113 protein-coding genes, 2 pseudogenes and 2 riboswitches (1 of these 117 running past the window's edge) are annotated in these 115,343 nt (G+C 47.8%); of the genes and pseudogenes, 74 read left to right on the forward strand and 41 right to left on the reverse strand.

Annotated elements, in window-relative coordinates; translation table 11 throughout:
* Positions 1 to 272 precede the first annotated feature (272 nt).
* Positions 273 to 1,127 (reverse strand): MurR/RpiR family transcriptional regulator, encoded by an 855-nt coding sequence (locus A4U59_RS04695; protein ID WP_066175883.1) that lies wholly within the window; start codon positions 1,125 to 1,127, stop codon positions 273 to 275.
* A gap of 98 nt (positions 1,128 to 1,225) precedes the next feature.
* Complete coding sequence (locus A4U59_RS04700; protein WP_066175886.1) at positions 1,226 to 2,620, reverse strand: aspartate aminotransferase family protein; 1,395 nt, start codon at positions 2,618 to 2,620, stop codon at positions 1,226 to 1,228.
* Positions 2,621 to 2,826: 206 nt separating this feature from the next.
* On the opposite strand from A4U59_RS04700, the gene A4U59_RS04705 reads away from it, so the two are divergent.
* From A4U59_RS04705 to gndA, 6 genes are all read left to right on the forward strand, one after another.
* Entirely contained in the window at positions 2,827 to 4,290 is a 1,464-nt protein-coding gene (locus A4U59_RS04705) for a glycoside hydrolase family 32 protein (protein ID WP_245680495.1), read from the forward strand.
* 690 nt (positions 4,291 to 4,980) lie between these two features.
* Positions 4,981 to 6,543: a BCCT family transporter gene (locus A4U59_RS04710; RefSeq protein ID WP_245680496.1), complete on the forward strand. Its 1,563-nt coding sequence runs from the start codon at positions 4,981 to 4,983 to the stop codon at positions 6,541 to 6,543.
* 112 nt (positions 6,544 to 6,655) lie between these two features.
* Positions 6,656 to 6,898, forward strand: a complete 243-nt coding sequence (locus tag A4U59_RS04715; protein WP_066175891.1) for a hypothetical protein — start codon at positions 6,656 to 6,658, stop codon at positions 6,896 to 6,898.
* Positions 6,899 to 7,257: 359 nt separating this feature from the next.
* Positions 7,258 to 7,935: a uracil-DNA glycosylase gene (locus A4U59_RS04720; protein WP_066175896.1), complete on the forward strand. Its 678-nt coding sequence runs from the start codon at positions 7,258 to 7,260 to the stop codon at positions 7,933 to 7,935.
* 252 nt (positions 7,936 to 8,187) lie between these two features.
* Complete coding sequence (locus A4U59_RS04725) at positions 8,188 to 9,030, forward strand: aldo/keto reductase (RefSeq protein WP_066175899.1); 843 nt, start codon at positions 8,188 to 8,190, stop codon at positions 9,028 to 9,030.
* A gap of 332 nt (positions 9,031 to 9,362) precedes the next feature.
* Positions 9,363 to 10,775, forward strand: coding sequence for an NADP-dependent phosphogluconate dehydrogenase (gndA, locus tag A4U59_RS04730; protein WP_066176265.1), 1,413 nt, complete (start codon positions 9,363 to 9,365; stop codon positions 10,773 to 10,775).
* Between the two features lie 589 nt (positions 10,776 to 11,364).
* Here the strand turns inward: gndA and A4U59_RS04740 are convergent.
* The 4 genes from A4U59_RS04740 to A4U59_RS04755 form a co-directional block, all read right to left on the reverse strand.
* Positions 11,365 to 11,550: a hypothetical protein gene (locus A4U59_RS04740; protein WP_066175901.1), complete on the reverse strand. Its 186-nt coding sequence runs from the start codon at positions 11,548 to 11,550 to the stop codon at positions 11,365 to 11,367.
* Positions 11,551 to 11,648: 98 nt separating this feature from the next.
* Positions 11,649 to 12,272: a cyclase family protein gene (locus tag A4U59_RS04745; protein ID WP_066175903.1), complete on the reverse strand. Its 624-nt coding sequence runs from the start codon at positions 12,270 to 12,272 to the stop codon at positions 11,649 to 11,651.
* 13 nt (positions 12,273 to 12,285) lie between these two features.
* Entirely contained in the window at positions 12,286 to 13,806 is a 1,521-nt protein-coding gene (gene zwf / locus A4U59_RS04750) for a glucose-6-phosphate dehydrogenase (protein WP_066175905.1), read from the reverse strand.
* Between the two features lie 321 nt (positions 13,807 to 14,127).
* The gene (locus A4U59_RS04755; protein ID WP_066175909.1) at positions 14,128 to 15,060 is read right to left on the reverse strand and encodes an AEC family transporter; all 933 of its coding nucleotides are present in this window, start codon (positions 15,058 to 15,060) and stop codon (positions 14,128 to 14,130) included.
* Between the two features lie 210 nt (positions 15,061 to 15,270).
* Here A4U59_RS04755 and A4U59_RS04760 point away from each other — a divergent pair, with 210 nt between their 5' ends.
* Entirely contained in the window at positions 15,271 to 16,245 is a 975-nt protein-coding gene (locus A4U59_RS04760) for a YbgA family protein (RefSeq protein ID WP_066175911.1), read from the forward strand.
* On the opposite strand, the gene A4U59_RS04765 is transcribed toward A4U59_RS04760, so the two are convergent.
* Positions 16,211 to 16,675, reverse strand: coding sequence for a hypothetical protein (locus A4U59_RS04765; protein WP_066175914.1), 465 nt, complete (start codon positions 16,673 to 16,675; stop codon positions 16,211 to 16,213). The genes A4U59_RS04760 and A4U59_RS04765 overlap by 35 nt on opposite strands.
* Positions 16,676 to 16,784: 109 nt before the next feature.
* On the opposite strand from A4U59_RS04765, the gene A4U59_RS04770 reads away from it, so the two are divergent.
* From A4U59_RS04770 to A4U59_RS04795, 6 genes are all read left to right on the forward strand, one after another.
* Positions 16,785 to 17,231 carry a MarR family winged helix-turn-helix transcriptional regulator gene (locus tag A4U59_RS04770; RefSeq protein WP_066176268.1) on the forward strand — a complete coding sequence of 149 codons (447 nt, stop codon included), beginning with the start codon at positions 16,785 to 16,787 and terminating at the stop codon, positions 17,229 to 17,231.
* Positions 17,232 to 17,512: 281 nt separating this feature from the next.
* Positions 17,513 to 18,481, forward strand: a complete 969-nt coding sequence (locus A4U59_RS04775) for an SGNH/GDSL hydrolase family protein (RefSeq protein WP_066175917.1) — start codon at positions 17,513 to 17,515, stop codon at positions 18,479 to 18,481.
* 17 nt (positions 18,482 to 18,498) lie between these two features.
* Positions 18,499 to 19,134 (forward strand): YpmS family protein, encoded by a 636-nt coding sequence (locus A4U59_RS04780; protein WP_066175920.1) that lies wholly within the window; start codon positions 18,499 to 18,501, stop codon positions 19,132 to 19,134.
* A gap of 244 nt (positions 19,135 to 19,378) precedes the next feature.
* Complete coding sequence (locus A4U59_RS21665; RefSeq protein ID WP_169823913.1) at positions 19,379 to 19,516, forward strand: hypothetical protein; 138 nt, start codon at positions 19,379 to 19,381, stop codon at positions 19,514 to 19,516.
* Between the two features lie 423 nt (positions 19,517 to 19,939).
* Entirely contained in the window at positions 19,940 to 21,412 is a 1,473-nt protein-coding gene (locus A4U59_RS04790) for an MBOAT family O-acyltransferase (RefSeq protein ID WP_066175926.1), read from the forward strand.
* 18 nt (positions 21,413 to 21,430) lie between these two features.
* Entirely contained in the window at positions 21,431 to 22,486 is a 1,056-nt protein-coding gene (locus A4U59_RS04795) for a DUF1574 family protein (protein ID WP_066175930.1), read from the forward strand.
* A gap of 183 nt (positions 22,487 to 22,669) precedes the next feature.
* Here the strand turns inward: A4U59_RS04795 and A4U59_RS04800 are convergent, their stop codons facing one another.
* The 3 genes from A4U59_RS04800 to A4U59_RS04810 all read right to left on the reverse strand — a co-directional run bounded on the left by A4U59_RS04800 (position 22,670) and on the right by A4U59_RS04810 (position 24,745).
* A complete protein-coding gene (locus A4U59_RS04800; RefSeq protein WP_066175932.1) occupies positions 22,670 to 23,320 on the reverse strand; it encodes a queuosine precursor transporter in 651 nt (216 codons plus the stop codon).
* The gene (gene queF, locus A4U59_RS04805; RefSeq protein ID WP_066175934.1) at positions 23,317 to 23,733 is read right to left on the reverse strand and encodes a preQ(1) synthase; all 417 of its coding nucleotides are present in this window, start codon (positions 23,731 to 23,733) and stop codon (positions 23,317 to 23,319) included. The genes A4U59_RS04800 and queF overlap by 4 nt, the downstream gene beginning before the upstream one ends.
* 499 nt (positions 23,734 to 24,232) lie before the next feature.
* The gene (locus A4U59_RS04810) at positions 24,233 to 24,745 is read right to left on the reverse strand and encodes a DUF4405 domain-containing protein (protein WP_066175938.1); all 513 of its coding nucleotides are present in this window, start codon (positions 24,743 to 24,745) and stop codon (positions 24,233 to 24,235) included.
* A 223-nt stretch (positions 24,746 to 24,968) separates the two neighbouring features.
* Here A4U59_RS04810 and A4U59_RS04815 point away from each other — a divergent pair, with 223 nt between their 5' ends.
* Positions 24,969 to 26,234 (forward strand): FtsW/RodA/SpoVE family cell cycle protein, encoded by a 1,266-nt coding sequence (locus A4U59_RS04815; RefSeq protein ID WP_066175941.1) that lies wholly within the window; start codon positions 24,969 to 24,971, stop codon positions 26,232 to 26,234.
* 504 nt (positions 26,235 to 26,738) lie between these two features.
* Here the strand turns inward: A4U59_RS04815 and A4U59_RS04820 are convergent.
* The 4 genes from A4U59_RS04820 to A4U59_RS04835 all read right to left on the reverse strand — a co-directional run bounded on the left by A4U59_RS04820 (position 26,739) and on the right by A4U59_RS04835 (position 29,532).
* Positions 26,739 to 27,185, reverse strand: coding sequence for a hypothetical protein (locus A4U59_RS04820; protein ID WP_066175943.1), 447 nt, complete (start codon positions 27,183 to 27,185; stop codon positions 26,739 to 26,741).
* A 30-nt stretch (positions 27,186 to 27,215) separates the two neighbouring features.
* Positions 27,216 to 27,476, reverse strand: coding sequence for a hypothetical protein (locus tag A4U59_RS21670; protein ID WP_169823914.1), 261 nt, complete (start codon positions 27,474 to 27,476; stop codon positions 27,216 to 27,218).
* Between the two features lie 702 nt (positions 27,477 to 28,178).
* Complete coding sequence (locus A4U59_RS04830; RefSeq protein ID WP_066175949.1) at positions 28,179 to 28,478, reverse strand: hypothetical protein; 300 nt, start codon at positions 28,476 to 28,478, stop codon at positions 28,179 to 28,181.
* Between the two features lies 1 nt (position 28,479).
* Positions 28,480 to 29,532 carry an LLM class flavin-dependent oxidoreductase gene (locus A4U59_RS04835; protein ID WP_083270665.1) on the reverse strand — a complete coding sequence of 351 codons (1,053 nt, stop codon included), beginning with the start codon at positions 29,530 to 29,532 and terminating at the stop codon, positions 28,480 to 28,482.
* 197 nt (positions 29,533 to 29,729) lie between these two features.
* Between A4U59_RS04835 and A4U59_RS04840 the strand changes: the two genes are divergently transcribed.
* On the forward strand, positions 29,730 to 30,152 hold the full coding sequence (locus A4U59_RS04840) for a hypothetical protein (RefSeq protein WP_066175951.1): 423 nt from the start codon (positions 29,730 to 29,732) through the stop codon (positions 30,150 to 30,152).
* 83 nt (positions 30,153 to 30,235) lie between these two features.
* On the opposite strand, the gene A4U59_RS04845 is transcribed toward A4U59_RS04840, so the two are convergent.
* From A4U59_RS04845 to A4U59_RS04850, 3 genes are all read right to left on the reverse strand, one after another.
* Positions 30,236 to 30,577: a helix-turn-helix domain-containing protein gene (locus tag A4U59_RS04845; RefSeq protein ID WP_066175953.1), complete on the reverse strand. Its 342-nt coding sequence runs from the start codon at positions 30,575 to 30,577 to the stop codon at positions 30,236 to 30,238.
* Positions 30,578 to 30,654: 77 nt separating this feature from the next.
* Positions 30,655 to 30,813, reverse strand: coding sequence for an anti-repressor SinI family protein (locus A4U59_RS20790; RefSeq protein ID WP_106406301.1), 159 nt, complete (start codon positions 30,811 to 30,813; stop codon positions 30,655 to 30,657).
* Positions 30,814 to 30,836: 23 nt separating this feature from the next.
* A riboswitch (cyclic di-GMP riboswitch) is annotated at positions 30,837 to 30,925 on the reverse strand.
* Positions 30,926 to 31,302: 377 nt separating this feature from the next.
* Entirely contained in the window at positions 31,303 to 31,518 is a 216-nt protein-coding gene (locus A4U59_RS04850) for an anti-repressor SinI family protein (RefSeq protein WP_066175957.1), read from the reverse strand.
* Positions 31,519 to 31,539: 21 nt separating this feature from the next.
* Positions 31,540 to 31,630: riboswitch (cyclic di-GMP riboswitch) on the reverse strand.
* A gap of 228 nt (positions 31,631 to 31,858) precedes the next feature.
* Here A4U59_RS04850 and A4U59_RS04855 point away from each other — a divergent pair.
* Entirely contained in the window at positions 31,859 to 32,854 is a 996-nt protein-coding gene (locus A4U59_RS04855; protein WP_066175959.1) for a potassium channel family protein, read from the forward strand.
* Between the two features lie 67 nt (positions 32,855 to 32,921).
* Here A4U59_RS04855 and A4U59_RS04860 read toward each other — a convergent pair whose 3' ends face one another.
* Positions 32,922 to 33,752 (reverse strand): HAD family hydrolase, encoded by an 831-nt coding sequence (locus A4U59_RS04860; protein WP_066175962.1) that lies wholly within the window; start codon positions 33,750 to 33,752, stop codon positions 32,922 to 32,924.
* Between the two features lie 528 nt (positions 33,753 to 34,280).
* On the opposite strand from A4U59_RS04860, the gene A4U59_RS04870 reads away from it, so the two are divergent.
* A complete protein-coding gene (locus tag A4U59_RS04870) occupies positions 34,281 to 34,622 on the forward strand; it encodes a YwdI family protein (protein ID WP_066175967.1) in 342 nt (113 codons plus the stop codon).
* A 37-nt stretch (positions 34,623 to 34,659) separates the two neighbouring features.
* Here A4U59_RS04870 and A4U59_RS04875 read toward each other — a convergent pair whose 3' ends face one another.
* Both A4U59_RS04875 and A4U59_RS04880 read right to left on the reverse strand, forming a co-directional pair.
* Positions 34,660 to 35,310, reverse strand: coding sequence for an SdpI family protein (locus A4U59_RS04875; RefSeq protein WP_083270666.1), 651 nt, complete (start codon positions 35,308 to 35,310; stop codon positions 34,660 to 34,662).
* Entirely contained in the window at positions 35,300 to 35,587 is a 288-nt protein-coding gene (locus A4U59_RS04880) for an autorepressor SdpR family transcription factor (protein ID WP_066175970.1), read from the reverse strand. The genes A4U59_RS04875 and A4U59_RS04880 overlap by 11 nt, the downstream gene beginning before the upstream one ends.
* 416 nt (positions 35,588 to 36,003) lie before the next feature.
* On the opposite strand from A4U59_RS04880, the gene A4U59_RS04885 reads away from it, so the two are divergent.
* Complete coding sequence (locus tag A4U59_RS04885; protein WP_066176276.1) at positions 36,004 to 36,375, forward strand: DUF423 domain-containing protein; 372 nt, start codon at positions 36,004 to 36,006, stop codon at positions 36,373 to 36,375.
* Positions 36,376 to 36,473: 98 nt separating this feature from the next.
* Here the strand turns inward: A4U59_RS04885 and gerQ are convergent, their stop codons facing one another.
* Positions 36,474 to 37,064 carry a spore coat protein GerQ gene (gene gerQ / locus A4U59_RS04890; protein ID WP_425388877.1) on the reverse strand — a complete coding sequence of 197 codons (591 nt, stop codon included), beginning with the start codon at positions 37,062 to 37,064 and terminating at the stop codon, positions 36,474 to 36,476.
* Between the two features lie 120 nt (positions 37,065 to 37,184).
* Positions 37,185 to 37,607, reverse strand: coding sequence for a cell wall hydrolase (locus A4U59_RS04895; protein WP_066175974.1), 423 nt, complete (start codon positions 37,605 to 37,607; stop codon positions 37,185 to 37,187).
* A 395-nt stretch (positions 37,608 to 38,002) separates the two neighbouring features.
* Between A4U59_RS04895 and tapA the strand changes: the two genes are divergently transcribed.
* The 11 genes from tapA to A4U59_RS04950 all read left to right on the forward strand — a co-directional run bounded on the left by tapA (position 38,003) and on the right by A4U59_RS04950 (position 47,207).
* On the forward strand, positions 38,003 to 38,899 hold the full coding sequence (gene tapA / locus A4U59_RS04900; RefSeq protein WP_066175977.1) for an amyloid fiber anchoring/assembly protein TapA: 897 nt from the start codon (positions 38,003 to 38,005) through the stop codon (positions 38,897 to 38,899).
* 13 nt (positions 38,900 to 38,912) lie between these two features.
* Positions 38,913 to 39,458, forward strand: coding sequence for a signal peptidase I SipW (gene sipW, locus A4U59_RS04905; RefSeq protein ID WP_245680498.1), 546 nt, complete (start codon positions 38,913 to 38,915; stop codon positions 39,456 to 39,458).
* Positions 39,459 to 39,545: 87 nt separating this feature from the next.
* Positions 39,546 to 40,172, forward strand: a complete 627-nt coding sequence (locus A4U59_RS04910; protein WP_066175982.1) for a TasA family protein — start codon at positions 39,546 to 39,548, stop codon at positions 40,170 to 40,172.
* Between the two features lie 49 nt (positions 40,173 to 40,221).
* Positions 40,222 to 41,034: a TasA family protein gene (locus A4U59_RS04915; protein ID WP_066175984.1), complete on the forward strand. Its 813-nt coding sequence runs from the start codon at positions 40,222 to 40,224 to the stop codon at positions 41,032 to 41,034.
* Positions 41,035 to 41,110: 76 nt separating this feature from the next.
* The gene (locus A4U59_RS04920; RefSeq protein ID WP_066175987.1) at positions 41,111 to 41,923 is read left to right on the forward strand and encodes a TasA family protein; all 813 of its coding nucleotides are present in this window, start codon (positions 41,111 to 41,113) and stop codon (positions 41,921 to 41,923) included.
* An 82-nt stretch (positions 41,924 to 42,005) separates the two neighbouring features.
* The gene (locus A4U59_RS04925; protein WP_066175991.1) at positions 42,006 to 42,644 is read left to right on the forward strand and encodes an LPXTG cell wall anchor domain-containing protein; all 639 of its coding nucleotides are present in this window, start codon (positions 42,006 to 42,008) and stop codon (positions 42,642 to 42,644) included.
* Positions 42,645 to 43,200: 556 nt separating this feature from the next.
* Positions 43,201 to 44,829 carry a hypothetical protein gene (locus A4U59_RS04930; RefSeq protein WP_066175995.1) on the forward strand — a complete coding sequence of 543 codons (1,629 nt, stop codon included), beginning with the start codon at positions 43,201 to 43,203 and terminating at the stop codon, positions 44,827 to 44,829.
* A complete protein-coding gene (locus A4U59_RS04935; RefSeq protein ID WP_066175998.1) occupies positions 44,826 to 45,383 on the forward strand; it encodes a signal peptidase I in 558 nt (185 codons plus the stop codon). The genes A4U59_RS04930 and A4U59_RS04935 overlap by 4 nt, the downstream gene beginning before the upstream one ends.
* Positions 45,380 to 45,937, forward strand: coding sequence for a TasA family protein (locus tag A4U59_RS04940; RefSeq protein ID WP_066176001.1), 558 nt, complete (start codon positions 45,380 to 45,382; stop codon positions 45,935 to 45,937). Before A4U59_RS04935 ends, A4U59_RS04940 begins: the two co-directional genes overlap by 4 nt.
* A gap of 53 nt (positions 45,938 to 45,990) precedes the next feature.
* Positions 45,991 to 46,788 (forward strand): LPXTG cell wall anchor domain-containing protein, encoded by a 798-nt coding sequence (locus A4U59_RS04945; protein WP_066176004.1) that lies wholly within the window; start codon positions 45,991 to 45,993, stop codon positions 46,786 to 46,788.
* A gap of 128 nt (positions 46,789 to 46,916) precedes the next feature.
* On the forward strand, positions 46,917 to 47,207 hold the full coding sequence (locus A4U59_RS04950; protein ID WP_066176009.1) for a DUF5658 family protein: 291 nt from the start codon (positions 46,917 to 46,919) through the stop codon (positions 47,205 to 47,207).
* A gap of 52 nt (positions 47,208 to 47,259) precedes the next feature.
* Here the strand turns inward: A4U59_RS04950 and hemQ are convergent, their stop codons facing one another.
* Positions 47,260 to 48,003 (reverse strand): hydrogen peroxide-dependent heme synthase, encoded by a 744-nt coding sequence (gene hemQ, locus A4U59_RS04955; protein WP_066176011.1) that lies wholly within the window; start codon positions 48,001 to 48,003, stop codon positions 47,260 to 47,262.
* 419 nt (positions 48,004 to 48,422) lie between these two features.
* On the opposite strand from hemQ, the gene pta reads away from it, so the two are divergent.
* Positions 48,423 to 49,394 (forward strand): phosphate acetyltransferase, encoded by a 972-nt coding sequence (pta, locus tag A4U59_RS04960; RefSeq protein ID WP_066176014.1) that lies wholly within the window; start codon positions 48,423 to 48,425, stop codon positions 49,392 to 49,394.
* Between the two features lie 75 nt (positions 49,395 to 49,469).
* Here pta and lipL read toward each other — a convergent pair whose 3' ends face one another.
* Together lipL and A4U59_RS04970 are read right to left on the reverse strand one after the other, a co-directional pair.
* On the reverse strand, positions 49,470 to 50,324 hold the full coding sequence (gene lipL, locus A4U59_RS04965) for an octanoyl-[GcvH]:protein N-octanoyltransferase (protein ID WP_425388878.1): 855 nt from the start codon (positions 50,322 to 50,324) through the stop codon (positions 49,470 to 49,472).
* Between the two features lie 181 nt (positions 50,325 to 50,505).
* Entirely contained in the window at positions 50,506 to 51,288 is a 783-nt protein-coding gene (locus tag A4U59_RS04970; RefSeq protein WP_066176020.1) for an RsfA family transcriptional regulator, read from the reverse strand.
* A gap of 343 nt (positions 51,289 to 51,631) precedes the next feature.
* Here A4U59_RS04970 and A4U59_RS04975 point away from each other — a divergent pair, with 343 nt between their 5' ends.
* From A4U59_RS04975 to A4U59_RS04985, 3 genes are all read left to right on the forward strand, one after another.
* Entirely contained in the window at positions 51,632 to 51,856 is a 225-nt protein-coding gene (locus tag A4U59_RS04975; RefSeq protein WP_066176023.1) for a YuzB family protein, read from the forward strand.
* Positions 51,857 to 52,275: 419 nt separating this feature from the next.
* Entirely contained in the window at positions 52,276 to 53,574 is a 1,299-nt protein-coding gene (locus tag A4U59_RS04980; RefSeq protein WP_066176025.1) for an HD domain-containing protein, read from the forward strand.
* A gap of 83 nt (positions 53,575 to 53,657) precedes the next feature.
* Complete coding sequence (locus tag A4U59_RS04985; protein ID WP_106406295.1) at positions 53,658 to 54,164, forward strand: YwgA family protein; 507 nt, start codon at positions 53,658 to 53,660, stop codon at positions 54,162 to 54,164.
* Between the two features lie 84 nt (positions 54,165 to 54,248).
* Here A4U59_RS04985 and A4U59_RS04990 read toward each other — a convergent pair whose 3' ends face one another.
* The 3 genes from A4U59_RS04990 to A4U59_RS05000 all read right to left on the reverse strand — a co-directional run bounded on the left by A4U59_RS04990 (position 54,249) and on the right by A4U59_RS05000 (position 56,273).
* A complete protein-coding gene (locus tag A4U59_RS04990; protein ID WP_066176031.1) occupies positions 54,249 to 55,550 on the reverse strand; it encodes an NCS2 family permease in 1,302 nt (433 codons plus the stop codon).
* Positions 55,543 to 55,968: a hypothetical protein gene (locus A4U59_RS04995; protein WP_157888136.1), complete on the reverse strand. Its 426-nt coding sequence runs from the start codon at positions 55,966 to 55,968 to the stop codon at positions 55,543 to 55,545. The genes A4U59_RS04990 and A4U59_RS04995 overlap by 8 nt, the downstream gene beginning before the upstream one ends.
* Positions 55,969 to 56,087: 119 nt before the next feature.
* Positions 56,088 to 56,273: a 2-hydroxymuconate tautomerase gene (locus tag A4U59_RS05000; RefSeq protein WP_066176034.1), complete on the reverse strand. Its 186-nt coding sequence runs from the start codon at positions 56,271 to 56,273 to the stop codon at positions 56,088 to 56,090.
* A gap of 153 nt (positions 56,274 to 56,426) precedes the next feature.
* On the opposite strand from A4U59_RS05000, the gene A4U59_RS05005 reads away from it, so the two are divergent.
* On the forward strand, positions 56,427 to 56,942 hold the full coding sequence (locus tag A4U59_RS05005) for a YwhD family protein (RefSeq protein ID WP_066176036.1): 516 nt from the start codon (positions 56,427 to 56,429) through the stop codon (positions 56,940 to 56,942).
* A 246-nt stretch (positions 56,943 to 57,188) separates the two neighbouring features.
* Here A4U59_RS05005 and A4U59_RS05010 read toward each other — a convergent pair whose 3' ends face one another.
* Positions 57,189 to 59,255: a transglycosylase domain-containing protein gene (locus A4U59_RS05010; protein ID WP_066176038.1), complete on the reverse strand. Its 2,067-nt coding sequence runs from the start codon at positions 59,253 to 59,255 to the stop codon at positions 57,189 to 57,191.
* Between the two features lie 350 nt (positions 59,256 to 59,605).
* On the opposite strand from A4U59_RS05010, the gene speE reads away from it, so the two are divergent.
* Positions 59,606 to 60,433 (forward strand): polyamine aminopropyltransferase, encoded by an 828-nt coding sequence (speE, locus tag A4U59_RS05015; protein ID WP_066176040.1) that lies wholly within the window; start codon positions 59,606 to 59,608, stop codon positions 60,431 to 60,433.
* 96 nt (positions 60,434 to 60,529) lie between these two features.
* Positions 60,530 to 61,408: an agmatinase gene (gene speB / locus A4U59_RS05020; protein ID WP_066176043.1), complete on the forward strand. Its 879-nt coding sequence runs from the start codon at positions 60,530 to 60,532 to the stop codon at positions 61,406 to 61,408.
* 443 nt (positions 61,409 to 61,851) lie between these two features.
* Here the strand turns inward: speB and A4U59_RS05025 are convergent, their stop codons facing one another.
* A complete protein-coding gene (locus A4U59_RS05025; RefSeq protein WP_066176046.1) occupies positions 61,852 to 63,051 on the reverse strand; it encodes a dicarboxylate/amino acid:cation symporter in 1,200 nt (399 codons plus the stop codon).
* 220 nt (positions 63,052 to 63,271) lie between these two features.
* On the opposite strand from A4U59_RS05025, the gene A4U59_RS05030 reads away from it, so the two are divergent.
* Positions 63,272 to 63,730 (forward strand): YwiB family protein, encoded by a 459-nt coding sequence (locus A4U59_RS05030; RefSeq protein ID WP_066176049.1) that lies wholly within the window; start codon positions 63,272 to 63,274, stop codon positions 63,728 to 63,730.
* Positions 63,727 to 65,397 carry an arginine--tRNA ligase gene (gene argS, locus A4U59_RS05035; RefSeq protein ID WP_066176053.1) on the forward strand — a complete coding sequence of 557 codons (1,671 nt, stop codon included), beginning with the start codon at positions 63,727 to 63,729 and terminating at the stop codon, positions 65,395 to 65,397. Before A4U59_RS05030 ends, argS begins: the two co-directional genes overlap by 4 nt.
* Positions 65,398 to 65,763: 366 nt before the next feature.
* Here argS and A4U59_RS05045 read toward each other — a convergent pair whose 3' ends face one another.
* On the reverse strand, positions 65,764 to 66,021 hold the full coding sequence (locus A4U59_RS05045) for a hypothetical protein (RefSeq protein WP_066176059.1): 258 nt from the start codon (positions 66,019 to 66,021) through the stop codon (positions 65,764 to 65,766).
* A gap of 289 nt (positions 66,022 to 66,310) precedes the next feature.
* Between A4U59_RS05045 and A4U59_RS05050 the strand changes: the two genes are divergently transcribed.
* Positions 66,311 to 66,490: a XapX domain-containing protein gene (locus tag A4U59_RS05050; RefSeq protein ID WP_066176063.1), complete on the forward strand. Its 180-nt coding sequence runs from the start codon at positions 66,311 to 66,313 to the stop codon at positions 66,488 to 66,490.
* Entirely contained in the window at positions 66,491 to 67,264 is a 774-nt protein-coding gene (locus A4U59_RS05055; protein ID WP_066176065.1) for an alpha/beta fold hydrolase, read from the forward strand.
* Between the two features lie 190 nt (positions 67,265 to 67,454).
* On the opposite strand, the pseudogene uvsE reads toward A4U59_RS05055, so the two are convergent.
* Positions 67,455 to 68,409 (reverse strand): annotated as a pseudogene (gene uvsE / locus A4U59_RS05060) (UV DNA damage repair endonuclease UvsE).
* Between the two features lie 81 nt (positions 68,410 to 68,490).
* On the reverse strand, positions 68,491 to 69,693 hold the full coding sequence (gene cls, locus A4U59_RS05065; protein WP_066176068.1) for a cardiolipin synthase: 1,203 nt from the start codon (positions 69,691 to 69,693) through the stop codon (positions 68,491 to 68,493).
* A gap of 344 nt (positions 69,694 to 70,037) precedes the next feature.
* Here cls and A4U59_RS05070 point away from each other — a divergent pair, with 344 nt between their 5' ends.
* From A4U59_RS05070 to A4U59_RS05120, 10 genes are all read left to right on the forward strand, one after another.
* Complete coding sequence (locus A4U59_RS05070; RefSeq protein ID WP_066176070.1) at positions 70,038 to 72,191, forward strand: heterodisulfide reductase-related iron-sulfur binding cluster; 2,154 nt, start codon at positions 70,038 to 70,040, stop codon at positions 72,189 to 72,191.
* 213 nt (positions 72,192 to 72,404) lie between these two features.
* Complete coding sequence (locus A4U59_RS05075; RefSeq protein ID WP_211274901.1) at positions 72,405 to 73,616, forward strand: acetyl-CoA C-acetyltransferase; 1,212 nt, start codon at positions 72,405 to 72,407, stop codon at positions 73,614 to 73,616.
* Between the two features lie 46 nt (positions 73,617 to 73,662).
* Positions 73,663 to 74,514: a 3-hydroxybutyryl-CoA dehydrogenase gene (locus A4U59_RS05080; RefSeq protein ID WP_066176076.1), complete on the forward strand. Its 852-nt coding sequence runs from the start codon at positions 73,663 to 73,665 to the stop codon at positions 74,512 to 74,514.
* 71 nt (positions 74,515 to 74,585) lie between these two features.
* The gene (locus A4U59_RS05085; protein ID WP_066176079.1) at positions 74,586 to 75,728 is read left to right on the forward strand and encodes an acyl-CoA dehydrogenase; all 1,143 of its coding nucleotides are present in this window, start codon (positions 74,586 to 74,588) and stop codon (positions 75,726 to 75,728) included.
* Between the two features lie 517 nt (positions 75,729 to 76,245).
* Positions 76,246 to 77,388: an acyl-CoA dehydrogenase gene (locus tag A4U59_RS05095; RefSeq protein WP_066176085.1), complete on the forward strand. Its 1,143-nt coding sequence runs from the start codon at positions 76,246 to 76,248 to the stop codon at positions 77,386 to 77,388.
* A 107-nt stretch (positions 77,389 to 77,495) separates the two neighbouring features.
* Positions 77,496 to 78,479: a methylmalonyl Co-A mutase-associated GTPase MeaB gene (gene meaB / locus A4U59_RS05100; protein ID WP_066176282.1), complete on the forward strand. Its 984-nt coding sequence runs from the start codon at positions 77,496 to 77,498 to the stop codon at positions 78,477 to 78,479.
* The gene (locus A4U59_RS05105; protein WP_066176090.1) at positions 78,454 to 79,134 is read left to right on the forward strand and encodes a TetR/AcrR family transcriptional regulator; all 681 of its coding nucleotides are present in this window, start codon (positions 78,454 to 78,456) and stop codon (positions 79,132 to 79,134) included. The genes meaB and A4U59_RS05105 overlap by 26 nt, the downstream gene beginning before the upstream one ends.
* Before the next feature lie 21 nt (positions 79,135 to 79,155).
* Positions 79,156 to 82,425: a fused isobutyryl-CoA mutase/GTPase IcmF gene (icmF, locus tag A4U59_RS05110; RefSeq protein ID WP_066176094.1), complete on the forward strand. Its 3,270-nt coding sequence runs from the start codon at positions 79,156 to 79,158 to the stop codon at positions 82,423 to 82,425.
* Positions 82,426 to 82,893: 468 nt separating this feature from the next.
* The gene (rpoE, locus tag A4U59_RS05115) at positions 82,894 to 83,403 is read left to right on the forward strand and encodes a DNA-directed RNA polymerase subunit delta (protein WP_066176097.1); all 510 of its coding nucleotides are present in this window, start codon (positions 82,894 to 82,896) and stop codon (positions 83,401 to 83,403) included.
* Between the two features lie 570 nt (positions 83,404 to 83,973).
* A complete protein-coding gene (locus A4U59_RS05120) occupies positions 83,974 to 85,584 on the forward strand; it encodes a CTP synthase (RefSeq protein ID WP_066176102.1) in 1,611 nt (536 codons plus the stop codon).
* A gap of 239 nt (positions 85,585 to 85,823) precedes the next feature.
* On the opposite strand, the gene A4U59_RS05125 is transcribed toward A4U59_RS05120, so the two are convergent.
* Both A4U59_RS05125 and A4U59_RS05135 read right to left on the reverse strand, forming a co-directional pair.
* Positions 85,824 to 86,228 carry a GyrI-like domain-containing protein gene (locus tag A4U59_RS05125; protein ID WP_245680499.1) on the reverse strand — a complete coding sequence of 135 codons (405 nt, stop codon included), beginning with the start codon at positions 86,226 to 86,228 and terminating at the stop codon, positions 85,824 to 85,826.
* A gap of 377 nt (positions 86,229 to 86,605) precedes the next feature.
* Positions 86,606 to 87,139, reverse strand: coding sequence for a DUF2529 family protein (locus A4U59_RS05135; RefSeq protein ID WP_066176107.1), 534 nt, complete (start codon positions 87,137 to 87,139; stop codon positions 86,606 to 86,608).
* Positions 87,140 to 87,872: 733 nt separating this feature from the next.
* Between A4U59_RS05135 and A4U59_RS05140 the strand changes: the two genes are divergently transcribed.
* The 10 genes from A4U59_RS05140 to A4U59_RS05185 all read left to right on the forward strand — a co-directional run bounded on the left by A4U59_RS05140 (position 87,873) and on the right by A4U59_RS05185 (position 97,164).
* Positions 87,873 to 88,238, forward strand: coding sequence for a response regulator (locus A4U59_RS05140; RefSeq protein ID WP_066176110.1), 366 nt, complete (start codon positions 87,873 to 87,875; stop codon positions 88,236 to 88,238).
* Positions 88,239 to 88,617: 379 nt separating this feature from the next.
* Entirely contained in the window at positions 88,618 to 89,481 is an 864-nt protein-coding gene (locus tag A4U59_RS05145; protein ID WP_066176114.1) for a class II fructose-bisphosphate aldolase, read from the forward strand.
* Positions 89,482 to 89,581: 100 nt separating this feature from the next.
* Complete coding sequence (gene fsa / locus A4U59_RS05150) at positions 89,582 to 90,223, forward strand: fructose-6-phosphate aldolase (protein WP_066176116.1); 642 nt, start codon at positions 89,582 to 89,584, stop codon at positions 90,221 to 90,223.
* A gap of 63 nt (positions 90,224 to 90,286) precedes the next feature.
* Complete coding sequence (locus tag A4U59_RS21970) at positions 90,287 to 90,727, forward strand: hypothetical protein (protein ID WP_066176118.1); 441 nt, start codon at positions 90,287 to 90,289, stop codon at positions 90,725 to 90,727.
* 257 nt (positions 90,728 to 90,984) lie between these two features.
* A complete protein-coding gene (locus A4U59_RS05160) occupies positions 90,985 to 92,271 on the forward strand; it encodes a UDP-N-acetylglucosamine 1-carboxyvinyltransferase (protein ID WP_066176122.1) in 1,287 nt (428 codons plus the stop codon).
* A 184-nt stretch (positions 92,272 to 92,455) separates the two neighbouring features.
* The gene (gene glpX / locus A4U59_RS05165) at positions 92,456 to 93,424 is read left to right on the forward strand and encodes a class II fructose-bisphosphatase (RefSeq protein ID WP_066176125.1); all 969 of its coding nucleotides are present in this window, start codon (positions 92,456 to 92,458) and stop codon (positions 93,422 to 93,424) included.
* Between the two features lie 347 nt (positions 93,425 to 93,771).
* Positions 93,772 to 95,049 carry a transcription termination factor Rho gene (gene rho, locus A4U59_RS05170; RefSeq protein ID WP_066176128.1) on the forward strand — a complete coding sequence of 426 codons (1,278 nt, stop codon included), beginning with the start codon at positions 93,772 to 93,774 and terminating at the stop codon, positions 95,047 to 95,049.
* A gap of 221 nt (positions 95,050 to 95,270) precedes the next feature.
* Complete coding sequence (gene rpmE / locus A4U59_RS05175) at positions 95,271 to 95,471, forward strand: 50S ribosomal protein L31 (protein ID WP_066176131.1); 201 nt, start codon at positions 95,271 to 95,273, stop codon at positions 95,469 to 95,471.
* A 216-nt stretch (positions 95,472 to 95,687) separates the two neighbouring features.
* Complete coding sequence (locus A4U59_RS05180) at positions 95,688 to 96,311, forward strand: thymidine kinase (protein ID WP_066176133.1); 624 nt, start codon at positions 95,688 to 95,690, stop codon at positions 96,309 to 96,311.
* A 376-nt stretch (positions 96,312 to 96,687) separates the two neighbouring features.
* Positions 96,688 to 97,164, forward strand: a complete 477-nt coding sequence (locus A4U59_RS05185) for a hypothetical protein (protein ID WP_066176135.1) — start codon at positions 96,688 to 96,690, stop codon at positions 97,162 to 97,164.
* 282 nt (positions 97,165 to 97,446) lie between these two features.
* Here A4U59_RS05185 and A4U59_RS05190 read toward each other — a convergent pair whose 3' ends face one another.
* The 3 genes from A4U59_RS05190 to A4U59_RS21675 all read right to left on the reverse strand — a co-directional run bounded on the left by A4U59_RS05190 (position 97,447) and on the right by A4U59_RS21675 (position 99,770).
* Positions 97,447 to 97,650: a hypothetical protein gene (locus A4U59_RS05190; RefSeq protein WP_066176138.1), complete on the reverse strand. Its 204-nt coding sequence runs from the start codon at positions 97,648 to 97,650 to the stop codon at positions 97,447 to 97,449.
* An 83-nt stretch (positions 97,651 to 97,733) separates the two neighbouring features.
* Positions 97,734 to 99,062: a CoA-disulfide reductase gene (locus A4U59_RS05195; RefSeq protein WP_066176141.1), complete on the reverse strand. Its 1,329-nt coding sequence runs from the start codon at positions 99,060 to 99,062 to the stop codon at positions 97,734 to 97,736.
* Positions 99,063 to 99,581: 519 nt separating this feature from the next.
* Entirely contained in the window at positions 99,582 to 99,770 is a 189-nt protein-coding gene (locus tag A4U59_RS21675) for a hypothetical protein (RefSeq protein WP_066176143.1), read from the reverse strand.
* A 113-nt stretch (positions 99,771 to 99,883) separates the two neighbouring features.
* Between A4U59_RS21675 and prfA the strand changes: the two genes are divergently transcribed.
* The 3 genes from prfA to spoIIR all read left to right on the forward strand — a co-directional run bounded on the left by prfA (position 99,884) and on the right by spoIIR (position 102,715).
* Entirely contained in the window at positions 99,884 to 100,948 is a 1,065-nt protein-coding gene (gene prfA, locus A4U59_RS05205; RefSeq protein WP_066176284.1) for a peptide chain release factor 1, read from the forward strand.
* A complete protein-coding gene (gene prmC, locus A4U59_RS05210) occupies positions 100,948 to 101,820 on the forward strand; it encodes a peptide chain release factor N(5)-glutamine methyltransferase (protein WP_066176145.1) in 873 nt (290 codons plus the stop codon). The genes prfA and prmC overlap by 1 nt, the downstream gene beginning before the upstream one ends.
* A gap of 268 nt (positions 101,821 to 102,088) precedes the next feature.
* The gene (spoIIR, locus tag A4U59_RS05215) at positions 102,089 to 102,715 is read left to right on the forward strand and encodes a stage II sporulation protein R (protein WP_070120161.1); all 627 of its coding nucleotides are present in this window, start codon (positions 102,089 to 102,091) and stop codon (positions 102,713 to 102,715) included.
* Positions 102,716 to 102,741: 26 nt separating this feature from the next.
* Here spoIIR and A4U59_RS05220 read toward each other — a convergent pair whose 3' ends face one another.
* The 3 genes and pseudogenes from A4U59_RS05220 to A4U59_RS22185 form a co-directional block, all read right to left on the reverse strand.
* Complete coding sequence (locus A4U59_RS05220) at positions 102,742 to 102,975, reverse strand: hypothetical protein (protein WP_066176151.1); 234 nt, start codon at positions 102,973 to 102,975, stop codon at positions 102,742 to 102,744.
* Between the two features lie 382 nt (positions 102,976 to 103,357).
* On the reverse strand, positions 103,358 to 103,516 hold the full coding sequence (locus tag A4U59_RS21975) for a hypothetical protein (RefSeq protein WP_211274902.1): 159 nt from the start codon (positions 103,514 to 103,516) through the stop codon (positions 103,358 to 103,360).
* Between the two features lie 115 nt (positions 103,517 to 103,631).
* Positions 103,632 to 103,739 (reverse strand): annotated as a pseudogene (locus tag A4U59_RS22185) (IS1595 family transposase); the annotation flags it as partial.
* A 218-nt stretch (positions 103,740 to 103,957) separates the two neighbouring features.
* Between A4U59_RS22185 and A4U59_RS05225 the strand changes: the two are divergent.
* The 11 genes from A4U59_RS05225 to A4U59_RS05275 all read left to right on the forward strand — a co-directional run.
* Positions 103,958 to 104,416 (forward strand): GNAT family N-acetyltransferase, encoded by a 459-nt coding sequence (locus A4U59_RS05225; protein WP_066176156.1) that lies wholly within the window; start codon positions 103,958 to 103,960, stop codon positions 104,414 to 104,416.
* Between the two features lie 128 nt (positions 104,417 to 104,544).
* Entirely contained in the window at positions 104,545 to 105,594 is a 1,050-nt protein-coding gene (locus A4U59_RS05230; protein WP_066176287.1) for an L-threonylcarbamoyladenylate synthase, read from the forward strand.
* Positions 105,595 to 106,193: 599 nt separating this feature from the next.
* Positions 106,194 to 106,751, forward strand: coding sequence for a manganese efflux pump MntP (locus tag A4U59_RS05235; protein ID WP_066176159.1), 558 nt, complete (start codon positions 106,194 to 106,196; stop codon positions 106,749 to 106,751).
* Between the two features lie 395 nt (positions 106,752 to 107,146).
* The gene (locus A4U59_RS05240; protein WP_066176289.1) at positions 107,147 to 107,608 is read left to right on the forward strand and encodes a low molecular weight protein arginine phosphatase; all 462 of its coding nucleotides are present in this window, start codon (positions 107,147 to 107,149) and stop codon (positions 107,606 to 107,608) included.
* Positions 107,608 to 108,903, forward strand: a complete 1,296-nt coding sequence (locus A4U59_RS05245; protein ID WP_066176162.1) for a methyl-accepting chemotaxis protein — start codon at positions 107,608 to 107,610, stop codon at positions 108,901 to 108,903. The genes A4U59_RS05240 and A4U59_RS05245 overlap by 1 nt, the downstream gene beginning before the upstream one ends.
* A gap of 268 nt (positions 108,904 to 109,171) precedes the next feature.
* A complete protein-coding gene (locus A4U59_RS05250) occupies positions 109,172 to 109,741 on the forward strand; it encodes a TIGR01440 family protein (protein ID WP_066176165.1) in 570 nt (189 codons plus the stop codon).
* Between the two features lie 150 nt (positions 109,742 to 109,891).
* Complete coding sequence (locus A4U59_RS05255; protein WP_066176291.1) at positions 109,892 to 111,133, forward strand: serine hydroxymethyltransferase; 1,242 nt, start codon at positions 109,892 to 109,894, stop codon at positions 111,131 to 111,133.
* Positions 111,134 to 111,541: 408 nt separating this feature from the next.
* Complete coding sequence (gene upp / locus A4U59_RS05260) at positions 111,542 to 112,171, forward strand: uracil phosphoribosyltransferase (RefSeq protein ID WP_066176169.1); 630 nt, start codon at positions 111,542 to 111,544, stop codon at positions 112,169 to 112,171.
* A gap of 476 nt (positions 112,172 to 112,647) precedes the next feature.
* Positions 112,648 to 114,855 carry a S8 family serine peptidase gene (locus tag A4U59_RS05265; RefSeq protein WP_066176171.1) on the forward strand — a complete coding sequence of 736 codons (2,208 nt, stop codon included), beginning with the start codon at positions 112,648 to 112,650 and terminating at the stop codon, positions 114,853 to 114,855.
* Between the two features lie 246 nt (positions 114,856 to 115,101).
* Complete coding sequence (locus A4U59_RS05270) at positions 115,102 to 115,299, forward strand: AtpZ/AtpI family protein (RefSeq protein ID WP_066176294.1); 198 nt, start codon at positions 115,102 to 115,104, stop codon at positions 115,297 to 115,299.
* A protein-coding gene (locus A4U59_RS05275; protein ID WP_066176174.1) for an ATP synthase subunit I crosses the window boundary here: on the forward strand, positions 115,292 to 115,343 show its 5' end (the start). 332 nt of this gene lie beyond the right edge of the window; the window shows 52 of its 384 coding nt (coding positions 1–52); it begins with the start codon at positions 115,292 to 115,294; the stop codon falls past the right edge of the window. Before A4U59_RS05270 ends, A4U59_RS05275 begins: the two co-directional genes overlap by 8 nt.

The raw sequence follows: 115,343 nt of genomic DNA on the forward strand, positions 1-115,343 counted from the left end.
CGCGAAAGGGCGTCGAATTGGCGTGAAACCAGCCTGGTTTGAAGCGAAAAGGTGCCGCAAGCGTGATATTATTCCTGTACAGTTCTAAATAAATTTAAAATCACGTCACTTTTCAATCCCTCAAGCGGGGAAATGGCCCTTTATATCGAAAACTATTGCCAAAACAAACGGCCTGGTTTCCGGCAATTAAAAAACCGGCCCTTCCTCTGGCATAAATCCAGTTCAGGGCCGCTCTTGGCGTTCTTTATTTCAATTCCGAGGTGCAGTTGGATTTATTCATAAAACACATCAAATGTTTCCCACATGTCTTCAAGCTGTTCAAGGCGTTTTTTCACTTTCTCCTGCTCAGAACGGGTGACACCTGTGATGAGTGCATTAATGATACTGAGCGGAGCGGAAAACGAATCAATGAACGAGTTGATTTCGACTGCGCTGTACAGCTTAGTGTCGCCAAGCGGTGCAAGCGGCGACAGCAGATGATCGGTGATCACGAGTGTCCTGGCGCCCCGGGACCGGGAGTACTTCAGCACATCGACAGTGCGTTTCGTGTAACGCGAAAACCCGAGTCCGATGACAAGATCTTGATCTGTTATATCCAGCAGGTGTTCGGATACGCCGTCTGCCTGGGTGATCAATTCGGTATTCTGAAGCACGAGGTCCAGGTAAAACTCAAGGAAGTGGCCGATGCTTTGGGCGCTCCGGTATGCCACGATGAAAATACGCTCAGCACCGATGATGTCGCGTACCGCCTCCTGAAATGCTTCGGCGTCAATGTTATCGAGCGTATCCTTGATGTTCTGGATGTCATCGGAAAGGACTTCTTCCCATACATGCGGTTCAGTATGGTCCATCCGCGAAGTTTTTTCAAACCGTTCTGCCGATGTCCATTTCCGCTTCATCGTTTCCTGGAGGTGGCGTTGGAAATCGGGATAGCCCTGGAATCCGAGAAAAACCGCAAACCGGATGATTGTCGCTTCGCCGACGCCGACCTGGCGGGCAAGCTTGGAAGCGGTCAAAAATGGTGCGCTTTCCGGATTTGCAATCAGATAGTTTGCTATTTTCTTTTGCGATTTGCTCATCGTTTCCTGCATATGCATCATGCGGTCGAATACGTCCATTTTTTCCATGATTTCCCCCTCGCCCTTACATCATCACTTAGTCATTTCCGTTGCAATCTTCAGCTTCATCTTTTACAAAATCAGTTTCATCTTCCCGGAATCTGCCTTCATTGCTGCTCAGCTTTCAGTTTTTTGATCGCTCTTTTGAAAGCTTCAACCGTTTTTTCGATCTCTTCTTCGCCGTGTTCGGTTGAAAGGCTGTATCGATTCAGAGGCTTTGTATAAATTCCTTCGTTGAGTAAATGATAGTCCAGGCGCTTGCGAAGTTCAAGGTCTGCCTTCTGGAATTGGCGATAGTCTTTGATTTCATCCTGGTCGGTCGGAATCAGGTTGAAAATCGTCCCTTTCCCGACGGCCTTCATCGGAAGTCCGTTTTCCTCGAAAAGCTGTTCAAGCCTGGTTTTTAATGTTTCGGTATGGTGAAGAACGTCTCCCATTTTCATTTCCAGGACATCAAGCACCGCCATGCCCGCTGCCAGGATGCCCGGGTGTCCGTTATACGTTCCGCTGTGGAACAGCACATTTTTAGAGTTGGATGTTTTGCTCTGACTGTAATCAAAGACGTCCGAGGAAAGCCCTGCGGCACTTTCAAGCATAATTTCCTTCTTGCCGCCGACGACACCGACCGGGAAGCCGCCGCCGATCACTTTTCCCAGTGCGGTCAAATCGGGCTTGATGCCATAAACTTCCTGGGCTCCTCCGAGGCCGAGGCGGAATCCGGTTTTCACTTCATCAAAAATCAGCACGATGCCGAGCTCTTCAGTAATGGTCCGCAGCTGCTTCATGAACTCGGGATCCGCTGGAATGAAACCGCTTTGGACAGGTTCCAGGATAAGTGCGGCGAGGTTATCTTTATGTTTTCTCAGCAAGCATTCCGTTTTTTCGATGTCATTAAAGGGTAAAATGAGAATATTATCTTCATAGTATGACGGTATTCCTTTCGATTCCTGGACGGCGGCCGGTTCATCTTCCGCTCCATACTCCTGCTGGGACGGATTGATGCTGAACAGCACTTTATCATAGCCGCCGTGGTAGTGCCCTTCAAACTTGGCAACCTTGTGCCTGCCTGTGTAGGCGCTGGCAAGGCGCAGGGCCAGCAGGGTCGCTTCTGTGCCGGAATTCGTATATCTCAGCAGTTCCATGCTTGGATAATAGCTTTTCAGGCGTTTGCCCATTTCGTATTCAAGACTGTGGGGTGTGCCGAATAGGCTGGTGCCGTCCGATTCAAGCTGGTTGAACATCGCTTCTTTCACTTTCGGATGGCCATGGCCGAGCATCAGGGAGCCGTATGCGAGCAGATAGTCGACGTATGCATTATCGTCCATGTCATACAAGTAGGCTCCTTTCGCCTTTTTCATAACGACAGGATAAGGTGCGAATGCCTTTATATTTGCCGTTACGCCATTCGGCATGACATCCTTGGCCTTTTCCATAAAAGCAAGGGAGGACGGGGTCTTTGACATGTAGTCATGCACAGCAGAAGAAATCTTGTTGACTGCCAATTCATTACACCTCTTTGAAATATTTTTTTCTTGTTATTTATATTATGAAATATATCCTTCACAAGCAATGATTAAAACCTATTTTTTGAAATTTTTTTGAAGGGAAATTACGGAAAACGCTTTCAAGTCGGTTTCGGATTGAAACAACTGGGAGAGGAAGGTAAGATTGTGAAAGAGGAATCGATTACATATTTACTTTTTACAGTATGAAAGGAGTCACAAGAATGGCAGACCGGGATGAGCAATTGAAGCAGCAGGCTTATGACGAAGTGGATAAAAACAGGGCGGAAGTGGAGCGGGATCCTTACCGGCTTACTTATCATATAATGCCGCCGGCAGGACTGCTGAATGATCCAAACGGTTTCATCCAGTGGAATGGGACATATCATTTGTTTTATCAATGGATGCCGTTCAAGACTGGGCACGGCGCCAAGTTCTGGGGCCATTACACATCGGACAACCTGGTCCGGTGGTCACACGAGGAAATCGCCCTTGCCCCGAGTGAGTGGTATGAAAAGAACGGATGTTACTCCGGCAGCGCTATCGATCATGATGGAGTGATGACGCTTTTTTATACAGGGAATGTGAAAGATGAAGACGGCAATCGTGAAACGTATCAATGCAAGGCGGTGTCGGTGGACGGGCTTCATTTTAAAAAAGAAGGGCCCGTCATCACGCTGCCGGAAGGATACACGCCGCATTTCCGCGATCCGAAAGTCTGGAAGCATGGTGACCGCTGGTACATGATAGTCGGTGCCCAGAACATTGATCTTGAAGGACGGGCGGTCCTTTTCCGTTCGGATGACCTTTATAAATGGGAGCATCTCGGCCCGATTGCCGGATCCCACCTCGGCCAGCTTGGAGATTTCGGCTATATGTGGGAATGCCCGGACCTGTTCCCCCTCGGCGGCAAAGATGTGCTTATTGCATCACCTCAGGGACTTGAAGCTTCCGGCATGCTCTATAATAACGTATACCAGGCCGGCTACTTTGTCGGAGAGCTAGATTATAAGAATGCCCGCATGGCGCACGGCGATTTCACCGAACTGGACAGAGGATTCGAGTTCTATGCACCACAAACGACGGAGGATGATAAAGGGCGCCGGATCCTCATCGCCTGGATGGGTGTACCGGACCAGAACGAGCAGGACCAGCCGACCGTCAAGCATAAATGGCTTCACACGATGACGCTGCCGAGAGTGCTGGCTTTAAAAGAGGGAAAGCTGATTCAGCAGCCGGTTGAAGAACTTGAATCGCTTCGTAAAAATGAAGTCACTCACCAGGGGATGCTGCTCGAAAATGAGGAAGCGGAATATGAGGGAATCTCCGGGAAAGCGGCGGAATTGCTGCTTGAAGAGTTCAGCGGCAATGCTGAACAATTCGAAATTGGTATCCGCGGGAATGCCCGCCTCCTTTATAACAACAGAGAAAAGCGGTTTACACTTGAACGCAAGAGCTTTGTGGACGGACTGACTGAATCGCGGCACTGTTATTTGGCAAAGCTCGATTCCATCCGTGTTTTCCTTGATGCGTCTTCGGTCGAAGTCTTTTTGAATGGCGGCGAGGAAGTTTTCACGGCACGGATTTTCCCTGATCCGGGAAACGGGCGGATCGTTTTTGGTGCAAAGGGGAATGTGGAGTTTAATTTGAAGAAGTGGGATCTTGGATAAAAAGAGCGGCAGCTGCTGCTCTTTTTTTGTGGAAGGGATATCAGGCGGCAGTGGAAATTTCGAAGTTCTGTTGCGTAGTTCTTTGGATTAAGATTGAGTGTCAGGTATAGGGAATGAACTGGATAGGCACCTTTGCTGTTTGAGTCAGAAGTGTTTCTAATCAGCAGAGCGACCAGGATTAGAGGCATTGAACCCCGATTCAGTGCGCCAAATCAGCAAGATGACTAAGGTTAGGGGCACTGAACCCCAATTCAGAGCCCCTAATCAGCAGAGCAACCAAACTAGAGGTACTGAACCCCAATTCAGTGCCTTTTAAAGGTAGCACCAAAAAACTGAACCCGTTAGAAAAATTGATTTCAAGGTGCTATTTCCTGCTAAATAGAGAAAATGAAATATAAAATATAAATAACTTCTCACCAGTGTACATGATATGGGTTATTCTGTGTTTATCACTAAAAATGGATAGTGCGGGCGGATGACTGAGATGAAATATTTGCTAAACTGTAATGGTGTGCGAAAAAAGTTCATGTTTCTGAAAAGAAAGCCGTGAAAACAGCTTTTTTTTTAATTGATTTGTAAAGTTTAAACTGAACAAATTGTGCAGAAAAACACATATACTACATCAGGAGGTGAAGCAAGGTTCTAAAATGCCCGAACGCAGAAATGCCGCATTTTTGAACTGAAGCTCAAATGAAAAAAATGAAAGCCAAAATTGACCCGACTACGTTTATTTCTACCTTTGCGTTATTGTTAGCCGTTTGTATTCCTCTCATCATGTTCCCCGAAAAAGGCGCAGAAATGTTAAGTACCGCCAACTCTTTTGTTACCGATAAATTTGGCCCCCTTTATTTATGGGGAGGATTCGGCGCCCTCTTATTCCTGACCTGGGTGACCTTCAGCAAATATGGGAATATCACGCTCGGAAAGCCTGAAGAAAAGCCGCAATTCTCCACGTTCAGCTGGGCAGGGATGATGTTTTGTGCCGGGATCGGTTCGAGCATCATGTACTGGGGTGCTGTCGAGTGGGCGTACTATTATCAGTCCCCGCCATACGCCCTTGAAGCGAAATCCGCTCAAGCTATCGAGTGGGCGGCAACTTATGGTATCTTCCACTGGGGCCCGACCGCATGGGCGATTTATACATTACCCGCATTGCCGATCGCCTATTTGTACCACGTAAAGAAAAAACCGATTTTGAAAATCAGTGAAGCATGCCGGCCAATCCTGGGCAAACTTGTCGATGGCCCGCTTGGAAAAACGATAGATATCCTGTTCATGTTCAGTTTGCTCGGCGGAGCTGGAACAACGTTAGGTCTCGGTACGCCGATGATTTCAGCAGGGATTACGGAAGTGACGGGCATCCAGCGTTCTCTTGTTTTGGATATCTCGGTATTGCTTATCGTCACTGTCATTTTTTCTGTCAGTGCCTATTCCGGCCTTGAAAAAGGCATTAAAAAGTTAAGTGACATCAATTTGCTTCTATCGTTTGGATTCCTTGTATTCGTGCTGGTTGCCGGCCCGACACTGTTCATCATGAAAATGAGCACAAATGCGACCGGTTTATTGATGGATAATTTTTTCCGCATGAATCTTTGGACAGATCCTGTTCTCAAGTCAGGGTTCCCAGAAGCATGGACCGTGTTTTACTGGGCATGGTGGATTGTATATGCACCATTTATCGGCTTGTTTGTCGCTAAAATTTCCAAAGGCCGCACCATCCGCCAGACAATTCTTGGAGCGGTCGGCTGGGGATCGCTTGGTTCAGCGCTTTATTTCATGATTCTCGGAAATTACGGCATGTACCTGGAATTAAACAATATTGTTCCGGTCACGCAAATTATGGCTGAGCAGGGTACTCCGGAAGCGATCATTGCCATTATTGCCGCATTGCCGCTCGGAAAACTGATGGTGACCCTGTTCACGGTAACAGCGATTGTTTTTCTTGCCACTACATTTGATTCTTCATCCTATACCTTGGCTGCAGTTACCCAAAACATGGTGGTCGGAGATCCTTTCCGGTGGAACCGCCTGTTCTGGGCCTTCTCGCTTGCCGTCCTTCCGATGACATTGATGTTTGTCGGCGGCCTTGAAGCATTGCAGACTGTTTCTATTCTTGTCGCCCTGCCGATTGTCATCATCATGTTCGGGCTTGCCGCATCATTTGTTAAACTTGTGCGGCGTGACAGGGAAATTGTTATGGAGCATAACATAGCCTATCAGAAAGAGGCTATGGGTGAAAAAGAGTCAGCGTAATAAATTTGTATGGCGGTTTTCACAAAAACCAAAATCACGACTTACCATACATGATTAGTGCCGGGATGAATCGGGAAAATTAGCCGTAACGCTGATCCAAAGGAGGATTGTTATGGCTGATTCGAAAAGGCAGCAGCAGGATAAGGAGACGGTTTCTGCCAATGAGGCGATCAATGAAACGCTGAATGATTCTGTAAGGGATGTTGACCGCGACAAGCCGGAGACAGAGGCGCAGGCGGCCAATCAGAAGATAGATGAGTACTTTGAAGACGATAAAAGCGGTAAAGAAAAAACAGCGCCGACTTATCTTTATAACAACACACCGGCAATTGATGTAGACGGTGAAGATGAATAGAAAAATGCGGGAGATGTTCAGTCTTCCGCATTTTTTTTTGTTATACTGAAAGGGGACACAGTGGAAGCGCACACGGCAAACGGTGCGCTTTTTTCTTTTGGCTTTTCTTCTGAATCATTGTTTTCAGCTTAGTAGGACAACCTTTTTTCGTATACATGAAGGTTGATCTGGAGGCTGGGGCTGTACTTCCCGTCACGGAAAGACAGTACCTGCAGCACAAATCTCCCCCTTTTTTGATCAGCATCGATATTATCAAAACAGAAATTCTTATTACATAGTTCCGGTTTTCGTAAGGGCAGGAAAGGAAAATGGGTAACAGCAAGTTTTAAGCGATTCTTAATGAAACGGATGTGAGCATCGTGGATAATGTATTGCGGAATGATTGGGCCAACATTTTACAAAGCGAATTTGAGAAACCATATTTTCAGGAATTGAGCCGTTTTTTAGAAAAAGAATATGAAACAAAGACGATTTACCCAGCAAAAGAAAATATTTTCAATGCACTCCACCTCACTTCTTTTAAGGACACGAAAGTGGTGATCCTCGGCCAGGATCCTTACCACGGGCCGAATCAGGCGCACGGATTGAGTTTTTCCGTGCAGCCGGAGGTGACGCCGCCTCCTTCAGTCAGAAATATTTACAAGGAACTGCAAAGCGACCTTGGGTGCAAAATTCCGAACAATGGCTATCTTGTCAAATGGGCTGAACAGGGTGTGCTCTTGCTGAACACGGTTCTTACAGTTCTCGCTGGCAAACCCGATTCTCATAAAGGAAAAGGATGGGAGAGGTTTACCGATGAGGTGATCCGGTCACTGAACGGCCGCGAGAAACCGGTTGTCTTCATGCTCTGGGGCAAGAAAGCGCAGGCAAAAGAAGAACTCATTACAGCCGACCACCATTACGTCATCAAATCGGCCCACCCTAGCCCTTTTTCAGCGAATCGGGGCTTTTTTGGAAGCAAGCCTTTTTCAAAAGCGAATCAGTTTCTTGAGAAAATTGTGAGTGAACCGGTCGATTGGCAAATCCCCGATAATTAAGATACTTTGGATGCCTGTTTTAACACCTGGCAAGAGGGGGAAAAGCATCTGGGGCAGCACCTTTCCGCTGCGGGGTTAAATAGATAAGGATTTATCGTAAGAACGTGAGAATGGAATATGATACGATTGGCTTAGAGGTGTTTTAGGGATTACCTTTGGAGCGTGCCGGTGCCCGGCCAGCCTGGAGGAAATGGGGATGGCTCTCCCGAAGGCGAAAGGTCATCAAGGCAAATTTATAAAATGACAGGAGGAATGGAAACGATGTCTTATGAAGGAGTTGCAGACACTGTCGAGTTACATAACGGTGCAAAGATGCCATGGCTCGGCCTTGGCGTGTACAAAGCGGAAGAAGGCGAAGAAGTATACAATGCGGTAACTGCTGCCCTGAAGGCCGGTTACAGAAGCATTGATACAGCGTCATTCTATGGGAATGAGGAAGGTGTCGGCAGAGCAATCCGTGATTCCGGTATTCCGCGGAAAGAGATTTTTGTCACGACCAAAATTTGGAATGATGATCAGGGATATGAAAGCACCTTCAGGGCGGCAGAGGCGAGCCTTGAACGGCTGGGCCTTGATTATGTGGACCTGCTGTTGATCCACTGGCCGGTAAAAGGAAAGTACAAAGACACATGGCGTGCGCTGGAGGCGCTCTACCGTGAAGGGAGAGCTACATCAATCGGTGTAAGCAATTTCACCAGCGACCATCTTGAGGATTTGATGAAGGATGCCGAAGTGAAGCCGGTTGTGAACCAGGTTGAACTCCATCCGCGCCTGACTCAAAAAGAGTTGCTCGGATATTGTGAAAAGAACGGCATCCGTGTCGAAGCATGGAGTCCGATCATGCGTGCCAAGCTTTTTGACAACGATGTGATCCAGGACCTCGCGCAGAAGCACAGCAAAAGCCCGGCACAAATCATCTTGCGCTGGCATCTTCAGAATGGAGTCGTCATCATTCCAAAATCAGTGCGTGAAAACCGCATCCGTGAAAATGCCGACATCTTCGACTTTGCCCTCGATGATGAAGACATGAAACGAATCGACGGCCTGAACAAAGACGAGCGTACCGGCCCAGACCCTGACAACTTCGATTTCTAATCGGTGCGTGTTCGTCAATTTGCTGAAAAAACACCGGAAAATCCCTGCTTTTGCAGGGATTTTTTGGCGTATTTGACCAATAATAGAGAGGAAATGAAGTTTCGCTTTTTTTCAGTGCCTGGCAATTGCGAGGCAATTGCCAGGCACTGAAAAAGTCGCTGCAGAGTGCATTGAACAAGCCAATGAAAAGTCTGAATTGCCCGGAAAAGACCGGTTACTTGATTAGGGAAAAGCGGTTGTGTTATTTTCATACAGAGATTACAGAGATAATGGGACTACAGACAGCGGGTTGGCGAATGAACCCAGCTGCTGCAGAAAGGACGTTATATATTATGGCAAAACAGCAAATCGGTGTTATCGGCCTGGCAGTGATGGGCAAGAATCTCGCACTGAATATTGAAAGCCGCGGATACAGTGTATCGGTTTATAACCGATCCCGTGAAAAGACGGATGACTTCCTTGAGAATGAGGCAAAAGGGAAAAACCTTTCGGGTACATACGGCATCGAGGAGTTTGTCGAATCGCTTGAAAAACCGCGAAAGATCATGCTCATGGTAAAAGCCGGCGGTCCGACAGATGCGACGATCGACCAGCTGCTGCCGCATCTTGAAAAAGGAGACATCCTGATCGACGGCGGGAACGCCTTTTTCAAAGATACGAAGAAGCGAAGTGAAGAGCTTGAAGCAAAAGGCATCCATTTCATCGGCACCGGTGTATCCGGCGGTGAAGAAGGCGCCCTTAAAGGCCCTTCCATCATGCCCGGCGGTCCGAAAGAAGCCTACAAGCATGTGAAGGATATCTTTGAAGCCATTTCGGCAAAGGTCAGCGGTGAAGCCTGCACCACTTACATCGGTCCGGATGGTGCCGGCCATTATGTCAAAATGGTTCATAACGGCATCGAATATGGCGATATGCAGCTGATCAGTGAAGCGTATTTCTTGATGAAGCATGTTCTCGATCTTGATTCCGAAGAAATGCACCGCGTATTTTCCGAGTGGAATGAAGGGGAGCTCGACAGCTTCTTAATCGAAATCACGGCTGATATTTTCACTAAAACAGACGATGAAACCGGCAAGCCGATGATCGATGTCATTCTTGATACTGCCGGACAGAAAGGAACCGGCAAATGGACGAGCCAGAGCGCGCTCGACCTCGGTGTTCCGCTTCCGGTCATCACCGAATCCGTCTTTGCCCGCTTTATTTCCGCCCTGAAAGAAGAGCGCGTAAAAGCAAGCAAAGTGCTGAACGGTCCTAAGTCTAAGCCGTTTGCAGGCGATAAGGAGGCCTTCATCGAATCGATCCGCAAAGCACTGTATATGAGTAAAATCGTTTCGTACGCACAGGGATTTGCCCAAATGCGCGCGGCCTCAGACGAATATGACTGGAATTTGAAATACGGCGATATTGCGATGATTTTCCGCGGCGGCTGCATTATCAGGGCCCGCTTCCTGCAGAACATCAAAGAAGCATATGATCGCGACCCGCAGCTGACGAACCTGCTGCTCGATCCGTATTTCAAAGATATCGTCGAAAACTATCAGAATGCGCTCCGTGATGTCATTGTGACAGCGGTGCAAAACGGCATTCCGGTTCCTGGTTTCGCAGCAGCGCTATCCTATTATGACAGCTACCGGACTGAAACGCTTCCTGCCAACCTGCTGCAGGCCCAACGCGATTATTTTGGCGCCCACACATATCAGCGAATCGACAGAGAAGGCACTTTCCATACAAACTGGATGGAATAAATGAAGCAGCAAGAGGCACTACCCCCGGCGGGAGTGCCTTTTTTTTTATTGTTAAGGAAGTTATAAAATTTAAGCGATGTGGATAAAAAGCCAGAAGGGAATCGTCCAGCTCCAGGCGCCAGCGGCTATCGTCATAAGCAGGCGCCTTGCGCATTTGTTCTTGGCTCTGTTAATCGCTGCTGTTGATTCCCGTGCTGGTACTCGCCTTCATAAGATGTATATGTGCAAAACATCCATTACTGCTTCTGGTCGGTCGCATACTCGGTGTCTTCTTTGCTGCGGGACGTCGGTGAGCCCCATCATGCGCGGTGCTGCTAATTTTCCACCGCATGAAGGGAATAAGGAGCCTTTCCGAGGAGTCTCGCAAACCCATATCAATCGGAATAGTGGTCACGATTCACAAGTAATCGTCCCTGAAATGCGCTCTGGCCCGACTAGAGAAGCGAAACCGAACGAACTTCTCCTTGAAAAACGATCTCATCAATGTGCAAAATCAATAACATCCTTCAATATGCACCAATAAAAAGTGCCAGCCCCCCTGACGGATAGCCGGAGGAGTGCTGGCACTTTATGTTTTCAAAAAATGTTATTAACGCTCGTCTTCATCAAATGCCCTGTTAAGCGCATCAGCCGTCTTATCGACAGCGTTCATCGCCGCACTTTCGGTCGCTTCAGCTCCGGCCTGGACCGTATCAAACATAGCATCTGCACCATCTTTGATCGTCTTCGCAGTCCGTGTTACATTTTTTTGAGCCTGATTTCGTTCCTTTGCCAATTGCATGCACCTCCGTAAATGGTTTGTTACGGGTAGAATGCATAAAATCGATGGAAATTATTCATAAAAAAACCGCCCCGGATTGGGCGGCTCTTCATTTACAGGGTTTGTCCCCTTTCAAACAGCAATACCCGTGCTGGTGCCGCATCGATGCCCTGCATTTTCAGCGGAGCGGCCACAAGGAAATATTCACCCGGTTCAATATCTTTCAGGCGCAGCCCTTCAATGACGATGACGCCATTTTCGAACAGGGTGCGGTGGGTCGGATGTTCAGGCTGGCTCCGTTCGATGCCGAGTGCATCCGTTCCGATCACATTGACGCCTTTTTCAGCCATATAACGGGCGCCGTCTTCAGCCAGGAAAATGAATTCAAAATTGAATTCCTCATCAAAGGAATTTTTTGTTTTAAAAAGGATATTATCGCCTTCCCGGATATCAAGGCCTTCAAGGTCCTGCTTGCCGATGCCGCCGTCAACACCTGTCAAATCGAACACTTTGCACGGGCCGGCCAATTTGTTAATGTCCACCGTTTCAATCGTTTCCCCGCTGTTGATCATATGAAGCGGTGCGTCAACATGCGTTCCGGTATGGGCGTCAAGGCTGATACGGGTCTCGGTCACATGGCCGTTTGTCTGTGTTTCAAATGCAGGCTGCTTTTCGTCTTTGTTTTTATAAACGGGCATCCCTTTGAAAATGGGTGAGGAAATGTCATACATTTTCACCGTGCATCACTCCTTATTCGTAAGTTTCACCGCCAGCCGTGATCGGCCACCAGTGATGTCCTTCCTGTTCAAGCAATTTGTTGGCCGCATCCGGCCCCATTGTACCTGCTTTATAATTCGGGAAATCAGCTGCTTTTTTCTGTGCCCATGAAACTGAAATCGGGTCGACGAGCTTCCATGATGTAGCGACTTCTTCCCAGTGGCTGAAGTTTGTGGCATCACCTTTCATGCAATCAAGAAGCAGCCGTTCATAAGCTTCAGGGGTATTAAGTCCGTCAACGCAGTTATTGCAGTATTCCAGCTTGACCGGGTTCGTTTCATCGGTCGGACCAGACCTTTTCATGTTCAAGTGAAGAGACACGCCTTCATCCGGCTGGATATTGATGACAAGCAGGTTCGGGCGGCGCTTTTCCCCGCTGTTGCGGCTGTAATATAAATCCATCGGAACATCCTTGAACTGGACAATGATTTTGGAAGATTTGACGGCCATCCGCTTCCCTGTGCGTACATAGAAAGGGGTACCCGCCCAGCGGAAGTTATCAATGTAAAACTTGCCGGCAACATACGTTTCCGTATTGGATTCAGGGCCGACATTCGGATCTTCGCGGTAGCCTTTCACTTCTTCGCCTTCCACTTCACCGGCTCCGTACTGGCCGCGGACAAAATAGCGGTCGACTTCATCCGGTGTGAAGTGCCTCATAGCACGCAGCACTTTGACCTTTTCGGTGCGGATGTCTTTCGGATCGAGCCTGCTTGGCGGTTCCATCGCAAGCAGCGTCACCATCTGCATCATATGGTTTTGCATCATATCCCGAAGCGCACCGGATTTATCGTAATAACGGGCCCGTTCACCGACGCCGACAGTTTCGCTCAATGTCACCTGGATGTTATCGATATAACGGCTGTTCCATAACGGTTCGAACAGGGCATTGGCGAAACGGATCACCTCAATATTCTGTACCATTTCTTTACCGAGATAGTGATCTATCCGGTAAATCTCATTTTCCTCGAAGGTCTGCCTGATCTGGTCATTGAGTGCCCGTGCCGATTCAAAATCGTGCCCGAACGGCTTTTCAATGACAAGGCGTGTCCATCCGCCCGTATCCGTAAGGCCTTCTGTTTTCAGATTATTGGCGATAGTACCGAAAAAGTCGGGAGCCATCGCCATGTAAAAGACCCGATTACCCGGCACATTGAACTCGTTGTCAAGGTTTTCGAGTAATGTATTCAGTTCCTTATATGAAGATGAATCCTGGACGTCAAATGGATGATAATAAAAATGGCGGCTGAATTCCTCCATGTCCACTTGATCGCCTTTTGTTTCCACTTCGTTTCCGACCGATTCAGAAACATGGCTGCGGAAAAAGTCATTCGTCCACTGGCGTCTCGCTACGCCGACAACGGCAAAGTCTTCAGAGAGCTCGCCTTTTCGGTACAAACGGTAAATAGAGGGGAACAATTTCCGGCGTGCCAGGTCCCCTGTAGCTCCGAATATAACGATCAAGGCTTTTGGTTGTTCTTGTGCAGGTTTCACAGATAGACCTCACCTTTCATTCTGGGTTTGCAGATCGTGGCTGCTTTATGTATCCAAATACATTATTTTAGAGATTGAAAAGTAGAAAAGCAAACAAAAGGGCGCCGATGCCGCTGGAATTCACATAAGTGGATACATGTACGGCAGTATAGCAAAAACCGGATTGTTTGCTTGATCAGTTGAATATTAGTCTGTCCAATTCTTCCTCACCTTACCATAAGAGAAGCTTCATTTCATGCTGCACGTTTTAAAAGCATATTGATGCTTGCCGAAGAATTAGACGGCAAGCGGCGGCATATATGGCTGTTTGCAAACGGTATGTCAAACGCCGTAAAGGAGGCCGATCGTGTAAAAGAGCAGGGGAATGGTTAAAAGCGAAAGGGCGGTGGAGATAAAAACACCAATGGAGGCAAAGTCAACATCTCCGCCGTATTGCTGCGCATACATCGAAACCGTCGGCGCAGATGGGGTGGCAGTCGTAAGGACGGCAACTGCTATCAGTGTATAAGAGACTGTTAATGAAAAAGGCAGAAGTAATAATGGCAGGACAAGAAGCTTGAATAATACAGCAGACCAGATGGACGGGTGGAGACCAAGCTTTTGAATGGCTGAACGGTCAAGGTTGGCGATCAAGCTTCCGATCAGCAGCATCGAGAAAGGAATTGTCGGCATTCCGACCATTTCCAGCATTCCTGCTAATCGGGGGGGAATCGAGAATGGCAGCAGGTGAAGCGCCAGCCCTAGCACCGTTGCCATTACCCCTGTGTTCAAGAAAACGGTCCGCCAGGCCGGACGGGTGCCTTTACGGCGGGCTATGATAAAAATGCCGTATGTCCATATCAAGAGTAAATAGGGCAGGTTAAAAACGGCACAATACATGATTCCCTTTTCGCCAAATAACAAAAAACAAACCGTATAGCCGATGAACCCCTGATTGCCGAAAATGGTGATCCCCTGGAAAACGCCTGTTTGTGAATCCGACAGCGGCAGCACTTTTGCCAGGAATAAAGCAACGGCACAGGCTGCACCGAGAATGAAAACAGACAGCAGGATAAGCAGACTGAACTCCGTTATATATTCCGGGCGAAACGGCCGGTTCATTGAATAAATGATCAAAGCCGGTAACGTAATATGGAGAACAACGGCTGCAAGAACGCCATCCGATTCCTTACCCAACACCCCCCGCTTCTTTGCCCCGTAACCAATCACCCCAATCCCGTAAACCATCAACAAATCCAACAGCAACCCGTTCATACCTACACCCCCTCCGCTTCACCTTATGAAAAAACCGGGAAGAAAGTGAATGGTGAAATGCCTGGCAATTGCCTGGGAAGTCCCAGGCAATTGCCAGGCATTATTTGCAACTAGCACATACATGACTTTTTACGAAGATCGGCAAACTAAAATACAGATTGAGAAGGATGAAAGTAAGGGATATAGGATCCGGAAGACAGGAGGAGATGGATGATGGAGTTCGTCAGGCCGAGGGTGGTTGTGAGCAAGTGCCTAGAGTTTGAAGCTTGCCGGTATAATGGCGATGTGATTCGGGATGAGACGGTGCGGCGCCTTGAGCCGTTTGTCGAGTTTGTGCCGGTTTGCCCTGAGGTTGAAATCGGGCTCGGAACGCCGCGGGAAACGATCCGCATCGTGTCAGGAAGTGACGGAAACAAGGCGCTTGTCCAGCCGCCGGAAACGGAGGATCTATCCGGAAAAATGCTCGCATTTGCAGAACGGTTCCTGAGCACAGTCGGAGAAGTGGACGGGTTTATTCTGAAATCGCGCTCGCCAAGCTGCGGCGTAAAAGATGTGAAAATATACAGCGGGATTGAAAAAGCGCCGGTGAAAGAAAAAGGGAGCGGCTTTTTCGGCGCAAAGGTGCTGGAGCATTTTCAGGGGGCAGCAATTGAGGAGGAAGGGCGGCTCCGTAATTTCACCATACGCAGCAACTTTTTAACCCGGCTGTTCATTTCGGCTGAATTCCGCTCCATCCGAACAGCAGGCAGTCTGGAGGATCTTACGGACTTCCATTCCAAACACAACTATTTACTAAAGGCCTATAGCCAGCCAAAACATAAACAGCTCAGCCGGATAGCAGCCGCCGGCAAACTCGAAGAACTGCAGTCTTTATACAGCCGGTATGAGGAAATCCTCCTTAACATGTTCCAGCGTTCAGCCCGTTATGATTCCAATATAAATGTTTGCAGGCAAATGATGGCTGCTTTTAACAATCAATTGTCCCCTGGTGAAAAACAGCACTTTCTTGAGCTTCTTGATAAATACAAACAGAAAAAAGTGCCGCTTGCAAGTATGTTGAGTGTCCTGAAATCATGGTCAATCCGCTTTGAAGATGAGTACTTATTGAAACAAAGCTACTTCCAGCCTTATCCTGAAGAACTGATGGAAATCACCGACTCCGGAAAGGGAAGGGATTACAGTTAAACAGAAGGACTGTTTGTGAATACCGGGGCAAAAATGCAGCCAGCACCGCACCATACAGCAAATGGCCCCCAATCCACCAGAAAAATGCCCAGCCGTCAGAAAGAGCAGGCGTGCGTACTGATAAAACAGTAGTGGGATAGAGGATGATTCCAATGAAAATGGAGGATAGCAGGAGGCCCAGAGCTTGCATAGGTTTTTGCCGGAAGAACTTTGGAATCACCGTCAGGAGAAAAATGGTCAGCGGTATCGACACACCAAGGTGCAGTAAAAATTCGCCGGCTTCAGAAATGGGAAGATCTTTAGCAACCGGGATATAATCGATATTCAGCAATAAGATATATACATTTTTGCCTGTTTCGGCCTGGACCCATTTCAAGAAGAAACCAAGAATGCCCCCTCCAGCAAGCGCGGCTCCGATCAATCTTTTCATCGTAATCGTCTCCTTTCGAACCGTTTGGTTGTCTCTGCAACTAATTGTCCCTTATAATGGTTTTACCCGCAACTTTTGTGAGTGGAGATTGAGGTGAACGGACTTGAGTGTGACTGATGAATCTTTGGGAAAATGGATTTCCCTGCTGCACAGATATGGACAGCGGTACATTCATAACCAATTGAATGAATATAATATTGGTACAGGTCAGCTGCCATTTTTAACGGAGCTATATAAAAAAGATGGTGTGCTGCAGGATCAGCTTGCCAGAAACGTCGGTACAGACAAAGGAACAGCTGCGAGGGCGATTAAAAAATTGGAAGACGCAGGTTATGTAAAGCGTGAAACGTGTCTCGACGACCGCCGCTCAAATAAAGTTTTTTTAACGAAAAAGGCGAAAGACATTGAAGAGGAACTGGCTTCAGTCCTGGCCAATTGGACAGGTGTACTTGGCGATGGAATGACACCGGAAGAACAGCTGTACGCACGATACGCCTTCGAAAAAATGGCGGAAAATGCGGTTAAATTCGTTGAAACTTCACGGAGTGTCAAATAAATTCCAGCCCACCTGCAGGAAGGCTGTTCCAATTCACGAAAAAATGGACGAAAGGGCTATTAACCAACAATAGTCCTGGGAAATTTTCATACACTGTTAATAGAAGGTTTGCCGTTTTGCAGCATGATTTTCAGGGTAACGAAGTAAATCAATGCCGCAATTCTCAATGAAAATGAGGCCAGAGAAAGAAAACGGCCTGACAGCAGGCAGCGTCATTCTTGCCATAATTTATGAAATGATTTAATCTGAACAGAAAATTGATACTACAGGTGTGAGACCATATGAAAAATAAACGTGCGATTGCTGCTTTTTTATTCGTGTTCATCATTGGACTTATTATGATTTTATTTTGGTATGAAGAAAAGCAGCAAACCCATAATGCCGAACCTGCTTCCACAATTCAAAACGAAGATAAAATGAAGGAAGAAGAGGACCCGGCCGAGGATGTTGTGGAAGAAGTCCAGGAACCAGTCGAGGATAGCGATGAGGTTGCGGATTTCGAAAAAGACACAATAAAAGAAGCGGTAACGAACGTTGTGGAAGATACGATTGATGTTTTTGTCGAAGAAGACATCCACATCACCGCTGTCGGCGATTCACTGACCCAGGGCGTCGGTGACGAGGGAAAAGATGGCGGCTATCTGGGCGACCTTGAAACGGAAATTAGAAAAATGGAAGAAGTCAACCGGGTTGAAATTTCAAACTATGGCGTCCGCGGCAACAGGACAGAGCACTTAATTAAGCGTCTTGACAAGAAACAAGTCGTCAAATCGCTGAAGGACTCAGACATTATCATTGTCACAATCGGTGCGAATGATATTATGAAAGTGGTCAAGTCGAACTTCACGAACCTTGAAATGGAACCTTTCACTGAGGCACAGGCTCAGTATGAGGGGAATTTGGATACTATTTTTGCAAAAATCCGTAAACATAATCCGGATGCACCAATTTATCTGCTTGGAATGTACAATCCGTTTTTCAAATGGTTTGCCCATATTGAAGAATTGGATAAAATCCTTGAGAACTGGAATGTCAGCAGCCAGATTGTCGTAAAAAGATATGAGAATGTAAGGTATATTCCTACAGACGACTTGTTCCGCAACAAAAAAGAGGAGCTGCTGGCAGAAGATAACTTCCACCCCAATGCAAAAGGCTACAGTTTAATTGCCGGCCGGGTGTATGAAGAGATATCTCCCGCCATTGTGAAACAACAGCGTAATATGCTTGCTGGAGAGACTGAAAGAAATTAATAAATAGGGGATCGATTATGAAAAAGAATCGCAATACCTGGAAGTATTTATTTATCGGATTGTTGGCTCTTAACATCGCAATCATTCTCTGGATGTTCATCATGGTCGGCAGCCCGGCCAACAATGAATATCCAGATGACCGGAAAGCCCGGGATAATGAAACCGAGTTTACGATCATATCGACGAAAGAAGACTTGAACCAGCTCATGAATGACTATATTGCCGATATGTCCAAAAATGAAAAAATCGATTATGCCGTTTCACTCGAAGATGACGTTGAACTAAAAGGTTCCATCATGGCTTTTGGCAACCCGGTGAGCCTTACGATGAATTTTGAACCGGTCGTCCAGGAAAACGGGGACCTGCTGCTTGAGCAAAAATCAATCAAGCTTGGCCGACTGTCACTTCCGAGCCGGAAAGTCCTTGATTACCTGCGTGATAACTACAAACTGCCGGAGTGGGTAGTCGTCAATCCGAAAGAGGAAAACGTTTATGTCGCCCTGACGGAAATGAAAACGAAAAGCAATTTTCGGGTAAAAGTGCAAAACTTCAATCTCGAAGATAATCGTCTCGCATTTAAAATTACCGTTCCGACAAAAACATTCGACCGTTTTGCGGACAATTCATATTCAAATGTAAAGACTCTCCAGTAAATGCTGGGGGGTTATTTTTTTGTTGAACAAACGCTTCGCAGTCATCCGGGAGCTCCGCTGCACGCCGGCTCTCGGGAAGCCGCTCCTTCGGCTCCTATCAACAATATTGTTGAAGCGGGAATGCTTAAATTGGGCATTCTGATAGAATCGTGGGGCAATATCCTGAGTGAATTAAGGGCAGTGCAGCTGCTGTATGTTCGCCTTGAAAGCAGGAGCTTCCAGCGTGAAACAGTTGTGATATGGCGTGAAAGGCATGCTTTGGCGTGAAATATGCGTTCGCCCGCTTGAAACTGAGCTGTTGCGGCTTGAAACTGTGATCGTCCGGCGTGAAAAAGCCGAATTATGGCGGAAAAACAAAACGTCTTCCAGTCCAACCGCATAATATCTGGCTGTTATCGCATGAAAATTAGGAGATACGTCGTGAAACACTGCTCTTTTGGCGTTAAACGCAATTTCATTTCCGAAAACAGGAGCCTTTCCATCAAAAAACTGGTCCGAGTCACCAATTTCTTCCCCAGAACCAACAAAGGTAACGTACAATCGCTTCTCAGAGCACCTGCTCCTCAAATTTAAGCCTCTGCCAATCAAATCTGGAGGCAGGCAACTTCCACGCTCACCGTGTCCGCCGCCCATGCCGCAGAAAACAGCACCAGCATGCTAATTTTCCGATAAATTACAATTTTTACAGATGAGATACAAACAGCTTAAAGATGTTTAAATGCCCCCTGAAGGCGGTACATATTAGAGAACTAATGTTTAAGGTATAAGTAAGGATAAATCTCCGATGATGGAGGGGGTATGCTGTATGCTGTTTAACTCGTTTGGTTTTATCTTTCTTTTTCTTCCGCTAACATTAATCGTTTACTATACACTGACACGTTTCAGGGCATTTCATCTTGCGAAACTGACGTTGATTGTTGCATCGCTGTTCTTCTACGGATACTGGAATCCGAAGTATCTGCTGCTGATCGGGTTCAGTATCGTTTTCAACTATGCGTTCAGCAAGTGGCTGGGCAAGAAGCCGTCTAAATGGAGCCTTGGCTTCGGGGTGGCTGTCAACCTTGCATTGCTCGGTTACTACAAATATGCTGATTTCTTCCTGGAAAATGTGAATGCGGTGTTCGGTATGAATATGCCTTTGCTGCAAATTGTACTGCCGCTGGCGATTTCGTTTTTCACCTTCCAGCAGATCGGCTTTTTGGTCGACTCCTATCACGGTGATACGAAAGACTATAACTTTTTCAACTATACGCTGTTTGTCGTTTTCTTCCCGCAGCTGATTGCCGGACCGATCGTCCATCATACGGACGTCATCCCGCAGTTCCAGAAGGAAAAAACCTTTCAGCTGAATCACCGCAATGTCTCGCTTGGAGTGCTGATTTTCTCACTCGGCCTGTTCAAAAAAGTTGTGATTGCTGATTCGCTTGCTTTGTGGGCAACGCCCGCTTTCGACCAGGCGTCTTCCCTGACGATGCTGGAAGCATGGGGTGCGGCACTTGCGTATACGTTCCAGCTTTACTTTGACTTCTCCGGCTACTCGGAAATGGCACTCGGGCTGGGGCTGTTTTTCAATATCAAGTTGCCGGTCAACTTCATGTCTCCATATAAAGCCAACAGCATCAGTGAATTCTGGCGGTCCTGGCACATGACGCTTTCCCGCTTTCTGCGTGATTATCTGTATATCGCGCTAGGCGGGAACAGAAAAGGAAAAACCCGCAAATACATCAACCTGTTTTTGACGATGTTCCTTGGCGGAATCTGGCACGGTGCCGGCTGGACGTTTGTCATCTGGGGTGCGATGCACGGCATGTATAACGTCATTAACCATGTTTACCGCGAATTGAAAAAGAAACTGTTCCGGCTTCCAGCGAAGAAGGCGGAGACAGCTGCTGCCCGTGAAGAAGCGCCTGAAACATTGTGGACGACTATACGGCAAGGGATGGCAGTTTTGCCTTACCGATTGATTACCTTCCTTTCAGTTGTCGTTGCATGGGTCTTTTTCCGGGCTCTGACAGTCGAAGATGCCTTTAAAGTTCTTAAGGGCATGGCCGGCATGAACGGCATCGAATATGGAAAACTCGATTATTTGCCGGGCGGCACCACTGAATTGCTTATCTTAGGGGCGCTGTTCATCTTTGTAAGTGTGGCGCCGAATACGATCGAAGTTGCTGAGAAAATGAAACCGACCGCGAAATGGGCAGTGTTCATCGCCGTTGTTTTAGTAACCGCACTGCTGTTTATCAATCGTGAAGCTGAATTTTTATACTTCCAGTTTTAAAGTGGAGAGGGATGCCTTATGAGTTGGAAAAAAATGAGTATTGCCATTATGCTGAGTGCGGCTTTTCTCCTTGGCGGGCTAATGGTTGTCAATTATTTCGTCAATCCCCTTGGGAAATATTCGTCCCGTGAATTTCCGTCGCTCGTCTGGACGGCACGTGCCGATAAAGCCCAGCTGCTGTCAGAGTTTGAACAAGAACCTGAGGTGCTTGTGCTCGGGTCAAGCCGCTCGATGAAAATCGATCCGGGATTCATTGAGCAGCAGACGGATAAACCGTCGTTCAATGCCAGTGTCAACTCGGCTATGGCTGAGGATTACTATGTCATGCTCAAGTACGCTCTTGAAGAAGTAGACGTGAAACCGGAAGCGATCCTGCTTGGAATCGATGTGGAATCCTTCCACAACGGGCGTACTGCCGATGACCGGCTGGTTTATAATAATCGCTTCCTGAAATACTTGCATGATAAAGATCGGCCGAACATCGGTGAACGGGTTAAAACGATGCTGACTTACGACGAAGTGGCAGGATCATTCAGAAGCCTGTACTTTTCAGCAACTGAATATCCGGAACCGATGGCAACATATACAGAAAATGGTTTTCTTCACTACCCGGAACGGGAAAGAAAATTAGAGAAGGGAACATTTGAACCGAAAATCAAAGAATACGTCGAAAAATATCAAGGCCGTTATAAAGGCTATACGGCCGTTGACGCAGATCGGCAAGATTACTTTGAAAAATTCCTTCAGCTTGCCGCAGAAAATGATATTAAAGTGGCAGGATTCATCACAACCCTCCACGATGATGTCATCAAGGCACTGGATGAAGATAATGTATACAGCGACCGCAAAAAAGAAGTGACAGCGTTCTTATCCGAAATGGAGGAAAAGTACAGCCACTTCAGCTACAAAGATTTTGACAGGGTGGAAAAATACGACGGATCACTTGAAGCTTTTTACGATGGTGCACATATCCAGGAGGAAAATGCCAACATCATTACAGCGGAGCTGCTGAGCGAAGTGAACCTGACAGAGCCGGCCCGCGCCTCTGCTTCAGGAAGTGACCGGCCATCTTAAAAAAAGGAACAATCCGCATGACGATGCGGTTAAGATAAAGGAACCCTTGCTGATGAAGCAAGGGTTCTTTGGCTTTTGAAATAGCCAAAACGACCTTTACAGAGTGTCATTCGACAATATCCGACGGGTGCCTGTCACCTGAAAAAAGCCGGCCCGCAATCTGATAGCGGGCCGGTTCTGATCCTATACAGCATAAGGTTCTTGTCCAGTTTCACCAGTTCCCTTTGTTTTCGTGAACAAATAAAATAGCGGCGTATCGATAAGCGCCAGAACAAGCTTAACACCGAACTGGGAAACAATCATTATCCAGATGTTCGGCACGGTGCCGTAAAAGGCGATCGTGATGAAAATGGTCGTATCGATAAATTGGGATGCAAAGGTGCTTGCATTGTTGCGGAGCCATTTATGCTTCGCATTTGTTTTCCCTTTAAGATAGGAGAACAAGTATATATCAATATTTTGTGAGATGAAGTAAGCGGCAAAGCTGGCGATGACAAACCGGTAGTTTTGGCCGAGCAGAACTTCATAGGCACCCTGTGTTTCCGCTGCAAACGGGGCAACGGGCAGTTTCAGTCCGATAAAAATCATCACACTTGCAAACACCTGGGCAATGAAGCCGAAAAGCACCGTTCGCTGTGCCTGTTGGCGGCCATATTGCTCATGGATGATATCGGTGAGCAAAAACGTGAATGCATAGGTGATCACGGCGGCCGGAAGCACAATCGAACCGCCGACCATGATGACTTTTCCGGCGAGTGTATTGGCTGTGACCAGCGAGACGGCAAACAGGATATTCAGCAGGACGAGCTTATTTTCCATATAGCCCTTGCTCATTGTCCGTCCCCGTCTTTCATGCGGGCTGCTGTTGTTTTCAACTCAATGCCGCCGCGGGCTGATTGGTAAACGGTCACTTCCACTTTCAGCGGGTCGATGGCGAACACGATATCATCGGCAATTTGAGCGGCAAGCGATTCGCAGTAACTGCCTTCTTCGCGGAACGCCCATAAATAAAACTTCAGCGATTTTGACTCGATGCATTTCGCATCAGGGACATATGAAATTTCCACCTGCCCGAAATCAGGCTGCCCGGTTTTCGGGCAAATCGATGTGAATTCCAGGGCGCGGAACGTGATCTCCTGTACATTCGGAGCCGGGAACGCCTCGTTTTTTAATACCTGGCGTGCCTCCTCCGTACTGGCTGGACGCGGCATCGGTCCGGATGCCGGGATTCTTGGGCTGTTTTCCATAGATAAATTCCTCCTTAGTTTTGATAGAGCAGGATTTTTCGAACTGCTTACTGCCGCTATGGATATCGGCAACTTTACTATTATAGCAGAGACAGCGGAAATTTGGAGGGAGTAAAGCTTTGATTGCCCGTAATAAGCACAAATGATGTCTTTTGGGTGAGGGTTATTCCAATAGAGTATCTTTAATGGGATAAATCCTTTTCAAAAAAATTGCATTTTAGGAGGGAAGTTGATTTTCGCTGCAGGGGCTCGCTTTCACCACAGGCACAAGTGCGACATCCGTTCCTGCTTCCCTTCGGTCGCACTCACGTTGTCTTCTTTGCCGCAGGGCGGGCGGTGAGCCTCATTATCGCTATTGCTCTTGCGGGGTCTCACCTGTCCCGCTGCTTCCGTCGGAGTCGAGCCTATCCGCACCAATCAACTTGGTGCGTGAAAAGGGATGCCGCTCTTATTTTATTTAGCCAACTGGTTTGGATAGAAGTATAATACTTCATTTCCGCTAGAGAAAAAAGTGAATCAGCATCAAACCGACAAACACGAAGGCACTGTACCGGTGGAACCGGCGGCGTTTCCCTGAAGACTTCCGTTTCCGCATATAGCCTGTGATAAGCAGTGGTATAAGGGCCAGAAGTGCAAGTGCTCCTGTCCAGCTGTAGCGGTTATCAAACGGCACATTGCTCCCCATCCACCATGCATGCGGAAGAATCCAGAGAACCGCATAAATTGCCGTTGCCACATGGAAGCGGATAAACACCCTTGTAAACCCGACCAGTTTCCCGAGCCACTTAGGTTTCGGGCGCGGTGAATGGCTGATGGTGAATAACAGCAGATACAAAGTGAAGGCGATCAAAAAATAAATGAGTCCGATCCGGCCCAGCCACTTGACGCTATTGTAATCAAGCGGTTCGGTGAAAAAGGCGAGTGCGACCGGAATCGTGACAACGCCGATAATCGCCAGGCCTTTTGGGACCGTGAGCCTGTATAGCCATTGTAAAAGTTCATGTTTCTTCATTTGGGATGCCCCCTGACAGAGAGGTTTACCATTAGAGGAATGGTGATAAATATAGATGTTATGAGAAAAGTACCCTGAAAGCGCACATCATAATCTTTACTGAGTCAATCCGTTTAAATAAGTTGGCAAAAAACGTATCTTAAGCGTATCATTTCAACTGACAGCCATCATTTTACCTGACATTTTAACTCATCAAATGCATTGACATGAAGGGAGTATCGTCATGCTAAATCGATACAGCAAAGACCGGGTGTTGCTTTTCATAATTGGTATGTTTTTTGTGATCAGCCTGCTGGGCATATACTCTGCCCAGAGCACCCAGCAATATAGTGGGAACTTTTTGATAAAACAGCTGATGTGGTATGGAGTCGGGACTGCTGCGATGCTCCTTGTCGCCCTGGTCAATGTACCGGCAGCAACACGATATCTTGCCTGGCCCGGCTATATCGTCGGGCTTGCGCTCCTGATCGGGCTCAATTTTTTGCCGGCATCGGGTTCATTGATCACGGCACCGGTTATCAACGGCACACAGGGGTGGTATGAAATTGCCGGCCTCGGGGCTTTTCAGCCTTCTGAGCTGATGAAAATCTTTTTGATAGTAGCGCTTGCCTCTGTCATCCATTCACATAAACAGAAAGGTAAAGATGAAGAAGATAAGACAGGCGGCAGGCTTTTCCTGAAAATGATTCTTGTCTGGGCAATTCCGTCCGTACTCGTACTGGAACAGCCGGATATCGGTACAGTGCTTGTCTATCTTTCCATCTTGTTTGTCATGCTGATCATTTCAGGAATCAATCTGAAAGTTATCGGCTCGATCCTCCTTGTCATTTTGGGAGGGCTGGGGCTGTTCTTCCTTTTATTCTTTCAGTTTCCTTCCGTACTTGAACTGGTGTTGAAAAAGTACCAGCTGGCCCGTTTGTCCGGCTGGCTTGAACCTTTTCAACATGCCGAGACGAGCGGATTCCAGCTTGTCCAGTCATTGTCGGTCATCGGAGACGGCAAGCTGTCGGGAGCTGGATACCTGGCGACGGAGACGCACTTGCCCGAGGCGCATTCCGACTTCATTTTTACGATCATCAGCGGTGAATTCGGCTTTATAGGAGCAGCAGTGCTCTTGCTGCTTTACTTTGTCCTGATTGCCCGCATGATCAATATCGCATTCACGTCCGTCCATCCAGTGAACCGTTATATCATCACAGGCATTATCGGCATGATTACGTTTCATGTCTTTGAAAATATCGGCATGACGATTGGACTGCTGCCGATCACCGGTATACCGCTGCCTTTCATCAGCTATGGCGGGAGCTCCCTGCTGGCCAATATGGCGGCAGTCGGAATTGTGTTAAGCGTCTATAGTCACTCTGACGGCAAAGACTTGCCAAGGCGCAAAACGATCCGTGAAATAAAAAACAGGCTGAACCTTGTCACCTGGCTTATGTACAGCCTCCTGCTTATCCTGCTTATCCGGCTGGCGATTGTGATGCTTTAATAAAAAAGCAGACCGTTAATGGCTTCGGTTTTCGAGCAATGAAACAACATACTGATTATCAGACCAAATTTCATATCATTTGATCTTTTCTTGTTTTTTATAACAATGATTACCGTTTTTTGACGTGCAAAAAATCGTACGAAACCACACTACAAATAACATTTGCTACACTAATTGCAATATTAAGATTGTTCTGATGTTAATGAAAAAGGATTGTGGAAGAAGGAATGACTTAAGTTCTCCATAAAGTGAGCTTTAGAACGGGAAGTTGATTTCCGCTGCAGGGGCTCGCTTTCACCCAAGGGCACAAGGGCGACATCTGTTCCTGCTTCCCTTCGGTCGCACTCACAGTGTCTTCTTTGCCGCGGGGCGGGCGGTGAGTGCAAAACACTAAAAAATGGTTAAATAACAGGTATTTCTTTAAGGAAATTACTTTATATTTAACACACCAATTAGCACAAAGAAGAGCTTGGGTAATTACCCAAGCTCTTTAGCATTTGAATTTTAATGTAATCTCTTAGCAGATGGGATTGCTTCGTTTAATAATCTGCTTAATTTTTCATAATCAATCTTCCAATAGTAACCACTACTATCCTGCACATACTTTGTTCCTATAATCCACAGACTACCACCATAAGTAGTATTATCCTGTGTTTGTAGCAGAATTTTAGTGTATTTTTCAGGTCTTTCATCAGGTGGAAAGTTATTTTGTTTAATTTCTGAATATTTTTCCGACTTAGAAAACAACTTTGCTATCTCCAAAACTTCCTTTTGATTAGTGATTAGATATTGAGAAAATTCCTCTTCATTTTCGCTACTAACAATGACCTGATTTATATCATTTTTAGAAAGAGAAAATCCCCAAATTGATATATGTGTTTGATAATAAAATCCAACATACGCCACTACTAGAATAAGCGGAATTAAAATAATCCATATTTTTTTATTCATTGCTAGCCTCCTTTTCTATATGAACAATTATTATTTATACATTAACATAAATTTCCTAATAACCTTCAAAAAATCATCCCATTCCGTTGTGCAATCCACTTGACGAAATCCTCTTTCTGGTGTCCCAAGCGGATGTTCTATCGGGTTATCTGTGTGAACATTATATACGCTTGTTCCTGCTGTTTTAGTTTCGTGAAATTGGTGGGTTCGGAACAACTTTTCAAGTTTATGAAATGCTAATTTCCTTAAAGACTTAGTTGCATACTCATTCATTGAACCCCATTCTTGCAATTCATATTTCGCAGTTTTAAATTCCTCATATGCTTGTTTTCGAGTTTTCGTCTTATCTGTTTGACATAAAAAAATTATATCCCGTATACTCTGGTCCTACGGAAGGCAAGGAGGGTCGGTATACGATATCCGCTATGAAACGGTTGCTTTCCAACCATTCGTTGCATTTGATGGTGTAACAGGCAATTTCAGTAAAGCGAAACAAACGATATGCAGGAATGTTGATACTGCCAACCATGTCGCGTTATCTTCATTCCAGCGCTGATTCTTTTTTTAAGTATTTCAATTTATTACGATGTGGGCTTGGAAACGTTGCTCATTCACCAGTTGATTGGAGCGGAAGGGGGTGAGACTCCAGCGGGAGTAGCGGGACAGATGAGACCCCGCAGCGCAGCGAGGAGGCTCAGCGCCCGCCCCGCGGAAAGCGAACTCCCTGCAGCGGAAATCAACAGTACCATCACATTGCAAAAATGTATGTGAAAGCAAACTGAAGTTGGGCCTTATTCAACAAACGGGAGCAATAGTTGAATAAAAGAATATAAAAAGGACGCTTGGAAAATAAAAATCCAAGCGTCTTTTGTTTGCTATATTTACTGTTAATTATGGTGCTAAACTAGTGTGTTTTTGCATGTCATTTCACATGTTATTTAGATTTTCTCCACAGTATCGGAACTACTTACATCAGCTGCTGTCTGCATTTTTTTACTTTTTCAGCTTTTCCATTTCCTCTGCGACAATCATCGCAAGGTCGTCATTTCCGTAGGAAGACAGCATATTCAACACGGTCTGCCCGCCGATTTCCCCGGCTTCCTCTTTCGGCACGATGAGCTCCAGCGTTTTTAAAAGGGCAGGATTATCCGCTTGCTGCGGGTAGGCCTGCCTGTATAATGCCAGGGGATCAAGATCGTTGTTGACACACCACTGGGCAAAAACGAGAATCATCATCTGTTCATCCTGCTTGTATCGGTCAATGATTTCCTTTTCGAGATTTTCTCTATCCATTTCAACTTCCTCCTTCCCTTAAAAACACGTCTGCCAGCAGCTCATACGACCGCACTCTCGATTCATAATCAGGGGTGATGGTTACAATCATCAGTTCCTCAGCCTGATACTGTGCTGCTAACCCCGTCAGCTTCTGTTTGATTACGGAGGGGCTGCCAATCACATCTTTTTCCATTTTCATATCAGCGGTTTCCTGCTGTTCAGGTGTGAGGTGTTTATACAAGTCTTCAACAGGATTCGTTATAAAAGGCACTTTACGACCGAGATCCTGTTCTTCTTTTATGACACTTCTCGCAGCAGCATTACGTGCAAGCCTGGCCGCTTCTTCATCGGATTCGGCACATATGGCGGAAATGGCGATGATCACTTCCGGCTCACTGGAAAAATGGGAAGGCTGGAAGTCTGTGCGATACTGGTGCACTGCTGCAGGTCCGTCTGAATTGCTCATAAAATGGCCGAATGCAAGCGGAACGCCGATTTCGGCAGCAAGCTTCGCGCTTTTCTCACTCGTTCCAAGCAGCCATAACTCAGGAGGAATGCCTGGCAGCGGATGAGCCTCCGCTTCTTTGAGCTCATGATCGCCGGGAAGAGAATTTGAGAGCCATCCGGCAAGATCACACATATCTTCAGGAAAACGGCGGACATTTTCAAGGTAGTTGCCGCTGAGCGCCATTGTTGCATGCGGGGGACCGCCTGGTGCACGCCCGACTCCGAGGTCAATCCGGCCAGGATGGAGGACGGAGAGCATGTGGAATGTTTCGGCAACCTTATACGGGCTGTAATGCGGCAGCAGCACAGCGCCTGAGCCGACACGGATGCTGCTTGTCCTGTCAGCGATTTTTGATATCATAATTTCCGGTGAGGGGGAAGCGAGATTATAGAGCTGGTGGTGCTCCGCCACCCAGTAACGGGTGTAGCCTAACCGGTCGGCGGCTTCAGCAAGTTTGAGTGTTGCCATCAGTGCATCTGCGGCAGTTTTTCCTTCTGTTACCGGTGATTGGTCGAGAATACTTAACTTCATGATCGGAATCCCTTCCTTTACATCCTTCACCATCTACATTAGCCTCCAGTGGCGGGATGGACAAATGAAAAAGTTCGAAACAGGGAGAAAAACTCAGAAAAAAGGAGAATAACAAGCTTTTTGTTCTTAATAGAGAATAATAATGTTCATTATAATGTTTTAACATCTTCTTCTTGTACCTTATAATGAAAGTGATAGTTCTTTAAAAAGAACGAAGGGGAGCGGACGGAATGGAGAATGGAATGGAAAACGGAACGGAAAAAAAGATGTACATCACTCATCTTCTGGAGCAGCCGATCAAAGGTAAAATTGCCGTTTCGGCGGTAGATGAAAAGCATATGAAAACAAACAAAGGAACAGTGCTGATCACACTGTTAATGACAGACGGGCTGGAATTCATCAGCCACCTGAACTTCCCTGTTTCCGACCGGATCAGGCTGATACTGGAGTTTCCAGCCGGGGAGGAGCAATGGTCGCTTTTGGGATCAGTCCGCCATAAAAAACAATATCGCGGATACCTCAACAAATACATATTCCACTTCCAGATGGAAGGAAAACCGTTATATGAAATGGAATTCCGCAATATGCTGAAGGAACTGGCGGTAAAAACAGCCTGGGAAACCAATGTACCGGCAGATGACCACCTTCACTGAAAAGAAAAAGGGGTTAAGGGCATGCTGCCGGCTAACATATGAAAAAGCTGCCGCCGGAATCGGCAGCAGCTCAAATTGTGCATTTAATCTTTTTTCGTGTTCTGGACCCGCCATTTATTGAATTCCAGGAACTCGCGGAATTGTTCCTTGCTTACTCCGGATTCCATGGCTTCCTGGACAAGCTGTGCCCACTCAGGATCGAGATTTTCCTCAGCGTCTTCCTTGTTCGCTTCATCCAACAGCAGGGTCTCAACATTTATGCCAAGTACAGATGAGATTTTTTCAAGAAATTGTATGGAAGGGTTAGATTGAATGTTGCGCTCGATTGAACTCAGGTAGGATTTTGCTACGCCTGCCCGGTCTGCTAACTCAGTCAGTGAAAGTCCTCTTTCTTTCCGATACCGTTTAACACGTTCTCCGATCATGGCCATCCCTCATTTAGCTCTCTTTTCGTTATGTTAACAGTATAGCAATAACGGGGATGTTCTGTAAATAGAACGGATTATGTATTTTTTATATAGGACTTTTCGTGCTTCATTTGCAGGAGATAATGCTGCGGATCATTCAGAAAGCTGCTTATGTCCTCTTTCGTTAAACCTCCTTCCTTTGCCTCAATCAACAGTTCCACCCATTCCTGATCAAGCCGTGTGTTCGTTCCCATTGTTTTACCCTCCATGTTCCCTTCCAGGCAATCCAGCTGTCATAGAATGATCATTCCCTTAGACCTGTGATTTTGCGCCCCTGCCTTTCGGCCAGGTTAGCCCTTGTTCTGGAGGTTGAATTTTCCACCCGGGGAAGCTATACAAGTAATGATAAATCGAAACAAGTAAGAAGTCTGTCTAATTTTGCTAAAGTTATCGAACTTTTACGACAATTGTAACTTAAGTTATTCGCTGGGTGTAACGGCGATATAGGGGTAGTTTTGGAAAAACGAGGAGGTATGCAAAAGATTTTATTACAATAAAGCTATAATCAGATGAAGAATGTGTATTTTCTTTTCAGGATATAAAATTCGACAATTTCGTTAATCCACAAGAAAGGAAAGATAAAATCAGGAATATATACCCAAACAAGCGATAAAGTGAGTAAAAGCCTGGGTGAAAGAAAAAACAGCCTTTGGCCCCAATAAGGGTAAGGCTGAAGGAAAGTACTACTGGAGAGCTTCTTCTGGTTGCCCGCCTGGAACAGCTCCTTTGCTTACATAATGGAGCGGCTCCTGGGGGCTGTCGGAATGCGGACCGTTGTGTAAAAGGAAGTTTCTAATCTCATCTGCTGTAAAACCCATTTCTTTAGCCTTGCGCATCAAATCTGCCCATTCATGGTCAAAAGACTGTTTTTCATCATTTAGCACAAATATGTGTGCCATGACCCATTCTCCGTTCCGCTTTCAGGCAGGCCAGCTGCCATGGGGCAATTGCGCCCTTTAGACCTGAACCTTTGCGCCCCTGTTTTTTCAAACAGGTTTACCTTTTTCTGAAGGTCATTTTTTGGTCCGAAAATTTGACACGTCAGCTTCTGCAAAGGTTTACACCAGTCCCTCCTTTTCCTTTTATAAGCTGTTTCTATTATATAATAAAAGAAAAAATTATTGCTGATTTTCGATTAATAATCTTTGATATTTCTTACCTTGTTCACGATTGTAAACATTTTGTCATAGTAGAATGGATGAAGGGGAAAGACTAGACAAAAAATCGGGGGAGTTTGCAATGGATGCGTTAAAGTCATTGTTATATGGTATTGCAGGTGTGGCGTTTTTAGTCTTATTCGGAACGGCCGGCTACTCCCTTCTGGAGGATGTGTCCCTTTTTGATGCGCTCTGGATGACGATGATCACTGTACTGACCGTCGGGTATGGCGACATCATACCGATGACCGCCGCCGGGAAGATATTTACAATGCTAATCATACCGGTGAGTATCGGGCTTGTGACCTATACACTCGGTTCGCTTGTGGTCATTATGATTGAAGGTATATTTTCGGATACAGTAAGGAGGAAGCGGATGGAGAGGGTAATCGGGAAACAGAAAAACCATATTATTATTTGCGGTTACGGCAGGGTCGGTGAACAGGTTGCCGCCCAGCTTGGGAATGAAGCGGTAAGTTCCGTCATTATTGATAAAGACGGCCGCAGTCTCGAAGAAATGCCAAATGATGTCCTTTTTATAGAGGGGGATGCAACTGAAGATGAAACGCTGATTGCAGCAGGAATTGAACGGGCTGCCGGACTTGTTGCCGCACTTCCGGATGATGCAGATAATGTGTTCATCTCACTGACCGCAAAAGGAATCAATCCGAACATTCAGGTGGTCGCAAGGGCAGAGAAGCTGGAATCAGAAGCAAAGCTGAAACGGGCAGGGGCAGATAAAGTCATTAATCCTTCCAACATTGGCGGACGCCGTATGGCGATGTCCATCATCAAGCCGATCAGTGTTGAATATGTCGATACGGTCCTGGAGGAACCGAATGAATCGTTCAGTATCGAGGAAGTTGTAATCGGAAGGCACTCCATGCTGCAGGGCAAAACGATCCAGTCGGCAAAAATCAGGGAGGCATTCGGTGTAACAATCGCGGCAATCAAAAGGGGAGACCGGCTGATCAGCAATCCGCTGGCTTCCGAGCAGCTTTCTGAGGGAGACTTGCTGATCATCTTCGGAAACAAGGATGAAATGCAGCTGTTTGAAGATGCGGCGAAGGAGAAATAAGCCTGCTTCTCCTCAGATAAAGAATTCCTGGAGAAAGAGGCTTCACATTTGATCCCTCTCCTTCATGTCAAACTTCAAACGCATTGGAAAGTGTATGGACCACAGCCAGGTTCTCATGGCCTGCTTCATGACGATGCGGATGAATATAGACCGCATTCATTCCCATTTTCAGGGCAGGGGCCACCTCGTTAATGAAATTGTCTCCGATTGAACATGTTTCATGGGCGTGAACCCCGAAACGGCCAAGAATGTTGCGGAAGAGGGACATTGTTGCCAGCGGCTTCCGTGAGGAGCAATATTTATAGTCGAAGATTCCCTGCAATCCAAGTTCTTTTAACAGGCGTTCGACATCATCAGCGTCACTGTTGGTCATGAGGACAAGCTCCTTTGATTGCTTCAGCTTTATAAGGCCTTCTTTTAATCCGGGGGTTCTGGACAGATGGAATTGGTCTGTCACCATGTACTCTTTCGTCCGGTTATAGCACTCAAGTGTTTTGTCGGCAATCCCGAAGTGGGCTGCAGTTACAAACGGCAGCCACCAGCCGTCCCCAATGGCGATAATGTTTTTGAAATCGAATGTAACGGGTCCATTATACGTTTCCCTTACCTTGTTGCCCGGCCAAACCGCCCCTTTCCAGCTATGGGCTTCAATGACATCCAACGTCATCGGATCGACCGTCAGCACTGCATCGCGTTTCATGTCGTACCCTTTTCCGATCGATACGATATGATTATCGTTTTTCATGCTGGAATATTCATTCATAAATGCTTCCTGTTGATGTTCAGGCAATTCCTTCATCAGCTGGCGTGCATAATAATCGAAATGGTCGGTATCTTCATATAACGTCCCATCAAGGTCAAAAATGAGAACTTTGCTTTTATTGATCAATGTCTTCATGTGTCGGACTCCTTTTTAATAGGCTTTGTTAAAGCTCAATGTTGATTTTCTCACTAGTTGATTGGAGTGGAAGGTGCGAGACTTCTGCGGGACTAGCGGGACAGGTGCGACCCCGCGGAAAGCGAGTACCTGCAACGGAAATCAACACTAACATTTAACAGAGCCTTTTAATAAAGACTGAGTTTGCATTTCATTGTGTTGAATTTCAGACAAAGGGACGCAAACCCGCTGGGAAGGCAAGAAGGCCGGGCCCGCTGCATGCGGGGGACGGGCGAAATGCACGCTGTATAGCAGGACCATCTGGTAAGAGCTGCTGCGCCCTGTGTCAGTGAAAAAAGCCGCTTTTGGCTGTGCTTTTATTAACATTAAGATATTTAAGAACCTTTATGCAGGTCAAGGTAATAACAATATTGTAAAACATTTCCGGCGTATTTCGCCATTTCAGGGGATCAAGCAGCCCGCGGCCGGTTGTTTGGATAACAGGAAAAAACATAGTAAGATGAAGGGAGAAGAAGGAGGTCCGAACCAATGAATATCCCGATTGACCGGTTACTGGATAAAATACAGCAGGAAACAGAAGCGGCCCGCCGTGAAGCAAAAGCGGGCGGAAGTTCTGCGAAAGTGAAAGAGCGGATGCGGACGGTCAAAACGCTGAGCGAACTTGTCCTTGACGGCACCGAAGAGGGGACGGGGGAGCAGCGAATGCCGGCGCAGATCCAGCAGGCTTACCCTCCGGCAGAGCATTCGGATCAGGGCGGACAGCCTGCCGTCATTCAAAACAACGGCCAGCAGCCCGGTCAAATTACAAAACTGAATGAAACGAAGCTTGATGAAGATGATGCAAACGGTGATTCGCTGTTTGACTTTTGATCAATAGAAAAGGAGAGCCCTGTCGAAGGCTCTCCTTTTACATTTGCGGTTTCCCTATTTTACGGTAAAACACATACGAAGCGACCATGCTGCCGAGCGATACGGCAATTGCGACTGTTATAAAGGTGATGAACTGCCATGGTTCCGGCAGGAAAGCCGACAGCATCATCAATATCCCGCCGGCAAAAAACAGCTTTGCCGAAAGGCGGTGCGTCTTTTGCCACACATCACTGTTTGCAAGCGTCCATGGCGTGCGGACACCGATGAAGTAGTTATGTTTAAACCTTGGCATATAGTTTCCGATCAGTGTGAACAGCAGGCCTACGGCGATCGGGACGACCAAGCCGATGTTGATCGGATAGCCGAGACTGTACGCGATCGTTGCGATATGGAGCAGCAGCATGAATGTAATGGTTGCCCGAATGATAAGATCATAGCTGCCCTTGAATTTTTTATAATTATCCCGCTGCGGATCGATGTGCGGCAAGGCGAAAAACAGTGCATAGAGCAAAATCGAAACACCAGGCATGATCAGTACGCCCGTCAGCTTCGATGAATAATCATCAGGCTGATTGTCGACCCCCCAGTGGGTCGGAATCTCATCAGGCAAATACGGATAACTGAAAACACTGATCAACACCCCAACTGCTATAATGGTAAGTAAATACCAGTCAAGTTTAATCTTCATCTTTTTCACCTCTCTCGGCGGATGTGAAGCCCCACATCCATTTCATCACTTCCTGAAAAACGGTCGTGTTAAGCGAGTAATATATATGCTGTCCCTGTCGTTCGTCCTGTACCAGATCGGCGCGCCGCAGAATGTTCAAATGATGGGAAATGCTCGGTTTCGTCATGTTGAACTGTTCGGCGATCTCTCCTGCTGTCAGATCCTGTTCATTCAACAGATCGAGAATCTTACGCCGGGTCGGATCGGACAGCGCCTTGAATGTATCATTGAGCGACATCGCATCCACCTTCAATCTCATTTTATTAGGGCTATGCTGACTATAGGCGTTAATTTCTATAAAAACTGGAGCCGAAACCGCGGGACTTATATAAACCACAAGGGAACCAGCTGCACTTCAGCGGGAAGGCGGATAAAACAGGATTCCGCGGGAATGACCTTGGTAACCGGATAAAATTCCGCCATTCATCAGCAATAAGGATTAGCATCATTTTCTCGCTGAAGGAAAGATATGTTTAACCCGGACAAGATTAGTTTTCAGTAAGCTTTTAAAATATATTATTAGATAATTAGATAACTATCTAATTAAAGTATATCACACGCCGGACCGAAAAGCGAGCGGTAAAACGGTCGCTTTTTTCAATGGAATTGGGTAAGATGGAGGCAGAATGTCTAAAGGATAGGTGAAAAAACATGATGCAAACCTTTATTATACTCGGCGCCATCAACGGATTCCTGGCAGTAGCGCTCGGTGCGTTCGGAGCCCACGGCCTAGAAGGAAAAATTTCAGCTAAAATGATCGAAACGTGGCAAACCGGTGTAACCTACCAGATGTTCCATGCAGGCGGCCTGTTCGTCGTCGCATTTCTGGCTGACAAAATCGGTGCAAGTGCGATGCTGAACTGGTCAGGATGGCTCATGCTGATCGGGATTATATTATTTTCGGGAAGCCTTTACGTATTAAGCACATCCGGCATCAAAGTGCTCGGGGCCATCACGCCGTTCGGCGGTGTGGCGTTTTTGGCGGGCTGGGTGCTGCTTGCGGTTGCAGCGTACAAAGGATTATAAAATAGGAAAGGAGTACCCCGGTTGGAGGTACTCCTTTTGTATGTCCTTAAAAAGCAACATATTGCCACAGCACGATAGAAACCATAAAATGTCCTTAATTATCTTGGTGTGTACGATGCCATGCCCGGCGCCGGGCCATTGAATGGATATTCATATTCCAATTCCTCATCAAATGTCACATAATCCAGGTAAATCATCAGCAGCAAATATCGTTTCCCAGTTTCCGGATCGCTCAAAATAAGGTGGTCACGCCCCGCAGCTTCTATAACTCCCTTGAAAATTTTCGCATTCCATTCTGTATTATTTTCAAAAGTCATATAAACAGTTGCCTGCTTGCCCCGATTGAGCCGCAAAATGTTTTCGATATACGACTGCTCAAGCGGCAGCATACCAGGCACATCCGGCCCGGCCTGCCCCGGCTGCGGCATCATGCCGGTACTTCCATACGGGAACATTCCGCCGGACTGCGTTCCTGGATACCCTGCTGTCTGAGCCCCCTGGACGGCTGGCTGCATGCCGTATCCGCCGGCCGGATACCCATAAGCGGGCTGGGCCTGGGCTCCGCTGTAGTCCATCCCGGCATAAGGCGACTTCGCCCCCATATCGTGATCTCTCCACTCATATTGCTGCTGGCCTGGTTCATATCCGGGATATCCGGCGTAACCGGCATAAGGCGACTGACCATACATACCATACTGCTGTTGCTCCTGATTCTCTTTTGCCAACGTAAACCCCTCCCTTTGTCATTCATGAAGAACCTGATAAAAAGTTGGACAATAAAATGGCCGGTGAATGATGGCTGTGTGCAGCTAAAAAACCCGCGGGCATTCAGATTGCGCCGGTGAAAAGAAACAATGCGATTTAAAGCGCCCCGTATTCCATTGTCCGTACCATTGCGCAGGGCAGGCCCCTTCCGGCATAAAAAACCAGAGCGAGTTACTGGCCGGGTGATACTTCAGGCCCTTTAACGTTTTCCGGGCCAGATTCTGGTCTTTTTGCCGGGAACGCTGATAAAAGTAACCTTTCTGGGTTGCTTCAAATCCTCCCGGCGACTGGAACACCATCCGGCGCACCGTATTAATATCCTTAAAATCCAGGCATCTGGCCCGCACCCGGTTCACTCCCGTATTCCCGACCATCAGCATGCCGAGCTGCCCATCTCCTTCGGCTTCCGAGCGCATCAGCCTGCCCAGCAGCTTAACATCCTCCTCGTTATATGCAACCACCATCACCTGTTCACCTCACTTTGAAGTCGGTCATGCTGAATTGAATGATGAGGACAGAAAGACATGACGTACTAGTTGCATTGTATGAGGGGCGGGGGCGGGATATGACTATGGGGTGGAGTTTGTGTTGGGCGGAATTTTTAAAAAAGAAAAGATACTCACATTGTTCTTTAAAATGAACATAATATTCTTAATAAAATACAAAAACGTAAGATAATAAGAGAAAAGTCAAGATAAATTGTTGTTTTCGTTCTTTAAAAAGAATAACCGGCTGATTTTGGCGTTTTTAAAAACGAACAGACGGATTTATACTAGACACATCAGGTTCGTTAAAAAGAACAAAGCTGTCTGATCCACCTATACATAGTGAAGTCATCATTCATTGAAGGGAGGCAAAGCTCTTGCGAAAGTCCAGGGCGAAAAGAGTTAAAAAGAGTTACAGGTTCCTTATGGTCAGCATTCAAGCATTGTTAATCTGGTATTTATTTATTTTTTCAACAGTCCAGTTCACTTCATACACAAACGCTGCCTTCAATGATATTGAAACTGTTACTGCTTCATTATCAGTTTGGACTGAAGATGATCCACCGGAAACAGACTGGGATAGAAGTTCACTTTCCTTTGATGAGGATGGAATTGCGCTTAATAAAGGAGCAACTTGCGAACCGCCAAAGGTTTTTGCAGAGATTTATAACTCAGGTGAAACAATCACCTTCTCTGAGTGGGCATGGGAGCTCTATAAAGTGGATGGAATGAGCCAGGGTGTTCCGGTAACAGTAGGAGCGGCATTGGATTCAGGTGTTGTCCCGGCCATTGCTAAAGAACAAATAGGAACAATTCAGTCGACAGTTTCTTTACCGGGCAACGGTGATTATCGATTTAAGGTCCGCCGGCCACTCGATCATCCGGGTGAAAACCATAAGGATGAAGAGGGCTATTCCTATATCTGGAGTGAAGTCATAAAGGTTACAGATTGTGCAGCCGAAGAAGAAGCTGCAGAGAAAAGCAGTGAAGAACAGCAGCAAGCTGTGCCTGCTGAAAAAGAACAGACGGAACAGCAAGTCCAGGAAGAAACTGAACCTGTACAAGACACCGATTCAAGTGAACAGGGATCTGAATCGCAAAAGGCAGATGAAGAAAAAACTGTGGAGACTTCCAATGACCAGACAAAGCCTTCTACTGAGAAAGAACCAGAAAACGTTGATGACTCTAATTCTGACAAGGCATCCGTAAATACATCCAAGGAACCTGCTGCAAGCAAAACAGAAGAGACAGAAGAGCAGAAGGGAGATCAATGAATTGAAAAAAACAATGAAAATTCTCGGTAACCTGCTTTATGCAGTGGTGTTTATCACCCTTTTAATTTCAACTACCATCGTTATTTCGGCAAGAGCTTCAGGCGGAGAACCGGAGCTGAATGGCTATCAGCTGAAAACCGTTTTGTCAGGTTCCATGGATCCCACTTTTAAAACAGGATCATTAATCCTGACCAAGATAATCGATGACCCCAAGACAATCAAAAAGAATGACATCATCACATTTAAACAGGATGAGAATACAGTTGTCACTCACCGGGTCATCGAAGTGCTCGAAGATGGCAATTCCATGATGTTCCGCACGCAGGGAGACAACAACGAAAACGCTGATATGAACCCTGTTTTAGCTGCAAATGTGGTTGCGGAATATACAGGCTACACGGTTCCTTACGTCGGTTACTTCCTGAATTATGCTGCTTCCCCAATCGGAACTGCACTGCTGTTGATCATTCCGGGATTGGTATTGCTTGGTTATGCTGTCATTCTGATTCGCCAGGCAATTAAAGAGATTGAGAAACAAACAAAACAGGCCAGTGCATAATCGATTTTCTCAGGTATTAACCCTTTATTTGAAGGGTTAACAATACATACCCCAAGCGGGTGAAAAATTAAGAGGAGGAATTATATCATGGGTTTCAAAAAGAAAATGGGCATGGGGATTATGGCTGGAGCAATGGGTCTTTCACTGATTGGCGGCGGCACATGGGCGGCGTTTAACGATGTGGAAACGGTTGATAATACATTTGCTGCTGGGACGCTGGATCTTGCAGTGGATAAGGAAGTTGTGTTTGATATTACGAACCTTAAGCCGGGGGATCATTTTACAAAAACATTGAAGCTGACAAATGAAGGTTCGTTGGACATCAATAGTATTTTGACCACGTTAAAAGTGGAAAATTGGGATGATGTAAAACACAGCAACCTTCCGGATGGTGGAGGGAACAGTGAAAATCAGTTTTTAAGCCAGTTTAATGTAACCATCTCTGATGGCAGCAGAACGCTTTATAACCATCGGTTGCATCATCTGAAAGGTCTTAACGGATATGATATCACTCAAAGCGGCACAGCAGCGGGCTTAGAAAGCGGTAAGTCTAACGAATACACAATCACAGTGACATTTGTTGAAGACTCGACACGTTATGAGGGCAGCAGATTGTTCGAACAAAACAAATACCAGGGTGAGGGTGCAGATATCTCTGTCATGTTTGAGGCCACTCAAATGGCTGGCGAAGACCGAAGCAACGATGAACAGTAAGGGACTTAAACTATAACTCGGCTTAAAAATAAGGAGGAATTAAATAAATATGAGCATAAAGAAGAAATTGACTATGGGCGCAATGGCCGCTGCTATGGGTGTTTCCCTGATCGGTGCGGGAACATGGGCGGCTTTCAATGATATCGAAAATGTGAATGCCAGCATGGCTGCAGGTGAGTTGGAGCTAGAACTTGCCCAAGCAAATGGGCCGATGCATTTTAATATCTCTAACTTGAAGCCTGGCGATCATATGACGAGAGAAATCAAGCTTGTCAATGACGGGAGTTTGGCAATCAAGGATGTACTATTATCTATCGATAACTTTGAATTCCGTAATTATGGAGAGGATATTGAAGCAACCACCGAAGTTTTTGGCAGCAATACCGGGCTGGAGTTTTTAGACCAGTTTGAAATTTCACTAGTTAAAACTGGGAATGAAGGCGGGCCTAGCGATTTTCCTAAAACTATTCTTGGACCGGATTCTGATGTGACACTTGCGGATGTGTATCGTGCCAGCGGTGGTGACAGTGATGCGAAAAATACTTTAGCAGCTGCTGTCCATCCCGACTACTGGACTGATGGCCGCATCAATGTTGCCACCATCAACCCTAATGAATGGACTGGTCTTCCACTCATTCCTGAGGATGATGATATTGTAGAAATTACAATAACATTTAAAGACGACAAGGAAAAAGTTGACGGTCTTTATGTCCAAAACAAATTCCAGGGTGATGAAATCGATGTTGAGTTCACCCTTGAAGCCCGCCAATGGGGTGGCCAGGAAATCACAGATACCGACATGAATGGTAATGATGTAGAAACCAATAGAAAAGCCAATAATGGGGATCCTATTGCGAACTAGCAAAAAGAATAGGTAATTCGTTAGAGGGAGAGGGAGCATATTCCTCTCCCTTTCTAAGAATATAGGAGTGATAATAATGTCAGCAAACAAAAAACTAGTAACCGGAGCACTCAGTGCATGCCTGGGGCTGTCGCTTGTAGGCGGCGGTACATGGGCGGCATTCAATGATGTTGAGGCAGTTGAAAACCACCTTGCAGCTGGCACTCTGGATTTAGAAGTGATCAATATTGAAGGAGCAGAGGCAACCTTCAATGTATCGGATTTAAAACCGGGAGATTCAATGTATCGGGCTTTTTTGCTGGATAACGTTGGTTCTTTAGCGATAAAAGAAGTTTTACTTGATGTGGTGCCTTCAGGCTTCACAAATGGGGAAGAAAATGAATATGTGGCCCAAACAGGGCAGGAAAATAACATTGAGGAATTTCTAGAACAATTTAATGTAGAAATGGTATGGGTGTCAAGCAGAAGTTTCACTGACAAAGACCCGCATTTTCTGCAAATGCTTTTGAATGATCCTAACTTTATGATTATCAACAGTGGGGATAGCATTAGTTTAAAAGATTTAGTTGCTAATGACTTTCCTGCTGGTGTAAAAACGGGCGGTGATGGAAGGTTAAATCTTGCACCTGATAACATGCTGTTCGGTCAGTTTGACGGCCTTCCAGTTAAGCCGAATGATAAAGAAGCTATTTTAATGAAAATTTCCATGAAAGATGAAGAAAGCAGGGAAATAGAAGGTGAAGCCAGGGGTGAATTTACTCAAAACCGTTACCAGGGAGACGCTGTTGATATCACCTTCTCTCTTGAGGCGACCCAATGGGAAGGCATGAATGTCCAGCATAACGGTTATAACAAGCAAAATGAAAAGGCACATAACGGAAATTATTAAGGGCATTATTTGATACTTAAGTGGGACGGGGGAGATGGATATTAAATCCCTCGTCCAACATATAAAATGGGAGGTGTCCACTGTGAAACCCCAAACATACCTTATGTTGATATTGGTTTGTCTTTTAGTTTCTATATTTGCGAGGCCTGCTACTGCAGCACCTGATCCAATAAATATCGAAACCAGTCCTGTTAAACTGTTGTATAATCTTGAAAATCTTAAGCCCGGTGATTGGGCAGAACGCACCTTAACGGTAAACAATAATGGGGATGTTGAATTTGAGTATTATACAAAATCGGATTTTAAACAGGGCTCAAAGGAACTTTATGAACAATTGCTGTTGACGTTAAAAGATAATAAAGATGAAGTGCTATATAACGGAAAACTGGCTGAATTTGATAAGCTTTTTCCACGAAAACTTGCAACAGCCTCTTCCGAAGATTTAATACTAATTGTTAAAATTCCTGAAGAGTTAGGAAACGAATATCAAGCGCTTTCTACACAGTTTACAATCACTTTGTATGCGGAAGGAGAAGAAGGAGCCGTAGTGGGAGGTTCATCAGATCAACCGCGGATAACGGGTGGAGGTTACCTTCTACCGGATACAGCTTCTACAATGTTTGCTTATATTTTCTTTGGATTCTTGCTGATTATAACCGGGGCAGTGTTTATCTTTTTTGAGAAAAAGAAAAAACCAATTGTGTATACAGAAAAAATTTAGAAAACCTTGCTTGCACTGGTATAAAAAGCAAGGTCTTTTTCTGGGCCAGCATAATTAATAGGCATTTATAAATATAGTAAATAGCAGCCTGCAAAATCTGAGGATCGGCTTCAAGAGGACAAAGAGACAGATAACTTGTCCCTCTATAAATTAATACCGGGACATTTGGTTTCCACGAGCCTCTCCCCCCTCAAATGGTTTGGCTGTCCCTCCTTGGATAATATTGTTCCACACCCATGTATCACAGACATATTCACTTAATTTTTATCTACAATCTCCCCCCCCTATAATATAGTAGGAAAACTTATGTCCCCATCTTCACCCTTCAGTATCTCCACTGCAACTCTGTATCCTGGCTATAAAAACACTCCACTTTTCTACCGATTCCCCACAGATCAATCACAATTCTCCCATAATAAATCGTTCGTTACTACGAACGATTTCTGCTTGTTTTTCCATCACTAAACAACGAATGGGTGTATAATTAAGATGCAAAATTGTTCTCATTAAAGAACAAAAATGTTCGCTGTAAGCTTATTGGGAGGTGAGTGACAGAATGAGCACCATTGTGGCAACATCACATCGGAAACGAAAGGGCAGAAACGGTTGGTGGTTTTTGAAGGTGTTGTTTGTGTTGGCGGTTTCCCTGGCGACGCTTGGTTATTTCAGTATGCCGACGAATTCATTGTTCACGGATGAGGTTGAATTGTCGATGGGGTTTGGGACGGAATGGAATGTGTATGTGCCGCCTCCTGGTGGGGGAGGGGATGATGAAGATCCGCCTCCGGTGGAAGAGGAGTATAGTGATTTGACGGGAAGTACAGCGGAGTTTATCCATGCCAAAGACGAAGAGTTGAAAATGAAGAAGCTTGTGACGCTTCACGCGAAAAATAGCGGGGCAACGATGAAAGAAGCGGTGACGTTTGAGCTGATTCGTACACACGGCCATGAAAGTGACCCGGAAAATGGAGAAATCATTGAGGTGGACGATAATGAAATCCGCGCTTTGGCGTCCGGGGAAAGTGTGTCAATTACTGCCGTTGTCAAAAAGGGTGGAGATTACTTTTTCAAAATTTTCCCTGAGCCTGGCAGTCCTGGAGAGCCGTACTTTTATGTGAAAGCAGCGAAAGAAAACTGCGGACACGGCGAAGATGACGGCGGCGACCATGAGGACGGCGATGACCATGAATCGAACATTCTTGAAATCAAGCATGCCGACCTGGAAAAGAAAAAAGATTCCTACCGAATTTTTGTGCAAATCAAGAATCCGCTGAAAGAAACGATTCCGGGGGTTGCATACCGGGTGTTGAAAGGTGAAGAGGAAATACTCTTCGGAACGTCCGATGATTTGAAACACGGCGGCAACAACCGAATTTATGAAACTGTCACCGAGGCCGGCACATATGTATTTGAGATTGAAAATATTGATGGCACGATGCTGAGAAGCCCGGATATTGTTGTGTCAATTGATGATGATCACGGGTACCATGACGAAGACGACGGGGAACCTGCCCCTGAAGCACTGCTGACTCTTGAACCTGTTGAAGTAAGTACCGAAAGTGCTGATGAAAAAGTACTCGCTACTCTCTCAACTGTTGTAAAAAATAGTTCCGGAACTGAACAGGCAATCAGTTATGCCGTGTACCGGTCTGACAATGCACATTCCCATGAGGCAAAAGAAACGGTATATCAGACATCCGAGCCTGTTGTTCTTGGAGTGGATGAAGAACTTCCTATCTCATTTGCAGCCAGTACTCCCGGTTTTTATGTATTTGAAATGGTTGTTGAAAATGAAGAGGAGGATAAGCCATCTTATAAAACAGAGGCGGTGGAAGTCATTGCAGCGGCACCTGGTGAAGATGGTCTCATCAATGATATTCAAGTACCGGTAGGTGAAGCGGCCCCATCTCAAGGAGGCCAAACAGACACCGGAAATCAGGAAACGGTGCATGATAACAATGACGATAGCGATTCAGAAGCAGATGTACAACCTGATCCAGTTGAACCTGTAACTCAAGAAGAAGCCAATCCGTTGCCATCAACCAATGAAACAACTGATGAGAATACAGAAAATCAAGAAGAAGCCTCTTCCATTGAAGAACCTGATCAGCAAGACAGTGCGGATGAACCTGACAGCCTTGCTGATCCGTCTGCTGTTACAGTGCCGGAGGATGAGGAACAATGATCGCAGAACCTAAATCCCGCTTGAAGGTGTGGCTGAATCGGTTTTTAAGCGGGCTGATTGCTATCGTTCTTTTCGTGGCAGGAACGGCGGCGTATCAAGTACGGACGGTTCAGTCAGGGTCGATGGATCCCGCGTTTCAAACCGGGTCCATCATTTTTACAAAAAATGCAGTGGATTCCGGGAAATTGGAACGGGGAGAAGTAATCACTTACAGAAGCGGAAGCGGCAGTACGGTGACACACCGGATTGTTGATGTGCATCGATCAGACGGGTTGACCATGTATAAAACAAAAGGCGACAGCAACAATGCCGCCGACTTGTACCTCGTCCCCGAAGATTATATCGAAGGTGTTTATACCGGCGTTACGATTCCTTATGCCGGTTACGCAGTTCATTTTTTAAACAGGGGCAATCAATTGAACGGTATCTTCCTTCTAATAGGTGCGGTCCTGCTTGTATATGCATTGTTTTTATTGGCAGTGGGCTGGCGGCAAACAAAGGAGGAAAGCGGGATATTGAATCGGGAAGTCCCCGCGAAGGAGGGAAGGAAATGAACGGCAAATGGAAAAAGGCTGCCGGTGGTGCGGTTTTGGCGCTCAGCCTCGGGCTGGTCGCGGGCGGAACCTGGTCTACACTGACGGACAGCCACACGGTTGCAAGTGATTTCGCGGATGGTTCATTTGAGCTTGCCGTTTTAGATGAGTCTGAGTCTATCAATCTCGGTGAATTTGAACCGGGAGATACGAAAACAAAAGCATTCACCCTGCGTAATGATGGTACGGTTGCCATGGCGGATATATGGATGACAGCAGCGGCAGCGAACTTTCAGGATGGCGGAACGGTGAGTGAGCTTGATTCATATCTGGATGAATTTTATGTCACTGTCACAGGGGATGGCGCAGAGGTTTTCGGCGGGACACTCGGTGAGCTGCTTGCCGAGGAGATCGATTTGGCAGGAGAAGGGATAGTGCCAGCCGGGAACAGGGCGGTTGAGCTAACCATTACATTTGCAGATGACGCTCCTGCCGAGTTTGATGGCGACTCAGCAGTACTCAATCTACATTTTAAAGCAGTACAGGGAGACGGCGCCAACTTGACTACCCAATGAATCGTTTCTGGAAAGGTTGTGAAAAAACTTAAATAGATTGTGAGGTTTTTTCAATGGCAAAACGGACAAAATATTTAATCGGTGCATTGCTCCTTGGCTTAGGCTTATTTTTCCCGGCGACAGTCAGCTATGCGGAAGATGGCGTTGAACCCGTCATCGATCTTTCTACTTCACCTGAATCGGTGTTGTTTGAGGTTGAAAATGCAAAACCCGGTGACTGGGCGGTAAAAACGCTGACTGTTGAAAATAGCGGAACGGTAGATTTTACGTATACGGCTTATGCTGGATTGCAAGCGGGGTCGGAGGAGTTATTTGACGCACTCCTTCTGGATATTCGGGCCGGTGATGAGGAGTTATACAGCGGACCGCTTGTCGGTCTTGGCTTATTATCGGAAAGGGCACTGGCTGTGGGTGAAAGTGAAGAGCTTACAGTTACGGTCACAATGCCCTTATCTCTTGGAAATGAGTACCAAGATCTTGCCGCGTCGTTTGGTTTGACCCTGCAGGCGACAGGGGAAGTGGACAGCGGAGGGGGTGCGGTGCCGGGGGATGACGATGAGCCTGGGGACGAGCCTGGAGATGAGCCGGGTGAGGAACCTGATGAAGAACCTGGAGCGGAAACAGATGACAACAGGGATGCGGATGGTGTGACACCGGTTGCCGAGCCGATTTCTTCGGATGGGGATGGCAATGCAACCGATGGAGTTTCGGTGTTATCAGCTGGACAATCAGGTGAAGCGTTGCCGGACACCTCCACCAATTTGTATAGGTATTTACTGGCGGGCGCCATTTTGATCGCAGGCGGTGGCGTACTCTTCTTTCTTCAAAGAAAGAGACAGGGCGTATATTAATTGAAAAAGCCTCCCTCGATGATTTGTGTAGGAGGGAGGCTTCTTTCATACCTTCATGTGGCTGTTTCGCGGCTTTCAGATTCGGAAAAATGTGAGTATAGATTGGATACATCCTGGGAGGAAAGCGAATGAAAGCATTGATTCTTTACCTGGCGATTTTGAATACAGTTGATGGGATTTTATCCTATATCGGACTGCGGTTCGAGTTTATCAAGGAAATGAATCGGCTGATGTCGGCTGTCTACATGGTGAGTCCTGCTTTCTTCTTGTTTTTCAAAGTGGCTTTGTCTGTTATTTTGCTTTTCTTTTTTGGGAAAATTCACGGAAAATCCTTAGCCGGCAAATTTGCATTGGCTGCTGCCATGTTTTACACAGGCGTGATGGTTATGCATGGCTATTGGCTTCTTCGTGTTATATAAAAATAAAGGCCTCTCCCTAATCCTCAGGAGAGGCCCATTCATATCCATTCGTTTATACCGCCAAAAATTTCGACACTTTCCCCGGTTCAAGAATATTCCCCACATAGAAAGATCCGAACTCGCCGTAACGCGCGCTCACTTCATCAAAACGCATTTCATAAACAAGTTTCTTAAACTGCAGCGGATCATGCGCAAATAGCGTTACGCCCCACTCCCAGTCGTCGAAACCGACAGAACCAGTGATGATCTGCTTGATTTTGCCTGCATAGTTGCGGCCGATCATGCCGTGGCTGCGCATCAGCTTGCGGCGTTCGTCCATTTCGAGCATGTACCAGTTGTCATTGCCCTGGCGGCGCTTGTCCATCGGATAGAAGCAGACATGCTCCCATTTCGGAAGGATCGGCTTGAGGCGCGCCTGAATTTCAGGGTCGGCTTCAGGATTGGCGCCAGGTCCGAGGTAGTTGCTGAGTTCAACAACAGATACATAAGAATACGTAGGAATTGTGAATTCAGCAAGCTTCGTTTTATTGAACTCATTTTCCAGTTCGTTCAATTCTTCCATTGTCGGGCGAAGAAGCATAATCATGAAGTCCGCTTTTTGGCCGACGATGGTGTACAGGGCATGGCTGCCTTCTTTTTGTTCTTCCGTCTTGTTCCATTTTTCGATCAGTCCCTGGAATTCATGGATTGCAGTCTCACGCTCGTCGCTTGAGGCCAGCTTCCAGGCGTTCCAGTCGATGGAGCGGAAATCATGCAAAGAATACCAGCCGTCCAATGTTTGTGCTGCTTCTGACATATTGAATCACTCCTTGTATGATAATTTGTTCGATTTCATTCGCAAAACGAATTACCGCCACCGGAATTGCATTCGATTTTCCACAGTTTGTACTATGTAGACATCGATAATATCTTACCACAAAACCGGCAGGAAAACCGAATGTTGTGATTTTTGGGAGTGCAATGCCTGGCAATTGCCTCGCAATTGCCAGGCAATTTTTCCTGCAGAAAATTTCCCAGTGATTATGATTTTGTGCAGCGGGTAAAATTTTATGAAGCAAAAAGAAACAGAGTTTGAATAATTTTGTGCATTTTTAGAAAGGTTAAACTTTTATAAAAGACTGCTTCATCGTTTTTCTTTTCTCATTAAAAAGAGTATCCTAAAGGATAGATTATAAAAGCACAGACATTTTAACTTCTGAGAAGGAGGCTTTTTTCATGAGCGATTTATTTTCAACGATTAAAAACAAAGTGGAAGGCAAGGGGAAAACGATTGTATTTCCTGAGGGTACAGATGAGCGCATCCTTGGTGCGGCTGCCCGTCTGAAGCAAGACGGCATGCTTACTCCGATCCTTGTTGGAAAGATGGATGAAGTAGAGAGCAAGGCTAGCAGCATTGGTGCCGATATTTCCGGCATTGAAATTTGCGATCCGAACAATTATAACGGCATGGATGAACTCGTTTCATCCTTCGTGGAACGCCGTAAAGGCAAAGCGACGGAAGAGGATGCGCGCAAGATTCTTCTGGATGAAAACTATTTCGGGACGATGCTCGTTCATACAGGAAAAGCCGACGGCCTTGTCAGCGGCGCGGCCCACTCAACAGCTGATACAGTACGTCCGGCATTGCAGATCATCAAGACAAAAGAGCGTGTTAAAAAGACATCCGGCATTTTCGTAATGGTCCGTGATGACGAAAAGTACCTGTTTGCCGATTGTGCAATCAACATTTCCCCTGACAGCAAGGATCTTGCTGAAATTGCCGAGGAGGCAGCGGTAACAGCAAAACTGTTTGATATCGACCCTCGTATTGCAATGCTCAGCTTCTCTACTAAAGGTTCCGCAAAGTCTCCAGAAACGGATAAAGTGGAAGAAGCAGTTAAAATTGCGAAGGAGAACAATCCTGACCTCGTGATTGACGGCGAATTCCAGTTTGACGCGGCGTTCGTGCCGTCGGTAGCGGAGAAAAAAGCTCCCGATTCCGTTCTTAAGGGCGATGCTAACACATTTATCTTCCCAAGCCTTGAAGCCGGAAACATCGGCTACAAAATTGCCCAGCGTCTTGGCAACTTTGAAGCGGTAGGCCCGGTACTGCAGGGCTTAAACAAGCCGGTCAACGACCTGTCACGCGGCTGTGATGAGCAGGATGTTTACAACCTTGCGATCATTACAGCAGCCCAATCGGTCTAAAATAAAAGAAGAATGCGCCATGCCTCTTAGACGGCAGGGCGCATTTTTTATGGATTCCCGCAGTGACAGTGACAGTCAGGAGGAAACGATACCGCCAAGTGCTTTCTCATTCCGTTCGAGAACGCGGGCGAAATTCTGCTGATACAGATTGATTTCCTCGCCTTCGAGCTGGGAAGAGAACAAAGCTCCGGAATGGTTTTGAAGCGATTGGAGCAGCATCAGCATCAGCTTCTGGATTCCGATAGGTTCGCCAAGCAAATCAGAAAGGGATGCCATCGTTTCAGGAACGATATCCGGATAGGTGAACTTTGTTTGCTGGCTTTTTCGTGCGATTGCATAAAACTCTTTTAAAATGGAAGCGCGGTTTTGGCCGCGTGTTTCGAATGCATTCAGATAGGTTTGCACCGCAACCCCTTTACGCAGACGGCGCTGCGAAATGCCGGCGAATTTTTGGCCGTTGATGCTGAGGTCATAGCTGCCGGGACAGTAGGAGCCGGTGATTTCCCTTGCTTCGATGTCAGTTCCGTATGAAGCGAGCATTTCTTTTATGAGTCCCCACATCGCATCATAACCGCGGTCGATATCGATGCCTTTTGCGGTCTCCGGCAAGATGAGGGAAATGTTAAGGACGCCTTCATCTAGAATCACAGCGAGTCCGCCTGAGTTGCGGACAATGACCCGGTATCCAAGCGACTCCAGGAACTTCACCCCTTCACCCAGATAAGGAAGGCGTGTATCCTGGATGCCGAGGACGACGGTGTCATGGTGGACCCACGACCGGGCAGCAGGTGCTGATGCCCCGCTTCCGACTTGCGCGCACAGCGTATCATCAATCGCAAATGACTGGCGGGCGTCAAAACCCGGACCGAGCGTTGACTGGTCAATAATCCGCCATGATTTTTGATCTAATAATTCAATGGCCTTCATGATGCTTTCTCCTAACCGTTACAATCTATTTTGCTGTGCTTATTATAGCATGCCGTTCCGGCTGTATGCGGAGACGAAAAGAAAAACGGCCGTTTTCAGCGGCCGTTTATCCGGGGGTGTTGCCTGGCAATTGCCTCGCAATTGCCAGGCATTTCAAACCAAACGATATGCTCGAGAAGCACAATTATTGTGAATCTGCTATTTTTTCCAGGTTGCCGTTGCGGTCCATGCGGAAGGCGGTGGATGGTTTGTCGTCGTCTTCCATGAGTACCATGCGGCGGGCGCGATCCATGATTTGCAGCAGGGCCTGGTAGTCTTCCTGCATTTGCTGGTGCTGCTTTTCGAGCTGTTTGACGCGCTGCTCCAATTTATGATTTGACTCCGTAATCTCCTCGTTTTCTTTCCGCAGTCTTTCATTCTCTATCGCCATGCGCTCGTCTTGCAAGCTGAAATCTCTGAAGCTTTGTAAATAGGCTATGACACCATCAAGTGTCATGTCGGCGGTTCCCTGCATACGAGATGTTTCAGGCATAACCGCTGTATCACTGTAATGATTTTCTTGTTCTATACCGGCAGGAAGCAACAGCTCATCAGCTGACTCAGATGCGAATGTTTCAATTGGCGGCTGCTGGTTTGAATTTTCATGTGCCGGCACTTGATAAACGGCCGACTGCGGGACAGAAGCAACAGCTGCAGGCCTGGAAGGGGTCCGCTCCGTTTGTTTTCTTCCCTGCTCGGCCCGTTTCTTTTCTTTGCGCTGTTTTTTGGCCAGGCTGATCGCCTGTTCATACTTATTGCGGACGACAGCATTCCAGCGGAAGCCGCAGGCAGCGGATGTGCGATTCAGTTTGTCCCCGACTTCATCAAAAGCATTAAGCTGGGTGCTGCCTTCACGGATGTGCCGCAAAACCGTTTCTGCAAGCAGCAAATCATCTTCTTCTGACCATGCATCTTGTCTGACTTTCATTGTATTCTTCCTTTCTTTAACTTGATTTATAGTTTCTCAAAAGGCAAATAGAAGTGCATTGCCTGGCAATTGCCTCGCAATTGCCAGGCATTTTCCCAAAGGAAAAACGCTCTGTTGCTCTCAGTTTCACCAGATTGCACAAAATTCATACACAGGGAGAGGGTTATTGCTAGATTTTGTGTAAATTTAAACATCTTTACAGGCGGCAATGATTCCTTGCAACGGCGGGGTAAACGGTGTACAATATCGTTTAGCTGTTAAAAATAAACATGGATGTTACGAAGATAGCCGTGCGTTTGTTTTTATATAGAAGAAATGATTAATAGGTAAAGAAGGTGAAATCATGGCGAATGAATTTCGGGTTTGCGATGATTGCCAGGCAACGAACATCAAAACGCTGGTTCCACTGCTGAAGAAAGTGGATCCGGATGCGGAGATTGAAATCGGCTGCCAGTCTTACTGCGGGCCTGGCCGCAAAAAGTCATTTGCTTTTGTCAATAACCGTCCGGTATCCGCGCCAAGCGAGGACGAATTGATTCAAAAAGTCGAGAAAAAAGTGAAGAAATAAGATAGATGGAAGCTCCCAGCAGAAAAGGCCGCCTGCCAACATGGTTTCTTGCCGGCGCATCAGCCGGCTTCAGGGCATCCTGCCTAGCAGGGTGTTTTTTTATGGGCGCAAATTGTTTATTAACGATGCAAAAAATAATTTTTTTACGCTCGATATGCCCTGAAATCCGCACTACGCGCAAGGTTTTAAATGAGACGGAACGGGCAAATCTATAAAAAAGCGATATAAGCTTGTATTCTATCCCTGTTACCAGATATCGCCGATTTTTCCCATTTATCTTCAAGATTCCTGCTGTTTCGGCAGGTTTAATTGGAGAAAAGAAGAATATATAATGAAATAAATGAACGACAAAGAACGTCTGCAGCCGCACTTCCGGCAACATCTGCGGCTGTTTTTATGAAGTGAGGAAGGGGCCCGCTATGCCATATGCCGATGAGCAACTGAATGAAGAAAAAGTGTTTAAAGACCCGGTTCACCGTTACATACATGTGCGGGATAAATTGATATGGGATTTGATCGGCACGTCTGAGTTCCAGCGGCTGCGCCGGATCCGCCAGCTCGGCACGACGTTTCTGACGTTCCATGGCGCGGAACACAGCCGCTTCAACCATTCGCTCGGCGTTTATGAGATCGTCCGCCGTATGCTCGATGTTTTCCATCATCGGCCGAACTGGAATGATAATGACCGGCTGTTGTGCCTTGCGGCGGCTCTTCTTCATGATGTGGGCCACGGCCCGTTTTCCCATTCGTTTGAAAAAGTGTTCCACCTTGATCATGAAGAATGGACACGCGCCATTATTTTAGGAGACACGGAAATAAATGCTGTCCTCAAACGGGTGGACGCCGGCTTCCCGAAAGAAGTCGCCGAAGTGATCGCCAAAACCCATTCGAACAAGCTGATTGTGAGCATGATTTCAAGTCAGATCGACGCTGACCGTATGGACTACCTGCAGCGCGATGCCTATTACACAGGTGTCAGCTACGGCCATTTCGACATGGAACGCATTTTGCGCGTAATGAGGCCGCAGGAAGACCAGGTTGTCATTAAAGATTCCGGAATGCATGCTGTAGAAGATTACATTATGAGCCGATACCAAATGTACTGGCAAGTTTATTTCCATCCGGTCACCCGCAGTGCAGAAGTGATTTTGAGCAAAATCCTGCACCGGGCCAAGAAGCTGCATGAAGACGGCTATACATTCAAGCTGAAGCCGCTGCATTTTCTCTCCATTTTCAGTGGGGAACCGGCTCTGAAAGATTACTTGCGTCTTGATGAATCAGTGATCTTATATTATTTCCAGATGTGGACCGAAGAAGACGATTCGATTTTGCGCGATCTTTCCGACCGGTTCATTAACCGGAAGTTATACAAATATATTGAATTCAATCCGCATTTACATATGAAACAATGGATGGAGCTGACCGATCTCTTTAAACAGGCGGAGATTGACCCGGAGTATTATCTCGAGGTCGATTCATCATCCGATCTGCCCTATGATTTTTACCGTCCGGGCGAAGAAGGGGAAAGGCTGCCGATTTACTTGCTTATGCCAGGCGGTGAAATCAAGGAACTTTCCCGCGAGTCAGACATAGTCGAAGCCATTTCCGGAAAAAAACGGACCGACCACAAGCTTTATTTTCCAGATGATCTGGTTGATGATTTATCAGAGCATAAAGAGGCGAAATTGAAGATTAAAGAGATTTTGGACAATGTATAATGGCTGCAAGGTTGACTGGGAATAACCGGCTGAGCCAGGTTTTCGATACAGGAAAATTATAGAGAGATAGGAGATGAGGGGGCTTGTTAGTAGAACACGCCAAGCTGATGAAGGTTTTTGCTGATGTAGGGGAAGTCGTGGGCAGGAAAAAGCTTCAGAAAATGATATTCATTGCAAAAAAAATGGGGTATCCGTTCCATGAAAAATACAATTTTCACTTTTTCGGGCCTTATTCCGAGGAACTGACGTTAAAAATAGAAGAACTTTGCAATTTAGGTTTTCTCGATGAAGTGAAGGAGAAAAAAGGCGGATATATGCAATACCGCTATACGCTGACCGGCGACGGGGAGCAGTTCTTGGCCCACTATGAAGTGGACAACCCTTCGCTGCATACGTGCATGGCAGACATGAACGGACAGAGTTCACGTTTCCTCGAGCTCGTGTCGACAGTCCTTTATTTTGGTGATCTGGAAAAAGACCAGGTAAAAGAAAAAATCTTCATGTTAAAAAGCAAGCAGAACTATTCTGAAGAAGAAATAGATGAAGCTTATCGGTATATTGAGGGATTGAAAACAAGTAAAGTGCATTGAAAAAGAGGCTGCCCAATCCGGCAGCCTCTTTTATGGATTTCGACAGGTGACAGGCACCTGTCGATAGATGTCGAACGATATGATTTAGTGCGGCAAAAATGCCAGCTGGAAGAAGAATAGGACGGCGAAGACGTACACGAGCGGGTGTACTTCGCGCCAATTCCCTTTGACGATCTTCATCAGCGGGTAGGTGATGAAGCCGAGGGCGATGCCGGTCGCAATGCTTGAGGTGAGCGGCATGCTCAAAATGATCAGGAAAGCAGGGAATGCTTCGTCAAATTCGTTCCACTGGATCTGGCCGATCGAACCCATCATCAGGCTGCCGACAATGATCAGTGCTGGAGCAGTAATGGCGGAGATGCCTGATACAGCCCCGACAAGCGGGGCGAAAAAGGCCGCAATGACGAACATGCCGGCAACAACGAGTGACGTCAGGCCTGTTCGCCCGCCTGCAGCAACCCCTGCCGACGACTCGATATAGGCGGTTGTCGGGCTTGTCCCGAATACCGCGCCGACAGACGTTGCAACAGAGTCGGCCAGTAATGCCTGGCGCGCCCGCGGCATCGTTTTCCCCTTCATCAGGCCGGCCTGCTCTGCGACTCCGACCATTGTGCCGGTTGTATCAAAAATCGTGACGAGCAGGAAGGAAAACACAACGGCATAAAGGCCGTAACTGACCACATCGCCAAACGCGGCAATCGGGTTTGTTATGATCAGGCCTTCCGGCAGGGAAGGGGCTGACACAACACCTGCTTCAAATGAAAGCTGGCCGGTGAAAAAAGCAAGGATGCCGGTCGCAATCATGCCGAAAAACAGGGCGCCGCTTATGTTCATTGCCATCAAAACAATCGTGATGCCAAGTCCGGCAAGCGCGAGCAGGACGGAAGGGTCATGCAAATCCCCGAGCTGTACAAGGTTTTCGGGGTGGTCTGCGACAATGCCGGTCATGCGCAGGCCGATGAAAGCGATAAACAGTCCGATTCCGGCTGTGATGCCGTGCTTGAGATTGACAGGAATTGCTTCAATCAGCTTTTCACGGAATGTCGTCAACGATAACAGCACGAACAGGATCCCGGCAACGAACACAGCCGCAAACGCAACTTCATAAGTAATCGCATCAGAGCTGCCGACAACCGAATAAGCAAAGTAGGCGTTCAAACCCATGCCTGGTGCAATTGCAATCGGATAGTTTGCCATGAACGCCATCCACAGTGTCCCGATGACAGAGGCAATGATCGTAGCCATAAACACCTGGTCAAACGATGCGCCGGCATTTGACAGAATGACCGGGTTTACAATCACGATGTACACCATTGTTAAAAAAGTGGTGAGTCCGGCAAGTATTTCCGTTCTTACGGTCGTATTGTGCTCTTTTAATTTAAACATAAGGGAAACCTCCAAATTTACGAACGTTTAAATAACCATTAACAATAATATTCGTTTTTCGGGAGGTTTGCAAGGGCTGATTACAGGAAAACGTATCAGAAAATAGCCTAAAGGGCGGTATGGCCGATTTTAGAGGATGTTTAATGAATAGCTCGTAGAACAACCATGTTGATTTCTGCTCCAGACATTCGCTTTTTGCAGGGACACAAGTGCGGCATCCATTTTGCTTTCCTTCGTGCGGATTCACGGTTTCTTCTTTGCCGGGGGGACGTCCGTCTGCCTCCCGGGCATTCACGCTGCGGGCGCTCCCCTGGTCTGCGAGGCCCGCTGGTTGTTTAATGGTTATCCTCGAATCCATACCGCAAAAAGGAATTGCGGATACATTTTCGGGAAGCATCGCGCCTGCTGCTCCAATCAATAAGTTTTACACATGAATACTAATACGGCCTCACGGATAAACGGCTTTTCATTCGAAAACAGGCCGAAAAAAGAAGCTGCATCCATAAAAAACAGGCATACAGCTTCTTTATTTGTGTGCTATTCGTCGCTCAGCAGCTTGCCGCCGACAGCGTATTCGCTTTTTTCCATTTCTTCAATGAAAACGGCGATTTTTTCTTTTGGGGCATTCGCTGTTTCGGAAACGGCTTCCGTCACTTTTTCGACCATCGCCCGCTTTTGCTCATCCGTGCGTCCGGAAAGCAGTTTGATTGTTACGTATGGCATATCATTCACTCCTTTTATGTAAAATAGATTGCCTGTTTATTTTATCATGGTTTTACACCCGCCTGGAAACGCCGCAGGATGAATTTGACAAGAACATTATGATAAAATGATAGCAATGTAGAGATACTGATTATGTGAAAAAGGGGAGATACGATGAGTGAGTCAAATGGCGGCAGTAAGAAAAAGCCGGCTTTCAATATCATTAAGAAAGATTCAACGGACGGTCATGGCGGATTTGGCGCCGGCGCCTTTAGCCTTGATAACATATCGCCGGTGATCGTGGATGTCGAGGAAGGAAGCGCGGTCATTGATGTAGGCGCAATGCATGCCCGCAGCCAGGTGGAAAAAGGGATAAAATTCCTGCCTGATAAGGCAGATGTGCCGAACGGCAAACCGTACTGGCTCGTCTGGGTCACGGTCGAACGCGGCGCGGAAGGGCCATATTACTATGGTGTGACAGCCTGTGAAATGACAGTCGACCGTGATATCCGCCGGGGATATAAGTCTTTGCCTGAACATGTAAATCGGATGGACAAATCGATGAAGGGGCGGATAATCGTCGACCACATCGATGATAAATCAAAACAGATCCTTCGTGATTTTCTTCAAGGCTACAACGAAGAATATTGGGAGCATTCCTCTGATGAATTGAAAAAAGCACTGGCCTAACAAATCGATAATTTTGGACAAATTGTGAACAATTTTTGAACAAAAATCGAAAAACTTGTCCTTTTATTGGCAAGAAAGTAAACTAATTTTATATCGCAGCACACATGCGATAACTGGGACCAGAAAAAAGCCGGCACTCCTGCCGGCTTTTTTCTATGGCTTGTCCGGGAAATGATTCGGGAAATGATTGCCTGGGAATTGCCTGGCACCTGCCAGGCAATTCCCAGGCAATGCACCAACACACCCCTAACCGAGCCAGTCTATGATCCTTTTGAAGAGTCCTTTCTTTTCTTCCTTTTCCCCTTCAGCCGGTGCCGGTTGGCGGTCTTCGAAGTGGTCGTCGCAGTAGTCGACCGGTTCAGTTCCTTCGATGAAGTAGGCGAGGTGGACGGCCGGGCATGCTTTTGTCGCCAACTTTCCGGTATGCGGATCGATTGTGGCAGCCACAACGCCGTCCGGCGGGGTGAAGCCGCCTGTTTTTTCGTCCTTCAATGCTTCCTCCATGAGATCAGCCCAGATTTCCTTCGCATATGTGCGTTCCTCAACCAGGTTGATCGTCTGCCCTTTGTCATAGCCGACCCAGACGGACGTGATAAGCTGCGGCGAGAAACCGATCATCCAGCTGTCTGCCCGGGTGGTGCCCGACTTGCCGGCATACGGCCTCGTCAATTTGTGTTTAATCGGCTTTCCGGTGACTCTCGTATAATCATTAAGCGATTCATCGAACATGCCGGTCATCATGTGTGCCGTCACAAAAGCGGCCGCTTCATCAAGTTTCTGCCGGGGCTCTTGATCTCGCTCGTATAAAACATTTCCTTCATAATCGACTACTTTTTTAATGAAAACCGGAACGGTATTTTTGCCGCCGCTCGCAAGCCGGCTGAAGGCGCCTGTCATTTCGAGCGGGGTGACCGGCGAAGTGCCGAGGGCAAGAGAGGGCACTGCCTTCAATTTCGACTTGATCCCCAAGCGCTTCGCTGTTTCCACCAGGTTTTCCGGCTGCAGGTACATGTTTGTTTTCACTGCAAAAATATTGTCCGACAGGGCGATCGCCTGCGCCAGTGTAATCGGCCCATCTGCGTAATAATCGTTAAAATTGCTCGGTTTATAAACGGAGTTTCCGTCATCATACCGGAAAGCGGTCGGTTCGCTCGACAGCTGTGTTGCCGGTGTGAAGCCGCTCTCGATTGCTGCATAGTAAAGAATAGGTTTGAAGGTTGAGCCCGGCTGCCGTTTTGCCTGAACGGCCCGGTTGAACGGACTGTCGGCGTAGTCACGGCCGCCTACAAGCGCCTTTACCTCGCCTGTCTGCGGATCCATTACGACAACTGCGGCCTGGATGCCGGAGTCAGGTGCAATCGTTTCTTTCACTTTTTCTTCGGCTATTTTTTGAATCGACGGATCAAGAGTGGTGTACACCTTCAGGCCGCCCATTTCAATCGTCTGCTCATCAAGCTTCACGTCCGATTTCAGCTGTTTTTTAACGACGTCCAAGAAATACGGGGCCAACAGCGGCTTTTCTTCTTTCTGTTTTGTCCTGAATGTCAGTTCTTCTCCCCGTGCTTTCTCTGCTTCACCTTCCGTCAGGGTTCCGGTCGATACCATCGCTGCCAGCACATTTTCCTGGCGGGATATCGCATTATCTTTATTAATGAGCGGCGAGTAACGGGCCGGGCCTTTCGGAATGCCGGACAGCAGGCTTGCTTCTCCAATGGTCAGCTCGCTTGCCGGTTTATCAAAATAAAAATTGGCGGCCGCTTCGATTCCGTAGATGCCATGGCCGTAATAAATCGTATTCAAATATCCTTCAAGAATCTGTTCCTTCGTATAGTTGACCTCGAGCCGGAGCGTATAAAGCGCTTCCTTCAGCTTCCGCTTCCACGTTTTATCATGGCCGAGGTAGAGGTTGCGCGCATATTGCTGGGTAATCGTGCTCGCCCCCTGCACCTTTGCCATCGCTTTCAGGTCTGCAAGCGCTGCTCCGGCGATCCGTTTATAGTCGAAGCCGCGGTGGCTGAAAAATTTTTTATCTTCAATCGAGATTGTCGCCTCAATTGCGGCCTCAGACACATCATTCAGTTTCACCCAGTGCCGGTTCTGGCCGTTATGGCTTTCGCCGAGCTTTTCCCCGCCCGATCCGTAATAAACAGAAGTCTGCTGCACAGCAAGCGGCGGCGGGCCTTCCATTTTTGTATACACATACAGGCCGAGTATGCCGATTAACAGAAAGATAGATAAAAAGACAGTAATAAATGCGGTAAACCGGATGTATGGGACGAGCCTGCGCCAGTCAGCCTTCGTGAACCGTTTCATGCCTCCACCCCCTTCGCTTTAGTAACAGTATGGGAAGGGTGCGCCCGCTTTAAACGCGGCATCCTATTAAAATCGCAAATTGTTATTGCATTTTGGCAGAATTACACTATACTTTTCTTGTTGTTAAGGAATTTAGATAAGCTGCTGTTTGTTGAATAAAAAGCTGAACTTCCAGCTCAAGCGCCGGGTGGTGACCTGCCGCTTCCCTGCCCCCGATCATGCTTGCCGCGCTGCGCGGAGACTTGCGCTTACGTGTTCAAAACACTGCGTTTGCAGGAAGGGGTTTGGGGAAAAGGTAATAACAAGCAGACTAGTGTTGATTTCTTTAATCAAAGAAAGGGTGCTGAATAATGGAGCTCTGGTATACGGAAAAGCAAACCGAGAAATTCGGGATTACAGCGAAGATCAGGCAAACTTTACATACGGAACAGACCGATTTTCAAAAGCTTGATATGATTGAGACGGAAGAGTGGGGCAACATGCTTGTCCTTGACGGCATGGTCATGACGACCCAGCGTGATGAATTCGTTTATCATGAGATGGTAGCGCACGTGCCGCTTTTCACCCACCCAGATCCGAAGCACGTTCTTGTTGTGGGCGGCGGGGACGGCGGCGTCATCCGCGAAGTGCTCAAGCATAAGAGTGTTGAAAAAGCGACCCTGGTGGAAATCGACGGCAAGGTGATCGAGTATTCGAAAAAATACTTGCCCGAAATTGCAGGAGAGCTTGAGAATGAGCGCGTTGAGGTGAAAGTCGATGACGGCTTCATGCATATTGCGACAAGTGAAAATGCGTACGATGTCATCATGGTCGATTCGACGGAACCGGTCGGGCCTGCCGCAAAGCTCTTTGAAAAAGGATTTTACGAGGGAATCTCAAAAGCGCTGAAGGAAGACGGCATATTTGTCGCGCAGACTGATAACCCGTGGTTCAAAGCGGACTTGATCCGCCAGGTGTACAGCGATGTCAAAGAAATATTCCCGGTAACACGACTCTATACGGCCAACATCCCGACATATCCGAGCGGCCTGTGGACATTCACGATCGGCTCGAAAAAGCACGATCCGCTTAAAGTCCCGGAAAGCCGTTTCGATGACTTTGAAACGAAATACTATACGAAAGAACTTCATAACGCGGCTTTTGCGCTGCCGAAGTTTGTAAAAGATTTGACGGAATAACGATTCGCGCAGGCGGATCGAATGAGAGCAGCTTGCTGAATCCGGCGGGCTGCTTTTTAAAGGAGTTTACATCCGGATGAAAAGGAGGAAAAAATAATGCGCTTTGACGAAGCATACAGCGGCAATGTGTTTATTGCCAGCAACCCGAATTACGATGAAAGTGAAGCGGTTCTGTACGGCATGCCGATGGACTGGACGGTCAGTTTCCGGCCCGGGTCCCGTTTCGGCCCGGCCCGTATCCGCGAGGTCTCGCTCGGGCTTGAGGAGTACAGCCCGTATATTGACCGCCATCTTGAGGAAGTGAACTATTTTGACGCCGGGGATATTCCGCTGCCATTCGGCAACCCGGCCCGCAGCATCGAGATGATTGAGGAATATGTGGATGGTCTTCTGGATGCCGGGAAGTTCCCGCTCGGCATGGGCGGCGAACACCTCGTATCGTGGCCGATATTCAAATCGTTCCATAAAAAATATGAAAATTTCGCCATCATTCATATCGATGCCCACGCCGACTTGCGCGAGGAGTACGAAGGCGAGCCGCTTTCCCATTCCACGCCGATCCGTAAAGCCTGTGAACTGATCGGACCGGAAAACGTCTATTCGTTCGGCATCCGCTCCGGCATGCAGGAAGAATTCCAGTATGCGAAAGATTCCGGTATGTTCATGGCAAAGTTTGATGTTGCGGAGCCGCTGAAAGAAGTGCTGCCAAAGCTCGCCGGCCGCAATGTCTATGTTACGATCGACATTGACGTGCTGGATCCGGCTCACGCACCCGGCACGGGAACGGCGGAAGCGGGCGGCATCACATCGAAGGAGCTGCTCGAAGCCATCACGATGATTTCCAATTCGGATGTCAACGTAGTCGGAGCTGACCTGGTCGAGGTCGCACCCGCTTATGACCCGAGTGAACAGACGCAAATCGCCGCGAGTAAATTCATCCGCGAAATGCTGCTAGGCTGGGTGAAGAAAAAATAAGATGGTGCAAGCTGCCGGTGATGTTTCCGGCAGCTTTTTTGGTTGTTGAGGAAATTATAAAATTTTTGCGTTGTGGATAAAAAGCGAGAAGGGAGTCATCCAGCTCCAGGCGCCAGCGGCTACCGTCATAAGCGGTGATCCCCTCCGGGAGGAAAGAGCACCTCCCTGCGGGTACCTCCGCTTATGCGTACGCCGCTAAGCGGGCGCCTTCCGCTTTAGTTCTGTGCGGCGTTTGAAGAATCGGCAGTTGGAAACCGGAGTCAGGCGCCCTCGAGCGATATGACTTTATCAGCATCATTATGGGTAAACATGCGATCAAGTTCCCTGGTTTGAGTTCCTCTTACTAATTCGGGACATCCAATCGCCCGCTCTCCCATACCGCGCTGCCAAAGCACAAAAAAGCACAGGGCATGCTTCCCTGTGCTTTTTCAATATAGAATGATTTAACCAGCCTTAACAGCATTCTCTTCAATCTGTTCGCCGCTGCGGGCCGACTGGATTTTGTCAACAAGGCCGGCAATGGCGCCGTCACCTGTCACGTTGCAGGCGGTTCCGAAGCTGTCCTGTGCGAGATAAAGGGCGATCATCAGTGCGAGCAGGGTGGAGTCGAAGGCGAGCATCGATTCCATGATACCGAGAGCGGCCATGACGGCGCCTCCCGGTACACCCGGTGCGGCAATCATGGTGACGCCGAGCATCAGAATGAACGGCAACATCGTCGTAAATGACGCTTCCATGCCATTCAGCATCATGACAGCCATCGCAGTGCTGACAAGTGTGATGGTGCTGCCGGATAAATGGATCGTCGCAGACAGCGGAACGACAAAGTCCACCACTTTTTCACTGAAGTTATTTTTCTTCGCCTGGCGCAGCGTAACCGGAATGGTGGCTGCTGACGACTGGGTGCCGAGTGCTGTAAAATATGCCGGCAGCATATTACGGAGCATCTTAAACGGGTTTTTGCCGGAAGCAGTGCCGGTGACGGTGTACTGCAATATGATCATCAGAACGTGAAGGGCGATGACAACAGCGAATACCTTTATAAAAACACTCAAGATTTCTGCTGCAGCGCCGCCGTAAGTCATGTTGGCGAAAATACCAAGAATATGAATAGGAAGCAATGGAATAATGACAGATGCAATTAATTTTTCAATGATATCACGGAATTCATTCATCGTGTTTTGAAGGGTATCCCCTTTAATGGCCGCCATGCCGAGGCCGATTGTGAATGCAAGCAGAAGTGCAGTCATGACGCCCATGACCGGCGGCATGTCAACTGTAAAATATGCCTGGGCCAGTACTTCTTCCGGGTTTTCCATCGTCCGGGCAAATGACCCTTCTTCAAGCATGTGCGGGAACAGGATTGTTGCGGCTGTAAAGGCAAGCAAACCTGCTGTGACTGTTGAACCATACGCGATGCCGGCGGTCATGCCGAGCATTTTTTCCGCACCTTTGCCAAGCTGGCCGATGCCTGGAGCAATGAACCCAATAATGATAAGCGGGATCACAAAACCAAGGAAATTTCCGAACAGGCCGTTGAACGTTGCCAGTCCGCGGATCATCCATTCAGGTGAGATGGAGCCGATTGCAATACCTACTGCGATAGCTACTAGAACTCTGGGTAACAGGCCGAAAGATTTCATGTTGATTTCCCCCTTCTGTGTCACTCGTTGTGTGGACAAGTGCCCGCCTGTATTATACATCGAAAAAATCAATAACTGCCTATATTCCCAATATTCAGTTTAAAAGCGGATGCAAATCCGCCAACTGCTGTTTTTTCGGGGAATTTTCTGCAATCAATTGCGGTTTGGGCTGATTATCTTTATAATATTAAAGTTAACGACGGTAAAGGACGTGTATACAATGAAGGACGCTTCAAACGCCGTTCCGGTTACCGTTAGACTGGTTACGGAAATTACGGAACAGCAGCGGAAAGACGAAAAAATCACAATGGAATCCGACGGCTATCTTCATGAAAAAGCCGGCGGCATCTATTTGACGTATGAAGAAACAATGGAAGGGACCGGTTCGGTCAAAACAATCGTCAAAATGAAAAATGAAGAAGTGACGATACTCCGCTCGGGTGCGGTGTCGATGCGGCAGCAGTTCCGGCAGGGGGAAGAAACGGCCGGGCATTACAACAGCCCGTACGGACCGATGGAAATGATGACAAAAACCCATCATATTGAATCAAACTGGCATGAGCAGCCGGCAGAAGGCAAGCTTAAGCTTTACTATCAATTATCGATGCAGGGTGAGAGGATCGGAATCCATCGCCTTACCATCACATTTCAGGAAAACAAGGAGGGTTCGCAGTCATGAATGTTGTTGAACAGGTGAAAGAGCGTTTGAAAGAAGAAATCAAGCAGGCTGTCCTGAAGGCGAAGCTGGCTGAAGAAGCCGAAATTCCCGAGGTTGTTCTTGAAACGCCGAAGGAAAAAGCGCATGGCGATTTTGCAACAAATATGGCGATGCAGCTTGCACGAATTGCCAAAAAAGCCCCCCGTGCCATTGCAGAAGACATTGTCAGCAACTTTGATAAGTCGAAAGCATCTATCGATAAAGTGGAAATTGCCGGCCCGGGCTTCATCAATTTCCATATGGATAATTCCTATTTGACCGACTTGATCCCGGCGATTTTAAAAGCGGGTGATGCATACGGTGAAACGGATACCGGCAAGGGTGAGAAAATCCAGATCGAGTTCGTTTCCGCCAACCCGACCGGCGACCTGCACCTGGGCCATGCCCGCGGTGCCGCCATTGGCGATTCCCTTTCCAATATCCTTGCCAAAGCGGGTTATGATGTTTCCCGTGAATATTATATCAATGATGCCGGCAACCAGATCCATAATCTGGCCCTGTCTGTTGAGGCCCGTTATTTCCAGGCGCTTGGCCAGGAAAAAAAGATGCCGGAAGACGGCTATCACGGTGAGGATATCATCAATATCGGGAAGGCGCTTGCCGAAGAATACGGCGATAAATTCGTGAACGCGGATGAGAAAGAACGCTATGAATTTTTCCGTGAATACGGCTTGAAATATGAGAATGAAAAACTGAGAAAAGACCTTGAGCAATTCCGCGTCGAATTCGACGTCTGGTTCTCGGAAACGTCTTTATATACTTCCGGGAAAATCGATGAAACGCTTGCCTTTTTGAAGGAAAGAGGCGAACTGTACGAAAAGGACGGCGCAACCTGGTTCGCTTCCACCAAATACGGTGATGACAAAGACCGCGTCCTGATCAAGCAGGACGGAAGCTATACATACCTGCTTCCGGATATCGCTTATCATAAAGACAAACTGAACCGCGGCTTCGAGACACTCATCAACATCTGGGGCGCCGACCATCACGGCTACATTCCGCGCATGAAAGCGGCTATCCAGGCACTCGGCTACGGGCGCGATACGCTTGAAGTGGAAATCATCCAGATGGTGAACCTCTTCCAAAACGGCGAAAAGGTGAAAATGAGCAAGCGTACCGGTAAAGCCGTCACGCTGCGTGAATTGATGGAAGAGGTCGGAATCGATGCCATGCGCTATTTCTTCGCCATGAGAAGCGTCGATTCCCATCTTGACTTTGACATGGACCTGGCCGTTTCGACTTCCAACGAAAACCCGGTCTATTATTCCCAGTATGCGCACGCCCGCCTGTGCAGTGTGCTTCGCCAGGCTGAAGACCGCGGCATCTCCTATGAAGGCGAACTTGATTTGTCATTGCTGAAATCCGAAAAGGAAATCGACCTTCTGAAAAAGCTCGGTGAATTCCCGGAAGCGGTCGCGGAAGCAGCCGAAAAGCGCACCCCGCACCGCATTGCCAACTATGTTTTTGAGCTTGCGGGAGCCCTCCACAGCTTTTACAATGCTGAAAAAGTCGTCAATCCGGATGAGCCGGAACTGAGCAAGGCCCGCCTTGCACTCGTCAAAGCCGTCCAGCAAACTGTGAAAAACGCCCTGACCTTGATCGGCGTTGCGGCTCCTGAGAAAATGTAAACAAAAATAAGTGCAAACAAAAGTGCCGGGCATTGACCTACTGGATGATCTCCAGATAATGCCTGGCACTTCTTTTATGGGGCAAACCTTTACGGAACAAATCAAATTCGAGCTTAATGCCAGGAAGTGGTGCCTGGCACTTCTTTTATGGCAACTTGCCGAGCAGAGAAATGGATGGGCAGGATTTCGGGTGAAAAACGCTGTATTTGTGGCTGTGCCACTTCGTTTTAGTGTTAATCTTCGGATACCGATCAGGCCTGGATGGCGATTCACGCCGTTTGAGATAACATTCACGCCCTAACGGGTAAGTTTCACGCTATAATATGGTGTTTTCACACCAGTGGCCGTTACCGCCCAGATCAGCATTTAGCATTCACGCCATTCAAGCTCTGTTTCACGCCAACCGATCCAATTTTCAAGCGCAAGTCCGGGAGTTATGCGCCAAAAGAGCCTTATTTCACGCCGCAGGGTGCATTTCACGCGGAACGTCCTATGTTTCACGCCGTTCGGGGCAAGTTTCCCGCCAAAACCCGGCCATTTCCCGCGCAATCCCGTTACCAGGCAAACCAAATCCGCACCAAAAGTAAGTTGCCCGCCTTCCCCGACCAACCTGATTTCTGCCACAAATACCGAACATCCATCCCCGCCCCGTCATCCGCAAATCCCATTCACCCACAAAAGGAAGGCCTCAGCAAACTCCATAAATTAGTCAAAAATCATCAAATGAAACGCTTGATGTCTGACCTCTTACCATATAAAATGAAAACGTTGCCAGAAAATGAACTCGTTTCGTTTTTCCAATCAAGTGGAAAACACATACATGTTTTAACGGGAACTATTCCATAATAACGGTAGACATTCGTGGATGGATGTTCCCGGCAATTAACCCTAACCAGAGTAAGGAGAGTCCGCTATGAAAGAAATCTTACTTGCGCTGCTGACAGGCCTGATCGTAGGCTTCATCTTCGCTTTATTCAAACTGCCGATCCCAGCCCCGCCCGCAATTGCAGGTGTAGCAGGGATTGTCGGAATATATATTGGATTCAAGGTGTATCTGTGGATTGCACCGATGATTCAGGCCCTGGGAAAGTAAATGATTTTAACGAGCGGCCACTACGTGGAAATGCACGGCAGCGGTACGCCGGTACTATTCATCCATCCTCCTTTTATGGGAAAAGCGGTTTTCAAATATCAACTTGAATTGCAAAAATACTGCCAGGTGATTTTATATGACCTGCTCGGTCACGGCCAGAGCAGGATGCCTGCAAAACAAGTCACTATCACGAGCCTTGCCGATAACGTGATTGACGTCCTGGATGAACTGGAAATTGAAAAAGCGGTGTTGTGCGGATATTCAAGCGGCGGTTCGATTGCGATGGAAACAGAGCTCCGCCATCCGGACCGTGTCCAGGGAGTGATTTTGTGCGGCGGCTTTTCCGAAGTGTCCACCAGCCTTTTGAGCATGGAATTCACGTGTGGAATTAAGATGGTGAAAGCAGGGCTCATGCATGTCCTTGCTGAAATCCTTGCATTAAGCCATCGGATCACGGAAGAGGACAGGCATGAACTGTATGAATATTGCCTGCTGGCCGACCAGAATACGGTTCACCAGCTGTATGACACCGGCAAAAAATATTGCTGCACCGACCGGCTCCATGAGCTGAAGGCGCCGCTCCAGCTCGTATACGGGGCAAGGGATGTCTATATCCATTCATATATGGACATTTTCATGAAAAAAGTTCCCCATGCCGATCCGATTTTTATCAATAAAGCCCCGCACCAGATCCCGACCAAGCACTACAGGGAGTTCAACCACATCATCCGAAGCTTTGTGGAGGAACTGAACGGGCCAAAAACCATACACTAAACGACAAAGTGCCAGGCATTCCATGCCCGGCACTTATTTTAATTCAACTTCTTTCCAGCAAGATAAAAGCCCATAACATTCCCGCACCCAAATAAACATGTAAACACAGTGCCAGGCATTGACCCACTGGATGACCTCCAAAGAATGCCTGGCACTGCACTAATGCAAATTCGTTAAGTATACACATGGTTCATAAAATAAACTCAGCGCCGCTGATCCGTTTCCAACCTTGGATTTTCTCCATCTCATCCATCAGTTTCAGCAATGCAAGGTCCTTCTGTTTCGCTTCGATCATGACATCAATATCACGGCCGAGTGCCCGGGCCTTTTGTAAAAACGGGCGGATGAAATCAATATCTACATCATCATGATGGCTGCGGAAGCTTTTGTCCGACTTCGGTGAAGACAGGTGGACTTTCGGCTTCAAGCCGGTGCCGTTCCACGTATCAAATATGCGCGGCAGCAGGTCTTCGTACGGCATATCTCCTTTGTTTGCCATATGGTGATGGTAGTCGAACACCATCGGGATACCAAGTTTTTCGCAAACGGCCAGTGTTTCTTCAGTTGTATATGTTTTGTCATCATTTTCCAGCGTCATCCTCCTGAAGACACGGCGGGGCAGCAGGCGGATGTTTTCATAAAAACGTTTCAAGGGCAGATTCCTTGTCCCCATAGGCCCCGCCGATATGGATGTTGATCACAGATTCGCCGGCAATGCCCATCGCATCGAGCATCCTGTAATGGTGGACCATGTCGGTTACGGCATTTTCGGTCACGGTCTGCCGTTTGCCCGTGAACAGGGTGTACTGGCCTGGATGGAAGCTGATCCTGAGGCCGTTCCTTTTTACGAGTTCACCGATTTCCTTGAACAATCCGCTGAAATCGGCAAGATAATCCCATCTCACATCAGGATGAGTTGCAAGCGGCACTATAGCGGAGGAAAGCCGGTAAACTTTGATGCCGGCAGCAATATTGAAATGGAGGGCCCGTCTGGTGTTTTCGAGATTTGAGCGTGTGAGGGCTTTCAATTGTTCGCAGCGGTCGTGCTTGCTCAGCTGCTGATAGCGCTTGAATGTCATCGTTCTTGAAGGGGATGATTCCCAGAGAGACAGGGCAATGGAAACGTAGCCGAACCGGATATGCACATCGATCACCTTTCTTGAAAGAGATTGGAACAAATAAGAAAAAAGCTGCGTCACAGCAGCTTTTTCAATTATGTTTTCACGTTACAATAACTCCGAGATCAAGCTCGCGGTCATTTCTTTTCCTCTATGGAGAAGCGAGCGGCTTTGCAGGCGTTCGATCGTCAGCAAATCGCTGCGCTCCATATCGGCGACGATTTCGGCCCGAACCCTTGAGATGAATGCCGGGTCATGAATGAAGCAATTCATTTCCTGGTTCAAGTACAGGCTTCTTTTATCAAAATTCGCCGTGCCGATATCACAAATTTCTTCATCGATGACCATCACTTTTGTATGGTAGAAGCCCTGGTAAAACTGGTGAATGCGGCAACCCGCTTCAATCAGCGGGAGAAAGTAAGGGAATGCCGCTTCTTTTACAAGCGGGTGGTCAGCCTTCAATGGAACCATGATATTGATCCTGACGCCTCGGCCGGCAGCTTCCAGCAGGCTGGTGAACAGCTGATCTCCCGGAATGAAATACGGGGTGCCGATAAAGATTTCATTTTTTGCGCTGTCGATGAGCCGGCAGAATGCTTCTTCGAGAAGGTTCCCATCGGTAGAGACCAATTGCAGCTTGATCGGTCCTTTTTCGAGAGGAGGAAAATAGCGGGCAGCAGTTCCGGCCTTTTTCCCGGACGCCTTTTCCCAATCTTCAAGGAATTGGCTCTGCAAGTCCTGGACGCCGTCCTGGGTAAGGCGCAAATGGAAATCACGCCACCGGCCGAGCTTCGGATCGAATCCCAGGTATTCTTTTCCGATATTGAAGCCTCCGAGATATCCTGTCTTTCCATCAAAGATCGCAATTTTGCGGTGATTGCGGCGATTAAGCGAATAAAAAAGAAATGGAGGCTGCATCCTCTGGCTGGCAGCAATTTCAACACCGCTTTCGCGGAGCTTCTTCAGCGTTTTCCGGGACATTTTCCAGCAGCCGATCCGGTCAAGAAGCAGCCGGACTTCAACCCCTTCTCCGGCTTTTTCCATCAGCAGCTGGAAAAAGTCCTGGCTGACCGCATCTTCCCGCACAATATAAAAAAGGATGTGAATATGATCGCGTGCGTCCTTTATATCCTGAAACAGCGATTCAAACAGCATATTCCCTTTAGAGAGAAGAAAGGCATTTCCCGAGCGGAACGGAAGCGGGTCCGGTCCCTTTTCCTTCCGGTGGCTCCTGCGGCCCAGTTTGAAATCAATAAAGAGCCAGATGCCGATCAGTATGATAAAAAAAAGTGCTGAAACGATTATTTTCATCGTGCCACCTCGCTTTTCTTCCGTTTAGTATGTACGAAACCCCTTATAAAAAATGTGTCATTTTCCGAAAAAAAAGCAAATAAAATGTACTGACTGAATACTCATTCATTATTGTTTATGTTATACTGTAGTCAGAAAATTGCCTTTAATACTAATTGTTTTAAAAAAGCAGGATTTAAAAAGAAGGAGGGCGAACGTTTAGTTAGTCAGGGGTGTAAGACGTTCAAATGCGGCCGAAAAAGCTGGAACAGCCGGGAAAACAGGGGGAAATGCGGATGGCTTCCCGCCGGGTTTGGACATCCTAAACAGCGCTATTTTTCAGTCAGGAAAGGGGATAGAAGAACATGAATACACTGCTGGTCATCAACTGGGTTGCAACTTTAATTGTAACCGGTTACGCACTTTATTTGTTTGGCTACTTACTTAAAACAAGGTATGACTATATAAAGCTTGGCAAAGAAGAAGAGTTCACAAGCAATGTAAAAGAACGCCTCAATAACATCTGGATCTATGTATTCGGCCAGAAAAAGCTGATGAAGGACAAGAAAAGCGGAACAATCCATGTCATGATGTTCTACGGATTCATCCTCGTCCAATTCGGCGCCCTTGATTTCATCTGGAAGGGGCTTGCGCCGGGTTCGCACCTGCCTCTCGGTCCGCTTTATCCAGGATTTACATTTTTCCAGGAAATCGTCACGCTCGTCATTCTTGTGGCAGTCATCTGGGCGTTTTACCGCCGCTATATCGAAAAGCTTGTCCGCCTGAAACAGAGCTTGAAGGCCGGGCTTGTATACTATTTCATCGGTACGCTGATGATCACCGTCCTGCTTGGAAACGGCATGGAATTCATCTGGCATGGCAATGGGCTTGAATGGTCTGAACCAGTCGCCTCCGGAATTGCGGCGCTCTTCATGTGGATGAGCCCGACAGCAGCCGCTGTGATTTTTTATGTGTCCTGGTGGCTTCACCTGGTGACGCTCCTCGCCTTCCTTGTTTATGTGCCGCAGGGCAAGCACGCCCACTTGATTGCAGCCCCGGTCAATGTCTATATGAGTGCTGACGGCAAGCCGGGCAAGCTGCAGAAAATCAATTTTGAAGATATGGAAGATGAAGAGGATGTCAGCTTTGGGGTCGGAAAGATTGAAGACTTCAGGCAGACGCAGATGATCGACTTTTATGCATGCGTTGAGTGCGGGCGCTGTACAAATATGTGCCCGGCAACAGGCACCGGCAAAATGCTGTCGCCGATGGATATCATCCTTAAATTGCGCGACCACCTAACTGAAAAAGGGGCTGCAGTCACTTCCCAATCACCTTGGGTGCCGCAGTTCGCCTTCAATGATACAAAAGGGAACCAGCTTGCCATGCAGTCGGCATCACAGGGCCAGCAGGAAACAGCCGCGGCAGCGGAAGTGAGCCTGCAGGACATTTACAACACAAACTTGATCGGCGATGTCATCACGGAAGAAGAACTGTGGGCATGCACAACGTGCCGCAACTGTGAAGACCAATGCCCGGTCATGAATGAACATGTCGACAAAATCATCGATTTGCGCCGTTATCTTGTTCTTACTGAAGGGAAAATGGATCCTGAAGCACAGCGTGCAATGATGAATATCGAACGCCAGGGCAACCCGTGGGGTCTGAACCGCAAAGAGCGCGAAAACTGGCGCGACAGCCGTGATGATATTGAAGTGCCGACAGTGAAAGAAATGAAGAAGAGCGGCGAAGAATTCGAATACCTGTTCTGGGTAGGCGCGATGGGTTCTTACGATAACCGCAGCCAAAAAATCGCCCAGTCATTCGTGAAATTGATGAATGAAGCCGGCGTGAAATTCGCGATTCTCGGCAATAAGGAAAAGAACTCCGGCGATACTCCGCGCCGCCTCGGCAACGAATTCCTGTTCCAGGAGCTTGCTGAAAAGAATATCCAGGAATTTGAGAAAAATGAAGTGAAGAAAATCGTCACCACCGACCCGCATGCTTATAATATTTTGAAAAACGAGTATCCTGATTTTGGGTTTGAAGCCGAAGTATATCACCATTCCGAGCTGCTGTATGACCTTGTTCAGGAGGGCCGCTTGAAGCCGAAATATGAAGTGAATGAAACGATCACCTTCCATGACTCCTGTTATCTCGGCCGCTACAACGAAGTGTACGATCCGCCGCGTGAAATCTTGAAAGCCATTCCGGGCGTCAAGCTTGTCGAAATGGATCGCAACCGTGATGAAGGCATGTGCTGCGGTGCCGGCGGCGGCCTGATGTGGATGGAAGAATCCACGTCGAACCGGGTCAATGTCGCCCGTACCGAACAGGCTCTGGACACAAACCCTTCCGTCATCGGAAGCGCGTGCCCGTACTGCATGACAATGCTGAGCGACGGCACAAAAGCGAAAGAAGTGGATGAAGAAGTGAAAACACTCGATATTGCAGAACTGCTTGAATTGTCGATTGTCGGAAAGCCGAATAAAGGCGGCGAAGAAGAAATCGTGCATTAATGGCAGGATAAACGCGAGCGTAATCGAATAGGTATATACAGGGAAGGTGTGCATATATGTGTACACCTCCTTGTTTGGCAGTAATCCGAGCGAGCGTTCAGTCGGATTTTCCAGCCCAAAGCCCGCCAGCTGGAAACGGAAAGCGTTCCATTTTCAGCACCAATTTTGAAAACGTTTACGAAGGGATATCCATCCCTTTTGAATATCTCTACCATGACTATTTTTACAGGGGGAATGAATGTGGGGAAAACTGTGATTCTCGATGGATCAAGAACACCATTCGGAAAATTCGGAGGGAGCCTGAGCAGCCTTCAGGCCGTTGAACTTGGCGGCATCGCCATTAAGGAAGCGCTTACGCGTGCAGGGGTGGCGGCTGAAGACGTCAACGAAGTGATCATGGGCATGGTGCTGCAGGGCGGCCAGGGCCAGATTCCTTCTCGCCAGGCGGCGCACAACGCCGGCATCCCGTGGAATGTCAAAACGGAAACGGTCAACAAAGTGTGCGCATCTGGTTTGCGCAGCGTGACACTCGGTGACCAGATCATCCGGGCCGGTGACGAGGAAGTCATTGTGGCGGGTGGAATGGAGTCGATGAGCAATGCACCGTACTTCATGCCGAAAGCTCGCTGGGGACTCCGCATGGGAGACGGAAAAGTGAAGGACTTGATGGTTCATGACGGTTTGACATGCTCGTTCCAGGGCGTCCACATGGGTACGTATGGAAATGAAATTGCTGCTGAATATGAAATTTCCCGTGAAGATCAGGACAACTGGTCATTCAGGAGCCATGAGCGGGCCGCAAAGGCAATGGATGATGGCAGAATGGGCGAAGAAATTGTTGCTGTTGAAGTGCCGCAGCGCAAGGGCAACCCTGTCACGGTCAGCCAAGATGAATCACCGCGCCGCGACACAACGGTCGAAAAACTCGGCAAGCTGAAGCCGGTATTCCAGAGTGACGGAACGATCACCGCCGGAAATGCACCGGGAGTCAACGACGGAGCGGCAGCTATGGTGCTCATGTCTGAAGAACGGGCGGAAAAAGAAGGCCGGAAGCCGCTGGCGACTGTCCTTGCCCACACAGCGCTTGCTGTCGAAGCGAACCGTTTTCCGGAAACGCCAGGGCTTGTCATTAACGAACTGCTCGAAAAGACAGGCAAAAACCTTGAGGACATCGACCTGTTCGAGATCAACGAAGCATTTGCAGCCGTTGCGCTGACAAGCGGAAAAATCGCCAAAATCGATCCTGAGAAAGTGAATGTAAACGGCGGGGCGGTTGCACTCGGACATCCGATCGGAGCGAGCGGGGCGCGGATCATCCTGACACTTGCTTATGAACTGAAACGCCGCGGGGGCGGAACCGGAATTGCAGCAATCTGCAGCGGCGGCGGCCAGGGTGACGCAGTCATGATTGAAGTAAAGCCTTAACATATACCAGCAGCTGAAGCGAATATTGAAAAAGGGGAGAAGCAGAATGGACATTAAAAAAGTGATGGTAATCGGAGCGGGACAGATGGGTTCCGGCATTGCCCAGGTATGTGCAATGAGCGGATACGAGGTTTTTCTTCATGACCTGAAACAGGATTTCATCGACCGCGGCATGTCAGGAATCAACAAAAACCTGTCCCGCCAGGTCGAAAAAGGACGGATGGCAGAAGAGGACAAAGAAGGGACTTTAAGCAGGCTCACGCAATCCACTGACTTGAACAATGCTTCGAGTGTTGATCTTGTCATTGAAGCTGCAGTTGAAAACATGGATGTGAAAAAGGACATTTTCAAGCAGCTTGATGAAATTGCCCCGGAACATGCAATTCTGGCAACGAACACGTCTTCACTGCCGATCACCGAAATTGCGGCGGCAACAAATCGGCCGGAACAGGTCATCGGCATGCACTTCATGAACCCGGTGCCGGTCATGAAACTGATCGAAGTCATCCGCGGACTGGCGACTTCTGATGAAGTGTACAACACGATCGAGCAAATGTCGAAAGATCTCGGAAAAGTTCCTGTTGAAGTCAATGATTTTCCAGGATTCGTTTCAAACCGCATCCTTTTGCCGATGATCAACGAAGCGATCTATACGCTGCATGAAGGCGTTGCGGATGTCGAAGCGATCGACGAAGTGATGAAGCTGGGCATGAACCACCCGATGGGGCCGCTTACGCTTGCTGATTTTATCGGGCTTGATACGTGCCTGTACATTATGGAAACACTCCACGAAGGCCTTGGTGATGATAAATACCGGCCGTGCCCGCTTCTTCGCAAGTATGTCAACGCCGGCTGGCTTGGCAAGAAGTCCGGCCGCGGTTTTTACAAATATGAGTAATTGAGAGACAGATAGATCGAAAGCAGGGGAAGCAGCTTGATTCGCTTTCCCCCTTCAAAGGAGGGTCATATATGGATTTGCGGTTTACAGAAGAACAGGAAATGATGAGGAAAATGGTCCGTGATTTCGCTCAGAAGGAAATCGCCCCGTTTGTGGAACGGATGGAGGAACATGATGAATTCCCCCGGGAAATCGTGAAAAAAATGGGCGAGCTCGGCTTGATGGGCATTCCGATTCCGGAAAAATACGGCGGCTCTGAAATGGACTTCACCTCTTATATCATCGCGATTAACGAATTATCAAAGGTAAGCGCGACTGTCGGTGTCATCTTATCGGTCCATACATCGGTCGGCACCAATCCGATCCTTTATTTCGGCAATGAAGAACAAAAACAGAAATATATCCCGAAGCTTGCCTCCGGTGAGTATCTTGGCGCTTTTGCGCTCACGGAGCCAAGTGCAGGCTCTGATGCGGGCAGCCTGAAGACGAAAGCGGTCAGGAATGGTGACCATTACGTCATCAACGGTTCGAAAGTGTTCATTACAAACGGCGGGGAAGCGGACACGTACATCGTATTTGCCTCAACCGATCCGGATGCCGGAAGCCGCGGCATTTCAGCATTCATTGTCGAAAAAGATACTCCTGGCCTCGTCATCGGCAAAAAGGAAAAGAAGATGGGTCTGCACGGCTCCAATACACTGCAGCTGTCCTTTGAAGATATGAAGGTGCCGGCTGAAAATCTCCTTGGTGAAGAAGGCCACGGTTTTAAAATCGCAATGGGCAACCTTGACGTCGGCCGCATCGGCATTGCCGCCCAGGCTCTCGGCATCGCGGAATCGGCACTCGAACATGCGGTAGCATATGCGAAAGAACGCCAACAGTTCGGAAAACCGATCGGCAGGCAGCAGGGTGTCGCCTTCAAAATCGCCGATATGGCGACAGAAGTCGAAGCAGCCAGGCTGCTCACCTATCATGCCGCCTATTTGCGGACGGAAGGACTGCCGACTGGAAAGGCAGCGTCCATGGCGAAAATGACAGCCTCCAACACGGCGATGAAGGCAGCAACCGAGGCGATCCAGGTATTCGGCGGCTACGGATACACGGAAGAATACCCGGTCGAGCGCCTGTTCAGGGACGCTAAGGTCACCCAGATTTATGAAGGGACAAACGAGATTCAGCATCATGTGATCAGCAAGTTTTTGATGAAGGATTGAGTGGGTTCGGTTAGAGGTTGGTTTGGTGAGTTGCCGAAATTGGCAGGAAGAGGACTGGGCGTGAGCAGGAGCGGAAGCAGGGCAGCGTTTGGCGTGAAACGGCCGGGTTATGGCGTGAAACGGCGGCTTTGGCGCGAAAATCGGTAGTATCAGCGCGAAACAGACAGCTTTCAGCGTGAAATCCTCGGAGTTTGGCGTGAAACAGGCTCGCTGCGGCGTGAAAATGCGCCGCTCCTGTTCCAAATCATCCATAAAAGCCTCCAAACAGCATCGTATTCCCGCAACCCGGGTAAAAACTGCCTGAAATAGTTTAAAAACTTTTTAAATTTAAAAATCGCATGCCGGTAATCAAATTTTCCGTGATGTTGCTGATTTCCTGTGCAGGCAGCCCCATGAATCGGACGGTACCCAACATCCGAAGCACCTGACAATTTAAAAATCAACCATTCAAAGAATGCCGGCGCCGAGTTCAGGACTGCAGCACAATATTAAATAGATTCCCAGAGGAGGAAATATTGTGAATTTCAAACTATCAGAAGAACATGAAATGCTCCGTAAAATGATCCGTGATTTTGCTAAAAATGAGGTCGCTCCGACTGCGGCTGAACGCGATGAAGAAGAACGTTTCGATAAAAAGATTTTCGATCAAATGGCTGAACTGGGCATCACGGGAATTCCATGGCCGGAAGAATACGGCGGGATCGGCAACGATTATCTCGGTTATGTCATTGCAGTTGAAGAACTGTCCCGTGTCTGCGCATCAACTGGCGTAACACTTTCTGCTCATGTTTCGCTGGCAGGGTGGCCGCTGTTCAAGTTCGGAACGGAAGAGCAGAAACAAAAGTACTTAACTGCGCTCGCCGCCGGGGAAAAAATCGGTGCTTACGGCCTGACCGAGCCGGGATCCGGGTCTGATGCAGGCAATATGAAAACAACGGCGAAACGTGACGGGGACCATTATGTGCTGAACGGTTCCAAAATCTTCATTACAAACGGCGGCTATGCAGATATTTATATTGTATTCGCCCTTACCGATCCGGAGAAGAAGCAAAAAGGCGCAACCGCGTTCATCGTGGAAAAAGATTTCCCGGGCTTCTCCGTCGGCAAAAAAGAAAAGAAACTGGGAATCCGTTCGTCACCGACAACTGAAATCATTTTCGAGGATTGCCGCGTGCCGGTTGAAAACCGCCTCGGTGAAGAAGGCGACGGCTTCAAAATCGCGATGAAGACTTTAGATGGCGGCCGCAACGGCATTGCAGCCCAGGCAGTCGGCATTGCCCAGGGAGCGCTTGATGCTGCTGTTGAATATGCAAAAGAACGCGAACAATTCGGCAAACCGATCGGCCTGCAGCAAGGCGTCGGCTTCAAGCTCGCTGATATGGCGACACAGATCGAAGCGGCCCGCCTTTTGACCTACCAGGCGGCATGGCGCGAATCCGAAGGACTGCCGTACGGGAAAGAATCGGCGATGTCCAAACTGTATGCAGGCGATATCGCCATGCAGGTCACAACCGAAGCGGTCCAGGTATTCGGCGGCTACGGCTATACGAAAGACTATCCGGTTGAACGCTACATGCGCGACGCGAAAATCACCCAGATTTACGAAGGCACAAACGAAATCCAGCGCCTTGTCATCTCCCGCATGCTGCTGACTGAATAGGACTTTTGACTTATGATTGCCTGGCAATTGCGAGGCAATTGCCAGGCAATCGAACGGCAATGCAACAGGCAATGCAACAAAGTGAATCAACAAGGAGGAAACAAATGATGCACCCCCTCGCCGAACGGATACAAAAAGGAGAAGAACGGGCGCTGGCACGGGCGATCACATATGTTGAGGATGATCATCCGGAGAAGCTGGCTTTATTGAAGGACATTCATTCGCTGACAGGCAATGCCCATTATATTGGGCTGACCGGATCGCCGGGGGCGGGAAAAAGTTCGCTTGTGAACCGGCTGATCTCCCATCTTCGGTCGCTCAACCTGACAGTGGGCATCGTGGCGGTCGATCCGACGAGTCCTTTCAGCGGGGGAGCGCTTCTTGGCGACCGAGTGCGGATGGCGGAACATTTCACCGACCCGGGGGTGTTCATCCGCAGTATGGGGACGCGGGGAAGCCTTGGCGGACTGTCGAGAACAACAAAAGAAACAGTCCGGCTGATGGATGCATTCGGATTCGATGTCATTTTAATTGAGACGGTGGGAGTCGGCCAATCCGAACTCGACATCATGAAAATCGCCGATACGACAGCAGTCGTACTGACACCTGGAAGCGGTGACGCCGTTCAGGTATTCAAAGCGGGAATCATGGAAATCGCCGACTTGTTTGTCATCAATAAGTCAGATATGCCCGGTGTTCCAAAGCTTATGTCCGAAATTGAAAGCTTGCTTGATTTGATGAATACATCAGGAAAAAAATGGAACCCGCCGATCGTCAAAACGGTTGCTGCCCGTAACGAAGGCCTGCCGGAATTATGGGAAACGATTGAGCGGCACAGAACGTTTTTGAGAGAATCGGGTGAAGGCGATCGGCGCCGGGCGCATCACCTTGAAGAAGAAGTGTATGAAGTCGCACATTACGAAATCATGCGCCGGCTCATTGAATCGGAAAAAAACACCGGCCCCAAGTGGCTGGAAAATCTGCGCACCGGCCAATCAGACCCATATTCCATCGCCCGGGAAATTGCGGGCAAGTGGATAAATCGGCTGGAAGAGAGGGATGGGGATGAGAAAACAACAGGTACCAAGTAACGTAAAGGATGAAAAGAAGGTCCAGCTGCGGAGAGACCAGATGATCAAAGGGGCGGTTACGTTATTCAAGGAAAAAGGATTCCACAGGACGACAACGCGGGAAATCGCTGCTGCTGCGGGCTTCAGTGTCGGGACGCTCTATGAATATATCCGTAAAAAGGAAGACGTCCTGTATCTCGTTTGCGACAGTATTTACGATCATGTCCAGGAGCGGATGCGCCAGGCGATCACACAGGAAGAAGGAAACCTTGCCGATTTGAAAAAAGCGATCGCCGCTTATTTTCTAGTAATGGATGAAATGCAGGATGAAGTGCTGGTGATGTATCAGGAAGCAAAATCCCTCACAAAAGACGCCCTCCCATACGTACTCAAAAAGGAACTGGAAATGGTTGAACTGATTGAAGACGTCATTCGCAGTTGTGTGAGAAATGGAGATATCGAGTTGACGGAATCCGGAATCCGGCTCGGAGCCCACAATATTTTTGTCCAGGGACAGATGTGGGGGTTTCGCCGCTGGATACTGCAAAAACAGTACACGCTGGAAGAGTATACGGAACTGCAGACAAACCTGCTGTTCAACGGCTTCCTCTATCAGAAAGGGAAGAGTGAGGCACTGAATAACATGCAATTGTCATTTGGAAGAAAAGCTGAATAATAACAAAGGGGAGATGAGCGGATGTCTCAAACGGAAATTTATCGTCCGAAACACCATGTTCGGTTTGTAACCGCTGCAAGTTTGTTCGACGGCCATGATGCTTCGATTAACATTATGCGCCGCATTCTTCAGACCAATGGGGTTGAAATCATTCACCTCGGCCACAATCGCTCTGTCGAAGAAATTGTCAACGCTGCCATTCAGGAGGATGTCCAGGGTATTGCGATCACTTCCTACCAGGGCGGGCATGTTGAATTTTTTAAATACATGTATGACTTGCTGCAGGAAAAAGGGGCGTCGCATATCCGCATTTACGGAGGCGGCGGCGGTGTCATTATTCCGCGGGAAATAAAGGAACTGCACGATTACGGCATCTCCCGCATCTTTTCACCTGAAGACGGCCGCGAGATGGGCCTGCAGGGCATGATCAACCTGATGGTAGAAGAATGCGACTTTCCGACCGTAACAGGCGTGACCGATGAACTGGCCGGCGTGGCAAAAGGCGATGCCCAGTCAATTGCGCGTGTCATCACCCTTGCGGAAAACCAGCTGTCCGCCAATAAGGAAACGGCTGCGGCTACGGCTGAAGCCGCTGATTTGTCCGTGCTGGAAAATATGACCCGTGATATTCCGATACTCGGAATAACCGGAACAGGCGGGGCAGGGAAAAGCTCGCTCACCGACGAACTGGTGCGCCGGTTCCTGAATGAACTGCCCGATAAAAAAATCGCCATTCTTTCTGTCGATCCTACGAAACAAAAAACCGGCGGAGCGCTCCTGGGTGACCGTATCCGAATGAATGCGATTTTTTCGCCGAACGTTTATATGCGCAGCCTCGCGACTCGAGGATCCAAAACCGAATTGTCCGCAGCCATCAAAGAAGCGATCCAGGTTGTCAAAGCGGCCGATTTCGATATGATCATCGTCGAAACGAGCGGAATCGGCCAGGGTGATGCTGAAATTGCAGAAATCAGCGATGTGTCCATGTATGTGATGACGAGCGAATTCGGGGCCCCATCCCAGCTTGAGAAAATCGACATGATTGATTTCGCTGATCTAATCGTCATCAATAAATACGAGCGTAAAGGTTCCGAAGATGCGTTGAAACAGGTGCAAAAACAGTACCAGCGCAGCCATATGCTGTTTGACCGCGACCTTTCCGACATGCCGGTATACGGCACAATCGCAAGCCAATTCAATGATCCGGGGACAAACACGCTGTTCTCCGTCCTTGTAGAAGCCGTCAATCAAAAATGCGGAACGGATTGGACAACAGCGCTTGCACGAACCGATAAAGTGGAAAAGCAAAATTTAATCATATCACCGAACCGCCGTTACTACCTGCGGGAAATTGCGGAAACGGTGCGCGATTACCACCGCCATACCGATCATCAGGTGAAAGTCGCACGCAGGCTTTACCAGGTTGAGGGGACACTTGAAGCGCTGAAGGCGAAAGAGCAAAATGCCGAAGTGGTCCGGTCGCTTGAAACCCTGCGTGACGGCATTGAAAGCGAACTGACCAATGAGTCGAAACTGATTTTGGAAAACTGGCCTGAACTGAAAGAAAAATACAGCGGTGATGAATTTGTCGTTAAAATCCGCGATAAAGAAATCCGGACCGAACTGAATACCAAGACGTTATCAGGGATCTCCATCCCGAAAGTGGCTCTGCCGAAATACGAAGACTACGGTGAAATCCTGCGCTGGGTGTACAAAGAAAACGTCCCGGGATCCTTTCCATATACTGGCGGCGTATTCCCGTTCAAGCGTAAAGGCGAGGACCCGAAACGCCAATTTGCCGGAGAAGGAACACCGGAACGGACCAACCGCCGTTTCCATTACCTTTCTAAGGATGATGAAGCAAAACGGCTCAGCACCGCGTTTGATTCCGTCACTCTTTACGGGCAGGATCCGGACCCGCGCCCGGACATCTACGGGAAAGTCGGGGAAAGCGGTGTCAGCATCTGCACGCTTGAAGATATGAAAAAGCTCTATGACGGGTTCGATCTGATTGCCCCGACAACGTCTGTTTCGATGACGATCAACGGGCCGGCGCCGATCATTCTCGCCATGTTCATGAACACGGCGATCAGCCAGCAGCTTGAACGGTTTGAAGAGGAAAACGGGCGCAAGCCGGATGAAGCGGAAGCGGAGGAAATCAGGGAGAAGACATTACAGACGGTCCGCGGAACTGTCCAGGCCGACATTTTAAAAGAGGACCAGGGCCAGAACACGTGCATTTTCTCGACTGAATTCGCATTAAGGATGATGGGCGATATCCAGGAGTACTTTATCGACCATAAAGTCCGCAACTACTATTCTGTGTCGATTTCCGGCTATCATATCGCTGAAGCGGGTGCGAACCCGATTTCACAGCTTGCATTCACACTTGCAAACGGATTCACGTATATCGAGTACTACTTGAGCCGCGGCATGGATATCAACGACTTTGCACCGAATCTATCCTTCTTCTTCTCAAACGGGTTGGATGCCGAATACACCGTGATAGGAAGGGTGGCGCGCCGCATCTGGTCGACGGTGCTGCGTGACAAGTATGGTGCGAATGAACGGAGCCAGAAGCTGAAATACCATACGCAAACATCCGGGCGCTCCCTGCATGCCCAGGAAATCGACTTCAATGATATCCGGACGACATTGCAGGCTCTGATGGCGCTGCAGGATAACTGTAACTCGCTTCATACGAATGCATACGACGAAGCCATCACAACGCCGACCGAAGAATCGGTCCGCCGCGCAATGGCGATCCAGCTCATCATCACAAAGGAGCATGGCCTTTCCAAAAACGAAAACCCGCTGCAAGGTTCATTCGTCATCGATGAGCTTACCGACCTTGTTGAAGAAGCGGTACTGCAGGAGTTCGAACGGATCAACGACCGCGGCGGCGTGCTCGGCGCCATGGAAACCCAATACCAGCGCGGCAAGATCCAGGAAGAATCAATGCTCTATGAAATGAAAAAACATACCGGCGAACTGCCGATCATCGGTGTCAACACCTATCGCAACCCGAACCCGCCTTCAGAAGAAGAAATGAACACAATTCAGCTGGCACGGGCATCGAAGGAAGAAAAAGAGCAGCAAATCGAAAACCTGAATGCGTTCAAAGAGCGAAATGAAAGTGAAACGGAAGAAGCACTGAAACGCCTTAAAGAAACAGCTGTAACAGGCGGCAACATTTTCGCGGAACTGATGGAATGCGTGAAAGTGGCCAGTCTCGGACAGATCACACATGCCCTATACGAAGTCGGCGGGCAGTACCGGCGCAACATGTAAGACAGGGAAGGGAAATGCGTTTTCTGCGCATTTTCCTCTTTTTTTAAAAGGCTTCCATGATTTTATAGTGACATCCATAAAATATTTATTTTCCGGCGGGCATTCATTTGCCTTTCATTTATGAGGCTGGTAACTTATAATCTTGTTCAGAAGCACTAACGCAGACAAATCTGCTTAAGTCACCGCTGTGAATATGGACAAATTAAAAAAGTTACGGTGAATAGTAGCATATTCTTACCATATTTGTTTATAATGAATGGTACGATTTTTATAAGGGCGCCTGTTTTACAGCAGGTAAATCTGGCAATAATATATAGCAGTCTATTTTTCGTATGTGAACAAGGACGCGAAAACGGCCGGCAGCTGGACGGGCTGCAGGGGCACCGTGTATAACGGGCCTGCACCACGCGGAAGCCGGGCTTTTTGAGTACCTGTCATGATAAAACCGTTTGCAAGGGAGTGGCTGAGATGGCATTGAGTCAATATAAGGACTATGAAGTTGAAGAAATGTCCATGATCGAAATTGCAGTGGAAATCCTGACCGAAGAACGTCAGTCGTATGATTTTCAGGATCTTGTGCTGAAAATTGCCGATGTAAAAGGAATGACAAGGCAGGAAGTGGAGCAGCGCATCGCCCAGTTCTACACAGACATGAATCTCGACGGCCGGTTTGTCAGCCTGGGTGATAATCACTGGGGTCTGAGCCGCTGGTATCCGTATGATTCGGATGAGGACGATTTGAACGCAACGGTCAAGCCGAAGCGGAAAAAGAAAAAGCGTGCCCTTTACGATGATTACGAAGAAGGTTTCGATGATGAAGCGGAAGAAGACGTCGAATCATTTGACGATGATGATGACGACATTCTTGAAGAGGATGAAGACCTGGCTTTTGACGATGATGATGACGAAGAAGAGGTTGACGAAGAACTGATCGAGGAAGATGAGTACGATCTTGACGATCTTGATGAAGACGAGTAAACAACTTGACATTAAATGTCGAACCGGATAAAATTCTATTTGGGCTCTAAAAATGATCGTGTACTGATATAAAACAAAAGCGCTCCCCCTTTGGAAATGAAGGCGGAGCGCTTTTGTTTTTTTATTTTGCTGCTTTGTTAAATGACAGTGTTGATTGGAAAAACGGACATCAAAACTGTGAAGTGACCGCAGAAAAATCACCGGCTTTGATGTGCTTTTTATCAACATTACGCTTTAACAGAGTCATTTTATAATAAAGTCATCAGATGCAAGACCCCCTGAGGAAAAGGGAAAGAACATCACGTCTTTTACAGCATCTCTTTTACTTTTTGTCTCTGTTAAACGCTAGTGTTGATTTCCGTTGCAGGTACTCGCTTTCCGCGGGGCGGGCGGTGAGCCTCCTCATCGCTATAGCTCTTGCGGGGTCTCACCTGTCCCGCTAGTCCCGCTGGAGTCTCGCACCTTCCACTCCAATCAACTAGTATAAAAAATCAACATTGAGCTTTAACACAGTCTACTTTTTAATGAATTGGTAAAAATAATATAGAATCTTGAGGGGGAAGTGCAAATATGACAGCAAAGTATATTTTCGTAACCGGCGGTGTCGTTTCATCGCTTGGAAAAGGAATCACTGCAGCGTCACTCGGCCGCCTGCTGAAAAACCGCGGTTTGAATGTGACTATCCAGAAATTCGACCCGTATATCAATGTGGACCCGGGGACAATGAGCCCGTATCAGCATGGTGAAGTTTTCGTTACAGATGATGGTGCTGAAACTGACCTTGACCTTGGCCACTATGAACGCTTCATCGACATCAACCTCAGCCAGAACAGCAACGTGACAACCGGTAAAATTTACAGTACGGTACTGAAAAAGGAACGCCGCGGCGACTATCTCGGCGGCACAGTGCAGGTTATCCCGCACATCACGAATGAAATCAAAGAACGTGTTTTCCGTGCCGGCCGGGAAACGAATGCAGATGTTGTCATTACTGAAATCGGCGGTACTGTAGGGGATATCGAATCCCTGCCGTTTTTGGAAGCGATCCGTCAGATCAAAAGTGATGTCGGTGTAGATAATGTCATGTACATCCATACGACCCTTGTGCCTTACATCAAAGCTGCAGGGGAAATGAAGACAAAGCCTACCCAGCACAGCGTAAAGGAACTGCGCAGCCTTGGCATTCAGCCAAACGTCATCGTTGTGCGCTCGGAAATGCCGCTCACGCAGGATATGAAAGATAAAATTGCGCTGTTCTGTGACATCAATTCCAAATCTGTCATTGAAGCACTCGATGCTGATACGTTATACCAGGTGCCGCTCGCATTACAGGAGCAGCATTTCGACCAGATCGTCTGCGACCATCTGAAACTGACATGCAATGAAGCGGAAATGACCGAGTGGAAAGCGCTCGTTGAAAAAGTGACAAACCTTTCAAAGGTGACGAATATCGCGCTTGTCGGAAAATACGTGGAATTGCAAGATGCTTATTTATCTGTCGTGGAATCGCTTCGCCATGCCGGTTATGCCTTTGATTCTGATATCCAGATCAAATGGGTGAATGCTGAAGAAGTCACACCGGAAAATGTAGAAGAACTGATCGGTGATGTGGACGGCATCCTCGTACCAGGCGGATTCGGCGACCGCGGAATTGAAGGGAAAATCGAAACGATCCGTTTTGCCCGTGAGAAGAAGGTTCCGTTCTTCGGCATCTGCCTGGGAATGCAGCTTGCATCAGTGGAATTTGCCCGCAATGTCCTTGGACTTGAAGGCGCCCACTCTTCAGAAATCAATCCGGAAACGGGATACCCGGTTATTGACTTGCTTCCTGAGCAAAAGGATATCGAAGACCTTGGCGGCACGCTTCGCCTCGGACTGTATCCGGCTAAACTGAAAGAAGAAACGAATGCGTATACGGCTTATCAGGACGAAATCGTTTACGAGCGCCATCGCCACCGTTATGAATTCAACAATGAATACCGCCAGCAAATGGAAACTGCCGGCTTCGTATTCTCAGGTACAAGCCCGGACGGCCGCCTTGTGGAAATCGTCGAAGTGAAAGACCATCCATGGTTCCTCGCTTCCCAATTCCACCCGGAATTCCGTTCACGTCCGACCCGCCCGCAGCCGCTCTTCCGCGACTTCATCGGCGCGTCTCTGAAATACAGGGAAAATCAGTAATCTGTTTAAAGAAAACTCGCCAGTGCCGGCGAATTATCAAGACAAAGGCGCAGCTGCCCTTAGTTAGCTGCTGAATCCAAATACGTCGTCTTTGCTGGTCCTGTATGGAAATAAAAACCCGAACAAGCTGGAATGAGCTTTTTCGGGTTTTTTGTTGCTTTAAGATTGTGGTTTAGACAGTTTCCGGATTTTCATGAGGTATGTTAATGTCTTATTAAGCAAAAGTAAGAATGCCAAAATCAGAGACGGACCGGCAGATAAATTTCCACCTCTTCTCCTTTTTCCATTTGATGATAGGTTTCAACTATATAGGATTCCAAATCTCTTTGATACCCCTGTTTTTTAGCCCACTTCAATAACTGGGCATGAAGGTTTCCGATATTGGATACTTTCCCTCTGGTGGTCACATAACTTTGTGCAGTTTCAATAAAACTCATTCCTGGAGGAACGTCATTTAATGGGTCATTAACAATTAATCCTGCATAATAGTGGCCCTCTAGATGGTTTAAATCCTTTTTGGGCTGAAAGAAAGCGATCTCTGTTTCAGAATGGTTATGAATTTCGTTTGACCGAAGTAAAAGCTGCTGTGCAAGAACAGGAACTTCAGTGCCAAATTTGCAAATGCCCCAGTTCCTTTTAAGCACACTGCTTTAAAGCCTTTCTTTACTTGCTTAAATTCCATCCAGTACCTCCATTGATTTTCTTGAATTCTCTAATTCACTTTCAGTTTTGGCTCTGTTAAACGCTAGTGTTGATTTCCGTTGAAGGTACTCGCTTTCACCCAAGGGCACAAGTGCGACATCTGTTCCTGCTTCCCTCCGGTCGCACTCACAGTGTCTTCTTTGCCGCGGGGCGGGCGGTGAGCCTCCTCGTCGCTCCGCTCCTGTGGGGTCTCACCTGTCCCGCTAGTCCCGCAGGAGTCTCGCACCTTCCACTCCAATAAATCAACATTGAGCTTTAACACAGCCTCAGTTTTAAAAAATCCTCTAAACAAATAGACGTTCTGCTTCAGGATATGGGCTTAGTCGTACTCCTCCATAATCTCCAGCACACTGAAATACAGGCCGTAATAAGCAAACAGCGCAGCAATGCCTGAAGGAAGCCCGATACGCTCGCCGTCATCCTGCGGAAGCAGTGCTCTCACACATTTTGTATCAATATGGAAGTCCGTTTCTTCGTGCAGGCCGGGCCCGTCACTCTCCCTGACTGCGGATATGCCGACAGCGACAGCACCTGCTTCTGCGGCCTTTTTGGCAATATCCACAACTTTTTCATCATCCGAAAAGCGGGTGGCCAGGATGATCCGGTCGACGGGAGTCAACGAGGCCATCGTTCCGTGTTTGTCAATAAGCGGCCGCGCTTCCGGAAAGCGCTCGGGCCCACTCAAAGCCTGTCCTTCAATAGCCTTCATTTCATCGGCACCGTATATGTATACATTTCCGTCACCGACAAGGGCCTGGCTGACAGCACGTGCCCCGTCTTCAATCGCCATTTCCTCTTCTTCCCCGATTTTTTTGAAAATACCGGACAGCTGTGTGGCAAATATTTTAAGCATATATGTCGCCCTCCCTGGAAAAAGGTGATGCTCTGACATCTATCTTACAGGTTCGGCGTGCCGAACGCCAAAGTGTTTGAATTTCAAGGGGAAATGCACGTTAAAAAATGGTTTTGTTAGACCGGGATGACGGATAGTGGCTCCGGACATTTAATTTCGCGCAGAGTTGTGGCTGTTTCACCCTAAACGACATATTTTTCACGCTGTTGGACCCTGTTTTCACGCCGAACTCTGCGAGCTATTACAGCCGGGGCCGGGTTTCGCGCCACAATCTCGAACTTTCACGCCAACCCATTCACATTTCACGCGCTAACCCAGCCTATTCACGCCAAATCTCTGGCTATTCACGCCAGAGCACTTGTTTCACGCCGAACTCGTTGTACCATTCCGGCAACATTACGCCTGCAACCTCGAGTTGCTCGCCAATCATCATCATACATAGTCTGGAAGACAACCGGCCAGAATCACCTTTAATATAAAGAGACCAGACAATTCAACAGAGTCCATCGCACCACAGCGCAAGCGGAACGCTTCAAACGAACCCGCCCCTCACCTCAAACAGTTCCAAAAACCAGAATTTTGCCGAAAAATAAATATTCCTGATGGAAACTGGTGAAATGTTTTATGTAAAGTCGGCAGGAAAACCGAAGTAATTGAAAGAATACATTGGAAGTTAATGTTTTTTATACATAATCTCAGTAATTTATCAATCCCGTAAAGTGAGGTGATTTATATGGGTGAAAAAATTCTGATTGTCGATGACCAGTACGGCATCCGAATTCTGCTCAATGAAGTTTTCCAAAAAGAGGGCTACGAGACTTTCCAGGCTGCCAATGGCGTCCAGGCACTTTCCATCTTGGAAAATGAAAAGCCGGACCTTGTCCTGCTTGACATGAAGATTCCGGGGATGGACGGGATTGAGATTTTGAAGCGGATGAAAGAAAAGGATGACTCAACAAGGGTTATGATCATGACGGCCTATGGTGAACTGGATATGATCGAGGAAGCGAAAAACCTTGGTGCCCTAACTCATTTCGCCAAGCCTTTTGACATTGACGAAATCAGGCAGTCTGTCAGGGAGATTCTTGCCTCCAGTTAGGCAGACCGGTCAAACACTCTGTAGTTCAGGTTGAAATTTTCCGATTTTATCATCTTCAGGACGACATTTCCATACGTTCAACCCATAAAAAAGCCGGCCCTGCAGCAGAAGCCGGCCTTTTCATATGCTCATAAAAATGTTAATAATTTGTTCATAATTAACGAAAGATTGATTCAGCGATGTTGTTAACGTTTACACGCCGAACCCCGTCAGAAAGCCTGTATTGCCCTCCTTGAAACGTATTGGTATGCTAGAGGAGAAAACTTAGCATGTTCTTCCCGCCGCTGCAAAACACTGTCATTATCCACGAAGGTGTGTATGTTCAGTTTACAGTGGGTAAATCATAAAGACATGTGATATTTTTAAGGAGGATACAAGAATGCCTTTAGTTTCTATGACAGAAATGCTAAATAAAGCCAAAGAAGAAGGTTATGCTGTAGGACAGTTTAACCTGAACAATCTTGAGTTCACACAGGCGATCCTGCAGGCTGCCCAGGAAGAAAAGTCTCCGGTCATCCTTGGTGTTTCTGAAGGAGCTGCCCGTTACATGGGTGGATTCAAATTGGTTGTGAAAATGGTCGAAGCATTGATGGAAGAATATAAAGTGACCGTTCCGGTCGCCATTCACCTTGACCATGGCTCCAGCTTTGAAAAGTGCGCCCTGGCAATCCAGGCCGGATTCACTTCCGTTATGATTGACGGCTCCCACTTCCCGCTTGATGAAAACATCGCTCTTACAAAAAAAGTGGTTGAGCTTGCACATATCCACGGCGTATCGGTTGAAGCTGAACTTGGCCGCATCGGCGGACAGGAAGACGATCTAATCGTGGATGATGCTGAAGCGGCATATGCGGTTCCGGCAGAGTGCGACCGTCTTGTTGAAGAAACGAAAGTTGACTGCTTTGCTCCGGCACTTGGTTCTGTTCACGGCCCGTACAAAGGCGAACCGAACCTTGGCTTCGACCGCATGGAAGAAGTTAGCAAGCTGACAGGTATACCGCTCGTACTTCACGGCGGCACAGGAATTCCTACAAAAGATATCGAGAGAGCGATTTCCCTTGGCACAGCCAAGATCAATGTGAATACGGAGAACCAGATTTCTTCCGCTAAGCGTGTACGTGAGGTTCTTGCAGAACAGCCTGAACAATATGATCCGCGTAAATATCTTGGACCTGCACGCGATGCCATCAAAGAAACAGTCATCGGCAAAATGCGTGAATTCGGTTCTTCCAATAAAGCATAACAATTGCAGAATAAAGCGAAACCGTCTACTGGTAAGGCGGTTTCCTTTTTCTTAATAGTTTTTTAACTATTCATACCATAGATATCTGGAGGGATGAGGAATGAAGTTTTTTATCGACACTGCAAACCTTGATGAGATCAGGGAAGCGAATTCGCTTGGCTTGCTGGCGGGAGTTACAACCAACCCATCGCTTGTCGCAAAAGAAAAAGATGTGACCTTCGAGGAACGGCTTAAGGAAATAACTGATGAAGTATCAGGCTCCGTCAGCGCTGAAGTCATCGCCACTGATGCTGAAGGAATGATTGAAGAAGGAACAAAGCTTGCCGAAATCGCACCGAATATCACAATCAAGGTGCCGATGACGCCTGACGGCCTGAAGGCTGTTAAAAAATTCTCCGAACAAAACATAAAAACGAATGTGACGCTTGTCTTTTCTGCCAACCAGGCATTGATGGCTGCGCGTGCCGGTGCGACCTATGTGTCCCCGTTCCTTGGACGGCTTGATGATATCGGACATGACGGCATGGCGCTGATCGCCCAGATCGCTGAAATTTTTGCCATCCATGATATTGACACCCAGATTATCGCGGCCTCGATCAGACACCCAATGCACGTGACTGAAGCTGCCCTGAACGGCGCCGACATTGCAACAGTGCCGTCGAAGGTCATCACGCAAATGTTCAAGCACCCGCTCACCGAGCAGGGCATCGAGAAATTCCTTGCTGACTGGAATAACCGTTAAAAAAGCGCTTTCGGTTACGGAATCTAATAGTAAAGAAGATACTAATGGGCAGTTCAATTCAGTATGGGTTGGACTGCTTTTTTAATTGCGGAAGCAGCGGGACAGCTGAGGCCCCGCAAGAGCAGCGATAAGGAGGCTCAGCGCCCGGCCTCCGGAAAGCGAGCCCCTGGAGCGGAAATCAACTCCCCATATCAAGATACAATACCCAGGTTTCGTCTTGAAGTCTTTCATCGTATTCTGGAAATCCCAGCCTCTTCAGCCAGGGCAGCAAGCAAGATAAATGGTTCGTCTGCTGGTAACCAAGTTTTGACTATGGACTATTTTTTTCACAGTCAATCCTTGCCTCATGACCACATTTTTCCTCTTTCCATGCTAAAAGTTCCAGCCGCAAAGTTTTTTACAAAGGCAAAATGGGAAAAAGAATGGATAAGGGCCATGTTTTTCCACAGCGGCAATTATTTGTTGATGAAGGAAGTGAGGTTGTCCCTCAAAAGTGGAAAATAATGCACATGAAAACGTAAAATTCGTGTAAACTAGTAGGTAATAGATTAAGTTCAAGCAGGCTATGTGAAAGCTGTAAAGCATAGGATCCGCGGGGCGGAAGAGACCTCACGGCGCTTCTGCTGTGCAGCCGGCCCGTTGGATGGAAGATTCATCATTTCAACTGTTTTTAGTACATACGGGAGCGTTGCGTGCTGCTTCCGAAAGCTTTAATAATGGAGATTAACTTCATCAAAGCAAGTACTGGAAGGGAGACCAAGATGGAAAAGCTTAAAATTGAAGGCGGACGAACACTGACCGGAAAAATTAAAGTCAGCGGAGCGAAAAACAGTGCCGTAGCCTTGATACCGGCTGCAATTCTCGCAGAATCACCGGTAACAATAGAAGGGCTTCCAAACATATCGGATGTTCACATCCTGAGCTCGCTGCTCGAGGAAATCGGCGGCAAGGTGAATGTCGATCATAATGAAATCAGTGTAGACCCGTCGAACATGGTGGCAATGCCGCTTCCGAACGGAAAAGTAAAAAAACTGCGTGCTTCTTATTACTTGATGGGTGCGATGCTCGGACGGTTCAAGAAAGCGGTTATCGGCCTTCCGGGCGGATGCCACCTTGGACCGCGGCCGATCGACCAGCATATCAAAGGGTTTGAAGCGCTTGGCGCCCAGGTGACAAATGAGCAGGGGGCAGTCTATCTGCGTGCTGAAGAGCTTCACGGCGCCCGCATTTACCTGGATGTCGTCAGCGTCGGTGCGACCATTAATATCATGCTGGCCGCTGTACGTGCAAAAGGGCAGACGACAATCGAAAATGCTGCCAAAGAACCGGAAATTATCGACGTGGCGACATTGCTGACAAGCATGGGGGCAAAGATCAAAGGTGCCGGAACAGATGTCATCCGCATCCAGGGTGTCGACCAGCTCCACGGCTGCCAGCATACAATCATCCCGGATCGGATTGAAGCAGGCACATTCATGATCATGGCGGCGGCTGCCGGGCAGGATGTCGTTGTTGACAACATCATCCCGCAGCACCTCGAATCCCTGACCGCAAAGTTGCGTGAAATGGGTGTCAAAATCCAAACGAGTGATGAACAGGCGCTCATCTCGAGATCTGACTACCTGAAAACGGTAGATATTAAAACGCTTGTCTATCCGGGATTTGCGACCGATCTCCAGCAGCCTTTCACAGCCCTGCTCACATCCGCTTCAGGGACAGGCATTGTGACGGATACAATTTACGGCGCCCGGTTCAAGCATATTGATGAACTGCGGCGCATGAACGCTAACATTAAAGTAGAGGGAAATGCCGCAATCGTGAATGGCCCTGTCCAGCTGCAGGGGGCGAAAGTGAAAGCGAGCGATTTGCGGGCAGGTGCCGCCCTTGTTGTAGCCGGATTGATGGCAGACGGCATTACGGAAGTCACCGGCCTGGAGCATATTGACAGAGGCTATGAAAATCTGGTTGAAAAGCTCAAAGGCATTGGTGCTGAAATCTGGCGTGAAAAGATGACCGAAAAGGAAATTGAGCAGCTGCAGAGCTCTTAAGGGTTGCATTATTTCCCGAAAAGGATTACCGTTAAATTTGTAAGATTCTCGCTGTTAGAAAGGGGAACGGCCTGACGCACAGCCCGGCATTTAAGGAGTTTCCCTTTGTTTTTGCAGGCAAAGCAAACGCATACAAAACGTTTTGAATATCAATTCAAGTATAGGAGCCGGGGGAGGAACAACAATGGAAAGAAGTCTGTCAATGGAATTGGTCCGTGTAACGGAGGCGGCTGCGCTCGCTTCTGCCCGCTGGATGGGCCGCGGCAAGAAGGAAGAAGCCGATGATGCGGCAACGTCCGCTATGCGGGATGTTTTTGATACCGTCCCGATGAAGGGCACGGTTGTGATCGGTGAAGGGGAAATGGACGAGGCGCCGATGCTTTATATCGGCGAAAAGCTCGGTACCGGCTATGGTCCGCGTGTCGATGTCGCCGTCGACCCGCTTGAAGGGACAAACATTGTCGCTTCAGGAGGCTGGAATGCACTTGCTGTGCTGGCTGTTGCTGATCATGGCGACCTGCTGCATGCACCGGACATGTACATGGACAAAATTGCAGTCGGCCCGGAAGCGGTCGGCAAGGTCGATATCAATGCTTCTGTGCTCGATAATCTTAAAGCGGTGGCAAAAGCCAAGAACAAAGAGGTGGAAGATGTCGTTGCCACCGTTCTCAACCGTGAGCGCCACGCCGGCATTATCCAGGAAATCAGGGAAGCGGGAGCCCGCATCAAGCTGATACAGGATGGAGATGTAGCCGGTGCGATCAACACGGCGTTTGATACGACCGGTGTTGATATCCTGTTCGGAACAGGCGGCGCCCCTGAAGGCGTGCTTGCAGCTGTGGCCCTGAAGTGCCTTGGCGGTGAAATCCAGGGCAAGCTTGTGCCTCAAAATGAGGAAGAGCTTGAGCGCTGCAAAACGATGGGAATCGATGATATCAACAAGGTTCTCATGATGGAAGACCTCGTAGGCGGCGATGATGCCATTTTTGCCGCAACAGGTGTAACGGACGGCGAATTGCTTAAAGGGGTCCAGTTCAAAGGAAGCAATGGCACGACTCAGTCGGTTGTCATGAGGGCGAAGTCCGGTACGGTCAGGTTTATTGACGGGCGCCATAGCCTTGTCAAGAAGCCGAATCTTGTCATCAAGCCTTAATTGGCCGAACCACATATCATTGAACAGCGCGGCGGACACATTCATGCGTTCGCCGCTTCCTATGTTTGCCTTCTAAAATGAAGGGGATATCATCCCTGATTTCTCCCGATAAAGACCGCCAGCTGAAAAAACCCGTTGCGTTTAAGTTGATAGAGTAGTATAAAGAAACGTATAAAGGGAAAAATAAGAAGTGCTGCCACATCTGCTTCGGAGAATTTCTTCTTTCCTATTTTCTTCTAATGCGGTGCAAACAACCGCGCATAAAGACCCTAAAAAGCCTTCCAGCTGTCCTTTCCTGAAGTGCCAAAATATCTTTACAGTCAAAAAAGAAAAAGTGTGGTGTCATAATGATTTTAACTATTTCCAACCTTGAAGAAAAAAACTTGAAAGACTTATATGAACTCGCCCGTAATTACAAGATTTCGTATTACAGCAAGCTGACGAAACGCGAACTGATTTTTTCCATCCTGAAAGCACAGGCTGAAAAAGACGGCTTGCTGTTCATGGAAGGCGTCCTTGAAATCATCCAGTCAGAAGGATTCGGTTTCCTCCGCCCGATCAATTATTCTCCAAGTGCTGAGGATATTTACATTTCCGCTTCGCAAATCCGCCGTTTTGACCTCAGAAATGGTGATAAAGTATCCGGAAAAGTGCGGCCGCCAAAAGAAAACGAGCGTTATTACGGCCTTCTCCATGTCGAAGCCGTAAATGGGGAAGACCCGGAAACGGCGAAAGAACGTGTCCACTTCCCGGCGCTGACCCCGCTATATCCTGACCGGCATATGAGGCTGGAAACCGCTCCAAACAGGCTTTCCACCCGAATCATGGATTTGATCGCGCCAGTCGGATTCGGGCAGCGCGGCTTGATCGTTGCGCCTCCGAAGGCAGGTAAGACGATGCTTTTAAAAGAGATCGCCAACGCCATTACGGCCAACCATCCGGAAGCGGAACTCATCATGCTGCTCGTCGATGAGCGTCCTGAAGAAGTGACGGATATCGAGCGGTCGGTTGCCGGCGATGTCGTCAGCTCAACGTTTGACGAAGTGCCCGAAAACCATATCAAAGTGTCCGAGCTCGTCCTTGAACGGGCCATGCGCCTTGTCGAACATAAAAAAGATGTCATCATTCTAATGGACAGCATCACCCGCCTGGCGAGGGCATACAACCTCGTAATCCCGCCGAGTGGACGCACCCTGTCCGGCGGTATCGATCCGGCTGCCTTCCACCGCCCGAAACGGTTCTTCGGTGCTGCAAGGAATATTGAAGAAGGCGGCAGCCTGACAATTCTGGCGACAGCACTTGTCGACACCGGCTCGCGCATGGATGATGTCATTTATGAGGAATTCAAAGGCACAGGCAACATGGAGCTTCACCTTGACCGCTCCCTTGCCGAACGAAGAATCTTCCCGGCAATCGATATCCGCCGGTCCGGCACGCGGAAAGAGGAGCTTCTCATTCCGAAGGACCACCTCGACAAGCTTTGGGCGATCCGCAAGTCAATGTCAGATGCGCCTGACTTTGTGGAACGTTTCATGAAGAGACTGCGCCAGACAAAAACGAATGAAGATTTTTTTGATATGATGTCACAGGAAATGAGCGGCGGGGTAAAACGGGCGAAAGGATAATTTCATCCGCGATGTTGCAAAACATCTTTTATCCTGTTATAATTTCATTTGTGTGGTTAGATATGCCGCCTGGCAGACATCTGCTTGCCGGCATGCCAGCATTGATTCAAAAGATGTGCGGCGTTTAACGGAGCTAACGCTTCTTTGAAGAGACTGCACTCTGGGAATATATATTAAAACTCTGTTTCCAATGAGATTCAGGGCGGAAGGAGATGTAAGGCATGAAAACTGAAATCCAGCCTAAATACAACACAGCGAAGGTTAAGTGCTCTTGCGGCAACGAATTCGAAACAGGATCTGTAAAAGAAGATATCCGTGTCGAAGTTTGTTCCGAGTGCCATCCTTTCTATACTGGACGCCAGAAGTTTGCTGATGCAGGCGGCCGTGTAGATCGTTTCAGAAAAAAATACAACCTCAAGTAATCATTCATTCCAAAAGGCGTTTCGCCGATCGAGTGAATATCATACTGATCTTGGGAAACAGGCAAGATTCATATTCTTGCCTGTTTTTTTACGCGAATTTCCCCTTTTTCGAGGGGAAATTACATATTTTTGTCGAATGATAGTTAAGACGGAAAAGGTTTGTTTGAAAGCCGGTATTGCATCAGTGAGCGGAAACAAGGAAGGGAGAGACCGTCCATGTACGTCATGAAACAGAGCGGATGGGTTGAAATCATATGCGGGAGCATGTTCTCGGGAAAATCGGAGGAATTGATTCGGCGGGTGAGAAGGGCCCAGTACGGAAAATTGAACGTTCAGGTATTCAAACCTGCCCTTGATAACCGTTACAGCGAAGAAGCGGTTGTTTCCCATAACGGAACATCGGTCATAGCGGAGCCGCTGGCGGCTTCACGTGATATTCTGGAGAATGTGCTTCCTGAAACGGATGTTGTCGGTATTGACGAAGTCCAATTTTTTGATGAAGAAATAGTTGGCGTCGTCGAAGAACTGGCCGACCGCGGTTACCGTGTCCTGGCCGCAGGCCTTGACCAGGATTTCCGCGGCGAGCCGTTCGGCACAATGCCGGACCTCATGTCCCTGGCTGAGTCGGTCACCAAGCTCCAGGCGATTTGCCTTGTGTGCGGTTCACCGGCAAGCAGGACCCAGCGCCTGATCGACGGCGAGCCCGCTTCCTATGACGATCCGATCATCCTTGTTGGTGCATCGGAATCATACGAGCCGCGCTGCCGCCATTGTCACGATGTGCCGAACAAGCCCAAGATTTCAGACCAGCTGAAACAAGAAAATACAGCTAAGTCCTGATGTGAAGCCTGCCGTCCGTAACGGCAGGCTTTTTTCGTTGTTAAAAATTATAAAATGTAAGCGCTGCGGATAAAAAGCCAGGAGGGAATCGTCCAGCTCCAGGCGCCGGCGGCTATCGTCATAAGCGGTGATCCCCTCAGGGAGGAAAGAGCACCTCCCTGGGGGTACCCCCGCTTATGCGTAGGCCGCTAAAAAGGAAGTACGCAGCAGCCAATTTAAAAAATATCGATAAGGGCACCAGCGTCTCCGTCTTCGCCTAAAGGCTCGCTAATCGGCGAGCTTTCTTTTGTTTTGATCAGAGGGATGCCGTTAAAGTGAATTTGCCGCGCTGACTCTGGGCACACTACCTCTGAATCATATACGGAGGTGACTTGTGATGAAGCACTTTTTTAAAAAAACCCTGGCTGTTTTAGCCGTGTTTGCGGCTGTCACTGCCTGCTCGCCGATTGAACCGCCGGATGCAGCCATGTATGACGAAGACCCATATGAAAGAATGAATGCGGAAAAAGAGAAAGCGGACAGTGAAGGTTTCAACGACTATGACCTGACTGACCGCTCGCCGGATACAGATTTGAACCCCAATTTCCTTGATATCGGAACCGGCGGAGAGGATACAGGCATCAAGAACATAGGCACCGACCAGGATATGCTCCGCAGCGTCGTTGAACGGATGGACGAATTCAATCCAAAGCGGGTAAGCATTGTCGGCGAGAATGCATTTGTGACGGCCACATTCACCAGGAAATTCACCAGGGAAGAACGGCGAATGCTGAAAGATGAACTGGAGGAACGGCTCACCGGTGCGATGCCGCGCTATAACGTTAATTTGAAGGTTGAGCAGGCAAGGGATTGAGTTGCCGGAACAGGGTGGTTTTAGGAATGTTAATTGGCTAGTAAAGGGCCAGTCATAAGCGGATGTTTTGCGGAGGACTTATTTTATTGGGCCGGTTTGGTGTAGATTCCGGCACATTTGCAATCATCTCGTCCGGTTTTTAGCTTGCATGAAGGTTGCTGAGCACAGCGACCCCCCGGTTGTTCGTTTTAATAAATTGCGAACCCGTGAGGCGCCAGCATTGTTTGAGAAAAAAGATAAATCGACGTTTTTGAAAATTAACCGTCCGTTTTGATGTTAAATTCAATTTTTAAAAGATAAATTGCCTTTTTTGAAAATACCACTTTGCATAGCGACTCCCAAAGGCATTCCGGAAGAGCCCATATTACACACACATACAGGGCTGGCTCGCTGCATATTTCCTGTAAATGACGCAGTTTCACGCAAATCCACGCGAATTGCGGCCAATTCAAGTTCTGCTTTATGCAGATCGAGCTCTTCCAGCACGTATGCCTTCCCGTGATGCCATCCAAAAAAGATGCCTCTCCGTTATAAAGGAGAGGCATCTTACTAGTGAAGCATGGTTATCTTTACTTCGCCTTTCGTGCCGCCTGCTGCACAGGATCCCACACACTGTTGAACGGCGGCGCATACGTAAGGTCGAGATCCATCAAGTCTTCGATACTCATTTCATTGAACAATGCCGTAGCAATCACGTCAATCCGCTTTTCTGCACCGTTTTCACCAATGGCCTGGGCGCCGAGCAACTTGCGGGAATCTTTATTATAAATGAGCTTCACGTGAATCGGCTTGCTGTCAGGGTAATAATGAGCTTTATCACGCGCATCGGTTTTTATCGATGCAAAAGGAAGTCCGAGATCTTCAGCCTCACGCTCGGAAAGTCCGGTGCGGGCGAGCCCCAGGTCCATGAATTTCACGACGGACGAGCCGACAATCCCTTTGAATATTTTCGTCACGCCGGACATGTTGCTTCCGGCAATGACACCCTGCTTGTTCGCATTCGTGCCGAGCGGAATGTGGTCATCTTTTTCTTTGATGCGGTGATATTGGGAAGCGCAGTCGCCTGCCGCGTATACGTCTTTCACGTTCGTTTCCATATAGGCATTCACTTTGATCTCGCCTTTAGGGCCGAGTACGATATTGGTTTCGGCCAGGAACCGGGTGTTTGGCCGAACGCCGATTGAAACAAGTACAAGGTCGGAGTCATAGGTGCCTTTATCGGTTTTCACCTTGCTCACTTTGCCGTTTCCTTCAAAGCCTGTCACTTTTTCGGAGAGCTTCACCTCGATATTGTGTCGTTTTGCTTCTTCACTGATATACTCGGCCATATCAGAGTCGAACGTAGTACCGAGCTGCGGCGCCATTTCGATGATGGTAACCTTCTTGTCCAGTTTCACAAAGGATTCCGCCATTTCCAGACCGATGTACCCGCCGCCGATGATGGTCACATTCTCGACGCCATCCATATTCTCCATAACCGTATGGGTATCGACAATCGTTTTTAACGGGTAAATGCCATCAAGCTCAATTCCTTCCCACTTTGGAACGATAGGCGAAGCTCCGGTAGCAATCAGAAGCTTATCATATTCGTACTCAAAATCTTCACCGGTTTTCACTTGTTTGCCGTACACTTTTTTGTTCTCCGTATCAACGGAAGTAACTTCATGATACTCTGTAGCATTGATTCCGTATTTAGAAACGAACGTCTCCCGCTTACGGGCGACCAGGTTATCGGTTGATTCGATGTCGCCGCTTACGACATACGGAAGGCCGCACTGCGCATACGAATAATGGGCCCCTTTTTCAAGTACAGTGATTTCGGCATCCGGCTGATTGCGGACAATCTGCATCGCCGCACTCATGCCGCCTGCGTCTCCCCCAATGATGATTACTTTCATGAATTACTACCTCCCTGTTTTAAGCAAATTCAACCGGAGTAAAAATACCTATACAGGTATATAAATAGATGTAAAGGTCCGGATGAGCTTCATTATAAAGTATTCTACATTTCTGTATGATTCCCTCTTTGCGGTCTTTTGAACCATAATGCTGACGATTTGGCGGGTAAGCCGCGAAAAAGCGGAACTGAAGCCGTGAAGAGCTGTTTGATAGACTGTAAAAAGGCCGGTGAATCAAAAAAAGTCATGAATTAGACACAATTTATGCGCATCAGCAAAAGATTTGCTGTTTTTTTAAGTTAGCGGGAGGAATTGGATTGCTGGCCGCATCCAAATAATTGGGTGTCGAGTGTATTGATACTGCCGGGCAGGTTTTCCGGTTATCGTGCCATAGCCTCGCTTTGTTACGCCGTAACCTGCTGCTTTTCTGCCATTACTTGCTGCTTTCGCGCCGATGGGAGCGGAGCGGTACTGCAGGAGCAAGGTTTCACGCCGCAACTCTCCGTTTTCGCGCCGGAGTCACTGATTTTCAAGCGGAAAGCCTATGTATTTACGCCAAAAGCACGTTATTTCACGCCTCATCAGTGATTTTACGCCGTACGCCGTCTGTTTCACGCCGTAACGGAAAGGCAGGTTTTCCGGTTTCACGTTCCCCGCATCTTCCCTGCCGCCGCCTGAGCGGCTAGTTTCAATGGAAGCATGACTCAATTACGTTCATCTATTCCCTTTAACAAATGCCTGCCCCCTCGTTTGATTTTGACTGCCGGGTATGTCCTATACTATAATTAGAATGTTATGGACCAAAAAAGAGGTGAGCGATGGTGTTTGATCGTTTAGAAGCAGTTGAAGAGCGATACAACAAGTTGAATGAACTGCTGAGTGATCCGGAAGTCATCAATGACTCCAACAAACTTCGTGAATATTCGAAGGAACAGGCAGACATCCAGGAAACCGTTGAAAAATATCGTGAATATAAAGAAGTCACTGAGCAGCTCGATGACGCGAAAGCCATGCTTGAAGATAAGCTTGATGCAGATATGCGCGAAATGGTGAAAGAAGAGATTTCCGAGCTGCAGGAACGGAAGGAAGAACTCAGCGAACGGCTGAAAATTCTCCTGCTGCCAAAAGATCCGAATGATGATAAAAACGTCATCATGGAAATCCGCGGCGCGGCCGGTGGTGATGAAGCGGCGCTGTTCGCTGGTGATTTGTACCGCATGTACAGCCGTTTCGCCGAAGTGAAAGGCTGGAAGACGGAAATCATCGAAGCTTCTCCGACGGAACTCGGCGGCTATAAAGAAATCATTTTTATGGTGAATGGGAACGGCGCTTATTCGCAGCTGAAGTATGAAAATGGAGCCCACCGCGTTCAGCGTGTGCCGGAGACTGAATCAGGCGGCCGTATCCATACGTCGACAGCGACTGTAGCGGTTCTTCCGGAAGCGGAGGAAGTCGAAGTCGATATCCATGAAAAAGATATCCGTGTCGATACGTTCGCTTCAAGCGGACCAGGGGGGCAGAGCGTTAACACCACGATGTCAGCTGTCCGTTTGACGCACGAGCCGACCGGCATTGTCGTCTCATGCCAGGATGAAAAATCGCAGATCAAAAACAAGGAGAAAGCGATGAAAGTTCTCCGTGCGCGCATCTATGATAAATTTCAGCAGGAGGCTCAGGCAGAGTATGCCGAAAACCGGAAGATGGCCGTCGGATCCGGTGACCGTTCCGAGCGGATCCGCACGTACAACTTCCCACAAAGCCGCGTGACCGATCACCGCATCGGCTTGACGCTGCAAAAACTTGACCAGATTTTACAGGGCAAGCTTGATGAAATCATTGACGCGCTCATCATGGAAGAACAAGCGAAACAAATGGAGAATGCGTAATGCCTCGTATATATGAAGCCCTCAACCGGGCTTCTTCTTTTTTGGAAGAAGCCGGGCGTGAACCGACCGCTGCTGAGTTGCTGCTGCGCCATGTTCTGGGTGTAAGCCGCACTCAGCTGTTTGTGCAGTATCGTGATGAAATGGATGAAAAAGCGCATAAGAAGTTTAAAGAATATATTCGCCGTCATGCTGAAGGGATACCCGTGCAGCATATAACCGGCAGCGAAGAATTTTACGGCCGGACATTTGCAGTCACCAGAGAAGTGCTCGTTCCCCGTCCGGAAACGGAAGAGTTGATCGCCGGTTTGCTTGATCGCATTCATAAGTATTTCACCGGACAGGATTCGATCAGGGTGGTTGACGTCGGAACAGGCAGCGGCATCATTGCTGTCACTCTTGCCTTAGAGGAACCGCGGCTGGAAGCTGCTGGAATAGATATCTCAGAACCGTCCCTGGCAATTGCCAGGCAAAATGCCCGCATGCTCGGAGCGGATGTCAACTTCATACGGGGCGATCTCCTGCAGCCCCTGATTGAAAAAGGTGAAAAAGTGGATGTCGTCGTGTCAAATCCTCCATATATTCCTGATGAGGACGTGGATAAGCTTTCCCCTGTCGTCAGGGAGCATGACCCGATGCGGGCACTTGCCGGCGGTCATGACGGCCTTGATTTTTACCGGCGGTTCATGGAGGAAATTCCGCTTATTATTAAAGATAAAGCAATCGTCGCCTTTGAAATCGGTACCGGACAGGGAGCGGATGTCGCTGACATGCTGCGGCGTACGTTTGCAGATAAAAAACCAACAGTTGAAGTGGTGAATGACATAAACGGCAAGGACAGGATGGTGTTTGCGGAGATTGGTTTCAATGGATAATGACTTGAAATGGGCAAAAGCCGGCTGTCTAAGCCGGCTTTCTTAACCATAAAGGATATTGTCAGCACGGAAGTATTTCAACGCATTCGCCAGCTTCTAGAATATAGATAAGTGCAGCTGCTGTCTTTGCCTAAAGACAGCAGCTGCAGGCGCAAATCTATTATCTGCCTGCCGCTTTATATGTCGAAATTTGCTCTCCATTTCTATGTTTAAGAGATTCGCATCCTGACCACAATGTTCTAGTGAAGGGATGGTGGAGAGCATGAACATGAAAAAAACAGCAATTATTTATCTTATATTTCTTTTAGTGAGCGTTAACCTATTACCGGCTGAAGGGGCAGGGCAGAAAGCGGCAGCTGCGGCTGAGCCGGTTGTCATTCCGGATGATGCCATCCGGCTGAGGATTCTGGCAAACAGCAACAGTGAGGAAGATCAGGCAATAAAGCGGCTTGTCCGCGACCGTGTAAACGACTCCATTAACGAATGGGTGGCAGACTTGACGTCGTTCGATGAAGCCCGAAAAGTGATCCGTTCTCATCTGCCGGAGATAAGGGGAATTGTTGGCAGTATTGTGGAAGAAAACAGCCCTGGCGGTAACTTTACTGTAAGCTTCCAGGAAAATGTGAAGTTTCCGACGAAACTATACGGAAACTTTATCTATCCGGCCGGAACCTATGAGGCGATTTTGATTTCGATCGGGAAGGCAGAAGGCGCAAACTGGTGGTGTGTGTTATTCCCTCCCCTTTGCTTCCTGGATTTTTCAAACGGTGATGCCGTGAAACAGGAGGAAACCGCGGTTAATGATGGTAAAGAGACGGAGCGAGTGGAAGTGAAATTCTTTGTCGTCGAATGGTTCAAAAAAGCCAAATCATTGTTCAGCCAGGAACCGGCATAGGCCGGTTCCTTTATTTCTCGGCTCTGTTAAAGTTTAATGTTGGTATTCCTTATATCATCTTTCTGGTCCTTTAATTCTCTTATTTCTTCTAACACAATTTTTGTACAAGCAACTATAAGTCCAACAATCAAAACCATTCCTGTATATATAGGCAATAAGTAACTTTCTGATACGCCTTTAACCTGATAAATAATATCATGAGGAATTACCCAAAAATTAAGTATATAAAAACCTAACATAATACCGATTATTAGTTTCATATTTTACCGCTCCTTTCACATTCCATAGAAATCCAATCCCTCATTTCATTTCAACCAGAAAAGAACCTTTGATTACTCAACAATCCTGCCCAATACGTGCATAATCCCAAAGAAAAGGTATGTTACTATAGCCCGACGCCCCAATAATTTGATAAGAAGTTGGTCATCCATGGCTTTTAAAATTACTGATTCGGTTTGATTGTTAATTGTAATTGTAATTGCCACTTTTATGTCCAGACCTTTTTTAAGTTTTTCTTTGAAGAGTTAAGGAATTGGGCTCAAAAGGAGTTTTGTAAACAGAACCATTTTTTCTAGCGAATGTCTTAGTTTCAACTACATCATTCCAACTAATAACGACACTAAGTTCCTCTTCTTAAAAATTTCATTTAGGTACGAAGGTAATACCATGCTCTGTATTATCGGTCGTCACATTAACCATGTCCTGAACTTCCCAATTCTCATTTTCATCTACATAAGTTGCTGCAAATTGTCTTTGTTCATTTGCACATTCAGTAGCCAACATTAAAAAAGATAATATCAACAGTAATTTCCTCAAATGTTTATGTTTTTTCCTTTCCAAAAGATAACATCATCGAATTACTTCTCTAAGGCTCCGTCAACTCCTTCTCCTATTCCATTAAACGGCCCGTTGAACAAGTAACAGTATTCCTTTGGTGTTGAATGTATTCTAACACTTGAAACCAAGCTAGGTAATTGTTCAGATATTTAGTTGCAACTCCATTAAAACGTTGTATCCATCCCTGGTGAAAGCGGGCACCCTGCAGCGGTTAACAGAGCCCATGATAAACTGAGTTAAAACCCGAGGGTCCTGCAGAAAAAGAATCCAATCGAGCATAGAAGACAAAGCTCAACCACAAAAAGCAACTACCAAAAACAGAATCTAGTTTTTCCTATCTGCAGGCATGAATCTCTCAAATCTCTCATAGAATAGATGCAACTGAGAACATAGGGAGTGGTGGATATGATGAAAAAGATACGATTTGCAGGGGAAGAGGATCGGGAAAAAATTGCGGAAGCGGCCAGGGCAGCAGGAATTACGGCAGAAGACAACGGCAAGGACGGGGTATTTTTGATGATGGAGAATGATGATCGGTCCATCAGCGCCGCAATAGGCATAAAAGTGAACGGCAAGGAGGGACTGCTTCGGTCCTTTATTTTGTCCCCGGGTACAGCACCGTCAGATATTTTGCATTTTTTCCAGCAGACGGTGGCGGCTGCAGAAAAGACAGGGGTGCGGCAATTGTTTCTCGTGACGCCGGACAGGCGGTTTTCACCATTTTTTGAAGCATTCGGATTCAAACAGGTGCCGAACCTGCAGGAAGAACCTGCGACAGAAGTACGCGGCAAGATTCAGGAGCTTCTCCATTCGGAAGGTGAAGATGGCATGTTGTTATGTTATGATTTTGATATTGTAAGTTAGCATGTCCACAAAGTTATCCACTATCCTTATGAAGTTATTAACAAACTGTGGATATGTAAGTGGATATCATTAAGGTAGAACTCAAAATAAACCCGTTGTATCAGGTAGAGGTGTAAAAAATGAAAGATTTGCATACAAAGTATTGGGTTGTGGAAAAGGAAGATGTAAACGATGAGAGTTATCCACAACTTGAAGAAGCGGCATTGCTGCTCAGGGATAATGAAACGGTCGCATTCCCTACAGAAACCGTGTATGGGCTGGGAGCAAATGCCCTCGCTGATGAGGCTGTGGATAAAATTTTCAGGGCGAAGGGACGGCCCGGCGATAACCCGCTCATCGTCCATATCGCTGAAATAGAACAGCTGGACAGTCTGGCTGCCGATGTTCCAGAAACGGCACAGTGGTTGATGGACGCATTTTGGCCGGGCGCGCTTACGCTTGTTTTAAAAAGCAAGGAAGGTGTATCGAGGAAAGTGACAGCCGGATTGCGTACAGTTGCCGTCCGGATGCCTGACCATCCGGTGGCGCTCGCTTTAATTGAAAAGGCAGGCGTTCCGATTGCTGCTCCAAGCGCCAATGTGTCAGGCCGGCCAAGCCCTACTTCGGCATCGCATGTGAAAGAGGATTTGGATGGAAGGATTGCCGGAATCGTCGATGGAGGAGAAACAGGAATCGGCGTCGAATCGACGGTTGTGGATTGCACCGGGGAAATTCCGATGATTCTTCGGCCGGGCGGGGTCACAAAAGAGCAGCTGGAAAAAGTGGCTGGAAAGATCAATGTCGATCCGGCCCTTGCAGAAGTGAAAGAAGCGCCGAAATCGCCGGGAATGAAATATACACACTATGCCCCGAAGGCTCCGCTTACGATTGTGGAAGGAGACCGGGCGTTTATCCAGCAGCTTGTGGATAACTCGCGTGCCGCAGGAAAAAAAGTTGGGGTGCTTACGACTTATGAACATGTGGATGGTTTTGTCGCGGACGCTGTTCTTCCCTGTGGATACCGGAGCAGGCCGGAAACCGTCGCCCGCGGACTGTACCAAACGCTGCGCAGCTTTGACGAATATGAACTCGATCTCATTTATTCCGAATCTTTTTCAGAAGAAGGGGTCGGCGCAGCGGTCATGAACAGGCTGCTGAAGGCGGCCGGCCACCGTGTGATCAATTCTGGAAAAGAATAAGCGATGGACGATTCCGGATTGGCCTTGAGGCTGGTCCGGGATTTTTTTCATAGCCAGGTATGTGAAAGAGGGGTATTGACTTTACACATGGTTGGGGCGGGTTCTCACAAGACAGCGTAGGCTTGCATGGACGATTCTTCATGAACTGCTCTTCTAACCGGTCCAGTGTATATGAAGTGATCGTGGCATTTTTTCGGCCGTGTGTGGGCGTGAAGGAACCTTTCCGGCGTGAAAGTGTCCTTGAACGGCGCGAAAACTAGTGAACGGCGTGAAATGCTCCGGTTTCCGCGTGTAAATCCGGAAATATCGCGGGAAATTTGTATCAATTGGCGTGAAATACTGCTCATTTGGCGTGAAAACCGCCGCACCGTTTGTGAGTTGGCCCAACCTTCAGACCTGATTAGAGCTTTTACAAGTCAGCACCAGACATGTAAAGTGTTTTTCATTCTTTTTCATGAGGTTTTCCTCAACTTTCTGCAATTACGAACCTTTTACAAATAACAACCAGTCCTTTACCAACCAGCACCTCTCCACTTTTCTATGTCTATTCCCGCCTGGACGTGCATAACGTGAAAGTAACAGGCCGGGGAGGGACAAGGATGGATGTTTCGATTTTAGGGGAGCTATTGACGCTGATGATTATGGCCTTTGCGCTGGGAATGGACGCATTTTCCGTCGGGCTTGGCATGGGGATGATCCCGCTGCGCCTGCTGCAGATTTTTAAAATCGGTATTACAATTGGCCTTTTCCATATCATTATGCCGCTTATGGGAATGGCAATCGGCAAACTGCTGTCAACCCACTATGGAACGATCGCAACGCTCATCGGAGGCGGCCTGCTTCTGCTGTTGGGGCTGCAGATGATTATTTCGTCCATTCGCCCGGGGGAGGACAGGATGATTACACCGGTTGGCACAGGGTTGCTTCTGTTTTCCCTCAGCGTAAGCCTGGACAGTTTTTCGGTCGGCTTGAGTCTCGGTATCTATGGGGTTCGGACCATTTTGACCGTCGCCCTTTTCGGCATCTTCAGCACGGTGCTGACATGGGGCGGGCTGCTGCTCGGCCGCAAGGTGCAGAACTGGCTCGGTACATACAGCGAGGTGCTCGGCGGCAGTATTTTATTTATGTTCGGCTTGAAGCTGCTTTTGCCGATTTGATGATTAAGCAGCATTCAATGTGCTCAAGGTGTGAAATTTCAGATAAAAATAGGAGGGAGCATCGATCTGGATGGTTCCCTTTTATTATGGCTTCTTGTACTGCTTTTAAAAAAACAAGAAGCCGGAGAGCGGACTTGACAGTGCTCCTTAGCGGATTTGGACAGGGAACTGATCCCTTGTCAGCCGAAAACACCTCCAATTAAAACCGACTTACGCAAAAAAACTTATGGATTCACACGCCTTTATTTTCAAAGCAGCCTATAAAAAAAGGCTATGCAAAAATTATCTACAAAGTATAAAAATGATAAAAGTTTCCGATATAATAAGTGACGTGGGAATGTTTTCTGAAGATGCAAGAAAAAAACGGAAACGTTTACCGCGGGGAGGAATTCGAAATGAAAAAGATATTATTCGTCTGTACTGGCAACACATGCCGGAGTCCAATGGCGGAAGCTCTGCTGGCAAACAAATCACAGGGCAAATATGAGGGAAAGTCGGCCGGGATATATGCAGCCGGCGGGAGCGGAGTCTCACCGCAAACGGAGCTTGTGCTGAAGGAGCTTGGGATTGAGATCGACCATGCATCTTCGCCGCTGACAAAGGAACTTCTCGAGTGGGCCGACCTGGTGCTTACCATGACGGAAAGCCACAAAGGCATGATCGGGCAGCAGCATCCGGAAACGCTTGATAAGCTTTTTACATTGAAGGAGTATACAGGCGGGAGCGGGGCGCCGGTTCTTGACATATCCGATCCGTTTGGCGGAGCCGCGGAAGTATACAGAGATACAAGAAAAGAGATCGAGGAGGAAGTTGGCCGCCTGATAAAAAAGCTGGAGGAGAATGAGGGGGAAAACTAGTGAAGCCGCAAAAGAAGCACCGGTTCAGCCTGCGCTGGAAGCTGGTTGTGTTTGTCACCATCCTGTCGCTTGTCACTTACACAGTCAGCGGATTATTCGTTTTTGTGCTTTATGATCTGATTAAAGAGTTTATTCCATTTGGTGAAATGACTTTCACGATCATCACGATGATTCTCGGAATTATGTGGACAGGCATTCTTGGATTTTTTGCCGCGGGTACAATTATTAATCCGCTGAAGCGGCTGGAAAAGACGGCACGGCGTGCTGCCGCAGGCGATATATCGCAGGATGCGGAAGTGTCCAGGTCGGATGATGAAATCCGCTCACTCGGCCTAGCTTTCAATGAAATGCTGGGCAATTTGCGGAGATTGATTGAAGGCGTCAATCATAACTTTGAAGATACGAATCAAAAAGTATCGGAAATTACAAAAGCGTCATACATAGCAAGTGAACAGGCAACGAATATCAGCCAAACGATTGAAGAAATCGCCCATGGAACCGAACAGTCGGCTGCATCCGTTCAAGACGCTGCCCAATCTGTGCAGCATTCGGCAAGCATTGCCGGGCAAGTCCAGGAAGAAGCGGAACAGACGCGGAAGCTGTCAATCGATATGGTAGAAGGGCTGAAAGAGAACCGGAAAGTCATCGAATCGCTTATTCACGGTATGGAAAAACTGTCGGATGGCCAGCAAACATCGCTCCATGCCGTCAACCGCCTGGAAAAAAATGCGAAGGAAGTTGGCGAAATCATTTCGCTCGTCGGGGAAATTGCGGAGCAAACGAATCTGCTCGCATTAAATGCTTCGATTGAAGCGGCGCGGGCCGGCGAGCACGGCCGGGGATTCGCGGTTGTTGCCGATGAAGTCAGGAAGCTGGCCGATGAAAGTGCGAAAGCCGTGAGCGGTATTTCGGCGCTCGTCAACACGATCCAGCAGGAAGTGAAAAATGTCGTCACTCATATCCACCAGCAGGTTGAAACAACTGAAACCGAAGTGAAAAAAGGAGCCGCAGCCAGCGAAGCCATCAAGGAGATGTCATCTTCCGTCGATAATGTCGCTGAATTTGTCGGTAAAATAACGGAACATGTGAATGAACAGCTTGAAAATATCCAGATGACGGCACGCCAATCTGAAACCGTCTCCGGTCTGATGGAAGAGACGTCTGCCGGCTCAGAAGAAGTGGCCGCTGCGATCCAGGAACAGACGGCAGCCATTGAAAACCTTTCTGTTGTCTGCGATGAGCTTTCCGCAAGTGCGGAATCACTGAAAAACGGCATCAAACGGTTCAAGGTATAAGGAAACGGCTCCTTTTGGGGCCGTTTATTTTTTTACCTTATAGGAAGATCTGCCCTCGTCTCGAATGGTGTGTCCCGATTGGCCGGCACTGGAGGAAATGGTCTGCTTATAAAAATCCAGTAATCCCGGCCAAACATTTTCTTTTTTCCGGCTGATATATTAAGATGGAAAGTATGAATTGACTGAACTTTTTAAACAGATAGTAATACAGGAAGTAAATCTCTTTTCTTATTGGGAAAAAGGAGTATCGAGGAAGGGGTTTTGGCTTATGAAAGGCGAACAAGTCAAAGAGCAGCTCCGCAAAGCGCTTGATGATTTGCAGGCATCGGCACAATTGAAACCCGGACAGCTTTTCGTGATCGGGTGCAGTACAAGTGAAGTGACAGGGAAGCGCATCGGAACGGCAGGGACGACCGATATCGCCGAAGATTTATATGAAGAAATCGCCCGGTTCAAGGAGCAGACGGGTGTTCAGCTCGCTTTTCAAGGGTGTGAACATATCAACAGAGCATTGCTGATCGAACGGGAAACAGCGGAATCCCGCGGGTACGGCCTGGTATCCGTCATACCGGCTGCCAGAGCGGGCGGTGCGATGGCTGCATATGCATATAGCAAGATGACCGATCCTGTCGTTGTGGAATTCATCAAGGCGGATGCCGGCATTGACATCGGCGACACCTTGATCGGCATGCACCTCAAGCATGTCGCTGTTCCGGTCAGGAGCAAGGTGAAATCAATTGGTGAAGCCCACCTGACCATGGCGAAAACCCGCCCCAAACTGATCGGCGGCGAGCGTGCAGTCTATAAACCCCACCAAAATACTTGCTTCGGCAAATGAAATAAACTGAGAAACAGATAAATACAATTGTATCCAACAACTGGCACAAAAAAGACCAAAACACCCATCGGTATTGATGGTAAAATAAAAACACAACCATACTCAAGGAGGCCAACCATGGAAAGAGTCGCTAGCAATACAGGCATCTCACTGAAGTCGCTGAAAGAACAGGACCGTGAACTTTATGAAGCAATCCAGCTGGAACTGGGCCGCCAGCGCAGCAAAATCGAATTGATCGCTTCTGAAAATTTCGTTTCTGAAGCGGTAATGGAAGCGCAGGGGTCCGTTCTTACGAATAAATATGCGGAAGGCTACCCGGACCGCCGTTATTATGGCGGCTGTGAATATGTCGACATCGCTGAAAACCTCGCCCGTGACCGTGCGAAAAAATTGTTTGGTGCAGAACATGCCAATGTCCAGCCTCACTCAGGGGCCCAGGCAAACATGGGCGTGTATTTCACGATTCTTGAACAGGGTGATACCGTTCTCGGCATGAACCTGTCCCACGGCGGCCACCTTACTCACGGAAGCCCGGTGAACTTCAGCGGCAAACAGTATAATTTCATTGAATACGGCGTAGATGAAAACAGCCATCGCATCAATTATGAAGATGTACTGGAAAAAGCGAAAAAACACCAGCCGAAACTGATTGTTGCCGGTGCAAGCGCCTATCCGCGCAGCATCGATTTCAAGAAATTCCGGGAAATTGCCGATGAAGTCGGTGCATACCTGATGGTGGACATGGCCCATATCGCCGGATTGGTTGCCGCAGGACTCCACCAGAATCCGGTTCCTTATGCAGACTTTGTCACAACAACAACCCATAAAACGCTCCGCGGCCCGCGCGGCGGTATGATTCTCTGCAAAGAAGAATATGCCAAGAAAATCGACAAATCGATTTTCCCTGGCATCCAGGGCGGCCCGCTTATGCACGTCATCGCTTCAAAAGCGGTCGCGTTCGGTGAAGCACTTGATGACAGCTTTAAAGATTATGCCAGCCATATTATCGACAACGCCAAACGCCTTGGCGAACAGCTTGAAAAACAAGGCTTGAATCTCGTTTCGGGCGGAACGGACAATCATCTGCTCCTCATTGATGTCCGCAACCTTGGCACGACAGGAAAAGCTGCCGAACATGCACTTGATGAAGTCGGCATCACCGTCAATAAAAACACCATTCCATTCGATCCGGAAAGTCCGTTTGTCACTAGCGGTGTCCGCATCGGAACAGCAGCGGTCACATCCCGCGGATTCGGCGTCAATGAAATGGATGAAATTGCAGCCATTATCGCCGGCACCCTGAAAAACATGGACGATGAAGAGAAGCTCGAGGAAATGAAAGAGCGTGTTGAGAACTTGACTGCAAAATTCACGCTTTATCCGAAACGATAAGTTTAATAAGAGCCCGTGCGTTACGGGCTCTTTTTGCTGTAAAAAAAGTCTGTCGGACGGGTGAATGGCAGTGGTGCCGGCTCTGTCCGGGAAAGTCCCTGCTGGCAGGCGGAGGCTTCCCTTTCAGAATTTTACTTGCACTGATTTCAGCGGTTTTGCCTTTTGTTTAAGAGGAAATAGATTCATTTAAGAGGATCAGCAATTATTTGAAGTGGACAAGTAATAACTCTCTCTGCTTCCGTCTGTCATCACAAAAAGCCGGGCGGGGCACCTTGCTGAAATGGAGGGATTTTACATTGGCAAGATTACTTGAATATCTGCCCCTTTTTCTGTACAATTCATCAAGAATACAAAGCATGCGACAGTAAGATGTTAAAAATTTTTTTATCATAAAGGAGCGATTTTGCGATGGGTAAAGTGTATGTATTCGATCATCCCCTGATTCAGCATAAGTTGACGTACATAAGAGACGTAAATACAGGTACGAAGGAATTCCGTGAGCTGGTAGATGAAGTGGCGAGCTTGATGGCATATGAAATCACACGCGACCTGCCGCTTGAAGATGTCGAGGTCCAAACACCGGTCAGCAAAGCGACGTCCAAAGTGATTTCCGGTAAAAAACTCGGCCTCGTGCCGATTTTGCGCGCAGGCCTTGGCATGGTTGACGGTATGCGCAAACTTGTTCCAACTGCAAAAGTCGGCCACGTCGGCCTGTACCGGGATCCGGAAACACTGAAGCCTGTTGAATATTATGTCAAGCTTCCAACTGACATTGAAGAACGCGAGCTGATCGTTGTCGACCCGATGCTTGCGACCGGCGGATCTGCAGCTGAAGCCATCACTTCATTGAAAAAGCGCGGAGCTTCAAACATAAAACTCATGTGCCTCATCGCCGCTCCTGAAGGGGTGGAAGCCGTAAAAGAAGCCCATCCTGACGTTGATATCTACCTGGCGGCACTCGATGAAAAACTGGACGAAAAAGGGTACATCGTACCAGGCCTCGGGGATGCCGGCGACAGGTTGTTTGGGACGAAGTGACACTTTGGAGAAGAGTCTATATAAGGCTCTTCTTTTTTATTTGTCTTTATGGAATTCCCGGAGCAATCTTCATGCAAGTACAAACTGTGTGAGATGAGCGCAATTACGCACCAGGATTTATTTAACTCGGCCGAGAAAAAGATAAATCTCCAGTAATGAGTTCAAATCATGAGCCTGCTCTGTTTAGAGTATATAAAATAAGCTGCCGGAACGCCTTTTGAACTCGGTATGTAAAGTGATATTTTCAAAAAAGATAATTTATCTTTTAAAAACCGAACTTATCCTCAAAACCGGCCGTTTATCTTTTTTTCTCATGAATTGCCGGCTCAGCTCTTCTCCAATGCTGCCAGAATCCCGGCAAAATAAACCCCGCTCACCCTTATCTTTCCCGCCAAAACACCACCCCTGCATGAAACCCCCGTTTTCCGCAAACGATAACAAACATCAAAACAGTACGAGTAAAGGAGACGGGTACCATGCGCAGACTGATTCTTTTCTTTGCCATCATTATCGTTCTTATCCCTCAGCCGGCACGGGCTTATACGTTTCCGGAACGGCCACCTGTTACGTATGGCCAATTCAATCCTGCTGAAACGGCGATTTTGACGACAGATGAGCCGGCCGCCGGTATTCTTACACTTGTAAAAGAACAGTATCCATCCATTACTGTTACAGCTGTTTACGATACGCTGTTTCATGGTTTAGCCGTGCGTGGAAAGAGGAGTGACATCAGGGATCTTGAAAACGAAATTAAACCGAAAGCAAGCGCCCCGGCTGCCGCTTACCGTGTGGATAATGAGAGCATATCGTTCATTGGTGCGTATGAGGTGCACCGTCTTTTTGATGAAAATGGGCGGCGTCTTACCGGCAAGGGTGTAAAAGTTGGAGTCATTGATACCGGGATTGATTACCGGCACCCTGATCTAAGGATCAATTACAGCGGGGGCTTTGATTTGATTGACGGCGACAGCGATCCAATGGAAACACAGGCACCGAAACAATTTGCCACCATTCACGGTACACATGTGGCGGGAATCATCGCTGCAAATGGGAAGCTTGAAGGCATAGCGCCTGATGCAGAAATTTTTGCATACCGCGCGCTTGGTCCAGGAGGAATGGGCAGCTCTGACCAGGTCATCGCGGCAATTGAAAAAGCGGTGGAAGATAAGGTGGACGTTTTAAATCTTTCGCTCGGCAATACGGTGAACGGACCTGATTGGCCGACGAGCCTTGCGCTTGATAAGGCGGTGGAAAATGGCGTCGTGGCTGTCACGTCGAGTGGGAATTCCGGCCCGGAGCGATGGACGGTCGGTTCTCCGGGCACTTCCGCTAAGTCGATTTCCGTTGGTGCTTCGGTACCGCCGCTTTCCCTCCCGTTCCTGACGGTTCCGCTGAAGGATAGGGAAATTCCGGTTGTTCTGATGCGCGGTTCGCAGCCGTGGCTTAAGGCACGGGAGGAATCGATCGTTTACGGGGACCTGGGCTATCCGGAAGACCTGGCAGAAGTTGAAGGCAAGGTTGTCCTGTTGAAACGCGGAACACTCCCGTTCACGGAAAAAGTCAAAAATGCCGAGAAAGCAGGTGCGCTCGCAGTCCTGATTTTCAATAATGAAAAAAGCCGTTTCAGCGGCCAACTTGAAGAACCGGTTTCCATTCCGGCAGCTTCACTTTCGAAAGAGGAAGGGGAATGGCTTCGGAAAACCATTGAAGAAGCCGGTACAATCAAAACCGGCTACCGCACTGTACAGGACAGGCTGGCTTTGTTCAGTTCGCGCGGGCCGGTCACACATACCTGGCAAGTGAAACCGGATATACTCGCCCCTGGTGTTGCGATTAACAGTACGGTTCCAGACGGCTACAGGGCGCTTGATGGAACAAGCATGGCAGCCCCGCATGCAGCCGGAGCGGCCGCATTGATCAAACAGGCGCATCCTGATTGGGTGCCTGAGCAGGTGAAGGCAGCCTTGATGAACACGGCTGCAAGGATCAAAGACAGAGATGGGAAGTATTATCTCCCCGATCAGCAGGGAGCCGGCCGCATCCGGACAGAACTGGCGGTCAATACAGCTACACTTGTATACCCTTCTTCTCTTTCCTTCAATATGATTAAAAAAATCCGGCACCGCACTGAGAAAAAAGTGGACATCACGATCGAGAATTTTGGCGGAATTGCTCGAACCTACTATATTAATACGCCAGAAAATGTGAATGGTATCCAGTGGAAGCTGCCTTACCCGGTCACCGTTCCAGCCGGAGCCCGCAAACAGGTTGAAATAGCGATTGATGTGCAGCCGGACCATATGGAAAAAGGGGTGCATCAAGGTTATTTGACAATAGAATCACGAGGGACCGATGATATTGCGATTCCTTACCTTTTTGTGGTGGATGAGCCTGATTACCCCAGAATCATGGGTTTTGAATGGAAACGCGATGAAAAAAGCGGAAAATATCAATATGATGTGTACCTGCCGGGAGGCGCTGATAAATTCGGGATTGCACTTTATGACCCGGATACGTTTCATTTCATCCAATATTTGGACTACCGGGAAAATGTGGAAAGGGGAATGTCGGCTTTTTGGCCGGATATCAAAAAGTTAGAGCCGGGGAAAGAGTATAAAGCGCTTGTGTTTGCGGAAAAGGACGGACAAGAAAACACCATTGAAACAATAATTGCAGCCTACTGAACAATCAATTATGTTACAATAGAAAACGAATGATTTTTTAGGTAGCAATTTTTTGGCAAATTAGTGAACAAATTAAGTCTAAACCAATTGACATCACTTCACGGGCTATTGTATGCTTACAAAGGACATAATGATAAGGTTTTCATTAGTGTAAAACCATTCTTTACATAAGAAGTCTGAATGGTTTGAACGGCACAAGAAGGAGCGTTGCCAGTGGGTGATGAAAAACGCTATCCTTTTCAAGCTATGGCCTTGATGTCTGCGGTTCTTTCCCAGCTCGCCGGCTCTGTCCTCATCGGGGTTTTCGGCGGCAGGTGGATCGACAAGCAGTTTGGCACCATGCCGCTGTTTCTGATAGTCGGCCTTTTACTGGGCCTTGCTGCGGGTGTGTACGGAGTGCTGCGCATAATCCAACGATTTATGGAGAAGAATGACGATGCCTGATCTTCAAATTCAATTCCGACGCACACAGAAATATCTCCTCTTTT

This window comes from Bacillus marinisedimentorum (genome assembly GCF_001644195.2).
Lineage (GTDB): Bacteria > Bacillota > Bacilli > Bacillales > Bacillaceae_O > Bacillus_BL > Bacillus_BL marinisedimentorum.

Excerpts from the sequence above, each read along its gene's own strand:
- A4U59_RS04875 (WP_083270666.1), bottom strand. The coding sequence starts at position 35,310 with ATGAAGATTAAACTTGACTGGTATTTACTTACCATTATAGCAGTTGGG.
- queF (WP_066175934.1), bottom strand. The coding sequence starts at position 23,733 with ATGGAAAACAGCCCAAGAATCCCGGCATCCGGACCGATGCCGCGTCCA.
- A4U59_RS04765 (WP_066175914.1), bottom strand. The coding sequence starts at position 16,675 with ATGAAAAGATTGATCGGAGCCGCGCTTGCTGGAGGGGGCATTCTTGGT.
- rho (WP_066176128.1), top strand. The coding sequence starts at position 93,772 with ATGATTTTAACTATTTCCAACCTTGAAGAAAAAAACTTGAAAGACTTA.
- A4U59_RS05225 (WP_066176156.1), top strand. The coding sequence starts at position 103,958 with ATGATGAAAAAGATACGATTTGCAGGGGAAGAGGATCGGGAAAAAATT.
- A4U59_RS05270 (WP_066176294.1), top strand. The coding sequence starts at position 115,102 with ATGGCCTTGATGTCTGCGGTTCTTTCCCAGCTCGCCGGCTCTGTCCTC.
- A4U59_RS04990 (WP_066176031.1), bottom strand. The coding sequence starts at position 55,550 with ATGTTTAAATTAAAAGAGCACAATACGACCGTAAGAACGGAAATACTT.
- A4U59_RS04860 (WP_066175962.1), bottom strand. The coding sequence starts at position 33,752 with ATGAAGACATTGATCAATAAAAGCAAAGTTCTCATTTTTGACCTTGAT.
- A4U59_RS05185 (WP_066176135.1), top strand. The coding sequence starts at position 96,688 with ATGAAGCACTTTTTTAAAAAAACCCTGGCTGTTTTAGCCGTGTTTGCG.
- A4U59_RS05195 (WP_066176141.1), bottom strand. The coding sequence starts at position 99,062 with ATGAAAGTAATCATCATTGGGGGAGACGCAGGCGGCATGAGTGCGGCG.
- icmF (WP_066176094.1), top strand. The coding sequence starts at position 79,156 with ATGTCTCAAACGGAAATTTATCGTCCGAAACACCATGTTCGGTTTGTA.
- A4U59_RS04830 (WP_066175949.1), bottom strand. The coding sequence starts at position 28,478 with ATGGATAGAGAAAATCTCGAAAAGGAAATCATTGACCGATACAAGCAG.
- A4U59_RS05085 (WP_066176079.1), top strand. The coding sequence starts at position 74,586 with ATGGATTTGCGGTTTACAGAAGAACAGGAAATGATGAGGAAAATGGTC.
- prmC (WP_066176145.1), top strand. The coding sequence starts at position 100,948 with ATGCCTCGTATATATGAAGCCCTCAACCGGGCTTCTTCTTTTTTGGAA.
- A4U59_RS05000 (WP_066176034.1), bottom strand. The coding sequence starts at position 56,273 with ATGCCATACGTAACAATCAAACTGCTTTCCGGACGCACGGATGAGCAA.
- A4U59_RS05030 (WP_066176049.1), top strand. The coding sequence starts at position 63,272 with ATGAAGGACGCTTCAAACGCCGTTCCGGTTACCGTTAGACTGGTTACG.
- A4U59_RS05050 (WP_066176063.1), top strand. The coding sequence starts at position 66,311 with ATGAAAGAAATCTTACTTGCGCTGCTGACAGGCCTGATCGTAGGCTTC.
- A4U59_RS04980 (WP_066176025.1), top strand. The coding sequence starts at position 52,276 with ATGCCATATGCCGATGAGCAACTGAATGAAGAAAAAGTGTTTAAAGAC.
- fsa (WP_066176116.1), top strand. The coding sequence starts at position 89,582 with ATGAAGTTTTTTATCGACACTGCAAACCTTGATGAGATCAGGGAAGCG.
- A4U59_RS05070 (WP_066176070.1), top strand. The coding sequence starts at position 70,038 with ATGAATACACTGCTGGTCATCAACTGGGTTGCAACTTTAATTGTAACC.
- A4U59_RS04930 (WP_066175995.1), top strand. The coding sequence starts at position 43,201 with ATGAGCACCATTGTGGCAACATCACATCGGAAACGAAAGGGCAGAAAC.
- A4U59_RS04725 (WP_066175899.1), top strand. The coding sequence starts at position 8,188 with ATGGAAACGATGTCTTATGAAGGAGTTGCAGACACTGTCGAGTTACAT.
- A4U59_RS04975 (WP_066176023.1), top strand. The coding sequence starts at position 51,632 with ATGGCGAATGAATTTCGGGTTTGCGATGATTGCCAGGCAACGAACATC.
- A4U59_RS05250 (WP_066176165.1), top strand. The coding sequence starts at position 109,172 with ATGAAAGGCGAACAAGTCAAAGAGCAGCTCCGCAAAGCGCTTGATGAT.
- meaB (WP_066176282.1), top strand. The coding sequence starts at position 77,496 with ATGCACCCCCTCGCCGAACGGATACAAAAAGGAGAAGAACGGGCGCTG.
- A4U59_RS04950 (WP_066176009.1), top strand. The coding sequence starts at position 46,917 with ATGAAAGCATTGATTCTTTACCTGGCGATTTTGAATACAGTTGATGGG.
- A4U59_RS05240 (WP_066176289.1), top strand. The coding sequence starts at position 107,147 with ATGAAAAAGATATTATTCGTCTGTACTGGCAACACATGCCGGAGTCCA.
- A4U59_RS21970 (WP_066176118.1), top strand. The coding sequence starts at position 90,287 with ATGGGTTGGACTGCTTTTTTAATTGCGGAAGCAGCGGGACAGCTGAGG.
- spoIIR (WP_070120161.1), top strand. The coding sequence starts at position 102,089 with ATGAAAAAAACAGCAATTATTTATCTTATATTTCTTTTAGTGAGCGTT.
- A4U59_RS05080 (WP_066176076.1), top strand. The coding sequence starts at position 73,663 with ATGGACATTAAAAAAGTGATGGTAATCGGAGCGGGACAGATGGGTTCC.
- A4U59_RS04855 (WP_066175959.1), top strand. The coding sequence starts at position 31,859 with ATGGATGCGTTAAAGTCATTGTTATATGGTATTGCAGGTGTGGCGTTT.
- A4U59_RS05055 (WP_066176065.1), top strand. The coding sequence starts at position 66,491 with ATGATTTTAACGAGCGGCCACTACGTGGAAATGCACGGCAGCGGTACG.
- A4U59_RS05265 (WP_066176171.1), top strand. The coding sequence starts at position 112,648 with ATGCGCAGACTGATTCTTTTCTTTGCCATCATTATCGTTCTTATCCCT.
- A4U59_RS04970 (WP_066176020.1), bottom strand. The coding sequence starts at position 51,288 with ATGAAAGTCAGACAAGATGCATGGTCAGAAGAAGATGATTTGCTGCTT.
- A4U59_RS04820 (WP_066175943.1), bottom strand. The coding sequence starts at position 27,185 with ATGAATAAAAAAATATGGATTATTTTAATTCCGCTTATTCTAGTAGTG.
- A4U59_RS04840 (WP_066175951.1), top strand. The coding sequence starts at position 29,730 with ATGGAGAATGGAATGGAAAACGGAACGGAAAAAAAGATGTACATCACT.
- A4U59_RS04870 (WP_066175967.1), top strand. The coding sequence starts at position 34,281 with ATGAATATCCCGATTGACCGGTTACTGGATAAAATACAGCAGGAAACA.
- A4U59_RS05120 (WP_066176102.1), top strand. The coding sequence starts at position 83,974 with ATGACAGCAAAGTATATTTTCGTAACCGGCGGTGTCGTTTCATCGCTT.
- A4U59_RS04795 (WP_066175930.1), top strand. The coding sequence starts at position 21,431 with ATGAGTTGGAAAAAAATGAGTATTGCCATTATGCTGAGTGCGGCTTTT.
- gndA (WP_066176265.1), top strand. The coding sequence starts at position 9,363 with ATGGCAAAACAGCAAATCGGTGTTATCGGCCTGGCAGTGATGGGCAAG.
- argS (WP_066176053.1), top strand. The coding sequence starts at position 63,727 with ATGAATGTTGTTGAACAGGTGAAAGAGCGTTTGAAAGAAGAAATCAAG.
- A4U59_RS05105 (WP_066176090.1), top strand. The coding sequence starts at position 78,454 with ATGAGAAAACAACAGGTACCAAGTAACGTAAAGGATGAAAAGAAGGTC.
- pta (WP_066176014.1), top strand. The coding sequence starts at position 48,423 with ATGAGCGATTTATTTTCAACGATTAAAAACAAAGTGGAAGGCAAGGGG.
- A4U59_RS04920 (WP_066175987.1), top strand. The coding sequence starts at position 41,111 with ATGTCAGCAAACAAAAAACTAGTAACCGGAGCACTCAGTGCATGCCTG.
- A4U59_RS05160 (WP_066176122.1), top strand. The coding sequence starts at position 90,985 with ATGGAAAAGCTTAAAATTGAAGGCGGACGAACACTGACCGGAAAAATT.
- A4U59_RS05220 (WP_066176151.1), bottom strand. The coding sequence starts at position 102,975 with ATGAAACTAATAATCGGTATTATGTTAGGTTTTTATATACTTAATTTT.
- A4U59_RS05005 (WP_066176036.1), top strand. The coding sequence starts at position 56,427 with ATGAGTGAGTCAAATGGCGGCAGTAAGAAAAAGCCGGCTTTCAATATC.
- A4U59_RS04790 (WP_066175926.1), top strand. The coding sequence starts at position 19,940 with ATGCTGTTTAACTCGTTTGGTTTTATCTTTCTTTTTCTTCCGCTAACA.
- A4U59_RS05180 (WP_066176133.1), top strand. The coding sequence starts at position 95,688 with ATGTACGTCATGAAACAGAGCGGATGGGTTGAAATCATATGCGGGAGC.
- A4U59_RS04695 (WP_066175883.1), bottom strand. The coding sequence starts at position 1,127 with ATGGAAAAAATGGACGTATTCGACCGCATGATGCATATGCAGGAAACG.
- rpmE (WP_066176131.1), top strand. The coding sequence starts at position 95,271 with ATGAAAACTGAAATCCAGCCTAAATACAACACAGCGAAGGTTAAGTGC.
- A4U59_RS05135 (WP_066176107.1), bottom strand. The coding sequence starts at position 87,139 with ATGCTTAAAATATTTGCCACACAGCTGTCCGGTATTTTCAAAAAAATC.
- A4U59_RS04850 (WP_066175957.1), bottom strand. The coding sequence starts at position 31,518 with ATGGCACACATATTTGTGCTAAATGATGAAAAACAGTCTTTTGACCAT.
- A4U59_RS04710 (WP_245680496.1), top strand. The coding sequence starts at position 4,981 with ATGAAAAAAATGAAAGCCAAAATTGACCCGACTACGTTTATTTCTACC.
- A4U59_RS05235 (WP_066176159.1), top strand. The coding sequence starts at position 106,194 with ATGGATGTTTCGATTTTAGGGGAGCTATTGACGCTGATGATTATGGCC.
- A4U59_RS04910 (WP_066175982.1), top strand. The coding sequence starts at position 39,546 with ATGGGTTTCAAAAAGAAAATGGGCATGGGGATTATGGCTGGAGCAATG.
- A4U59_RS04775 (WP_066175917.1), top strand. The coding sequence starts at position 17,513 with ATGAAAAATAAACGTGCGATTGCTGCTTTTTTATTCGTGTTCATCATT.
- A4U59_RS04945 (WP_066176004.1), top strand. The coding sequence starts at position 45,991 with ATGGCAAAACGGACAAAATATTTAATCGGTGCATTGCTCCTTGGCTTA.
- upp (WP_066176169.1), top strand. The coding sequence starts at position 111,542 with ATGGGTAAAGTGTATGTATTCGATCATCCCCTGATTCAGCATAAGTTG.
- hemQ (WP_066176011.1), bottom strand. The coding sequence starts at position 48,003 with ATGTCAGAAGCAGCACAAACATTGGACGGCTGGTATTCTTTGCATGAT.
- A4U59_RS04880 (WP_066175970.1), bottom strand. The coding sequence starts at position 35,587 with ATGTCGCTCAATGATACATTCAAGGCGCTGTCCGATCCGACCCGGCGT.
- A4U59_RS04915 (WP_066175984.1), top strand. The coding sequence starts at position 40,222 with ATGAGCATAAAGAAGAAATTGACTATGGGCGCAATGGCCGCTGCTATG.
- A4U59_RS04705 (WP_245680495.1), top strand. The coding sequence starts at position 2,827 with ATGAAAGGAGTCACAAGAATGGCAGACCGGGATGAGCAATTGAAGCAG.
- A4U59_RS04780 (WP_066175920.1), top strand. The coding sequence starts at position 18,499 with ATGAAAAAGAATCGCAATACCTGGAAGTATTTATTTATCGGATTGTTG.
- A4U59_RS05075 (WP_211274901.1), top strand. The coding sequence starts at position 72,405 with ATGACTATTTTTACAGGGGGAATGAATGTGGGGAAAACTGTGATTCTC.
- gerQ (WP_425388877.1), bottom strand. The coding sequence starts at position 37,064 with ATGTATGGTCAGTCGCCTTATGCCGGTTACGCCGGATATCCCGGATAT.
- A4U59_RS04935 (WP_066175998.1), top strand. The coding sequence starts at position 44,826 with ATGATCGCAGAACCTAAATCCCGCTTGAAGGTGTGGCTGAATCGGTTT.
- A4U59_RS04815 (WP_066175941.1), top strand. The coding sequence starts at position 24,969 with ATGCTAAATCGATACAGCAAAGACCGGGTGTTGCTTTTCATAATTGGT.
- A4U59_RS05010 (WP_066176038.1), bottom strand. The coding sequence starts at position 59,255 with ATGAAACGGTTCACGAAGGCTGACTGGCGCAGGCTCGTCCCATACATC.
- glpX (WP_066176125.1), top strand. The coding sequence starts at position 92,456 with ATGGAAAGAAGTCTGTCAATGGAATTGGTCCGTGTAACGGAGGCGGCT.
- A4U59_RS04810 (WP_066175938.1), bottom strand. The coding sequence starts at position 24,745 with ATGAAGAAACATGAACTTTTACAATGGCTATACAGGCTCACGGTCCCA.
- A4U59_RS05145 (WP_066176114.1), top strand. The coding sequence starts at position 88,618 with ATGCCTTTAGTTTCTATGACAGAAATGCTAAATAAAGCCAAAGAAGAA.
- A4U59_RS04760 (WP_066175911.1), top strand. The coding sequence starts at position 15,271 with ATGATGGAGTTCGTCAGGCCGAGGGTGGTTGTGAGCAAGTGCCTAGAG.
- A4U59_RS04715 (WP_066175891.1), top strand. The coding sequence starts at position 6,656 with ATGGCTGATTCGAAAAGGCAGCAGCAGGATAAGGAGACGGTTTCTGCC.
- cls (WP_066176068.1), bottom strand. The coding sequence starts at position 69,693 with ATGAAAATAATCGTTTCAGCACTTTTTTTTATCATACTGATCGGCATC.
- A4U59_RS05140 (WP_066176110.1), top strand. The coding sequence starts at position 87,873 with ATGGGTGAAAAAATTCTGATTGTCGATGACCAGTACGGCATCCGAATT.
- A4U59_RS20790 (WP_106406301.1), bottom strand. The coding sequence starts at position 30,813 with ATGGGAACGAACACACGGCTTGATCAGGAATGGGTGGAACTGTTGATT.
- A4U59_RS04845 (WP_066175953.1), bottom strand. The coding sequence starts at position 30,577 with ATGATCGGAGAACGTGTTAAACGGTATCGGAAAGAAAGAGGACTTTCA.
- A4U59_RS05025 (WP_066176046.1), bottom strand. The coding sequence starts at position 63,051 with ATGAAATCTTTCGGCCTGTTACCCAGAGTTCTAGTAGCTATCGCAGTA.
- A4U59_RS04885 (WP_066176276.1), top strand. The coding sequence starts at position 36,004 with ATGCAAACCTTTATTATACTCGGCGCCATCAACGGATTCCTGGCAGTA.
- A4U59_RS04940 (WP_066176001.1), top strand. The coding sequence starts at position 45,380 with ATGAACGGCAAATGGAAAAAGGCTGCCGGTGGTGCGGTTTTGGCGCTC.
- A4U59_RS04755 (WP_066175909.1), bottom strand. The coding sequence starts at position 15,060 with ATGAACGGGTTGCTGTTGGATTTGTTGATGGTTTACGGGATTGGGGTG.
- A4U59_RS04835 (WP_083270665.1), bottom strand. The coding sequence starts at position 29,532 with ATGGTGAAGGATGTAAAGGAAGGGATTCCGATCATGAAGTTAAGTATT.
- speE (WP_066176040.1), top strand. The coding sequence starts at position 59,606 with ATGGAGCTCTGGTATACGGAAAAGCAAACCGAGAAATTCGGGATTACA.
- A4U59_RS04800 (WP_066175932.1), bottom strand. The coding sequence starts at position 23,320 with ATGAGCAAGGGCTATATGGAAAATAAGCTCGTCCTGCTGAATATCCTG.
- speB (WP_066176043.1), top strand. The coding sequence starts at position 60,530 with ATGCGCTTTGACGAAGCATACAGCGGCAATGTGTTTATTGCCAGCAAC.
- rpoE (WP_066176097.1), top strand. The coding sequence starts at position 82,894 with ATGGCATTGAGTCAATATAAGGACTATGAAGTTGAAGAAATGTCCATG.
- sipW (WP_245680498.1), top strand. The coding sequence starts at position 38,913 with ATGAAAATTCTCGGTAACCTGCTTTATGCAGTGGTGTTTATCACCCTT.